Below are 115,343 nucleotides of genomic sequence, written 5' to 3'. Positions count from 1 at the left end.
ATACGCTGCTTCTCACCGCCAGAGCAATCTGCTGCTTTTTTACTTAAATCCAATTGCTCCAGCCCTAGTTGTTCCAATAGCCGCATTACTAATTTAAGGTCATAGGGTCTGTCATGCAGCTTGCTGACGGTTCTAAGGTTATCCTCCACACTGCCAGGCAACATAACCGCTTGTTGTGCCACAAACCCGATTTTCATTCTCCACAGCCTTGAATCCATATTTTTGAATGAAGAGCCCTTGACAAGCATATCCCCTTCATCTGGAGCATCCAGCAGAGCCATTATTCTAAGTAGTGTGCTTTTACCTTGACCCGAGGCACCAATCAGAGCAATTCGGTCCGATTCAGATATTTCAGCAGAGATGTCCGAGAATAGATATTTCGAAGCTTGTTCACTGCTTTTCCAGTTCAATTTTGCAAGTTTTTGAATTTCAAAAATACTGTTCAATGCCATACCTCCTATTGCCAAACGAAAAAATATCATACCATTTCGTATTATAGCATTTTAGCTGCATAAAAAAAGAGAAAGGCATCTCCCCCATGAGACACGCCTTTCCCTAATATTAATTAATTTATTGATTAAATCGAGCCGTAACGAACACTGCTGGGGAATTCCAATAGATCGTTACCTCATTCGTAGAATAACTAAGCTCATGATCTGCAAAGCACTGAGCAGCAGGTTTCCCTTGTAAATGCTCTACAACATATTCATCATGAAGCCCACGATCTGGCCCCCCAGATACAAGGCCCGGCACAGGATCAGCCACATGGTCACCAACAGATGGACGATGATGCGGATGCATCACTGGATGATCGCCAAATCCGGTAACATAACTGATATCCAGTACATTGCGACCCATCAGATAGTGCAAATGATCTAGCGCACAGTCCGCAAAGCTCATATCGTCACTAAAATATTCAGCCACAACTAGCAGCATAGCATTGTTCATTACGAGCATGTTGCTTCCCCAAATATAGTCGTCCTCTTTTAAGGAGATCCTATAACCATCCCCACGACTCTGTTCCACTAACCGATCCGCTTCTGCTAGAAGTCCTTCTCTTAAGGAAGCATATAAAGCACGGTCTGACAGATCTTCACCATTTAACAGATAGGCAAGTGTGCCATAGCCCCCCATATCCGCCCAGCCTAGACTGTATTTTGGAAAAGATAATTCCACCAGCTGCATAACAGCATGATGGTATTCTTCTTTCCCCGTCGTACGATAGAGCTCCGCAGCTGCCCAATACCGCTCATCCTTGTCGTTCCCATCTCCATATTCCCCGGTGCTGATTTCTGGCGGATTTATAAACCCTGGTGCATCTGGATGTTGAACAAGCCATTCCCAAGCTAATGTTGCGGCATCCAGACATTTCTTCGCATAGGCTGAGTCAAAGGGCTCATATATCCGTGCTGCCATGGCCATGACTCCAGCAAAATCGCCAGTGGCGGTGGATGACACCGGTGAGAAATATAGATCTGCTGTATCAGCCTCTGGCATTACATCCAAGCCGGGAAAGCTCAGTGTAGTCAGTTTATGATACACTCCACCTGTTCTATAGTCTTGCATTTTGAACAACCAATCCAGCTCCACTTTGCATTCCAGCAGTACATCTGGAGTTATCCCCCCACTTTCAGGAATCGGGATAGCGCTTACAAAAGCAGAAGGATATAACTCATACGCTAGGAATAGATCAGCGATGGCCTTGGCTCCAGGTCCGCTGTATTTGCCATAATCACCTGCATCATGCCAGCCCCCAGAACAATCTAGCCTACGCTCGGTTTCACCATACACAATACCCTCTGCTGTATGACATGCCTTATGCTTCCATTCACCAGCATACTCTTCAGTTAACTCAACCCCGCAACGATAATAATAAAAGGCCTTCAGCAAGCCCTGTTGAAGCTCGTGATAAGGTTTATCTGAAATAATAAATGATGCCGAAGCTATCCCCTCACCTTGCTCAATCCGGTATCTGCCCACTGCATGAACCTCAGAAAAATCACCTGTATGTACAGTTACTCCGCTTGCCTCATCAAATCTGGGAGCACTTGTCTGCCCTTCAAATATAACATTTCCATGATCAACATCAACAACCTGAAAGTCATGTTCTGCACCAGTAAACACTGCAATCTTTTCTCCACCCACCGGATATCCGATTTGATTTACAGTGATGGTTCGGAGTCTACGCTCACTCATCTTCATTCTCCTTCATATCAATTTGATGAAGCCAATGATTACAAGTCTCTCTTTCAAGTTGAGAATACTCTATTCTAGTTGTACGTGGCAATGATAACTACAATAAAAAAACCTAGAGTTAACCAGAAACGGTAACTCTAGGTGATGTGATCAGCTTATTTGTCTCCAAGCAGCTTAATAAAGTTAGCCGGAAGTGTGAATTGCTGATTGTGAATCACTATACGGCGAAGCTCCTCAAAGGAACTAAGATCATCATCTTCATCGTCGTCTTTGATTTCCTTAATGTCCCGATGCAGTCGCTCCATTTGCAGATCAAGTGCATGAGCGGCATCCGCTGCATTTTTCAATTCACGCGTCATACTCTCTGGTACTGACTTATTATATTTATAGAAAATTTTATGTTCGAGACTTGCCCAGAAATCCATAGCAATGGTACGAATTTGTACCTCAACGCACACTAACTCCTGACGATCTGACATAAAAACAGGTACCTGAATCAGCAAATGCAAACTTTGATAACCGTTAGGCTTGGGATTCTTAATATAATCCTTCACTTCAAGAACCGTTAAGTCGTCCTGCTTCTGAAGCATTTCACTTACATGATAAATATCTGAGATAAAAGAGCAGGTAATTCGTAGACCTGCAATGTCTTTAATACAATTTCTCACAGAATCTAGAGATAATTCTCCATTTTTGCGGAGCATTTTGTTCATAATACTCTCGGGAGACTTGATTCTCGATTTGGTATGTTCAATAGGACTGTAATCGTGAAGAGACTGAAACTCCTGTTTGAGGATCTCAATCTTCGTCTCCATCTCATCAAGTGCAAATTTATAAATCAACATAAATCGGGTGATCTCGTGCTTAAGCTTCTTAAATTGTTCGATTTGATTCTCGGGGGTCATTATCCATTTCTCCTCTTGTAGCTTTTCTCTATATTTATCATAGCCAATCCACTAGTGAAATTCAAATTCAGCAAATCCCATATTTCAAATGGGGTATTCACCTACCCATATTCTACCACAACAAATGATTAGCAGAAAAAGAGCTCCCTCTCGGCAGCCCTTCCATCTGTTACAGTAACTGTTCTCTAGTTAAGCTGTTTCCACTTTTGTTCCAACGTTTGAGGGACATAGCTTTCTAGTTTTTTTAATAGTTCCGAGGGTTCTTGGTCTATATTTAACAAGCTAAGATGTGAAGCGTTAGAAAATCCCTCGTTAATGCTGTGTTGAATCAGATTCATCAGAGGATCAAAATAATTTTTGATATTTAAAACCCCTACCGGTTTCTTATGTATACCGATTTGTGACCAGCACAAAACCTCAAACAGCTCTTCATACGTCCCAAAACCGCCGGGTAAAGCAATAAAGCCATCTGCCAGCTCCCCCATTTTTGCTTTTCGTCCATGCATATCGTCCACTTCTATCAGCTGTGTTAATTCTCTATGTACCATCTCTCCATTAAACAATCCCCTAGGCATAACTCCGATCACCTCACCTCCACCGTTCAAGACAGCATTAGCGACTTCACCCATTAATCCAATTCTTGACCCCCCGTAAATTAAGCGATAATCGTTCATAGCCATATTGTTACCAAGTTCAACAGCTTTAGCTTTATATTCCTCATGCACCCCTAAATTCGACCCTGCAAAAACACAAATTGATTTCAAATCCTCATCCCCAAACTATATATTGATAATATCCGACATCTAATATACTATATGTTGGAGAATAAATCATATAAAAGATTAAGGAGTGCTACATAATATGGAGATCAATGAAGTGCAGAAATGGATTAAAAGTTATTATGGACAAAGAGGCTGGACCGATTATGGTCCTTTTATACGGGTTGGATTTCTTATGGAAGAGACCGGTGAGGTTGCACGGGCAGTACGCTCCTATGAAATCGGAAGAGATCGCCCAGATGAAACTACCCCTCCACCAGAGCAACTGAAACACGACTTGATTGAGGAAATTGGTGATGTGCTAGGAAATATAGCCTTGTTAGCCGATTTGTATGGTATCACTTTAGAAGAGGCATTTACTGCACATAAGGAAAAATTAGTTAAACGCTTTAATTCCTAAGGAGAAGTAGGAAAAGGGCTACAATCGGCATTTAAAAAAGGCTACCCCACGATCTTAGTGATCGAGTGGATAGCCTTCCCTTTATTTTCGTAACGAAAATATTTATTAAATAAATACTTCCTCAACGGTCAAATTTCGCTCCTTGGATAAATCCCTAAACGTAGATTCATCTACTTTCACTAACGGTTTAAAAATATCCAAAGGATTGTTCATAATAATCGTACCTTGCTCTCCGTTGCTAAGCTGAACACTTTTACCTACAAAGTTCGGCAGTAAATGTCCAATCAAAGCTTGTACCGCATTTCCATTCAGCTTTCCAAAGCCCAGCTCATGCACCTTGCGCAGAACGGTTATCAGCCCTTGTTTGGGTTGATTCACTCTTGCAGAGGTCATCCCAACATAGGCATTAGCAACAGCCACAATCAGTGTATACGGGTGCAGGTCCGCCTTACGAAGCATATTAGGATAACCGGTCCCATCCTCGAATTCATGATGCTGAAGCGCCACCAGAGCGGTCTTCTCGTCATTCATAGATTTAAGAATAATATCGTATCCATACGAAGTGTGACGCTTTAGTTCTTCAGTTTCTTCAGGGGTTAAGATCCCCGTCTTATTTAAGATAGAGGGGTCGATCTGACTTTTTCCTATGTCGTGTAAATACCCTGCCCGGCTAATCTCGTAGCGTTCTTCTTTGGTATAACCTAACCAAGTCGCTATGTAAAAGGATAGCAGTCCGACCTGTAATGAATGATTGTATGTACCAACGTCTTCCCGTTCAAGCAACAGCAATAAGGAAACTACATCCTTATGTTCATCCATTTTTTCCAGCAAGGGCTGCAACGTAAGATCTACATCTGACTGCGTGAAACTGCCATTGCTGAGTGCCTCTAGAAAAATAGATTCATAGTTTTGGATCGCTAGATCAAAGTTTCCATTTAGGCTTTGTTCCAGATTCGTTCCCTCATTATCCATCGCAATGCTGCGAGGTTCAATATCAACATAATCGATACGATGTCTCATCAGGAGGGTGATTTCTTCTTGGTAAACAATTGTCCCTTTTGGGAGCACGTGTAAACCAACACTATTAAAAGTGTCCAACATAAGACAATCGCCATGTTTGAGATCCGTGACATGAGCTTTCAAAATTCTGCACCCTTCCTATCAATAGGTATATTTTACCTTAAGGATAGCTAAATTATTCCAAAGTCACAATATGGTTAAAGTCTCATTAACACTCACAATTAGTTCAAAAGACCCCCGCTACATCACCTAAAAAGGAATACTAAAGTCCGCTATCACTTTTCCGATCAACTGATCCTTCGCTACAAAAGGAGTAGCCCAGAGATGAGCATCATTGCTTATATTCCGGTTATCTCCGAGAAAAAAGTAATGATCCGCCGGAACTGTAACGGGCCCAAAAGTATAGTCCATCCGCTCATTAAGATAGGGTTCATTGATCTCCGTTCCATTTCTGTAAAGGGCTCCATCTTTAATTTCAATGGTATCACCTGGCAACCCTATCAACCGCTTTACATATCTTTTATGCTCATCACCCGCTACCGGGGGCGTAAACACGACGATATCTCCATGATCGAGTGTCGTCATCCATAACATTTTTTCCACGATTAGACGGTCATTAATTTCAATTGTAGGAATCATAGAGCCAGTAGGAACCCTCATGGCTTCAGCAACATAAGTTCTTACAAACAAAGATAGGACCACTGCAATAGCAACACTTGGCAAATATTGTTTGATAAATTTCAACATAATTGCTCACCTCATATTCATTTTATAGACACTTTGATCGGTGCAGAAGCTTTTTACGCTCGTTCATATTCAGTTCATATTGTCGTCATGTAGGGTTCACCTTCATGGGGTAAGCTTCCTTTAGCAACTCATTAAGATAGCTAGAATAAACCGATTAGAACAGGAGAAGATGCAAGTGAAACCAGAAGAAGAGGTTATTAAAAAAAAGATGAATAAACCGCTTAAAATTATACTTATATCCTTAGGGGCTTTAGCTACTGCAATAGTACTTTTTCTAGTGACTGTTTTTGTAGCTAATATTTTCTTAAATAAATCGGACCAAGCTAAAATAAAACCCTATGGTCAGTCTGTAAGCGTCGATGGTAAAAAAATGAATGTTTTGATTCAAGGAAATGGCGAAGAGACAGTCGTGCTCTTACCTGGTTATGGAACGGTGGCACCGGGACTTGATTTTAAGCTGTTAATAGATGAACTATCCCCATTTTACAAAGTTGTCGCGATTGAGCCTTTCGGTTATGGATTAAGTGATAGAACTGAAAAAGAACGAACCACGGAAAATATTGTAAGTGAAATTCATGAAGCTGTAAAACAGCTTAATATTGACCGTTATATTCTAATGGCACACTCTATTTCCGGTATGTACAGTTTGAATTATGTGAACAAATATCCAAACGAAGTGAGTGCATTTGTCGGGATTGATAACAGTATTGCAACGGAAGACAGAATAGATGTTAAAATACCAACAGGAAAATTAAAACTACTTAGATCATCGGGCTTGGGCAGATTGGTATTGAAATCTAGTGGAAATCCCTATGCTGGATTGCCGTTTGATGAAGAAACTAAAGAACAATTGAGATTGTTTACGCTTAGAAACACTTATAATTACACTCACTTAAATGAAATGGGACATATGGCTTCTAATTATAAAGGGGCTCTAAATTCAACTTTTCCAAAAGATCTTCCTCTTTTGCTCTTTGTACAAGGGGATGATACTCTCTTAAAAGATTGGATATCATTGCATGAAGAGCAAGTCAAAAACTCCGTACAAGGAAAATTGGTAAAACTTGATGCAGGTCATTATCTGCACCATACCAAATCAAAAGAAATCGCAGAAAATTTCAAGACATTTATGAAAGAAATAAAATAATATAGATTGTATCGCTCAGATTGTCTAAACCGCGTTTCACCTATTCTCCGTGCTGCTGCATCATGTGCAAGCTTCCTTGCATTTCATGCCGCAGCTTTTTTTTCTTATTCACACTCGTTAATATTTACGTACCCACACTTCTAAAACCGCTCAATAATGCGATTCATTTCCCCATCCACATCGATCAATGTATTCTTAGGAATATGAATGACCAACAAACCGCCAAAGATCTGTTCACATTTCCCATCATTCTCTGTGATCCGTTGTTTAAAAGCAGAAATGGCTGTTGAATCAACAGCCTCTTTACTGAGGAGCCAAGCGTACCTTTTGAAATGAGATTTCTGTACCGTTTCCTGATAGTAATAGATCCCTAGTTCTTCTTTCACCCGTATAATATCACCCATTGTAACACTTGGATTAAAAATCGGTGTCTCTTCGATACGGTATTTATCTTTACCCACTGGAGTAACATCAAGGATTTCAATTTCACGGCCTGCTGGATCGAAGCAAATATGTAGTCCTGACGAATCTAGCATCGACACACCTCAATTCTATTCAAAATCTGATCTTGATGATTCTAAATAACGCAAAACACAATAAATACATTAAGCTTGTAATCCCGAACAACCTGAAGATTCCCGGCGTTAAAAACATATATATACTGTATGGAAAACTCCAAATAAAGGCGAGAAGCATGAGAGGACTTCTATCTAAAGAGATACCTATCGCAAGTAATCCGGCAGGCAACACCAGCATTACCATACTTATTATAATACTGGATTGATTCGTAACCTCAGCATACGGATTAATGAATATAAATATAAACCATAAAAAAACGGTCATCAAACTGGATACATATCCAATAAGTTTAATGATTGTTAAGTTTATGGATTGCTCCATTCCATCACCTCAATTCTTTCGCAATCATTCTCTCCAGCCATTTCCACGGGAGCAGCGTTTTGCCTAAGATCAAGATCCGGGTGCCTTTGCCGATAGGATACCGAAGCCTTGGTGACTTCATTTCAGTAATTCGACCGATGAGATCTGCCACTTGCTTTGGATCAGGTGCAGTTTCAGCGGTATGCTTGGAATATCGTAGCACAGCATCCAGACGATCTCTATAAGGAGAATCCTCGGCTGGACGAATTTGTTCCATTCCTTTTCCCCAAATCGGAGTACGGAATGAGCCAGGTTCAATTAATACTACACGTATTCCATAAGGAGACATTTCATGACGCAGACTTTCACTGAATCCTTCTACTGCAAATTTGGAAGCTGCATATGGAGCATACCCCGGAAACCCGGACAACCCGCTTATACTCCCCACGTTAATAATCGTACCACTTTTCTGTTCTCGCATAACTGGCAGCACAGCCTTTGTCACCGCGACTAATCCGAAAAAATTCGTCTCCATTTGCTGGCGCCATTCCTCCATACGTAGCTCTTCTATGAAGCCACCTATAGCAAAGCCTGCATTATTTACCAAAACATCAATTCTTCCGAATGTTTCGTGTACTGAGGATATAGTCGCCTGTATAGACTCACTATCGGTAACATCCATAGTCATAAAATGAAGCTGCTTTAAGAGTCCTGCTTGCTCTGCCTGCTGCTCAAGCGCGCCTTTACGACTCAAATCGCGCATGGTTGCTACAACTTTGAATCCCTGTCCAGCCAGTTTCAAGGCTGTGAGCAGTCCAAATCCACTAGAGGTTCCGGTTATTAAGGCCACTCGATCATGCATTCGATCTAGATGTGAATTCATCTTTGACTCTCCTTATGTTTCATTATTCCAAAAAGCAAACAAATGTTCTTTTTCAGATTGACTATCCATTAATTTCAAGTTATAGTAAGTGTATCATTTATATTTCTGCGAGAGAAGCACCTCGCAAGATAGGCATTCATGCCTATCTTGGAGGTGCTTTTTTGCGCGCATAGACTAATTAAGGAGCTGAAATGAATGTTTATTCACAATTTTAGTTATTTAAAGCGGTTTGTCCAATTCATCCTAGTAGTAGCCCTCCTCAACATCAACCTAACATTAGCTTCAGCAGGTACAGATTGGGAGTCAGCCTTAGATGACATTAACGGTCTCCATGCTAATTATACCTCACTTCAAGTAGCCCTCAAGTCCTATAGCTCAAAAATTCAAATGTTACGTAAGCAGAATAATGAAACACTGAAATCTATTCATTCTGTCATAGAGTCAACAGATAAGGTTCTGCTGAGTCGTTTATCATCTGAAGCTACGTCAGCTCAGAAGAAACATGCTCCCCTGCTGGAACAATACAGCACACTCAGTAAGCAGTCTACCGCAGCCAAGAAAGCTAAGGATTTTAAGACAGCCACTCTCCTGGATCTAAGACGCAATAAACTCAAAGCTGCGGTAACACTCGCTCGCACTGAAATGAAGGCGAAGACAGACGCATTGGCAACTGCCCGCAAGCAAACCGCTGCCAAGATCAAGCCTGTCAAAGATGCTCTGGCCCCGATCACAGCTTTGAAGAAGCAAATCACCGCCGAGAACAAGAATATCGCTATAGCACAGAAAGTTCGTTCAGAAGCAGATAAACAATATAAATCGGCTGTAAAACAAGGGGATGCGATTACGGCAGCAATAAAAATGAAAGCATCCTTTGAGCAAATGAAACGAATTCATGACATGCATCAAAATATTTACAGCTGGGAGCAGAAGATCTCCCTAGCTCTACGATCTGCAGAGTCTAAGCTTCCATAATGATTCGCTCCCACCGGCTCATATCAGCTTCACTAATATACTAATTAGTTGGGCTGCGGGCACAATCAGGAGCTGAGCAAATATAGTACCTAGAAATCGTGAACCCATCAATACCACATATATTTTTCCTAGCTGATCACGGTATTCTACATTTTCAGTGGCTTTATGGGTAATAAGACCAAGCTGTGGGTCGATAAATATGGTCAGCAGTATAGTCGCCATTCCATTAATCAATCCAGAGGCTTGAGAAGCAGTCGTGCTATATTGAGGCATTAGATGAGCAGCATACAAAGATGAAATGACCCCTACGGTGTAAAAGGCTGTAACAAAAACATTCATAACAATAAAACGTTTAGGAATCCCCAAGTATCTGAAGTTATATAGATTCACTTTTGGTTTTCTTATGTATTTTCTAGTATTTTTTAACTGCCCGATCGTTACGCTCGTAAGCAGCTTGGGAATAGAACCCTCGATTTCAAGCTTTGAGATGATTCTCCCAAACAAGCCTACGAAGGTTGGAAAAATAGCAATGGCTATTAATGTCCCTAATGAAGAAGCTAATAATATAATTCTCAGGTAATTAAGTAGTGGGAAATCAGAATGTATTTTGGCATAATCTACGAATTTAGCCGTCAGTGGAGCTTGAATCATGTTTGCAGTTCTTGACACGAGAACAATAATGCCTGTCAAAGACAAAGCAATAGCTATCTTGTTCAGCTTCACCCCGGCGTATCTTACCGAATAAGATAACGTTTCTGCTGTATGAATAATCATTGTAAGCAAGCATACTACAATCAAGCTATTTACCATTTGTAGGTTCATCTCCATTGAGAACTATTTATCTATTCGGTGCAGTTTTGAGCGAAAGTATTGATCCAGTCCGTAAGAAAGCGTAATTCCAACGGTATATCGTACAAGGTCAATCCATAGGAATCCCTTTCCGAGAATCAACCCGCCGGGTACGGTAGCACGGATGCTGTTGATCCACTCTGCTTGATACAGTTGGCTGAATTCTATACCGAAGCTAAACATCAGGCTCCACATAAAAGCGATCCACAGCTTCCGGTTCACTAGCAGAACGCGAAACATAAAGTAAACCATACTGCCCCACAGCGCGTCTCCAAAATGTCTCGTTACAAACAAGGGTAGCTGTTCCGAGAATGCTCTAGAGCATAACCCCAGTACAATAACAATTAGGCAGATGCATCCATAAATAACTCTTTCTTTTAAAGCCTTGACTCTCATTTCCATCCTCTATCCTGCGTCTGACTTGAAGTTTATGCTTGCTATAATATTTATCATCACGATATAAAATGGATAAATAATCATGGCCCCTATTATGATTAACCCTGTTACTGGTACTGGTTTATCCGCAGCTTCTGTAATCGGGAACCATGCTGCGAATAAATTAATGAACAGAATCAAATATGGATACCACAGGATCGTAGTGAAATACTTGGATTTTTTACCGTTCAAATATTTTTTTGTCATCCAAACAAACCAATAGAACAAAATATAAATAACACAAATATGAAGATAAGCTCTAAGTTATTTACTTTATCCAGCTCCAAGCCAGAAATTCTACTAATACGATAAATATTCACTAGTAGCTCTATTACGACAAACAACATAAAGGCATAAAGTACGCTTAACGAATTAAGCTTAATAAAATATTTCATTTACTCAGTACTTCGGGGTTCCACATTCGTTCCACACTAGTAAGCTCTAATTCATCAAATTCCAGCCTATAAATATCTGGTTTCGAAGTCTGCTCAAAGAACTCATAACCATACTCTTTATTGAAGTAATTCAGGATAATGGTCATGATATTCCCGTGGGTACCTAGTGCAATTTTGCCGCCTTTATTTTGCTGGATCAATTGCTTCATGATGGGGATCGCACGCTCTTGCGCTTCCTGAGTACTCTCTCCATTCGGCATTTTATATTGTAAGTCTGTGAATGATGTCCGGATCGCCTGAAGAAATTCTTGTTCACTGATCTCGATCTCCATGCTTGCTATGGCTCTTTCTCTAAATTCCTCATACAACTCAATTTCATGCTCCGAAGCTTCAGCCAAATATTTAATGGTATCTATCGCTCGTCTATAAGGACTGGAGACAAAATGTGTGATCTCTTCCTCCGCCAACAGTTCTTTAATTCTAAATGCGTCCTCATGACCTTTATCAGATAATCCTCGTTCTCTCTCATCCCCAAGCACAAAAGGTGATACGGCGTGTCTAATCATATAAATAAAAGTCTTCATGAATTACTCCTCTCCAGCTCATTCAAATATCGTCTTTGTCACTTCGCGGTCTTTCTTGAAAATCTCCACTGGATAGGGAATGGCCATCTCGGGCAGCTCACTCTCTTTAAAGAACTTAAATTCTTCGACTTCTCCATCCATTGCTCTCAGCGTTCCACGGATGATAGAACACTCAAATACGATGACTGTATATTCCACCTGATCTCCATTGTTATATTCGTATCTATATTTCCCTCCGCCAAAAACCCCAAGAATGGTAGTAGGATGCACCATTAATCCAGTCTCTTCATATACTTCTCTGCGCAAAGTTCTTCCCGGTCGTTCCCCTGGCTCGATGGCGCCTGCTGGCAATCCCCACAAAGACTCTTCAGGTTTTCGAATAAACAGAATTTCATCTTCTTTATTTCTTATTACTGCAGCTACGGAAGGCATCATTAATAACTCTGAACCCACTTTTCCTCGGATCTCCTGATAATACTCAGACATCGGCACGTTATTCATCCACCCTCTCACACTGTTTTATAGAACATCATCCATTTTCCTCCGGCTTCCCAAAAATCCACATTATGTATATATTAGACATCTCTGTGATGGAATCCTTTAGATTCGGCAATATGCTTAGCGCAGAACAAAAAAAGCTTCCGAACGGCTCAATACTTTCTGAGGTCCGGAAGCAGTTACAATGAGGTGAGACTTTGAGCTTAATGTTTCCCTTTGTAGCCGGCAAGCTGTACGATCATGATGACAAGAACAAGCAATGAAATGAGCTGGTCAATACTCATCTGCGTCCGCCTCCAATCCCAAATGAAGGATGGCTCTTCGGACGGCATTTCCTCTCCCAAGGACACTGCTTCGTTCCCCTTATACACACTATGTAACATGAGTTCCAATTATTACTTCCACATCATCTAGTTGATCTTCGCCGAACACTTTAAAGCCATTTTTGGACAAGACGTCCTTCCTCATACCACTTCAAGAAATGAGCATCCAGACACGGAACATCACCATTATACAAAACTGATATGTTTGTGCTTCATATACAAAAGAATGCTTATGTTGTTCATATAGACATCATTAATCTTGATATTGGGGGGTCTTCTCACTTCTATACCGACTCCAGCAAGTCCACAATAAATCAGCCATAAGATAGAGTCCCACGAAAGGATAAATAATTCCCCAAACGTTATGGACTTGTGAATATAAAAGCTCCATGAACGGCTGAATCCCAAATACACAAGCTACCGATAGCGCCCACCAATATAGGGAGAATCGAAGGCAAATATGCCCTTGCAGTTGATAAGACATCCCTGAGTAATCCCACCATTGCTTTTGAAAGACAGTCTTCAGCAACCTACCACTTACATATTCAACAGCTGAAGGAACGACTAACGCAAGCAGGAGGAAAATTGGGAAAGGTAGGGTTAAGTCTCTGGCAATCAGTAGAAGCAGTGGTGCAAATCCATACATTGGTTTAAAAGGACCTTTTAGAAAGCCTTCTTTGCGAAAGCTTCCATTACTATATAAGTTATATGTACCCTCCAATACCCAGCCTAAAAAAGAGTAGATCATAAAATAAAAGAAATATTGGCCCGCCACTGCCATCGCAGGTTCTCCGCTTGAAGAAAATATAGAAGTCATCATATTTATACACCGCTCCTAGTTGTCATTATTTTCTTAAATATCCATCCGGCCCTATTATGCCTTAATCCTTCAGGAGATATGCGCAACAAAAAAGACATAACCCATAGGTTATGCCTTCATTACAAAATATAAGGAGTAAAGTGGATTCTCTAGCCTTCCACGCTTATGGTTTAAGTTGTTCTTCAGGATTCTGAGCCGGGATCAGCGACTGATCGTCGTATTGTTTCTTTAACGTATCCATTGTAAGCTCACTTCTTACGCCAAAGTTTGAACCATATTTTTTCTCAGAGTTACCTGCTAGAGCCTCGCCACGTTTTTGCCGATATCGGCTGTTCTCGTTCCGACTACGCATTTCATTTCCTCCCTGCAACAAGAATGGCTGAGATCTGTGGAATTAGCGAAAAGCAACGACGAACTTGGATAAAATACTCTGATGAGGTTGTACTTGATTCCATTATACAATAATTACTAAAACGATCTCAAGAAAAAACAGACTGTCCGATGAAGGACAGCCTGTCTTCCGAATCATTTAGTCTAAATCGTTAGGAAGCGGATCAGGATGAGAGGACTCTGCAGGCTTGGCTACCCAATCGTCTGCTTCTGGCTCGATGTCCACGCCATTCTCCATCTTCTTAATTTCAGCTAATGAATCGCCGTCTTTATTTTCCTTGTTGCGGATTTCCGCTTCATCTTGAGAATAATCTGACATGTGAAATCCTCCTCAGGTGCTTTGCTTTATTTGTTCCTTAGTTATAGTTACCCGATGGAGTGTTTTGCAAACATAGTTATGATGATTGAATTTAAGGGTACATGATCCAAGCTACCACCGGACCGATACATGAACCGACAATAGCACAGACGGTCATCGCTACGGAGCTCATTGAAACTGATTGTTCTCCATATTCCAGTGCCTTTGCAGTTCCAAGTGCATGAGAACCCGTTCCTAACCCGATCCCAATCCCAACTTCGCTTCGAATCTTAAACAGCTTAATAATGAGAGGACCGCCAATCGCACCTGTAAATCCGGCAATCATTACAAATACGGAGGTTAGCGAGGAGTCCCCGCCTAAACCATTCGAGATCTGTATCGCTACAGGTGTGGTGATCGACTTTGGCAATATGGACAAAACATATATTTTAGAGAATCCTAGCCCTGCCGCCAAAAGCAAACCACTAAACATCCCTATTAACAAACCTACAATAGCGCCCCCTAGGATCGCCGGAAAATTCTCAACTAACACATTACGTTGTTTATATAATGGATAGGCTAGCGCCACTACAGCAGGTCCCAGTAGCTGATTAATCCACTGACCACCTATCATATATGTATCATACGGAATATGAAAGTATAGAAGTAGTGCTACAACAAGGGCTGTGGCTGTTAGCGCGGGAATAAGAACAGGAAACCGAAAACGTCTATATACCACGGACATCAATAAATAAATTGCAACATTAAGCAGGACAATTCCTGTCGCGATAAAAAACATTATATTTCCTTCCCCTTTTCGCTTAAGCTCTTGCTGTTCCAGCCCGCCTTACTCTTGTCTTTCAAGGTTGAAAGCCATTGACTGGTATGTGCTGCGACTGCAATAGTGAGCACGCTGCTAACGATAAGAATCAAGATTAACAGCAAACCTCTCCCACTAAAAATATCCATATGCTTCACGATCCCAGCCGTCGCTGGAATAAAAAATAACGGAAGATAAGCTAATATTGTTGTTGCACCCTCTTCAATCCACTTCACTGGTACAACCTTGAATAGCAATAAAACAAAGAGCAGAAGTAATCCGACGATACTCCCAGAAACAGGAAGATGCAGCTGCTTTTGCAGGAAGTCTCCAGCCAAGTAGAACAAATAAAGCAGGAACACTTGGATAATTATGCGAATGATTTTCATGATGCAGGATCCCTTCATTATTAAATTAACTCGATAAAGCTTAAAATGGGTCACCTCAATAAGAGTATCAGAGTTTTCATGAAAATTTCAATTACTTTTCGAATCTTGTAAGAATTAAACAAAAATAACCTGTATGATCTCCGGAACGCCGGAGACTTTACAGGTTAGTTATTTTCGTTATGCTGCTCTAAATTGAAATCCCAGCTTATTTAAACCCACTGAATGACTTGCTCTGCGCTTTGTCGTGTTTTTCCACGCGGTTCATTCAAACGATATCCAAAGGCTACCATGCAGGAGATTCCAAAATGTTCGGCCTCCATAATCCCCTCTTCGGTAAGAATCTGCTCTAGCTTCGCCTTATCGAAACCTTCCATTGGGCAAGAATCGATTCCGATTAAAGCGGCTGATGTCATCATATTACCAAGGGCTATATAAGTCTGCCGGCAGCTCCATTCGAACATTGCCCGCTCATTCTCCATCAATCCGAAATCAACCTTCAGGAACTTATCGTACATATTACCTTTCCCTTCCATCACTTCTGGAGGCAGCGCCTGGACATGCTCCATCATCCCTCTAATATAGTCGGAATCAGCAGACATATCTTTAGGAAGACGGGAGAGAATCAATACAAAGTGACTTGCAGTTGGCAATTGCTTTTGTGCTCCCCAGGCATGAGTTCGTAATTTCTCGCGTATTTCCGGACTTTGTACTACGACAAAACGCCAAGGCTCAAATCCGAATGAACTTGGTGACAGACGTCCTGTTTCCAGAATAAACTGAAAGTCTGACTCACTAATTTTCTTATGACTATCAAATTCTTTAGTTGCATGTCTGAATTGGTAGGCAGACAGGATTTCATTTTTGTTTAATGATAAAGTATCCATATTTAACACTCCTTTTGTTTGCTTAGAACCAACGACCCATTTGACTGTTTGCCGTTCTCATGCATAATATTAGAATATATATCACTTCTTTAAAAGTACGCACATTAATGTTATGTAGTATACAAAATGATACTATGGGAGTTGAACGGCTATGCGTGATCGAAAAGGTGGATTCGGAGATCACCCAGAAAGCAATAAGGAAGCTTGCCCTGTGGAATTTACGCTCGATGTTATAGGAGGAAAATGGAAGGGGATCCTCATCTATCACTTAATGGATGGAACGAAACGCTTTAACGAATTTCGACGGATATGCCCAGGAATCACTCAACGCATGTTAACCTTGCAGCTTAGAGAGCTGGAAGAAGATGGAGTTGTTCACCGTGAGGTCTACCATCAGGTTCCCCCGAAAGTCGAATACTCATTAACTGAATTTGGCAAGACGCTGACCCCTATTATTAAACTCATGAAAGACTGGGGAGAGGTTTACAAAACAAAACAGCTTTCCGCAGAAAGCTGTCCAGAAGGTATGGATATTACGGTGTAGCTCAAAGCTGCACCTTCTATTTTTCAAAAAATGCTTCAGCCTTTTCCTTATGTTCATCCGTAACCTGACCTGAGATCGCTTTGATTCCTGCTGCAATAATTGCAGCATCATCCGTAAATCCAAGTCCGAGAATCGCATCCGGTATCGCATCAATCGGGGAGATGAAATAAGCCAACGCTCCGAAGGCAATTCCTTTTGCCCATAAAGGGGTCTTTGCGTCGACTGCGCAATAATACATCGCAATAGCATCTTTAGTAAATGGGATCTTGCCTGCGAATTTTTTAGTTTTTGTCCAAAAATTCCGCGTCACCATCTCCTCGTTCTCTTTACTGTATGGAAACTTCTCTGCTGTGAGTTCCGTGGTGATCTTATCATCATCTTTCTTCATTAGAATTTCCCTCCGCAAGGTTCATATGAAGTTCATACAGTCAGTATACCCTCAGCTATTATTTATATCTTTAAGATAAACTATAGCTCGTTCTATGAAACTTACACAATATCATTTAATTTCTTTGATTTTATTCAAATCACTGCTGCATAACGCTTCAAGATTCTTAAAGATTCGCTCGGCATCCCAATCCCACCACTTAAGCGCTTCTAAATATTCGATCAGTTCGTCATCAAAACGTTGTCTAATTACTTTACATGGATTTCCTCCAGCGACACTATAAGCCGGGATATCTTTCACAACTGTTGAATTGGCCGCGATGACGGCTCCATTTCCAATATGTATACCCGGCATAACCGTAACATTCTGTCCAATCCACACATCGTTGCCGATCACCGTATCTCCCTTTATGGGTAGATCTGATAGTTCTGGAACCGCATGCTCCCAGCCATTAGACATGATATTAAAAGGGTAGGTCGTAACGGAATTCATTCGATGGTTCGCACCATTCATGATAAATTCAATACCTTTAGCAATCGCGCAGAATTTCCCAATAATAAGCTTATCCCCAATAAAATCATAGTGATGAGTCACATGCTCCTCAAACTTTTCCGCACCGTCTATATCATCATAATACGTATAATCGCCAACCGTAATATTGTTTCTTGTAATCACATTTTTGATATAACAGATGCTTTTGATCTGTTCATTTGGATAGAGCGCATTCGGATCGGGTCCATATTTCTCCATAATAAAGCCTCTCTCTCTTTTTTTGATAAAACATACCAGAGATCAAAGATCTTTTCAAATAAGTACGAATCATGAACATAAAAAGCGGCTACCGTGTGGTAACCGCCATTACAAGTACTTTATCGCTTTGATAAAACATCTACTTCGTATTGCTTCACATCGCTCAGCCAGCTTTCTCGGACAGGCACACCATTCGTCGCACAATAATAATCCCAAATAGCTCCGAACGGATAAGATTTCAATTCCTCTACCAGTGCAAGTCTAGTAGTATAATCTCCATCCAGTTCAATTTGCTTCAATAGCTCTATCGGTTCCAGCATCGCACGTAGCAGGGCTTTGATTGTGTTACGTGTTCCGATCACCCAAGCGGCAATGTGATTAATACTTCCGTCAAAGAAATCAAGTCCAATATGAGTTCTTTCTAGGAATTGACCTCTAACTAGTTCACGAGCAATCTCCAGCAGTTCATCATCCATAGTCACCACATGATCACTGTCCCAGCGTACTGGACGGCTAACATGCAGCAACAATTGATCACCAAACATCAGCCAAGAGGATAATTTATTCGAGATAGTCTCGGTTGGGTGGAAATGCCCAGCATCGAAGCATACCGCTTTGCCCCGGCTTAGTGCATAACCCATATAAAATTCATGCGAACCTACCACATAACTTTCCGAGCCAATTCCGAACAGCTTACTTTCTACAGCATCAATGTTATATTGCTGATCGATCTCCTCGCTGAAGATCTCGTCCAGTGATTGCTGAAGTCGCACTCTCGGTGACAGACGGTCGATCGGTGTATCTTTATATCCATCTGGAACCCAGAAGTTGGTTACACAAGGCTGACCCAGTGCCTGACCGAAAGATTCGGAGATTCGGCGTGAAGCCTTGCAATGAGCAATCCAGAAGTTGCGGATTTCAGGATCCGAGTGACTTAGTGTGAAGCCATCATTAGCTTTTTCATGAGAGAAGCAAGTGGGATTGAAATCTAATCCTAGTCCCTGCTCCTTAGCCCAGTTCACCCATCTTTCAAAATGCTTAGGCTCTAACGCATCAAGATCTACTGTTTCTTCCGTATCGGCATAAATAGCATGTAAATTAACTTTATGACGTCCTGGGATAAGTGCTAGTGCTTGCTCCAAATCACGGCGCAGTTCCTCCGGATTTCTAGCTCGCCCCGGGTAACTGCCCGTGACCGCGATCCCGCCACTTAGTTCCTCTTCCTTATTCAGGAAGCCCTTTACATCGTCTCCTTGCCAGCAGTGCAATGAAATTTTGATTGCTGCAAGCTGCTCTAATACTTTATCTACGTCAATGCCGTGCAGTTCGTAGAGCTTTTTCGCCTCATTATAGCTCGTCTGAATGCTCCTTAAGCTTTCTGTATTCTGCTCCATGCTTGAGCCTCCTGTTATTGTCTTTGTGATTTTATTTAGGGGGATTTTTGCTCCACTTTGGCACGTTTTCCGCTTTTTGCGCCCGATGAGAGGGATTTATACCCCTTTTTCACTCACTTTCCGCTTTTCACTCCCAATGTGGGGTATTTTCGCCCTTCTCCGCTCACCCGCAGCTATTTCACCAAATCAAAGTTACTCTTAAACGATCTGTAGCCGAGCAAACTCAGCCAATGCCGCGGTTTTTAGGGAAGCGTCCATCTCATGTGGAATGTAGATTGTTACATCAAATGAACGATATATAATTTCTCTTGCTTCTTTAATATTTGCGACCGTACCCACACTGATCATTTGCATAACTACATTACCTAATGCGGTGGATTCCGTCGGACCAGCGTAAATCTCCATCGCTAGCAAATCCGCCGCAACTTGGCATAGCAAACCATTATTCGCCCCTCCGCCTACAATGTGCAGACGCTCCCACTTCTCACCGGTTAATAGCTGAAGATCCTGAACATAGAAATAGTAAGAAAGAGCAAGACTGTCAAACACACATCTGGCAATCTCCCCTGGTGTCTTTGGTACCAACTGTCCGACTTCCGCACAATAGTCCTGTATCTCGCTGATCATGTTGGATGGATTCATGAATCGTTCATCATTGCAGTAGATGATTGATCTAAAAGGAATCTCTTGCTCTGCCAGCTCCACCAGTTCGCCAAAGCTGTATTGACCACCATATTCCTCACGAACCTTTTGGATCAGCCACATCCCCATAATGTTCTTAAGAAAACGGAACGATCCGAAGGCTCCCCATTCATTTGTATAATTGCGCTCCATCGCTTCTGGACTTGTGATAGCTGAAGCTCGTTCCACCCCGATGAGTGACCAAGTACCACTACTGAGAAATCCCCATTTGTCGCTACTTGCAGGAACGCCTAGTACAGCTGATGCTGTATCATGAGTGGCAACTGCTATGAACTTACAATCTGGAAGATCACCGCGTGCCGCCAGGTCATCAGTCAATCCGCCAATTTGTTCCCCAGGTTCCGTTAAGGGGGGGAATTGCTCTTTTGAAAGACCAAGCAGTGCCAGTAAATCAGTATCATAATCCCGAGTTTGCAGATTCAGCAGACCCGTGGTTGAAGCATTCGTGACTTCACTAATTCTGCGTCCCGTAAGCCGATAATAGAGATAATCAGGGACCAGCAGGATTGAATGTGCTGCTTCAAGATCTGCCTGATCATGCACAAACAGCTGGTACAACGTATTAATCGGGAGAACTTGTATCCCCGTCTTACCGTAAACGCTTACAGTTGATATATTACGATGTAGGCTTTGTACCGCTCTATCTGTTCTGGAATCACGATAAGAAAAAACTTCATGAATTCGTGTACCCTTCTGATCCAGAAGTACGTAATCCACGGCCCAAGTGTCAATTCCGATGGTACACTGCTCAATTCCTTTTGACTTCGCCTTCTGCAAGCCTTTTACTATTTCAGCAAATAAATAATCGACGTCCCAATAAAGATTACCATTCTTCTCAGAGAACCCATTACTAAAACGGTGGATTTCTGTTAATGATAAGTTTCCTTCCGGTTCTTGCAAGGTTCCGCAAACGACTCTCCCACTAGAGGCTCCAATATCAATAGCAATATGATTCTGACCCTGTTTATGCGCCCCAGCATTCATTCTTAAACAACACTCCTTATCTCCTCATCAACCTACCAGCAAGGCGAATACGATTCCCGGGCCATGCACACCTATCGTCAGATCATTCTCAATATCCGCTGAACGGCTGGGTCCAGAGATAAAGTGAATACCTGCGGGGAGACCCGATTGTCCCGCTTCATCAAAATCAATAAGCACCTCACCCAGACGAGTCTTCAGCCGTTCGAGCGGAATGATGGCAATTAATGCGGTGGGCAAAAGGCTGACAGAGCGCCCTTTATCCGCAGAAGATAACACTGTAATTGAGCCGGTATAAGCAACTGCATAATCCGCGAGCACAATCCCAATATCAGCTTCCGCCGCCCTAGCTTTCCATGCTTCTTGCATATCCGTATTCCAGACAGATACCCGCGTATTTTCAAGCTCCTCTTCTAATCGAAGTGCCGCAAGCTCAGCTACATTTTGCCGAAGAATATAACGGGCGAGCATCTCACTCGCTTTATTGACGATAAAAGCTTTAGCTTCATCCATCGTTGCCACGCGAAACACATGTCCACCTGCACTTTGAAAATTCGCAGTAAATTGATCGATGCGTTCTTCTGGACTCCACTGGAATTCTTGCCAATAATCTGGAGCGCCGCGAAAAGGATGTGCAGGAGCCGTAGTCGTTCTTGGATGCTTCAAGCGACGAGCGATATCGTTCATGAATACCTGCTGTTTCTCACGAGAATCATGGTCCATACGCTCCAGCCATTCTATGTGCGTTTCCTCAGTCATATCCGGGCTCTCCTTTCAGCTCTTCACGCTTTCGCTTCGCTAATAAATCTTCCATCCGTTTCTGTATCGACGGGTCCATCTCGCGAATATTATTGTCTAACTCCTCCTGCAGCCCTTTCCAGCTCTCGCGGAAGGATTCATCCGCCAGCTTCGGAGCGATCCGATAGTTATTCCAGCCTTTCAGCGGCCCAAACTTAGACGGAATTCCGCCGTCTCTCACAAGCAGCTTTTGTCCGATTCTGCCTACTTTCATCACATTACTGAATCGCTGTGACTTCGCCATAATCGCACCAAAGCCTTTCATGCCAAGACCTTCCGCTTTGTCTCCGTAACCTCGCTCTACCTTACGCCGACGTAAATAGATAAGCATATCATGCAGAGGGATTTTGACTGGACAAGCTTCATAACACGCACCGCACAGACTTGATGCACCCGCGATATCATCCCATTGATCTACATTTTTGTTCAGCGCTGGGGTCAACACCGCTCCGATCGGTCCACTATAAGTCCCGCCATAGGCATGACCGCCAATATGACGGTAGACAGGGCAGGCATTCAGACAGGCTCCACAGCGTATGCAGTTCAGTAGCTCCTGAAATTCTGGATCGCCTAGCTGCTCAGATCGACCATTATCAAGGATAATAATATGCTGCTCTTCCGGCCCGTCCCCGTCATCCTTCCTACGGGGTCCCGAAATACCGGACATATACACTGTTAGCTTCTGGCCAGTTGCTGAACGCGGCAATAACGTAGCCATCACCTCAAGGTCGCTCCAGGAAGGAATAATCCGCTCCATCCCCATCAAAGTGATTTGCGTCTTCGGCAAGGTGGTGACCATACGAGCATTGCCCTCATTCTCGAATAGCACCATGGAACCTGTCTCTGCAATCGCAAAATTGCATCCCGTCATCCCAATATCCGCTTCGAGGAACTTCTCCCGTAGCTTGCGCCGTACAAATCCTGCAAGGATTGTAGTCTCAGGCAAAAGCTCCTCCCCTGCCTCCTTGGACAACAGTTCAGCAATCTGATAGCGGTTTTTATGGATGGCTGGGATAATGATATGAGACGGGGTTTCTCCGGCAAGCTGGATAATATATTCGCCAAGATCTGTCTCAATCGTCTCCACGTCAATGGATTCAAGCGCCGTATTCAAATGCAGCTCCTCAGTCACCATCGATTTTGATTTGACCACGGAAGCCGCTTGTTTCCGCTGCGCAATCTCTAAAGCAATCTTCACTGCCTCTTCACCCGTTGCCGCAAAATGAATATGCGTGCCGTTCGCTCTTGCATTGTCCGCAAATAGATTTAAGTAATAATCCAAATGAGCGATTGTATGCAGGCGAATTTGTCGCCCACGTTCGCGCCATTCTTCCCAGTGCCCATGATCGTTCGCCGCTTTCTGTTTCCCGTCACGCAGTCTTTCCGTAGTAAAGCGAACCGCCTTGCGTAAAAATTCATTATTCAGCGCCAAATCTGCACGCTGTTTTACCGTAGCTGGCTTCACCTTATTCGATTCCGATTTAGTCTGAGCGGCATTCTGACTCATTGTCCACTCACCCCCTCATACAGTAGCTCTGCTAAATGCATGACTCGGACCGGTTTGTGGCGATAACGCAAATTCCCAGCAATGTTCATGAGACAGCCCATATCCAGACCTGTTAAGACTTCAGCTTCCGACTCCAGCACATGATCTGACTTCTCGGTAACCATCGCCCCGGAGATATCAGACATCTTCACGGCAAAGGTTCCGCCAAACCCACAACAGTCCTCAGCAAAAGGTAGTGGTACTAGCTCCATCGCCTTCACATTCTGCATAAGTAACATAGGCTCATCACGAATCCCCAGAATCCGAGTGCCATGACAGGAAGGATGATAGGTAACTTTATGCGGAAATACTGCCCCAAGATCCGTGACGTCAAGCACCTGTACCATAAACTGGCTGAACTCATAGGATTTACGCTGCAAATTCTGCGCCTTGACCAAATTAACCGGATCATCCTGAAACAGTTTCGGGTAATGATGAAGCATCCCGGTGCAAGACCCGGAAGGAGCAATGACAAAGTCACTGTCTTCGAAAGCCTGCAAAATCGTAAGCGCAGCTTGACGTGCCTCATTCCAATAGCCACTATTGTACGCAGGCTGTCCGCAGCAGGTCTGCACTTCGGGAAAATCCAGCTGCACGCCATATCTGGCTAGCAGACGTGCCATTGCTTCTCCGACCTTTGGGTACACAGCATCACTGATGCAAGTAATAAACATCGATACCTTCATGTCTTCACCTCCTGCAACACTATTATCTACACGGTTGTTATTGCGATGTTCAGCTCCTGTAGCTGCTTTAGCTGTTCTGTGGCAGGGCTGTAATCCGTTATTACAACATCCAGTTCACTAGTCGTGGCAACATGTGTGAACGCTTGAATTCCGAATTTGCTGGAGTCACAAAGTAGGATCACCTGCTCCGCAATAGAAATCATCTTTCGCTTTACCATCGCTTGCAGCTCATTCGATTCACTGGCGCCGCGTTCGAGATGAAATCCTTTGCAGGAAAAAAACATCTTATCCACGTGATACAACTCAAGCGAACGCTCGGCTAAATGACCAACAAAGGACATCGATCTTCGGCTCAGCTGACCGCCAGTTGAGATCACATCTATTCGTTCCTTCCCACTTAACTCCGCAGCTACCTTAATAGAATTAGTCAGTACAGTTAGTGGCATATCCGGCAAATGTGAGGCCATATACCATGCAGTTGTGCTAGCATCCAGCAAAATTCGATCTCCCGGCTTTATCATCAGCACTGCTTCACGAGCAATCTGCTGCTTCTCCGCTGCGTTCATAATTTCACGTTCAGCATAGGGCGTCTCTGGCTGACGATCACGCAGACTGACTGCACCGCCGTGCGAGCGTAGCAGCCTCCCCGCCTTTTCCAAGCGATCAAGATCACGGCGGATGGTCTCCTCCGTCACTTGGCATAATGTACTCAGTTCCGAGACACGAATGCTGCCACGTTCATTCACTAGTTCTACGATTCTTTCATATCTGTCTGCAATCAGCATGTCTTCCCTCCGTTATCCTATCTATATTCCATTTACCTCTTATCTAGTAAAAGCTGCCGGCACTCCACCGTCAATCGTCAGCATACAACCTGTCGTCTTCTCTGACTTGGATGAAGCGAAAAAGGCAACGCCTTCAGCAATATCACGAGGATAAATATTTACAAGCAGTGTTGTACGTTTACGGTAATGTTCCTCTAGTTGATCCGGGTCAATCCCGTAAGCAGCCGCCCGTTCATTCCGCCAGTTCGAATTCCAAATCGCTGAGCCTTGTAGAATGGCATCCGGCAAAATGGTATTGGCGCGAATACCGAACTCTCCACCTTCAGCTGCAATACAGCGAGCCAAATGTGCTTCTAGTGCTTTGGCCGAACTGTAAGCCGATACGCTCTTTCCAGCAAATATGGAGTTCTTAGAACCAATAAATACCATGCTACCGCCGATTTTTTGCTCCTTCATCACCTTGAAGGCTTCGCGTGCAACGAGGAAATAACCAGTTCCTAGCACGGAAATGTTCAAGTTCCACTCTTTTAATGAAGTCTCATCAAAAGGACTGGAAGTCGCAAGCCCAGCATTGTTAACAATAATATCTACTCCGCCATAAATAAGTGCTGTTTCCGCATAAGCTGCGGTAACTTGCTCCTCCTGCGTTACATCCATTTTAACAGCGAACGCACGATTCTCACCGTATTTATCGTTAATCTCCTCGGCAATTTTCTGAGCACCCTCCAGATTGAGATCTGCCAGCACAACATGCGCCCCTTCGGACACTAGACGACGAGCAGTTTCGCTCCCGATTCCTCCAGCTCCACCAGTAATAAACGCAACCTTACGCGAGAATTCTGCTTCTGCTGGTGCCAGCGATAATTTATATAATTCCAAAGGCCAATATTCCACATTGTATGATTCGTTCTCACTTAGAGAGACGAAATCTCCCAGTGCGGTAGCTCCGCGCATAACAGCAATCGCCCGGTGATACAAGGCACCGCTAATTTTGGAGTTGCTCCAGCTTTTGCCCGTATTAATCATTCCCACTCCGGGAATCAGAATCACACGCGGTGCGGCTTCGAACATTACATCTCCCTCATGCTTATTGCGATCGAAGTACGCTTTATACTGCTCTTTGTATGTGATAATCGCTTCGTTCAGCTTCGTCTTCAAACCATCAATATCACTGGCATTTGGTTCCCAATTCACAAATAGTGGCAGCATTTTGGTATGTACCAAATGATCCGGACAGGCTGCACCTACACTGGATAATTTCTCCGAGTTAACTCCACCTACAAAACGCAGGACATCCTCTGCATCATCGAAGGTCAGTATCATTTTACGTTCATCACTAACTGCGCCTCTGATCAACGGCATTACAGCCGCCGCGACAGCCCGCCGCTCTTTTTCCGGAAGCGCTTCCGCTTTGCGGCCCCCGAACAGGTTCTCATCTTCAATTCTATCATCGATGTAACGCTCAGCTTCATTAATGATAGAGATCGTCTTAGCGTAACAAGCTTCCGGCGTATCTCCCCAAGTTACCAGACCATGCTTCTCCATCAACACCAATTCTGCTTGTGGATTAGCAAGTACGCCCTCAGCAATCATTTTGGATAAAGTGAAACCTGGACGGATGTAAGGCACCCATACGAAACGGTCTCCATAAATTTCCCGCGCAATATCCTTACCGTTATGAGCACAGCATAAGCTGATAATCGCATCTGGATGCGTATGATCTACATGTTTGAATGGTAAAAAGGCATGAAGCAGCGTCTCAATAGAAGCACGTGGATGCTTAGGATCAATCATACAGTTCGCGAGGTAGGCCACCATTTCCTCATCAGGCATTTCCTCCCGCTCGAACAAAGGAGCAATATCCTGAAGCCGCAATCCTGTAAAATTCCCTGCTTTCATTGTAGCTAGGTCAGATCCGCTACCTTTTACCCACATGACCTCAACCTCACGACCACGGAAATCTATTTCTATCGTTTTGCTAGAGGTATTCCCTCCTCCAAAGTTGCAGACCCTGCGGTCTTCGCCCAGCAGATTGGAGCGGAACACTAATGCATCCAATCCCCCGTTTATTTCCGTTTCCCGAGATGAATCCCATAAGTTTTGTACCATTTGTGAATACCTCCGTTTTTGAATGTTTATTTTTCTGTTTATTTTTCTTTGTTTTGATTTTAATCTATTTGTTTGTGTTTGAATAGAGCGTTTTCAACAAAATTTAAAATTTATTTCACATTTTAGACAAATCGCCTTGGGTGAACTGAAATTCCATTGCAAAAAATCAAAAAAAGAGCTGCCCATTAGCAACTCCATCAGCAACTCCTTATCCCGCTATTCATCACGCCAGCTCTAGACTAACCCAGTAGTTACATTTTTCATCCTCAATGCCGGTTAATATTCCCTTATTCGCTTCAATAACCTTTCTCGAAGATACGTTGTTCGGCTCACAAGTCAGCATGACCTCATTAATCCCCCTATCCGCAGCTCTTTTTAGCAGCTCTGCTAACATCATTGTGCCATAACCCTTTCTTCGTTCACTCGGTCTGATGCTATACCCGATATGTCCACCTGACTTTCTTAATTGATCATTTAAGGCATGTCTTAGTTTGCCAACACTAACAGGATAAGAGTCAATCACTAACCAATAGTTGGTTTGTGGGACATAGTTTGGTAGAAGATTATCACCTCGTGAAAGAGCTATCCGCCCCCTGATGAAATCAGAAAATTCACTGTAAGCCATATCAAAACCATTGTTAACGAATCCATTCTCTCCCGGACCGATCTCCGCAATCATCTCAAAAATATCACGATCATCTGACAAACTCGCTTCCTTTAGTTCAATTAGAATCCTTAGCGCCCCCTCGAACATCATAAATAACTTTCCATATCCTAAAATTTACCGCAAAAGAGAACCTTCCGCATTATTTAATTGCATATTCTACAACTAAAAATTAATTTCAACGTTCGCACCTAGTGGTAAGTGTACTTTGTGCAACTAATCCCCTCCAATCTAGCGATATCCGCTAATTTCCAGAGATAGAGTTGTACAGAGTGCATCTATATCGCACTTATGCGCGTAAAGTGGCTATTTAGTTGTACGAAATGCACTTATCAGACTTCGGGATGGACGTTAGCATCAAAAAATCAAAAATTCTGTGTGCCGACTCACCTCCCACCTTCTTTTTCACAGTAATGTTTCTATTTCTTTCTCCTCCTTGGGAACTCTCGTAGTATACTAATTGGAATAAGATGTATATTTTTTATTGGAATAAGGAGGTTTGTGATGGTAAATAGCTTCAAGAATGCCAAGGCACAAGAACGAGTGTGGCAATCCTATCAGCAGCTTGTTGAACAGTGGCCCACTCCACTTGAGGAAATCGATATTCCCACCTCATATGGACTGACACATTGCATCCTTGCTGGTCAAAAGAGTAATCCTCCCATCCTACTGTTTCATGGTGTTGGTGATAACTCGGCGGTCATGTGGATCTTAAACATTGAGGAATTATCGAAGCATTTTTATTGCATTGCTATTGATACTTTAGGCGGACCTGGAAAAAGCATACCTAATGAGCATTTTAACAAACAGAATTTTGAGCAAGTGGCATGGATTAACGAAATAGCGACACATCTGAGGGTTGACGTCTTTAATCTCGCGGGTGTGTCCAATGGCGCCTATATTGCTTTTAATTATGCGACCAAGCAACCGGACAAAGTGAACCGTGTCGTTTGTTTGGAGGGTGGAATGATTAATGCACCGATTAAAGCCATGATCCAAACCTTAATGATGATGTTCCCGGAAATTCTGATTCCAACGGATCGCAATTTACTGAAAGTGCTGAAGAAGTTAAGCGCCCCTAACTCCCCTTTATTTGACAACCATCCAGTATTAGCTGCTCATCTGATCCTTTTAATGCGCACTCATAATCAGCAAGCTATGTTTGTGCATAAGCTTCATCCGTATGATCAAAACGCCGCAGTCGCAGTTAGAGACAAGCTCTATTTTCTAGTTGGAGAACACGCGCTAAAGCAATCGAAGGATTTCATAAATATTTTAGAAGCTGGAAAGTTCTATTACCAAGTCATCCCCCATGCGGGACACGGCATTAATCACGAGCAACCGGATAGAATAAACACTGAGATCATCAATTTCCTGACAAACGATAAGGATAAATCACTTGCATCCAGATGAAAGCGCTACTATTATGTTTGTAATTACACATACCTATCTTAGATAAGGAGATGATTACCATCAGATACGGAACATTAGCGCATACATTTGGTTGTTTACCCCTCAAATCGTTGACAGCAACGCTTCAGAATTATGATATCGATTTTGTTCAACTTGCTTTATCCAAAGCTATTCAGGACATCAACACCTCCACAGGTAAATTAAGTCCAGGCCTCGCAAACTATATTGGTGAACAATTTGAAAGAGCAGGTATACGTATCGGCGTGTTAGGCTGTTACATCAATCCCATTCATCCAGATCCTGTTATCCGGAGATTAGAGATAGATCGCTTCAAAGAACATCTTCGGTATGCCCGCCAATTCGGCGCCCCAATGGTGGCTACGGAGACGGGCGCTCTGACTACTTTCCAAGCACAAGACCCGCTCCATTACGAAGACATCGGCTGGGATATTTTAAGGGAAACTGTACAAGAGCTTGCGGAGGAAGCTGAAAAATGGGGTGTTTTTCTGGGATTGGAGGGTGTCTGCACACATACTCTTTCTACACCAGACAAGATGCGCCGCATCTTAGATGAAATTCCCTCAGGCAATATTGGTGTAGTCTTGGATCCATGCAATTTTATTGGTGACGCTGTAGATATGCAGGATCAAATTGTTGATGACGCCTTCAGGTTGTTCGGGGATCGGATCATTTTGGCGCATTTAAAAGACATCTATCAAGATGGAGAGAGAACTTACCACGGTAAGGCTGGTGGAGGGCATTTCCATACTGAAGCTTTCCTGAGCAAACTCCAGCAATTTAAGCCCATGATCGACGTATCTTTAGAAGATATAACGAACCTCGAGATTAATGAGACCGTTGCTTTACTAAAGAATATCGCTCTTATGGAAAAAAAATGATTTTTAAACTAGATAAATGGTACCTTTCTAAGCGAGTTGAATAAAATAAGAAACAGAACGATTGAGTAACTTCGTTTGACGATTAAGCCCTAACTTGGAAGGGACGGGATTACCGATGAGATTCACATTCCCTATTCTGACCTTATCACATGGTGGAGCTCAACGCATGCTGGTAGAACTCACCAATGGGCTGACAGCTATGGGGCATCAGGTTACTATCCTCATGCCTGTGGATGGTGTTGTTTCCTATGATGTCCGCTCCACCTTAATCCGCTCCACACATATGTCGCCTAAAGAACAGGACTATCCCCCAGGCGATGTTATTGTTTCTAATTTCCATACAACAGTCCCTACCTCTCAAGCAGCTAGCAATCAAGGAAAAGGAATTCATGTAAGATTATCATTATGTTATGAACCCCCCTTTTTACCAGATAGCTCGCTGTCGTTCCCTTCTTATCATGTCACAGAGCATCTAATTGTTTTATCGCATTGGCAGCAGGAGCTGATTCGTTTAAATCATGGGATCACAGGAAAAATCGTGCCCATTGGCATTAGCTCATCCTTCAAGAATATGAATATCCGTTACAGTCTTCAGGAGCCTTTAAACATAACAGCAATATTAAGAAAAGCAGAACGTGGTTTCTCATGGCACCGTGAGCAAGACTATCTTATAGAGCAACTGGATCATGTGAAAAATCAATGTCCCCATGTAAATATTAACTTTATCAGTCCGCCCGACGAGTTCAATACTTCAGAAGTTCTCCAAAGAATGAAAGCTACTGGCAAATATCGATTCTTCACGCCAGCGAATGATGAAGAGCTCTGTTACCATTACAACGGTGCAGATATCTTTGTTAGTTCTAGTATTTTTGATACGGGTTCTTTGCCGGGGCTTGAAGCCATGCGGTGTGGCGCAGCACTGGTCTGTGTTTATTCAGGTGGAAATATGGAATACGCAAATCACGAGAAGAACTGCCTGCTCTCCTATCGGTACGAGAATCGGCTTGGTGAAGATGTCATCCGCCTAATCCGAGACCCAAACTTAAGAACTAAATTGGCCGCACAAGGTGAAAGATCTTCCCACAAATGGACATGGGCAAATAGTGTCAGGTTATTTGAGCAAGCGGTTAGGGACTTCTTGTTAAAAACTAGACGATCTTAAAAATAGTGAAGGCTACTCTCTCTTACGATAGTTGCCTGGGGAGACGCCATAACGTTCCCGAAATACCCTGTGGAAATAGGTGTAGCTTCCAAACCCCGTCTCCTCTGCTATTCGCTCTAAGGTATAATTGGTGTTGTCCATTAATCGAAGAGCCATAGCAAGCCGAATTTGCCCAGCATATTGCATAATAGAGTAGCCGAATTGAATTTTGAATACATGTACGGCCCTCGTTACACTAATTCCTGCATGGGCAGCTACATCCTTTAATCTGATCTCTGATGTAGCATGCTCCTCTACATAACTCTTCATCTTAAGCCCGTGTAGCAGTGAGGCTGATGATGATGCAGGTGCTTCTTCCATAGCCCGATCTAACAGCAGGCATAGCGCTTTAAACAGCGCCTCAAGTATTTCAGGGCTCCCCCCATCTAATCTTCTATTCTCCAGATCAAGCTGTTGCCATATACTTTGCAGTTTGCCGTCATCCGCAATTCTAACCTTCTTCGGTCTTTCGCGCAGGTTCCACCACTGATCCACCCATTCCCCTGTACACATTACAAAATAGTCCACACTATGTCCCAGCTTACTCTTCTTTTCGCCGATTCTCAGATCATATATATCTTGAGGCTTAAATAATAACAGATCACCAGGCACCACGGTTACCATGTCTCCATCGATTAGTACTTCACACTCTCCTTCTGCTTGCAGCCTTATGATATAGGTATCCAGCCCACTGCGATATAATTGCCGAAAAGGCTGAGTATGGCGAATAAAGCCGCATAGGCTTATTTGGACACTATTAGTTTCCATAGCATTCACTCCTCTTCCCTAAGTAGTCGATGACCAGATTGTTGAGGTTCTTAGCCATATTGTTTCTTCAAAGAACAGTGAATCTCCTTCTATAATAAAGACAGAATTTATATGTACAGGAGGTTACCAACCACTATGAGTAAAATTGTTCGCGTCATTCAAACAGCAAAAGAAACTACCGACCGACTAACAGAAAAAGACCCTCTGATCTTCCTCCCCGATACGTCAGGCGTCGAATCAGAGCTCATCAATATTTATGATGATTTGGAGTATCAGGAAATGGAAGGTTTCGGTGGTGCACTTACCGAGGCTTCTGCTGTTACCATCGCTAAACTAAGTGAAGCTAAACAGAAAGAAATCATCGACGCTTATTTTGATCCTAAGGATGGTATTGGATTTACCCTTTGCCGTTCGCATATCCAAAGCTGTGACTTCTCACTGGGCAACTACGCGTATGTAGAAGAAGGCGATGCAGAGCTCCGTTCGTTCGATATTTCCAGAGATCAAGAGTCAATTATCCCCCTAATCAAAAATGCTGCAGCAGCTGTTGGCGAAGATTTCCGTTTGTTCTCTTCTCCTTGGAGTCCACCAGCTTTTATGAAAACGAACGGTCAAATGAACGGTGGTGGAGCTCTTAAGCCTGAATACCGTGAGGCTTGGGCCAACATGTTCGTAAAATATATTCAGGCTTACGCTGCGGAAGGCATCGATATTTGGGCCGTTAGTGTTCAGAACGAAGCAAAGGCTGTACAAATATGGGATTCTTGCCTTTATACTGCCGAAGAAGAAAAAGATTTTGTTCGTGATTACTTGGGACCAGCCTTGGAACAAGCCGGTTTGGCTCATGTAAAGGTTATGATCTGGGATCATAACAAGGAGCGCGTGTATGACCGTGCCAAGGTTGCCTTTGAAGATCAAGAAGCTTCCAAATACATTTGGGGAATTTGCTTCCACTGGTACTCCGGCGATCACTTCGAAGCCCTATCGGCCGTTCATGATCGCTTCCCAGACAAGAAGCTGTTCTTCAGCGAAGGCTGCCAAGAAGGTGGCGTTCATCTCGGCTCATGGAACACAGGCGAACGTTACGGCCATGATATCATTGGCAATCTGAACAATTGGATGTCATGCTGGACAGACTGGAATATTGTGTTGGACGAGCAAGGTGGACCTAACCATGTGGGTAACTTCTGCGATGCTCCAATTATCGGAGATACGAAAAACGATGAAATAATATTTGAGAGCTCCTTCTATTACATCGGACATTTCAGTAAATATATTCGCCCAGGTGCTAAACGAATTGGACATTCCAAATATACAGATAAGCTTGAAACTACAGCTTTCCGTAATCCAGATGGTACTATTGCTGTTATCGTTATGAACCGCACGGAACAAGAGCTTCCTTTCAGCCTGCGCTTCCATAACAGCTTGGCTGAGAACATGATACCGGCTCATGCTATTCAAACCCTGCTCATTAAATAGAAATTTCGAAAGCTAAAAACACAGCATGTCTCTGAGGGATTGGAGACTTGCTGTGTTTTGTTTTAGTCGAAATAGACCTTGGAAAGGTTCTTATTCTACATTCACATAACGACTGTAAGCATCGGTACGAATTTTAACCAGCTTCTCCAGTCCCATTCCCCGCAGCTGTTTCACATAATCAGCCCAGCCCTCGTCAATTTTACCTGTAATTATAAACTGAGCACGCATTGTATTGACGTAACTATCGATGTCCGTAGTCAAAGCCGGTAGCATCTGAAACTCTTCAGCGGTGTACATTACATCAGGGAAAGGCGGCGTTGTATAATCACTTCCCAGCTTGTCGAGCTGCAGCTTCAGTCCATCTCCGGTTTTTGGGTTAAGCAAGATGGATTTCTCAAACACTGGACTGACATATTTCGGCCCGAAATCCCGGAGTGATTGATCCCAATACCAGGCATCAGCACTGGTACCCATCGGTGGGTCCATTAATGTATAGGAACCATTGACATTTTTCTCAATAACGGTGTCTATCGCTCCCCAGAAATTTTGAATGCTTGCTTCATTGGTATAGAACTGGTCAGCCCAGCGGGCAGCAATCTCTGGATATTTACAAGAAGTAGAAATAAGCAGCTCGTTGCGCTCCAGATTCATTCCATACGGATTTCCTATGGTGTAGCGCTTACCCTCCGGTCCTGCAATCGGGGGAATCGTGATATATTGATCACTCCATTTACCAAACACGGCATCTGGCGTCCACTGATACGAGAATCCTACAATAGGAGCATCCGGATTAAGAAACTTGGCTGATCTCATCGTTTCATCTTGGGTGAATAACTCTTTATCAAGCAACCCGTCAACAAATAATTTATGCTCCCATTTGAGCCCTTCTTTGTATGCCTCTGAAACAGGGTAATATACGGCATTTCCGTCTTGGACAACCATAAAGTTATTGTTCAGATCCGTAATTCCAAAGGGACTGATGAGATCATTACTTACTTCAATAACAGGTATCTCATCCAGTCTTCCATTCCCATTAGGGTCACGTTCTTTAAAAGCTTTTAGCACGTTGTATAGATCGTCAATCGTACCCGGAACCTTCAATCCCAATTTATCCAGCCAGGTTTTGTTAATCACGGGTTGGCGCGAGCTTTTAGGGCGTAAAGGTAATCTTGCAGGCAAAGAGTAGATTTTCCCGTCCGGAAAAGTACTGATTTTTTTCAATTCAGGTTCTTCCTGCATGGCTGCTTTGAGGTTAGGCATATACATTTCGATATAGTCATCAAGCGGCCTGAATAAGCTTAAATTATTGACGATATCTGAATCTCCGAAGGTCTCACTCCCTAAAATGATATCTGGAAGTGTACCGCTTGCCAGCAAAATAGACTTACGTTCACTCCAATCATTCGCAGACATCACCTGCCATTCGATTTTGACATTCGTATTTTTTTCCAAATCCTTCAGCCATTGATTCTGGATAAAGTTATCTCCCATGCTTCCCCACCGAACCGTTAGAACCTTCAGCGTCATGGGCTTATCCACGATTGGCAAACCTTCTTTATGAAATTGACCCGGAGCAGATTCAACAGAGTTTACCCCTTTATCCCCTTTACAGGCTGTAAGGCCAGCAAGCAACGTTGTCACTAAAAGAATGACGGTGATTGTTCTATTGATACTGTTTTTGGGTTGCTTTTTCATTACGGTCTTGCTCCCTCACAAATGTTAGTAGAAAAGCAGAAGAGCTTATTCCTTCACTGCGCCGATCATTACCCCTTGATTAAAGTATTTTTGCACAAATGGGTATACACACATAATTGGAACAGTTGCCACGATAATAACTGAATACCGCATCATATTAGCGAGCCGTAACGCGATTTGTGCGGCTTCTCCGGTCCCCATACCAGACTGCATCTGATTGGTAATCAGAATATTTCGCAGGATCAGCTGCAAAGGATACATATTAGGATTCTTCAAATAAATCAAGGCATTAAAATATGAATTCCAATAACCTACAGCGATCCATAAACCTAACACTGCAATAATAGCCTTCGACAACGGTAGAACGATCTGTGCAAAATAACGGAGATTTCCACAACCATCAATTTGCGCTGCTTCCCATAAATCGCCCGGAATACTAGTCTGGAAAAAAGTTCGTGCCACTATGATATTAAAAACTCCAACTGCGAAAGGCAGTACCATAACCAAGAAAGTATCATAGAGATGGAAATCACGAACCGTTAAAAAAGTAGGAATCAAACCCCCGTTAAAGAACATTGTAAAGATGAAAAACAGTGAAATATATTTCCGCCCCACAAGGTCCTTTCTTGACAACGCATAGGCGGCTGAGATATTAACTACTAAACCGATTGCAGTCCCAACCACCGTGTACAGGATGGTATTCCAATATCCGATCCAAATATTCTCATGACGAAGCAGCTCTTTATAACCATCAAAAGTAAACCCTTTAGGAAATAGCCAAACTTGACCTCCTGCCACCGCGGAAGGATCACTGAACGAAGCAATGACGATAAAATACAGCGGATAGATCAGGATGATTAGAAAAATTGCCGATATTACGTACATCACAATTTCCATTATAGTATCTGATGAGCGATTCTTCTTTATTTTTCCTACATTTCCTTTTGTCGCTGTCTCTAAACCTCCCATTTCAATGCTCCTCCCTTCTACCACAAGCTATTTTCGCTTAATTTTTTAGAAATCTGATTGACCATGATCAATAAAATAAAATTAATGACCGTGTTGAACAGGTTGATCGCCGACGAAAAGCTATACTGACTGCTGAGCAGACCAATTTTGTAGACATATGTAGACAGAATTTCACTTGAAGTGATGTTCAAGTCATTTTGCATCAGATACACCTTTTCAAATCCAACCCCAAGCAGCCCCCCGACCCGCAGGATAAGCAATGTTATCGCTGTTGGCATCAGCATCGGAATATCGATGTAACGAATTTTATGCATCCGACTTGCGCCGTCCACGGTTGCAGCCTCGTACAAACTAGGATCAACAGCAGAGAGAGCAGCGATAAAGATAATACTGTCCCAGCCGACATGCTGCCACACATCCGACCAGACGTACACACTGCTGAATAATCCGGCAGAGCCCATTAGATCAGGAGCTTCTTTCCCAAAAAGACTATATATATTGCCCAGTAGTCCGGTGCTAGGTGAGAACAGAATCATCATTAAGCCCACCATAACTACGGTTGAGATAAAGTGAGGCATATAGGACACCGTCTGAAAAAAACGTCTGAAACGGTTTGGTCTCATCTGGTTAACCATCAGCGCAAGTATAATCGGAATCGGAAACGTAATCAGACTGTACACACTGATGATTAGTGTATTTTTAATCGTTGCTGAAAATTGATAGGAATTAAAAAACTTCTCGAAGTATTTGAATCCGGCCCATGGACTTCCGCCAATTCCTAATGCCGGGCTATAATCCTTAAAGGCAATGAGCACCCCATACATGGGTTTATATGCGAACAATAACGTAAGGACTACTGCAGGAAAAAGCAACGTATACAGACCCCAGTTTTGTTTGATTTGTCCGAGTTTCCTACTCAAATGAATTGGATTAGATTTCATAACATCCCCTCCTTATTAAAAATAGAGAATGCTACCCCACAGATTTATGTAGGGCAGCACCTTTTTCGAAAGACGAATAGGTTATTTTACACTCATATAACGACTGTAAGCATCTGTGCGAATTTTAACTAATTTTTCAAGACCCATTTTATTAAGCTGTTTGACATAATCATCCCAGCCTTCGTCAATTCCGCCTTTGCTAATAAATTGAGCGCGCATTGTATTCACATAACCGTCTATATCCGTGGTCAAGGTTGGCAGCTCCTCGAACTCATCGGAGGTATACATAACGTTAGGGAAAGGTTCTGTTACATATTCACTGCCCAGCTTATCCAGCTGAAGCTTCAGTCCATCTCCACTTTCAGGATTAAGGACAATTTTCTGTTCAAAGGATGGGCTCACATATTTGGGTCCGAAATCTCGAAGAGACTGATCCCAGTACCAGGCATCTGCGCTGGTTCCAGCAGGTGGATCCATCAATGTATAGGTGCTGTCATCATTCTTTTTAATTACAGTTCCAATCGCACCCCAAAAATTCTGAATGCTCGCTTCGTTCGTGTAGAACTGATCTGCCCAACGTGCAGCAACCTCTGGATACTTACTAGACGTAGTAATCAGCAGTTCATTACGGTTAAGATTCATCCCAATAGGATTCCCGATGGTATAACGCTTACCATCCGGTCCGGCAATCGGTGGAATCGTCACATATTGATCGCTCCATTTACCAAATACAGCGTCCGGGGTCCACTGGTAAGTAAAGCCCACAATCGGAGCATCCGGATTTTGGAACTTCGCCGATCTCATCGTATCATCCTGAGTGAATACTTCTTTATCTAACAAACCTTCCGCATACAATTTATTTTCCCATTTGAGTCCTTCTTTGAACGCCTCCGAAACAGGGAAATAGATCGCTTTTCCGTCCTTGATAATCATATTGTTGTTATTCAAGTCGGCAATTCCGAAAGGACTGATCAAGTCATTCCCAATTTCAATAAAAGGAATCTCATCTTTTTTGCCATTTCCGTTTGGATCTTGTTCCTTGAAAGCTTTAAGTACGTTGTATAACTCATCAATCGTTTCAGGAGTCTTCAGACCCAATTTATCGAGCCAAGTTTTGTTAATCACAGGCTGACGAGAGCTTTTTGGACGCGATGGAAGTCTTGTTGGCAGTGAATAGATTTTCCCGTCAGGAAAAGTGCTGATTTTTTTCAACTCAGGCGTTTCTTCCATGGCCGCTTTAAGATTTGGCATATTTTTTTCAATATAATCATCTAACGGCCGGAAAAAGCTTAGATTATTAACGATATCGGAATCTCCGAAGGTTTGATTTCCGAGGATAATATCTGGAAGTGTACCGCTAGCCAGCAGAATGGACTTCTGTTCGGCCCAATCATTGGAGGACATCACTTGCCATTCGATTTTGACATTTGTATTTTTTTCAAGATCCTTCAGCCATTGATTCTGCGTAAACGTGTCTCCCATGCTTCCCCAACGTACGGTCAGCACCTTAAGTGTTACAGGCTCATTAACAATTGGCAGACCTTCTTTGTTGTAACTGCTCGTCTCACTAGTTGCAGCATTATTCCCGTCTTTTCCGCCGCAGCCAGCAATACCAAATACCATAGCAGCCGCCAGCAGACCCACAGTCCATTTCTTTGCCGTCTTTTGCTTACTGTCTTGGCTCATCCTCTTAATCCCCCATTTCAATTAATCAAAGTTCATCGGAATAGCTTAATCATAGCTTCTTATTTTTTCGTATTCCGGACTCTTTAAGACGGTTATCCAGACCTTTGAATTCGCTTACAAAATCAAATATCCTCGCTTGAAGAGACTTAATAACAGTATCCCGACTTCTGTATGTGCTTTCCGGACTTTGCGGTAAATCGCTAGTGAGTTCTCCTGTATTTTTCCTGCAGAGGTCTTATAATGATTTTATGAACAAAAAAACAGCGGAACACAAAACCTACCCCATTCGTCATTATATAAAAGTCATGATGGCGGTCTCGTTCACAGTCCTCATTCTGGATTTAGCGATCAGCATTACTTCCATTTCTATCGTTAAGCAGCAGTCCACTCGAAATTTACAGGATACTGCGGCACTCTACATTAATCGCATCAATCATGATTTTGCCTACATTAATCACTATATGGGCTGGACGCTTGGGAACGATGAGAGCTTGCTTGCGATGAATACTTACGGGGTCAACAGTATCGAGTTCTTGAAAGCAAATGATAATCTGCATAAACGCTTTACCGAGCTGCAAAAAAACTACGGACATGAGTACAACTTTTTTTACTATTTGAAAAATGAGAACTACTTTTTAAATTGTGCACCGATCAGTGTGACCTATACAGATTACAGGCAGCTCAAAACGAAGATTATTTCTTATATTGATGATAAGGAGATGTATGAGAAGTTTTATTCCAAATGGACGCCAATCCTTGTTAACAACCATTACTACGTGATTAATATCGTTCCCTATTACAATCGTTATTTAATTGGACTGATCTCCGCCGATAATTTGATCCGCCCTCTACGCCAAATTAATCTGGGTGCTAATGGTTATGTTTCTCTAGTAGATGAGAATGAACAGCCTTTATCAAGTCCCATATCGAACAGCGGAAAGCTGATAACGGAAAAGGGAGGCTTCTCTAATCTTTTGCAATCGCGTACAACCATCAACAGCGCCTTCTCGGACACCACTTTCAGCACCAAAATGGTCATAAAATATGGCATATTTGAAAAAATAATCATTGCTCAGCTGCTTATAATGTTACTCTTCTTCATTGTGACGTCCACTTTATGCATCGTTCTGCTGTTTTTCAAGAAAAGAGTACTAGGCCCGATTCAAAGCTTCTCTGAGAACCTTGCTTCAATTAATGAGGCTGGGCAACCCGCAGATTTCAAAAGCAGTGAGATTATAGAGCTGGAACAAGCAAACACACAGTTCAAAGATTTAGTTGAACAAATCAAAACCTTCAAAATCACTATGTACGAGCAGGAACTGGAGAAGCAGCGGATACAACTGGATTATATGAAGCTACAGATCAAGCCCCACTTTTTCTTGAATTGCCTGACTAGCATCTATAGCATGGCCCAAATTGAAATGTATAAAGAAATTGAGAATATGACGTTGTCTACGTCGAAATATTTCCGTTATATTTTTCAAAATGGTGAGAATTTTGTCCGGCTGGAGGATGAAATCGAGCATGTCCGAACCTATCTGGAGATTCAAAAGCAACGTTATCAGGATGCATTTATTTACACTATTGAGCAAGAGGATCAGGCAAGCTGTGTAGAAATTCCGCCATTAGTGCTGCAAACCTTCATTGAAAATTCTATTAAATATGCGATTTCACGAGAACATGTAGTAGAGATCAGGCTTACAGTCCAGCGACTACGGATTGAAGAGGAAGATATGCTCGTTATCCAGCTCACCGACACCGGTCCCGGTTTTCCACCGCAAGTGTTAGAGAAGCTTAATCTTGGTGAGCCCTTGGATCAAAGCAACGGTATGCAGATCGGCATTATGAATACGCTTAAACGACTGGAATATCTCTATTTAAAAAGAGCAACTATCACCTTTTCCAATTTGGGGAGCGGCGGCGCTAGTGTAATCTTATCTCTTCCGGAGCTTCCTAAAAAATCTAAATGAATGGAGAGCTAACTATGAATGTACTGCTTGTTGATGATGATTTTTATGTTATCGCTGCATTGCAAAAGAGAATTGATTGGGAATCGTTACACATTGATACGGTCTATACAGCAAATAATGTCGCTCAGGCACGTGAAATAATAGAAAAGCATTCTATTCAAATTCTGATTTCGGATATTGAAATGCCTCAGGGTAGCGGATTGGAATTACTGGCATGGATTCGCGAAGGGAATTATAGTATTCAGACTATACTTCTTACTAATTATGCCGATTTCAACTATGCGCAGAAAGCGATTGAATTGCAAAGCTTTGAATATTTTCTAAAGCCCATCGAATTTGATAAGCTGATGCTGATTATCCACAAGGCTGTCACACAGGCAAAAGAGCAGCAAAGAAATGAAAAAGCCATTCAAGGCGGTTACTTTTGGCAAAAAAACCAGGCGAAGATTCTCGAACATTTTTGGCGTAAGCTGGTTAGTGGAAGCACATCATTTCCGATTAAATTAGCGGACATCACCCTTGCCATTGAGGAACAGAACCTTTCCTATCAAATGAGCGACACTCTGCAGCCTTTAATCTTCAACCTATTTCCATACAACGGTAGTATGGGAAAAGAAGAGAAGGATCTTTTTGATTTTGCCCTGCTGAACGTATTATACGAATTGTTACGGAGTCCTTGCTTTACCATCGAGAGCATTCTGGAATATAAAGATTATAATTGGATCGCTTTATTAAAATGGAACCAGACACCAGACACGCCCTTGCTTGAAGAATTATGCTCTTCCTTTATTCAAAAGGCGATTCCATATTTAAAATGCGACGTCTGCTGCAATATTGGTTTATCCGATAAACTGACTCATGTGGGGAATGTTCTGAAACAATCGCTTCGCATGGATGAGGAAATTACGAGATGCAGAAATCAGACTTTTTTAGTGGAAGCCTACCTCTATCAAAATAAAACAGGCTATACACCACCGGATCTTGCCTATTTGGAAGAGCTCCTGAACCAGAATCAATTCACTACTTTTCTTGAGGAAGTTACGAAATCTCTAAGGGTTATGCTTAACAATAGAACACTGGAGACCTCTGTCCTTAGCTTGTTCCGCTTAGATATTGTTCAGCTGGTCTATTCATTTCTCAACCTCAAAGGGATACGGTCACACAAACTTTACTCCGGCAAAACTAACGATAAATTATCCTTGCACTCTTTGAACTCGATTGAGGATATGGAAGAATATCTTAAATATCTAGTGACTACAGCCATGAAATACCGTGAGTTTGCCGCACAGACCAAATCCGTCGCAGAGGAAATCAAACAATACATTCATTCGCATTACGGTGACGATCTATCGCGAAATGATTTGGCCGAAATTGTCTACCTCAATCCTGATTATCTGGCAAGAATATTCAAACGAGAAACTGGTGTTTCATTAGGCAGCTACGTCATCCAAGTCAGAATCGCGGCTGCAAAGCATCTTTTGGAATCCACAAATATGTCTGTTTATACAGTCGCAAACAAGGTTGGCTATAACAACTACTCCTACTTCTCTAAGCTGTTTAAGCAAGAGGTCGGACTCCCTCCCAACGATTACAAAAAAGAACAACAATATAATCCAGCATATTAAAAAGAGGGATTATGCCACCGGCGTTGTACGCATACATCTGAACAGCAAAACCCCCAATGTCATAATCATGACTTTGGGGGCTCTTTGGTTAAGCTTGAAACGCTACATATTTGTCACCCAACAGATTTTTGAAATACGTGCGATTATATAACATGCTAGGATGGGATGGGTAAAAGCTCAGCGCCGTTTCATTATGCTGGTTTGCTAACTCATGTTGGCCGAGCCGATCGTAACAGAGAGCCAATTGAAGATGCGGGAGCCAGGTATAAAAGATCCCATTCTTCATCCCCATCGAATCAACATCCCGCGGCAGCTGTATCGCAAGCTCATACCAGTATGCCGCGGGTTGCAATTGACTTTTTTCCAGAAGAAGGGCTCCAATTCGGCAGCAGAACTCTGAACGTGGCTTATCGTATTGTAAGGTTCTGCATAACGCTTCAAATGAACCCTCTTTATCCCCCAGCCGTTCCCGGCATTCAGCAAGCCTTAGGCAAGCTTGGAAATTATCTTCTATCCAGCCTTGCCCACCTGCCAAAAACATCTCATAATATTTACAAGCCTCTTCATTCAAGGCGTGGTCTCGTAATTCATTTGCATAGTAATACTGGTCTCTCGGAGAGAACAGTTCACCTTCAGCCACTCTTTTTTGATAAATCCGCAAATTACGGTCCGTATATTCCTTATCTTTCTCATGAGTAATACAGACATCACTACTGAATGAAGGACCACTTACCTCTAGATATTCATGTACTGGGCCAATCCACTGAAAATTACAGCTGCGGCGAACAAGCCGGTTCCGACGCAAGCTAGCTGTGACATTTCCCGCCTCGTCAAAAGCCAGATTATACTGCATATTTACGCTGTGGATATGTTTTGGCAGAATCTCTTTTAGCTTTTTAAACAATATCTGATCCGCTTCCTTTATATAATCATCCGCATCGAGCCATAAAATGTACTCCTGAGTTGCTTTACTGAAAGCAAAATTTCGTGCGGCACTAAAATTATCAATCCATTCGAAATCATAAATTACAGCTCCGAAGGACATTGCGATCTCTTTCGTCTTATCCGTTGAGCCGGTATCCACGATAACCACTTCATCTACAAGACTTGCAATGCTAGACAAACATTTATGCAGGCTTTTTTCTTCATTTCGTACAATCATACATAAACTAATCGTGACCATACTCGCCCTCCTATAAGCTTTGTTAAAATTACTTTCTATATTGATATGCAGGGTTGGTGAAATGGAATCCTTCACTAACCCGACCGATAATGAAGAACTTCCGAAATATAAAGGTTATATATATTATGAGACTTATACTTTCTAATTTTCATAAGAAACTTCCCACTCCATTCTGATGTCTATATAAGATATAAGTAAGTTCAAAGGAGGTACAGCATATATGAAATCAAAACGAAGAAGCGTTAGAAACGGCTCGATCTTAACTTCAATAGTATGTGTCGTAATGGCACTAGTACTGCTGATTGGCTATAAAGGTCTCAACTGGGGAAAGTCCACCCCTCCACCTACATCCACCAACGCACCAACTAATCATGCAGCAAATAACGAATCAGAACCCATTTTCACCCAAGAAGTGCTTGAATTTCCTAACAGCGATCTCAACAATGGTCCGGTTCTCATTCCACTGCACACCACGCTGGCACAGTTAAATATCGATAGCGGTGACGAAACCGTAAATACAGTGGTTCCTCCCATTCCTGAAATGACCTTTGCCTTATCTCAAGAAATGAAAAATCAAGTTGAAGCAACGCTTGTCTATAGACCTGATATCGGTGGGGGTTATGTTATACTTGCACCTGCTGGATGGCTAGCCACCGCTGTTGTTGGTGCTAATGGTTCGTATGGGGTTACCTTTCAAGATCCAAACAATCCAGAACAAAACATGAACTATTCAGATACGGCTTGGAGCTGCACAGGCTGTGCTATCACTTCAATCGGGGCCTATTTCCCGGACAAAGCCGAATGGGCTGACGCGATGGGATTTACAATTTATAATCCCCTTAAGTTCAGCGAACGGCATATTTTAGGTGCTGCAGGAGCTGAAGCAAGAACCGTCAGATATACGCTGTCAGCAGACTCAAATGGCTATCAGGACGAGGGAGCTGCCTATTACGATGAAGGAGAATGGGGTTATTTATTCCGTAGCATTAAAATACATCTATCACAAATAACCCAGCAGCAGGAAGTAGTGGAAACCCTCATGAAGTTTTTTACAGATAATCATGGCCCCCTCTTTATTGCTGACCCCAATAGAGAGAAGTCGGACTAAGCGTGGGAATTTTTAGAAGAAGGTATTTTCAACCTCTACTCTTGCTTTTTAAAAGACGGATGTGCTAATTTTTGTTATAATCATTGCAGTGCGTTGTTTTTGAATTCAGTTATATAAAGGGGACGTTACCATGACTCAAATTATTAAAACACTAACTATTGCAGGCAGCGACTCCAGTGGTGGTGCAGGGATCCAAGCGGATTTAAAAACCTTTGAAGAATATGGAACCTACGGCTTCAGTGCCTTAACCACTATCGTTACCATGGACCCTGACAATGGATGGCACCACAATGTGTATCCAATTGATGCATCCATTGTTGCTGAGCAGCTAAAAACTATTTTCGCAGGCGGTCCAGTTAATGCCATGAAGACGGGTATGCTGGGAAGTGTTGAAATTGTGCGTGTTGCTGAGCAAGCGATCAAAGAAAATCTACAGACCAATGTAGTGATTGATCCGGTCATGGTCTGCAAGGGTGAAGATGAAGTCTTGAACCCAGACAGCGCAGAAGCTATTCGCGATTTACTGCTGCCATTAGCCACCGTGGTTACACCAAATCTGTTTGAAGCTGGCGTTCTTTCAGGTCTTGGAAAACTTTCTACCCTAGAGGATATGAAAGAAGCTGCTCGTCTGATTCATAAGCTTGGTGCACGTAATGTCGTGGTTAAAGGCGGCAAAGCACTCGGTGGCGATCAAGCAATTGATGTCTTCTTCGACGGTTCTGAGTACACCGTATTTCAAACAGCCAAAATCGAGCCTGCTCACAATCATGGGGCTGGATGTACCTTTGCCGCTGCCATTACAGGCGGTTTAGCTAACGGTCTATCCGTTCATGAAGCTGTAGCAAAAGCTAAGGATTTCGTCTCCGCAGCCATTCGTAATGGCTTTGCGTTCAATGAATATGTAGGTCCTGTATTTCATGGTGGCTATCGTTTAGAACGTTAAACCCCTAAGCTAAAGATCCAAAAACATAAATGGCAGTCCAGATGCTGAAATTCAGCTCTGAACTGCCATTTTTATTTTGCGAGTATAAATTAATTAAACCCTGGAAAATCAGCTAAATCAGAGAAGCGAATGAAAAATACGATAACAGCTAATACACCGAGCAGGATAATTGGAAACGTATGTTTAAACGAATCCTGTTCACGAATATGAACCAGAACTCCGCCAATGGCCGTAACACCAAGTAAAAGCGCACCTGCCGCTGCCCAGCTAGGCTCCCAGTAGCCAACAACCAAAGCTGCTGCGGCGACAAGCTCAACGAGTCCTGTTACTACGCGAAACCACTGTGGTAACCGCCATTTGTTAAAGTTATCCACGTGCATCGATGAACCCGCTACCTTTCCCAACCCTGCCATAACGAAAGCAAGTACCAACAAGCTTTGCAATACGATGGATACAATATTCATGATCATCACTCCCAATACCTTTATTTGCAACTAAGACAAGCACATATTAAAGTAAAAGAACTCCTTGCTAAAAGACAGTGGATACTTTCAATAATCCTCATCGTTCACTCCCCCTTGTTACTATATGTGCTCACCTCAAGCACAATACCTCTAAAAATAAAGTTACAGTGGAAACTGCAACTCTGATAAGCACATTATAGTAGCCGGAGAAACCATTGACTAGCACTTTTTTTATGCATTAAATCCTTAAGAAAAGAAATCTACCCGTTCCATCACATTAGTAATCGTATATTGACGTAAATACTCAATGGTTCGTTGTTCGGTCTCTTGGAGAATTCTCTCTAGTTCGACATCGAGCAAAGCACTTGCTCCACACGCCAGATCCACTTCTGGCTCCTCAATCGTACTACTTACTGCCTCATAAATTTCGCCCAGTGTAACCTCATCCGCAGATTTTCGGAGAACGTACCCACCCTCACGTCCACCTTTGGACTCTACGATTCCCGCAGTTGCCAATGACTGCATCACTCTACGCATAAAGGTCGCGTGTGAATTGACTTGGCTTGCAATCATTGCACTAGATAAAATGCTTCCGCTTTTAGCCAGCCAAACAATTGAATGTACCGCTATTTTAAAACGGGGAGGTCCGATGTTCACTCCGCGATTAGCTGTACTCATGCCCCATCTCCCCTTTCAACTGCAATTATATAAAGCACATTATAGAGTAAAACAAGGGGTGGAGCAAACCAAAAAGGACACCTCCCGAAGGAATATGCCCTGTAATATTTGGCGTTTCTATGATTTATTATTCAAAATCCGCAAATCGAAAACTTTGCTTATGCTTACGTTTATTATGATCATTCCACGAGAGAACGACTTCCAACTCTTTAGCCCCATTTTTTATAAAAAAATGACTAAAGTTCACCGTCTCATTGGGTCTCATATCATCGCTGAATGGATCTATTAAGATGATTTGCTCCTGATTAGGATCCTGCACTGGTCGGTACAACTCAAACGTTACATCTTTGGCATCTTCACTTAAGTTAGTGACTAATAGCTCGTAGCTCTTATATTTTTCCGGTTGTGGCGAAGGCAGTTTACTTTTATGAAGCTCCATCGCCCATTTGGGTGTTTCACGCTTTGCAGGCAACACATTTTTAACAGCAAAAATACTAGAGCCACCAGTAATCATCAAACACAGAACTAGCAGCGTTAGCACAAAATTTCTATTCAATGCTCATGTCTCCTCGCTATAGGGATACATTTAAGATTCACGAACACTGATTTTTTATGCGTATTTTCGCAAAAAAAAAAGCGCCCGAAGCGAGATTCGAGCACTTTAGAGATACATTTTTCAATTATTTTATTAAAATAGATAAGGCGCTTTTAGAAGCCAAACGGAACGATAGATCATCCTTGCCCTGCAATTTCACAGCTACATTCTCGTCCTTTTCACTATCGTTGAACAGAACAACCGCTATAGAATCATCTGTATTCTTAAAAGCTACGGAACGGATCACTTCTTGATTAGAGGAAGCGTCAATACGTACAGCCTTCGGACGAATAAATTTGCTGAAATGTGCAAGTGCATAGTAGTCGAGCGTATACGTAAGTTCTTTAGTCTCTTGGTTGACCGTTACAATACCCCGACAAGTGCTTTTGCCAAAGCCCGGCACCGTTGGACCGTTCTTCTCATCTAAGGCCATATTCCACAAGACGAAGGATTTACTATGATTTCTGAGAATATCAATTCCTGTTCTCATAACATTCGAGAAAGCTTGTTCAAACGGAGGAATCCATTCCCCACCGGAACCTTCTGTGAAATGCACTTCTTTATCCGCGAAAGCTTTCAGAACCTCTGACTGTGCTGACGCATTCCCTCCATACCAGTGCCAGGCAACACCGTCCACTTCATCTTTCGCATAATCGAGCACTGTGAGTGGATAATCCGGACGATCCCAGTTGTGATCATAGCAGAGAATTTTTGTATGGAGGTTGTGTTTCACAAAGCTAGGCTTCAGATAATTTTTAATGAAATCTCTTTGCGCCTCAGGCAGCATTAACATACTTGGATAGTGCTTGGGTTCAAAAAGAGGCTCGTTCTGCGGGGTTACCGCATAAGTTGGCAGACCGTGCTCTTCAAAAGCTTGAATGTATCGTACAAAATAATCGGCATAAGCCTGGTAATGTTCATGTTTAAGTTCACCGGCGATCATAGATCCGCTGGTCTTCATCCAGCCTGGTGCACTCCAAGGTGAAGCCATCAGCTTGATCTCAGGATTAAGTTCCAGCGCTCGTTGTAACAAAGGGATAATATCAGCTTCATCATGTGCGATGGAGAAATGAGTTAATTCTGTGTCGGTTTCCTGAGCAGGCATATCGTCATAGCTATAAATATCTCTAGCATAATCGGATGCGCCCATTGGATTTCTTAATACAGACAAGCCAATTCCATCTTGGGAATCAAAAAGCTTGCTCATGACCTCTTTTTTCTGCTCATTGTCAAGGACTTGGTTAATCAAATATGCGGATGAATCCGTAAAGGATGCCCCAAACCCATCCATTTCCTGAAAGGTTTGATTCTCGTCAAGGTTTACAGTAGTAACAGACTCATCTGAAGCGATCGGAGTCAATTGCTCTAGCGTCTGCTCTATGAACAATTCATTTTCCCCTGTAGATTGGTAAATTTTAAGCTTTGTCATGTTGTTTCCCTCCACTTTTCTATATATCTTATTTGGGTTCTGTAATGAAGAGGCCCCATTAAAGGGGCCATGCTCCACAATCCTGCTTATTTAAGACCTAGTTTTTCTTTGTTGTTCTTCATTTTTTCAGAACGAACTTCTACGATCTTATCCCAGTTGTTTTCGTTCAAGAAGGTTTTGTAAGCAGCCAAAGTACTTTCAAAAGTTGCTTCATCCTTTGAACGAATCAAACTTACAAGCGTAGTATTCCAAGTAGCATCAATTGCAGTTAGACTGCGCGCTTCAGGCGTTCCTTGAGCAGGGTTGATATTTTCTAGAATGAAGTGAGGTTTCATCTTTCCTTTGCCCCATTCTTGCATTTGTTTGATCGACTCTGCGAATGCATCATTACTCAATGCTTTATCACGGTCATGTCCGAAGAACATAAATTCGCCCATCCGGTAATCTTTTTTAAATTTATCTGCATTATTCAATTGAAGATCTTTGATTTCAGGCAAGAATTCAATTTTACCAGCATCGTTAACTTTATAGGTCTCTCCTTCAATACCGTAGTTCATAAGCTTCTGTCCTTCTTCACTTAGCAAATACGTGTAGACTTGAATGGCTTTAGCAGGGTCTTTAGCCTTTTTAGTAATGAAACTGATCATCCAGCCTGTAATTCCTGATTGATTTAATGTTGGTTCATGACCAACCGTGCTTTGCGGTCCATCAATAGCGATATATTCTTTGCCTGGATTTCCAGTCATGAAGATTTGCAGGTTACCACTTTGTTGAGGCGTTCCATCAAGTAGCAATGTAGCGTATTTGCCTGATTTTAATTTTTCTTCAAAGCCTGTGCCGTCATCAGCAAAACTGTCATCACTGATGTCACCATTTCTGTAGACTTCATTTAACGTTTTCAACCAAGTCAAGTAATCCTCATCCAGGTTACGGTTGTAGAATTCACCATTTTCAGTTTCCAGCGGTACACCGATAAAGTCCTGTAGTACATCTCCCAAAGAACCCGTACCTGTACCAATGGAGTTAAAACCAAAAGGAATCATTGCTGGAAACTGCTTTTTGATTTGTTGCATAACGCTCTTGAATTCTTCTGGAGTACCCATCGTTGGTTTTCCAATGGCTTCATAAACATCCTTACGGATGATAAATGCCGTTTTTGCAGGAATGTTACCGCTGTCATAATCGTTCTGAGTATTTGAATAGTTAGGATAGCCATAAGTCTTGCCATCTGCTTGCTGGAACCAATTCATAGTATCTTTTTCTGAAACTTTATTGAAATAAGGATCATATTTATCCGCCAGATCATTCAAAGGCAGCGCCCATGTGGAGGCTTTTTGTACCACCGGAGAGTTAGAATCAAATACAGTCAGCAAGTCCGGCATTTCGCCACCGGCAAAAATAGTATTTAACTTCGTGTCGTCCCCAGTAATAAATTTAATATTGATGTTTAAATCCTCTTTAATTTTCTTTGTAACAAGATCCTTACCAAAATCAGTATTCCACCAGTCTGCATTCACGTACCAAGTAAGATCTGTAATCTCTTTTTTTGTATCCAGCTTCCATGCCGGTGTTTCCGGATCTATCGTATAGCGACCTTCAATGGAGCTCAATTCTTTGCTGGAGTTATCAGAGCTCCCCTTCGATCCACAACCCGTAAATACCAGTACAACAGCCATAAGCGCTGTACAAAGCTTGAGTCCTTTTTTCCCAAATGCTTTATTCATCCTTGTTTCCCCCTAAAAAGTTTTGTAAGTAACGGAAGTGCAGATCTGATTGGGCTAGCTACACTTCCGATGGACACTTCGTCACCAATGCGTTCTATGAAATCCCTCCTAACTTTCTATTCTTTCACCGCCCCCATCATCATTCCCGAAATAAAGTACCTCTGTAATATTGGATACATCACAACAATCGGCAAAGTTGTAATGACAATTGTTGCTAGTTGAACCCCTTTAGTCGTAGTTTCGATAATGGCAGATCCACCGACATTTTGCATGGATTGCGTTTGCGACTGCACGATAATTTCATAGAGTTTCATTTGCAGCGGATAGAGTGCTTGATCGGTAATATATAACTTGGTGGTCATGAAGTCATTCCATTGCCCTACCCCGTTGAATAACGCAATCGTAGCCATAGCTGGCATGGAAAGAGGGATAAAGATTTTCAGGAAAATACGCCAGTCACCTGCACCATCGATTTTGGCTGACTCTTCAAGTGAATCCGGAACGTTTCTGAAGAAATTCATTAAAATAACTACATCATAGTAACTGAACAAGGCCGGGATAATATAAACCCAAAAGCTATTCAATAGACCCAGTGACTTAATCAATAAATACGTGGGGATCATACCACCCGAGAAGAACATGGTGATTACACCCATGGCAACGTACAGCTTGCGGCCACGTATGTATTTTTTACTCAAACCATAACCAATCATCGCGCAAAAGAATACGTGGGTAATGACACCGATGAAAGTTTTGGCAAGCGAGACCAGGAACGCTAGTCCAATCGTCTCATCTTTTAATACAGCCCGATAATTTTCTAAGGAGAACTCCGGAGACCAAAATATAAATCCGCCTTCCGCGAGCGCCTTGCCTGAACTTAAAGATGAGATGACCACATTCCATAAAGGTACAACGATAATTACAGTACAAATACAGAGTAAAATAATATTTATGGTATTAAAGATTCGACTGTCGAGATCTTCTTTAGCTACCGTACGATTCACAGAAATGCCTCCTTCTACAGAACTGATTGATTATCATTTAATTTGCTGGATACTTTGTTGGCACTAATCAATAGGATAACTGATACGATGGAGACACCTAAACCAACAGCGGTTGCATAAGAGAAGTCACCTTGCGTCATACCCATACGATACACATAAGAATTGATTACTTCTGCTTTTTCACGGTTCTGTGAATTCATCAAGACCAAGGTTTGATCTAAATTCGATCCTAATAAACCGCTTACAGTCAGAATCAGATTTAAACTGATAATCGGTTTCATGTTAGGGAGGGTAATATTCCAAATTTGTCTCATACGACTGGCCCCATCTATTTTTGCAGCTTCATAATAAGTAGGGTCAATTTTCGACATGATCGCTAGGTATAAAATCGTTCCCCAGCCCGCCTCTTTCCAAATATCCGATAAGGTTGCAATCCACCAATACTTGTTCGCATCAAGCAAGATATTTACCGGTTTCGAAATGATTCCCAAATTGAGCAGGATTTCATTAATCATACCGGAGGAAGAGAACCAAGCAATCAGCATCCCGCCCAGAACAATCCAGGACAAAAAGTGAGGTAAATAAGAGATCGTTTGTACTATTTTTTTGAAACGTCCACCGCTTAATTCATAAATCATGACGGATAAAATAATAGGAATAACAAATCCTATGGCTAATTTCAGAAAGCTGATCCCTAATGTATTGACTACAGCGTCCCAAAAGTATTTATCTGATAAAATAATTCTAAAATTATCGAGCCCTACCCATGGGGCCGAATCGAGCGTATCAATTACGGTGTAGCTTTTAAAAGCAATTGTTAATCCATAAATCGGAATAAAACAAAAGATAATCATAAAAATAATTCCTGGAATGATCATGGACTGGATTTCCCATTGTCTCTTATAATCAATCACGAACTCTTTGACCCTCTGTCCCATAGGCTTCTTACTGTTCATTGGATTCTTCCCGTTCACTGGCACTACGGCTAATTTATCCACGTTTTTCTTCTCCCCTCCAAATCATGATCCCCAAAACAATAAAAACGTTTTTATTTCTTTTTAAAAAAAACCTCCTAAAAGCAATAAAATTATAAAAAAATGATCGGATACTATCTTGTTGCCCTTCTTGAAAGCGTTAGTACCGATCAATCTTCACTTGAGTAGAACCACGTACAATTAGCTCACCCGGCAATTTCATCATTTCGCCCTGTTCCTTCTTCTGAATCATGCGAACCAGGTGATTTATGGATAGAATACCTTGTCTGGCAATTTGATTTCTTACCGTCGTTAATGGCGGTGAGAAATACTGCGCGATATCAATATCGTCAAACCCCATTACACTTATATCTAACGGAACTTCATATCCATGCGATTTCAAAGCTTGAATACATCCAATGGCACTCAAATCATTCCCCGCTAAAAAAGCATCAGGCATTTTTTCAGGACTTAAATGAACTAGAGACTTTATAGCGTTATAGGTGCTCTCTTCCTCAAAATATCCTTGTATAATATACTCTTCGTTCGTCGGAAGCTGATATTGACGCAAGGCGGCCAAGTATCCTTCTTTCCGCTGAACACTGTCATACATCTCATCTACACCAGATATGTAAGCAATTTTCTTGTGTCCCAGACTGATTAAATATTTTGTTGCTTCGTAAGCAGATTCAAACGAATTAAAAATCACACTTCCCATCGTTTCATTCTGAAGTGGTCGATCCAGAAACACAGCCTTGATCTTGTCTTTCACCATTGCAGCAATTTCTTCTTCATCTATTCTCAGCTCTTCGTAGATAATGACACCATCCACACGTCGGCCTAGAATATTGCTCATAATGACTTGTTTATCCTTTGTAACAAATACATTTAATCCATAACCTAACCGATCACATTCACGAGACATGGACTCCACCAGCTTATAGAAGTATGGGCCTGCTACACTTGTCGTGAAAAAACCTAGCATTTTAGTTTTTCCGTTCCTTAGGAGCTTGCCATTTAGGTTTGGAACATAATTTAATTGCTTCGCGATCTTAAGCACATGTGATTTGGTCTCCGGATTTAATACATCAACGTCATTTAGTGCGTTAGAAACTGTAGAAATGGACACTCCAGCCTCTCTTGCAACGTCTTTGATGGTTACCTTTTCCATAATGATTCAATCTTCCTTTACAAATAAAAACGTTTTTATAGATTTAAATTATCATAAAACCGTTTTCATTACAATATGTTTTTTTGTTTTTATAAATTATCTATTTCCCATCATTCATAATATCCGATTAGCAGATTCCCCGAGATCCTGATAATTTAATCTGCAGGCAGTTCGTAGACAGGGAGCAGTACTTATAAGTCCCTCCATCTACACGTCTCATTTTAGAGCTAATCAGACCTGCCTTTTGCAGCTTGGCAACATGTGTGCTAACCATAGCACTACTTAGATAGAGCTCGGCAGCCAGTTCTTTAATATGCATCTCTTTTCGGTCCAGTAGTTCGATAATCCTTAGCCTGACTTCACTTGCTAATGCTTCGTAGACCCGAAGCGATTCTGTATCTGTATTTAAGTGCATTTTATGGTCTCCTATGTCTTTGAATTAGTATTTTAAAGAATTCTAACTATGTATTCTCAAAACTATTTCTTAGTTAACAATAATATTAATTATTAATTTAACAAGCGAGATATGTATTGATGCAGTATAGCTGTTACCTGTGATTATATTCAAGCTAAAAAAAAGAGCAAGTAGAAAATTAATCTTTCGCTGGACGATTGGAAGATGCGCTGGTCGTGGGCTGCTGTCTCACTACATTACTAGAACATGCAGACCGTGTAAAGATGGTTTGCATTCCCCAGCTTATTAATAATATTGCACCTGTCATTAGTGTAGCCGACCACCATAAACGCCCCCTTGAATCTCTGTAATTCTAAGATTCAAAAGGGGCGCTTTTAGTTTTTATTTTATTCTAAAAATCGTTACGGATTGCTTCGGAAACTCATAAAAAAAGCAACTGCCCACTGTCGTAAAGTTTTTTTGCTTCGGGGAGACAAGCTCTTTATTCTCGAAATCATTTTCATCCTCAAGCTGGTATCCCGACAGTTCATATCCTTCGACGGACAAGTCCTTTTTTGCCAACTCTTTTAATATAATCTCAGCAGAAACGCTATTCTCTTGTACATTCACTGTCTTAAGTATGATATCCCCTGTGCAATCCTCCACACTTGCTGTGTAATACAGCGGTTCGATGACCGGAAGTTTATCCTCTGTTTCATTGATCAACTCTCCGTTAATGTATGTATGAATATGTCTGCCTGATACTTTTAGCTTTAGATCATATTCTACGTCTGTTTCAACAGTAAACATCGAATGTGTCAGAACAGAGTTTCTTCCGTTAATGATGGAGGCGACAATCGAATCCTGATTCTGCCAGCCACCCAGCTCCCAGTACAAATGATTCTGATCATCCGCTTTGCCAAAATAGAACTTAAATCCTTTATTCCCTGCGGTTCGTGTAGCCTTAAAATTCAAGGAATAGCTCTCCCACTCCGTCTCTCCAAGCTCTAATATATGTTTAGCCGTTCCATTCTGATCGGGGTCAAGCAGATTCGATACTTCTTCCGATAGATCAGAAAATGTCTTGTATTCTCCTGTGACATTGTTGACAAGATGGATTTCGGAGAAACGAGCAGCGGATGCATCGACGCCCAAGCTAATGGCTCCTGTGATTGCTTCAATTTTGCGTTCCTCAGGTACTGTGAAGCCGTTCGCTTTTATTTCTAGAAGCTGATCTCCCTGATGATTCATGAATAGCTTTTGAACATAGTAGTTCGCAGTTCCGTACACTTCATGATTATTAAACCAGATTAGATCCGGCTTCCAGTTGATATAATCCACATTGCAGAGCATAGGCGCATAACATGCCAAGCCAACCGCATGAGCGTTGTTCTGAAGTCCCGTCATAAAAGCCGCTTCCACCAACGCGTTATAATAGGTATTGCCCCATGAAGCATATTCACCTAAGAACACTTTCGGTTCGTCAGCCTTAAAGTCATCATAACGATGATGATTCGCCAGGAACCATTCTGGTGTACAGTAGTAATGCTCATCTACGAGATCAGACTTATTCTCTTTTGCCGATGTCCAGCCCCGATCATATTCTTTACCTGCAGAGAATGGACCGCTCGAATTAATGACTTTAATATCCGGATATTTCTCTTTTATGGCTTGATGAAAGTATGGATATCTCTCGAAAAAAGGTGCACCTACCTCCTCATTGCCGATACCGATATACTCTAGGTTAAAAGGCTCTGGATGACCCAGCCTCGCACGTATACTTCCCCACTCCGATGAAATGTCCCCATTAGCAAATTCAATCAAATCCAGTGCATCCTCAACCCAGGGCGTTAATTCATCCAGTGGGACCAATCGTTTATGATGCGGATCGTAGCCGCCCGGAAGAACGGGAATCGGCTTAGCTCCAATATCCTCACAGAACTGAAAATATTCAAAGTAACCTAACCCAAGCGTCTGATTATAGGACCAGTTATTCCGCCTTGCCGGTCTTTGTGCAACATCCCCAATTGTATTTTTCCATCTGTACATAGAATCTCTGTCATCTGGATTTAAGGAACCGTCATGTACCAGACAACCACCCGGAAACCGCATGAATTTAGGCTTTAAGCCGGCGAGTAACAGTGAAATATCTTCACGCATGCCCCCTGGTCTGTTCATAAAGGTCTTCTCCGGAAATAGAGAAACCATGTCCAGATATACCCTCCCGCTCCCTTTGGTAACGATTACAAGACGTGAACTAGTATCCGTAGTCTTAGACTTAATAACTGCTTCGTATCGAGTCCATTCGGAGTGATTCACAGCTATTTCCGCTTCACCATGAATGATGCCATTTGTACTTTCGATGGTTACAGTAAGGGGGACATCAAAGCTTGTCTCGCGACGAGCATAAATGGAGAACTTATAGTTCTCGCCTTCTTTTACCGGAATACCACGATTGAATCCCAGATTCATCAACCCAACGCCGTCACCTTCAGCCACAATATCAATAGCTACATAATGTGGATTACGATCATTCAAGGGCTCGCTATCTTCCACGGTGATTACGGATTTCCCCTCCCCACGTACTACAGGCTCCCAAGCCATTAACGCATGATAATCGGCCCGATCAATCGGATCAAATTCAAAGGATCGATTCTGAACTAGCTCAGCATAAAGACCACCATCTGCCGCATGATTTAAATCCTCAAAGAAGATTCCAAATAAATCACCTAATGCTGCACCACGCTTCTGTGTATGTATTGTCAGAGTTCCTTCTGTCTTCATTCTTTCATCACTCCCTTGTAATATTCAGTTTAGTTTATATTTATATTACTTAGTTCATATTCATATGAATTATTATAGTGAGTTCACTTCACATTCGTCAATTCAGATGCTTTGAATGTATATCAAAAAAACCGATATCGTATGAGAATCCATACAACATCGGTCTTTATAACACAGGTCCATTTATAATACTCATTTATTTGGCAGTCATTTGCCCTACTAAGAACTCAACAAAATCAGTTGATTTGTTCTTATCTCCACCTTCTCCAAACACCCCGATAATCATCTTCCGTGAATGAATTGGAAGATCTGTAGCAAATTTCGTATCTGTGATATCTACGCCAGTGATCCATTCTTCACCGTTCTCCGTATTTTTTATACGTTTCAAACGAATATCATCTAAAGGAAGTCCCGCTGATTTAACAAACGGCTCCAGATTTTTAAGTCCCTGCTGTTGTCCAATCCAATCAAAAGTAGCATCATCCAAAATGAGGATATCAGGTCTTTCCGCTGCCAGCATCGCCATTGCGCGCTGAATATAAGTCATGTCTAATGTTCCTCCACCCGTTCCACCTGTTGAGGGAAGGTACACTACATCCGTCTTTACCCGCTTCCAAGTCGGATAGCGATTGACTATCTCTTGTTTAAGCTCTTCATCCTTACCTGATGGATCTTGGGATTCATAATTGCCTAAGAACATGATATGTACATCCACTGGCGGGAGTGAAGCTTCATATTTTTTGGCTTGATATTGATTATAAAGAGCGTTACCTCCAAAGATTAGCACTAACAGCACAATGATAGATACAAAAGTATGGACTTTGTATAGCCTAAAAAAATTCTCTGATTTACGCGCTATGCCGGAAAATGCTCCCCATTTCTCTAGCCGCTTGTCCTCTGCCTCCTGAATTTCCTGCTGATCCAAGCCGTCTAGGATCGTTTTGAAAGCAAGAAATTCTTCTTCATAGGCTGTAGCCTCAGTTTCTGAGGAATTTGATTTACGGCGTTTCAAGTGCAAATCAAACTTTTTATTCAGTTCCTCCCGGCTAATGTCTACAGGCAAGTCCAAACGTTCATATGCCTCTTTTAACTTCTCATTCAAATTGATGACTCCTTCCTGATGCTTAACTAAATATCTGATCGTAAATTTGGTTCTATGTATTGAATTTGATTGAACATACACATATTGCAAAAAAATGAGCGGATTCGTGAAAAATACAACATATGAACTCAATTAAACTATATCATGGAGTGCTAGACGCTAACAAGTAAGCGTTTATCATAGGGCTTAGAGGCATTCTCTATTGCCCTTAGTCCAAACCATGCAGCTGTTTAAATTGCTCTGGACTCATTCCAGTCAACCGCTTAAACACTAGACAAAAATAACTGGCATTTTCGAAGCCCACTAACTGAGCAATCTCATACATTTTTTTATCTCGTTCATTGGACATTAGTTGTTTACTCAAGTTTATACGTTGCTTGTTGATATAGGTTACAGGTCGATCATGAATTGTTTTTTGAAAAAGCCTACATAAATACTGTGGCGACACTGTAATAACCTCCGCAAGTTCCTTTAATGGGAGGGTCCTATGAAGATTCCTTTCTATATGTCGCAACACCGGTTTAATTCGCTCCAATTCAAGAGCCTCGTTTAAAGGAGAAACTAGGTTACTTTTTAAATCCAGTAGCAGCGCGTATAATTGTTTGGATCGTTCCAGATTCGTTTCCAAATCATTGTTATCTGACAAGTTGAGCATTTCTTTTAAAGGATTTAGCCATTTATCCTCCTTCAACCTAGCAGGGCCTGATTCGCGAATTCCTGCGTACAGCAGCATTTGACCGGCCTCTCTACCATTGAATGAAATCCATGACAGCTTCCACTTACTGCTGATTGGCGCATACGAATGCGTAATATTCGGGAACAAAAAGAAAACATCCCCTGAGCCGACAATATATCGTTTCTCCTGAATGATAAGCTCGCCTTTGCCTTCATGAATCTGATGCATTTGATAGTCCGGAAATCCGGTAGGACGTAAGGTTTCTGCCTGATGCTCCCAAAATCCAATGGTTGTAGCATACAGCGGCAGCATATTCGTCTCTTCCGTTTGGCAAAAGATTATTTTGCTCTCCATCTGATCACTCGTTTCATATTTTGTTATATTTGATGAAAAATCTTTTATATCTCTTACCATTACTCCAATCTATAATATGAATATAATAACATCACTATTATAAAGGAGATTTACTCATGCGAGCAAAATTTGTTTACCAGCCTCCTGCAAACGGTTATCCAGAATGGAATAATAATCCGGAGATCTTCGAATTAAATCGCTTGGATGCACATGCTTCCATGATCCCATATAGCAATCTAACGCAAGCCCTGGTGGGAGATAAAGAAGCCTCTCCATACTACAAAACGCTTAATGGTATTTGGAAGTTCTCTTTTTCTGAAACACCGGATCTACGAGTCGTGGATTTCTATAAAGCTCATTTCGATTGCAGCAATTGGGCTACGATTCCTGTACCTTCTCACTGGCAGTTCCATGGCTATGATTACCCGCAATATACGAATGTGCGCTATCCTTGGGCGGAATCCGAACCTGATCTCAAGCCACCTTTTGCTCCGACAAAATATAATCCCGTGGGCTCGTACATCAGAACCTTTACTGTACCAGAATCTTGGAACGGTCAGCCTGTATACCTTAGCTTTCAGGGGGTTGAATCCGCTTTCTATGTGTGGGTAAACGGAGAACGGGTCGGATACTGTGAAGACACCTTTACGCCTTCGGAGTTCGATATTACCCCTTATCTAGTTACTGGTGATAATAAACTAGCTGTCGAGGTCTATCGCTGGTGTGATGCCAGTTGGCTGGAGGATCAAGATTTTTGGCGGCTTAGCGGTATTTTTCGGGAGGTCTATCTGTACACGGCCCCTTCTGTCCATGTTGCTGATTTTTTCGTTAAAACCGAGCTGGATGAGGATTTCGTTCATGCGGATTTAAACGTAGACATCAAAATGGAGAAATACTTTGATCAGAAGCTAAGCCCTTATACACTCCAAATGCAGCTATACAATAAAGAGGATCAGCCTGTATGGGAGGCACCAGTATCTACAGTTACTTCCATGGATCAAGAGGGCGTTCATCATTTCAAGCTTTCTGAGCATGTAAAAGATCCTTATAAGTGGAGTGCTGAGACACCGTATCTGTATACATTGGTTCTCTCCATTATTGACGATAAAGGAAACACTATTGAAACGGTCAGCTGTAAGGTCGGATTCCGCACCTTTGAGATCAAAGACGGACTTATGAAGATCAACGGCAAAAGAATTGTACTTAAAGGCGTTAACCGGCACGAGTTCTCTTGTGACACAGGACGTGCGCTATCCAAAGACGACATGATCCGAGATATCCAACTGATGAAAACACATAATATTAACGCGGTTCGGACCTCTCACTACCCGAATCAGTCTATTTGGTATGAGCTTTGTGATGAATACGGACTTTACGTTATCGATGAAACCAATCTGGAGACGCACGGCACTTGGCAGTACGGGCAACAAGGAATACATGAGGGAAATGTACCTGCCAGCAAACCGGAATGGCGGGCCAATGTGATTGACCGTTGCGACTCCATGATGCAAAGAGATAAGAACCATCCTTCGGTTATCATCTGGTCACTGGGGAATGAGTCCTACGGTGGTGATAATTTTATCGCCATGCATGACTATCTCAGAGAAGCGGACCCAACACGGCCTGTTCATTATGAAGGGATCTTCCATTGCAGAGAGTCGGAAGCAGCTAGTGATATAGAGTCGACTATGTATGCTAAACCGCACGATGTTGAAAAATATGCGCTGAGTCATCCTCAGAAGCCTTATATCATCTGCGAATACAGTCATGCTATGGGCAATTCCTGCGGTGGGCTACACCTATACACGGACTTGTTTGACAAGTACGATATTTTTCAAGGTGCATTTATTTGGGATTGGGTGGATCAGGCTATCCGAACCAAAACATCCGAAGGTGTCCCCTATTTAGCATATGGCGGTGACTTTGGTGAGTCGCCACATGATGGAAACTTTAGCGGAAACGGATTACTTTTTGCCGATCGTTCGGTTACTCCAAAGCTATTTGAGGTCAAAAAATGCTATCAAAATATTAAAGTAACTGCTTTAAATATCCGTGAAGGTCTCTTTCAGATTCATAATAACTTTTTATTTACCGACATTAAACAGTACGAACTTAAATGGGAAGTTACTTTAGACGGAGTAGCTGCGCAAGAGGGTTTGCTGCAAATCTCTGCTGTACCAGGAGAAATCGTTGAATGCACCATCCCTTATGAACTGATTTCACATAAAGGCGATCACGAAGCTATTCTAAATCTCTCCTTCATTCAGCGTTCAGAAACTTCTTGGTCTGATGCTGACCACGAAATCGCTTGGGAACAGTTTATTCTGTCCCCGCGTATCGTGACAAAGGCTCCAAAAACAACGGATGGAACGTTACATGTGCAGGAACATGAAGATGCATTGAGCGTACAGGGTGAGAATTTCACTCTAAACTTTAATAAAGCAACTGGTGAGCTAAACTCATACCATGCTGCCGGTAAAGAACATCTGCTTGAGCCCGTAAGACCTAACTTCTGGAGAGCAGTCACGGATAATGATCTTGGCAATGGATTGCCAAAGCGCTGTGCAGTGTGGAAGCAGGCTTCTAATGAGCGGAATCTGTTGAGCATGGTTTATAGAACCGAAGGAAATCTCTGTTTCGTTTCCACCACTTACCTTCTGCCAACGAATCCGTATTCCACCCTTCTGGTTCAGTATGAGATTCGCCCTGACGGATCTATAGAGTTCCTGCAAGAACTGAATCCGGGTAGCAGTGATCTGCCAGAAATTCCTGAGTTCGGAATGATGTTCGTGCTTGCTGGAAGACTCGATACCCTGTCATGGTACGGCCGTGGACCCCATGAGAATTATTGGGATAGACAGACTGGAGCACCACTGGGCCGTTATTCTGGCAAAGTCAGTGACCAGTTCGTCCCTTACCTCAGACCGCAGGAGTGTGGTAATAAGACTGATGTGAGATTTGCTTCAATAACGGAAGCCAACGATGGTTCAGGACTTTATTTTGATAGCGCCATCCCTATGGAGATTAATGCCCTGCCTTGGATGCCTGACGAGCTGGAAGCAAGTGATCATGTGTATAAATTGCCTCTCTCGAACAAAAGCGTGCTGAGAGTGAACTACAAGCAAATGGGTGTTGGCGGTGACGACAGTTGGGGCGCACGGACACATGAAGAGTTTACTCTACCAGCTAATCGCCCATATGCATTCCGTTTCACCCTCTCTCTTCTTTAATCTCATCTATTAAAAAAGGCCGTCTCTGGTTGGTTTCTACCAAACAAGACGGCCTTGTTCTATTTATTTCAATCCCACGACAGAGTTTTGCGTGCTCCTCAATACCTCCTTAGCCTTATCAATCTTTTCTCTGGCTACCAACTCCATTAACAATAGATTGTACAAATCAAATCGCCATAATGTGTTTTGTCCATTGAGTAAAAGGAGACTTTAAATTATGATAGTTTTCGTCGAGAATGATTATCATTATTGGTGATCGTTACATATTTTAGGGAGGCAATATTATATGAACAAGGTAAGACAACCCTTCGCCGTGTTATGTGTACTCTTTCTGATGACCACATTACTACTCGCGTGCGGAAACTCAGAGGAACAACCAGCCAAGAACACTGCGTCTAACGCAGCCGGAAATAATACTTCTGCTACCCCTGCACCTTCTCCAGAAACATCCGATAATGGCACTAATGCAGCTGCGGCGACTACTCGCACCTACACGGACTACATAGGCCATACTGTAGAAATTCCTGTTAACCCTAAGCGCGTAATTTATTCAGGAGAAACTTATGGCGATTTGCTCGCACTTGGTGTGCAAGCGGTAGGCTATCCACTATCTATGGGTGAGGGACAGGTTTTTGAAGATCAGCTTCAAGGTGTCGAAGATGTAGGGTTCCCTATCAATCTGGAAAAGACCCTGGAACTTCAGCCTGATTTGATTATCTATGCAGGAACAGATGAAGCTGATTTCGAGCAGCTGTCCAAAATTGCACCAACAATAATCTTTGATACCTTTGCCCCGTTAAAAGAACGAATGCTGGATATTGGCGGAATTCTTGGGAGAACGACCGAAGCAGAGGCATGGCTCGCTAAGTATAAAACGAGTGAAGATGCCTTGTGGGAACAATTAAAGGCAGCAGGCATAAAAGAAGGAGAAACAGCTTCAGTCTTTACTTATTATCCTGGTGACAGACTATTTGTTATGGCGACGACCGGACTTTCGCAAGTCCTATATGGAGAGAATGGCTTCAAGCCAACCCCAGCGATTCAGAAGGTTCTCGATGAAGGTATGGGATTCCAGGAAGTATCCATGGAAGTGCTAAAAGAATATGCCGGAGATCGGATTTTCATCCTAACTCCTGTGGCCGATGAAGCCAAGCAATCCACTTCTACTCTATTAAAGAGTCCGATTTGGAAAGGTCTCCCTGCCGTCAAGAACGGATATGTCTATACACAAGATATTATGAAGACTTCAAGTGATGCAACAACAAGAGAATGGCTGCTCGGTGAACTCCCACAGCTTTTGAATATGAAATAATTTTCACCTTCATGAAGCATTTGGCACTTAGCTGATAGAAAACTGCAAGAAGCATGTCAACAGCTGTTGATATGCTTCTTTATTTTATATACAATGAATTAATTGATAATGATTCTCACCAAATGAACGGAGGCTTCCTCTTGCTGCAAACATTACCCGTCGCTGCACCGCTCCGCTCGTTGCTGTTTCAGCTGACTGATGCGGAACTACATATTCAACCGGCAGGCTCTTGCTCTAAGACTCTTACCACTCACTTTTATAGACTTCTAATCTTCACTGGCGGAAGTGGACAGCTGATCCTTAGCGGTCAAACCATAACACTGACTACAGATACGTGTTATCTCCTATCTCCTGGAACATCCTATAGCACGGACAATCCAGAGACGACTCTTTATTATTATCTCATCACTTTTACAGCAATTAATAACTCCGAGTATCCCGAATATTATTCAGATGAACTCCTTCCGGGTAGGCAGGAGCTAATTGTCCACCCGTTCACTAGGGTAATCCGCCTTGCGGAAGATCTGCTTATGAGCAAAAAAAATGCAGATGATGTGCAGTTTTTTAAGCGGCAATTGAAATTCCAAGAATTGCTGCTCTTACTTTTTGAGCATAATTATCCTTCCGAGCAGGTGCCAAGTCCCGCGGATTCCGTGGAAAAGACCATCCAATATATGCAAGAACACTATACGGAGAGTATCACCGTGAAGCAACTGGCTGAGCTCGCGGGTATTACGCTGTGGCAATATACTCCGATCTTTCAAAAGCTTACCGGCAAAAGACCGCTCGATTACCTGACCGAACTGCGTATTAACCATTCGAAGCGTTTCCTTCTGGAATCCGCTGAACCGCTGCGTGAGATTGCTCGACTGGTTGGCTTCTCCGATGAATATTATTTTAGTCGCCGGTTTCGTCAAAAGACTGGAATTACACCCGGACAATATGCGCATCAGCAAGGCCGGAAGCTTACTGTGAAAGACTGGACTGGCCATGAGGTGGATATTCCGGAGCGTCCAAGGCGCATTGTCTACCATGGTGAGACGCTTGGTGACCTTCTCGCATTAGGTATAAAACCTATTGGAGGAGATGAAGTCTTTGCATGGAACAGAGTCTATAAACATCGACTTAAGAAGCTCTCTAACGTTGGCTTTCCTCTGGATCCGAAGCTTGCCTCTTCATTAAATCCTGACCTAATTATTATAGCTAATTCAGATGATAAGGCTTATCGAGCAGTCGTCGACATCGCCCCGACACTTACCTTTGATTCATTTGCTCCACTTGAACACCGTATGCGGACACTTGGAAGCTGGTTGGGTAAGCAGCACGAAGCTGAAGCATGGCTGGATTCGTTCGCAGCAAAAAATGCTGCCATGTGGCAGCAGCTTTATATGAATACTCTTCGACCTGGAGAAACAGCTTCTGCATTGATTTATGACCATGGAAATCATCTATATGCAATGGGAATGTCAGGTTTGTCTACTGCTCTCTATGCCCCTAACGGTTTACAACCCACAGATGAGATCCAAGCGATTCTCGATGAAGAGTTAGGGTTTGCAGAGGTTGATCCAGCAAGGCTGCCTTCTTACGCCGGAGATTATATTTTTATGCTTATTCCAGAACGTCAAGACTCTCGAGTGGCTATGGAGAAACTACTAGACAGCTCACTTTGGAAAAATCTATCTGCAGTACGTAAGGGGCAAGCTTATCTACTTGACGGAAGCAAATGGAACTATGGAGATGCGCTAACCCGAGAGAAGCTACTTATGCTGTTGCCTAAGCTGCTTGGAGGAGGTTAATCAATCGGCTCTTTTAATAAAAATCCTGATCATGATGCCCAAAAGGCTCAAGTGGAATAGAAGTCCCACCATAAAGTATGCAAGTACACTAAAACCACTAGCCATTTCTACAACAAAAAATAACTTAGCAGGCCAATACGTAGGAATCCACGCACCGATAAATTGCCAGGGTGATGGAACAAAGTATGCTAGGATTGGTCCTGCTATAAACAGACCACCGACCTTTGCTAAAGCTAATCCCTCTACCTTATTTGCAGCGAAAGAAGCTAGGAATAATGCAAAACAAGGGGCTTCAAATGCTAATAGTAAAAGGATATATACATGCTCTAATTGGAAGCTAGATAAGCCGGAGACTATAAAAAATAGCGATGAAAGAAATGCACAGAGTAGAGATGGAAGAACTAAACGATACACCATGTACCCTCTGCGCATTAATGGTGTAACCGCGTAATAAGAGATGACATTCTCATCTCTTTCATCAAGCATTAAAAGACCTGTCATCATACCGGTTAGCATGGGAAAGGTCATGACTAAGAAAATCGCAGCAAAGCTGCTATATTGATATAAATCAAAAGCATAACCATTCGTAAGCCAATCGGCTATCATTGGAAATCCAAACCTTGAGACGACTAGAAGGGCTAATGGAGCAAAGATGCCGACCATAAGCACTGGGTCCACACCAGTATGCCGGATATCGCTTATAAAAAGCATACGATACTTTTTCATTTTCCTGCTCCTCCCTTACCTATGCGTATTATTACATGATTTTCGAAGGACATTTTTGCCCATACGTATATCACTACATTCCATAGGAGTAATATCGATATGGAGTACATGTAACTGCCAAGTGACATAGCTGAGGTTCCCGAACTCAACAAGCGAAGCGTTCCTTCCGTAGGAAGCCATAAGAAAAATTTGGAGTTCCACACCTTAAAATAACCAAGCAATGGAAGGATAAAAGGCAATGCGAATACTTGTGAGAGTAGAATGAAGCCATTAATTGTCTGGCAACGAGCCACAACACCAATCGACAATAGCGTCATGAAGCTTGAAGTTAAAATGATTCCAGTAGAAAAGCCAAACGGGGAATGCGGAATCCCGCTAGCTGCTACATGAATAACCCAAGCGGCAAACAGGGAGAGTACAGATAATGAGCCAGCTTTTGAAAGTAAATATTCCCTAACACGAATCGGAGTAACAAATAAAGCATCATGGATTCCCTGGTCTCTTTCCAGCAGCACAATCCCCCCTGCGAGAATAAGTCCCAAAGCACTCGGATCGCTAAAGGTCAATAACAACATCGTTTGTTCTCGATAATGATCAGGAATAAGATGCAGCAATACCAAATAAAACGCACAGATAATGACGTAGACCCAATAAAACCCATGCCGCCATTGAAACCGGATGTCAAAGGCAAACGCAGATCTGAATCTCATGTTAACTGCCTCCCAGTTACGTCAATAAATATTTGTTCCAAAGACGCCTCCAGCGAATGAATGGTTTCTATTGGATGCTCACGAACAAGCTTTAAGAAATATTCATTCTCCCCTATATCATCAAGTGAGAATTCCTCATTTCTAACTTCATTATGATGGCGATATTCCAGCCGCACTCGTTTTTTTCCATTAAGAAGCTTAAGCTCCCGAGGTGAATCAATCAACTTAATTTGACCGTCTACGATAAAGGCGACCCTGTCGCAGAGCTCCTCCGCGGCTTGCATATTATGTGTTGTAATAATTACAGTTGTCCCATTCGCCTTTTTTTCCAGGATTAAATCCTTCATTCGTTTCGCATTAACAGGGTCGAGCCCGGAAGTGGGTTCATCCAGAAATAGAATTTGTGGGTTATTTAAGAGTGCTCTGCAGAAATTCAGCCTCATCTTCATCCCCTTCGATAACTGGGAGACCTTCAAATTTGCAGCTTCAGTGAGATTTACTTGCTCCAGGAGAAACCTCGGTTCCACCGTTCTCCCTGAATACAGAGTCCTAAATAGCTGCAAATTTTCCAGCGCAGTAAACTTTGAATAGAAATTTGGAAACTCAAAAGCTACCCCTATCCCCTCAAAATACTCCGGTCCGGTATTTCTTATTTCCTTGCCCATTACGTTAACGCTGCCGAGATAATTTTTTAAGACTCCAATTAGTATTTTTTGTGTTGTGCTTTTACCCGCTCCCGAAGGACCGAGAAAACCAAACACTTCACCTTGAGGTATGGAAAAGTTAAGTCCACTAAGGGTTGGCTCTTTTATTTTTGGATAGGTAAAATGAAGCTCCTTTACTTCGATCATATCATTCTCCCCCAGTCTTATTATCTTTCAAAGAAGTCATCCCTTCAGCCAGAACCCCAATCAAAAGCTCTATTGTTGCCTGATAGCGTTCATCACCGATCTCTTCCTTATGCAAAGACAGGAGGACTACAGAGCGAATCATGCTTACGATTAATTCCGGGTCAATCCCAACCATGATACCTTCGGCTTGCCATGATTGAATGAAAGGAATAAAAAAGTCTTTATCCTCTGTAAAATTTTGTTCCAACAACTCATTAGGCAACTTTCTTAATAACTGCTCCATTTCGCTTCTTACGAACATCTGGCGGACGATCGGACTCTCTTCCATCATCCGGAAAGATTTCAGTAAAAATAATTGGATTTCTTCCTTGTTTACAGGCACGCCTACGCTAAATGAATTGAACATTGTACTACGAATTCGTTGTTCCTCTTCAAGCAATATGTGATAGAACAATTCCTCTTTCGACCCAAAGAACATGTAAAACGAACCTTGCGCAATCCCGGCGGCTTTTGTTAATTCTTCAACACTAGTTTTTTTAATGCCATGTATTTCAAAGCAGCGACGCCCTTCTGTCAACAATTTATGTTTTATCCATTCTTTTTCTTGTTCAGAGAATTTTTTAGGCATATAAGTTCACTCGCTTTTTATGGTTTTATGAATATTTTTATTTTATATTCACAAGATAAACCAACTAACCATATTTTGTCAATCTTTTTTCTCTGTGAGGTACAATTAGTATTCTCCTATGCAACACCACCACAATCCTCCCCAAAATTAGCTTGAAAAATCTATGCTATAATCATGCAGTAACACGAAATGGACTAATGGGTGGGATACACAAATGAAATTGGAACGTTTGATTTCTATGATCTACAAGCTGTTGAACCACGAAGTTTTATCTGCCTCCAAGCTGGCTGAAGAGTTTCAGGTTTCTCAGAGAACTATCTATAGGGATATCGATGTCATTTGTGCCGCAGGCATCCCGGTTGTATCGTATCAGGGAACTAAAGGCGGATATGGCATCATGGACGGATATAAAATGGATAAAAGCCTGCTCCGTTCTTATGATGTCACTTCTTTGATTACCGTGCTGAACAGTCTCTCCTCTGTGTTTGAAGACGCGCAGGCGCAAGGAACCATTGAGCGGCTGCAAACGATTGGAGCAGAACAACAGACTTCTAGTCTAGCGGTGAATTTTGAAACTCGCCGTATGGATCCCGATGCACTTTCTCTTTTACGTACGGCTATTACGGAACGAAATATCGTCCGTTTTGATTACATCAATGTAAAAAACGAACGCACAACCCGTGATATGGAACCCGTAAAGCTTCATTTTAAATATAGCAACTGGTACATATATGGTTATTGCCGGGAACGACAGGATTATCGAGAGTTCCGGCTATCCCGGATGATGAATTTGCTTCTGACACAGAATATCTTTCATTCCCAACATGAGGTTCCCATAGAGGCCGGTTGTTCAAATAGGGCCGATCAGGTTGAGGATGTCGTAATCCGGGTAGGACCTGAGGCTTTGGCAGAAGCGCTGGATCAATTTCACCAGATGGATAAGGAATTTCATACCGATGAGAGCATGACGATGCGAATTCCTGTGTATAAGCCACTGGAAGCCCGCTGGCTATGGTCAATTCTGCTGAGCTTCGGCAGCGGCGCTGAAGTCCTCGAGCCTCTTGCACTGCGGGGTATCTTAAAAAAGCAGCTGCTAAATACCCTAAATCTTTATGAAGAAGTATGACAGTCTGCTGTCATACTTCTTCTTTTATATTAACAACAGCTACAAAAAAATCTATCACAACTCAAAAGGAGATCATACAATGACCAATCATCCAGTAGAAATGTTTAATTATCACATTTGGGCGAACCAAACGATCCTGGGAAGAATCAAGGAACTCTCTCCCTCTGTGCTAAATCAAGAAGTGAATAGCTCTTTTCCTACTATCGCTCATGCCCTTAGCCATATCTATGCGGTGGATACGATGTGGTATCTGGTTTTAACAGGCACTGGTATGCCTGAGGCTTTTCAAAAAAGTATCCCGCTAAATATGAGCATTCTAGATTCAGTTGATGAATACGCTAATCTTTTTGCCCAGCTATCTGAACAATACAAAGAATGGTTACAAAACCAACCCGATTTAGAGCAGACTATTCTACTTGATAACCCATTTGCTGGAATCCGGCAAACACGCCTATCAGAAATTGTGCTGCATGCCGCCAATCACGGGACTTATCATAGAGGTAATATATCCACTATGTTACGTCAGTTAGGGCACGCTTCTACCATGAATGACTATTCCTTTTTTTGGTATCAGATGCCTGCGAAAGCTATTTAATCTATGATGGGCAATGCTTTCCCTAGCTAGAAAGGAAATTGGAATTTAATGATGGAGATAGAAAATCTAATCACAGTAAAATCGAGAGAAGATTTACGGGTTTGGCTGCAGCAGAATCATACGACTGAAAAGTTTTGTTGGGTACTCGTAAGTATGACGCCAAATTCAGAAACATTGCTGTATTTGGATGTGGTTGAGGAATGTTTGTGCTTTGGATGGATCGATGGAGTGAAAAAGAAAGTTTCTGAAACGCAGCTGGCACAGCGACTGTCTCCAAGAAGCAAACGAAGCTCTTGGACAGAATTAAATAAAGAACGTGTCCGCCGCCTCGATAAACTGGGGCTAATGAGTGACGAAGGAAGAAAGGTACTTCCGGATATGAATCTCGCTTCTTTTAAAGTCGATAGGGTTATAGAACAAAGGTTAAAAGAGGAGCAGCAGGTATATGAGAACCTCTTAACCTTTCCAGCTCTTTATACAAGAGTCCGGATCGACACGATACAAAGCTATACACATCAACCAGATTTATTTAAGCGTAAATTAGATAAATTTATAATAAACACTAAAGAAAATAAAATGTACGGTCAATGGCATGATCATGGACGGCTTCTAGATTATTAAGCTGCTGGATCATAAAATTGCTTTGTAACTCTTGCTGATTGATTAAGAAAGGTGAGAAACCCAGTCATTCTCATGACCTCGGGTTTCTCTTTTTTGTATTTAATTATGGAAAAATAGCATAATGAACGACTTCCAGCTTACTTGACCTCAGCGTTCAGCCTCTCAATCAACTCTAGCAATTGCAGCGGCTCACTAACTGTATACATCGGACGTTCAGACTCATCTGCCGTCTCATGGGGATAACGGGGCGTCCAGCTCTGAAAAATGCTGGTGATGCCTAGCGCATTGGCCCCCTTCATGTCACGACTAAGATTGTTGCCAATCATAACGGTACAATCGTGAGCGAGACATTCTTCAGATTGTTCTCTCGTGCGCCTTTAATAACAATAGCTTCTTTCATCATGATTCCCCTCTCAATTAAAGCAATCACACATAGATATTTCTCTTATCCATAACGATTGCGAATGCTGTCATACTACTTCTTTTGCAAAAGTATGCTTATTTCGATAGAATGAATTTGTAAAATAACACATTTTAAAATAACTTCACAATCAAATATCTTGATTAACGAGATATAAAGATTTTAAAAGGGGCGTTATCCTTTGTCAAGCCATGAACAAGCTCAACCTACACCAGAGCAAGAACAATTCACCTTACTCATGCGTGGTCTGGGAACCCGAACGGTGGTATACCAGCAAAACGTAGCCGCCTCTCTTGGGTTATACAATAATGATTTTTTATCTGTGGATATCCTGCGTGAAAAAGGCCCCATTACCGCTGGAGAGCTGTCCAAACTAACTGGACTTGCCACTGGCAGCGTTACTGCATTAATAGATCGTCTCGAAAAAAACGGATACGTTCGCAGACAAAACGACCCTAATGATCGCCGTAAAGTAATTATTGTCCCGTTGTATGAAAATAAAGAAGATGTTATTGACACCTACCTGCCGCTTCATACTGCTATGGTTAAATTGGCTGCTTCCTATACCGATGAAGAACTTGCCCTCATTTCACAATTTTTAGGCAAAGCCAGCACCGTTTTAGACGAGCAAATTGATCATCTCAGTTCCGGAACACGCAGTAAGTCTTCTTCTTGACTCAAATGCTAAAAACAAGAAAGTCCGCTTATTGCATGAAGTGCACCCCTTAGAATAGACATTGGATAAAACCCCTGGTTTGTCCGATGAAATTCTAGGGGGTGCATTTTTTATGCCAGCGATAAAAGGTCAGAAGTTTAAAGAGTATTCGTATGAGACCAAGATAGAGGCGATACGCCTTCACGTCGTGGAAGGTTGGACCTATCGTAAAATCATGGAGAAGTTTGGAATCACAGACAGACATCGACTGAAAGCATGGATGAGGAAATATCGGGAACTCGAAGAGTTCGGACTTGTGGATCAACGGGGAAGGCGCGAGGAGTACGTCGATCGAGACAGGCAAGTAGAGCGGCTAAAACGGGAGAACGAAATGCTAAAAAAGTGCTTGGAAATCTGGATGCAGGAGATGAAGCCAAACGGTATGTAACGATTGAGAGAGCCGCAAACGAATATCCGGTTAGTCATCTTTGTAAAGTTTTTGGGGTCTCCCGAAGCGGTTACTACGCTTTTCTAAAGCGCAAAGAATTCCATCGGGACCGAGAAGATGAGGCACTCGTGAAGAAGGTCTATGAGCACTACAATGGAGTCTACGGCTACCGTCAGCTTCAACTGTTCTTGCTACAGGATCATGGGGTCTGGATGAATCATAAGAAGGTACTTCGGCTTATGCAGATGCTGGGCATCCGCTCACGGATTCGGCGGAAACATCGCTGCAACTACGCTTCTTCTACTGAAGGTCGTGTAGCTAAAAACCTATTGAAACGGGATTTCCAGGCGGATACGCCCAACCAAAAGTGGGTCACAGATGTCACACCATACCGGGTGGGGGAGTCGTGGATTTACCTCTCAGCGGTGAAAGACTTGTTTAAAAATGAGATTGTAGCCTACCACATGAGTCAGAGAAATGACAATCCACTGGTTCTACAGACCTTTGAGAAAGCCTTTAGCAAGACAAAAGACGTGACCGGGCTGATCGTTCATAGCGACCAGGGATTCCAGTACACGTCTCATGCATACCACGACATGCTGCCAAAGGTTGGCGCCCAAATCAGCATGTCTCGTCGAGGAAATTGTTATGACAATGCCTCGATGGAGAGCTTCTTCTCGCATCTCAAAACGGAAGGACTCTACCCTTATGATATCCGAAATATGGACGAGGTACAAAGGAAAATTGAAGAATATATCCACTTTTACAACAAGCATCGACCACAACGAAAGCTAAATAAGCTGCCTCCGGTTCGGTACCGGGAGCAGCTTATAGCCTAGGGTCTTTTTTCAGTGCCTATAAAATGGGGTCTTGACCATGCATAAAGCGGGTTTCTTGTTCATGTTCCACTTATGAGTGTAGGCTTAAAGCATCATCTTCTTCATTATCTCACTCGATACAGATCAAACAGCGCTGGTATAATCTCTGTTGATGCACCCGGCATTTGAGGAAGTATATAGTGCCCGTTGACTACAGTGGCCGGCTCCACAAAAATATGACGGATCCAAGGAATGTATTCCAGCATGATCGCACCCGGTGTTGCTGCAACCAAATGCTGATGAATTTGCCCCATATCACCAACATGCGGACAAATCGGAATATCGTATGAAGCGGCTAAACCTGCAATCTGTTGCCATTCCGTAATCCCACCAACACGCGTTACATCTACTTGGCAATATTCGAGTGCCCCATGATGGATATAATCCCGGAATGCATATTTCGTATAGACATGTTCACCTAACGCAATAGGTACATTTAATGCATCGGCCAGCTTCTTATGTCCCATGATGTCATCTGGATTTAAGGGTTCTTCTAACCAGAACAAATCAAATTCCTCTAACTTCTTCCCCCATGTCATCGCTGTATTGATATTCCACTGTTGGTTCACATCGATCATGAAGATGGTTTGATCTCCTATCGCCTTACGAACCGCTTTGCAACGATCATAATCCTCATGTGAATCTGCTTTACCCACTTTAATTTTGACTCCAGTGAAGCCCTGCTCTACTATTTCAGTAACGTCCTTAATTAAACGTTCTTTAGACCAGTTCAACCAGCCGCCGTTTGTATTATAAGCTTTTATTTGTTTGGATTTATGTCCGCCAAGATATTGCCACAACGGTTTATTGGAAGCTTTCGCCATAATATCCCAAAGTGCAATATCTACTGCAGCCAATGCCATATGAGTAACTCCCGCTCTACCAATCCAATGCATTTTTCCAAAACGCAGCTCATCCCAAATTTCTTTAACCATAAACGGATCTTTGCCAATTAATAAAGGAGCGTAATAACGGTCAATCGTATCAACGATCATATCATCACCATGTGCACAAGTTCCTGTATACCCATACCCCACAAAACCCTCATCTGTAAAAATCCGAACGCCTGCAAGTCCCCAATGCGTAGCAACATTAATTGCATCCGTAATTGGTGGCGTAATCGGAACGTGTAAGACGAAGCTTTCTACTTTTGTAATTTTCATTTTTTTCATCTCCCTAGCTTTAAATGAAATAATTACTCAATCCAAATGGAAAACCTCATCCATACTCGCCCACCATTCACCTTCTAATGCAGACTTCACTGGATACTGACAAGGATCTGTTAAGCTCCACCATTCTTGTGTACGAGGATCTGCAGTCATGATGGCCATATCAGCCGTGTAGTCATCCCCTGTATATTCATAATAACTGAACAAATAGCCGTCTCTATAAAAAATGGAATAGTTCTTAATGTTACACTTCCTTAATCTAGACAACACTTCTGACCATACAGATGCGTGTAATGCTTTGTATTCTTCCAGCTTCTCATCCTTGACATGAATAACACTTCCATAGCGAGTCATTACGTCCCTCCCTTTCTACTAACCCATTAATAGCCTAAGGCTGCTCCACCATCAACAGGGAGTGCTACACCCGTAACAAATCCGGATAAATCACTAGCTAAATACAACGCGGCTCTTGCTATCTCTTCCGTTGAGGCACATCTTCCCAATGGATGCATATCGATCAAATCTTGTACTGTAGTTGCCGGATTGGGCTGTTGACCGATCCACTCTTCTAATAAAGGCGTCATTACACCTGCTGGACATATGCAATTGACACGGACTCCATCGTTCGCATAATCCAACGCTAATGCTTTAGTCATTGCAATAATTGCGCCTTTTGAAGCAGAGTATACCGGATTTTGCTTTTGGCCTACCAATCCGCTTAATGATGCCATATTCACGATGCAGCCACGGTTTTCTCTAATCGAAGGAATGCAGAATTTAATCATCAAATAGACACTCTTCAAATTGATATCTAAGGTACGAGTCCATTCTGATTCAGAAATATCCTCCAAGGACTTCGGCAATACAACAGCTGCGTTATTGAATAGAATGTCAATCTTGCCAATCTTATTTAGGACCCATTCTACCAATTGTTTAACCTCTAGCTCCGATGAAACATCTGTTTTCACAGCGTAAGCAACAGAATCCCCACAATGAACTGAATGAATTTCCTCGACTACTCGTTTAGCTTCAGCCTCATTCCAGTCCGCAATGATCACTTTAGCACCCTCACTAACAAATAATTTGGCAGTCGCTTCTCCAATCCCAGAGCCACCGCCTGTAACAATAACGACTTTCCCTTGTAATTGCATAGGCTACACTCCAGTTTCAATAAAATGTGATGTCTCCAATTGATAAAAGCGGATCGCATTATTGCCAAAAACATCGTCTAGTTCTCGCTCTGTAAGCGCTTCAGGTAAATTGTTTAACAAAATGCTTACTGTTTGATCATAGCTTGCTGCAAGCAGGCACACTGGCCAGTCACTGCCGAATATGACCCTGTTTAATCCAAATGCATATATGACATGTTTGATATAAAAGTTAAAGTCAGCTTCTACCCAGTAGGGCATATTTGCTTCGGTAACCATGCCTGAAAGTTTGCAATACGTCTGGGGATATTGCGCGACCTCCGTAACCCACTCTTGCCAAGGTGAGGTTTCCTGCTGGGAAATTTGTGGCTTACCTATATGGTCAATGACCGCATGTAGATTTGGCACAAGCTTGAGCAATTTCAATACGGCTGGGAATTGTGCAGCATGGATCAATAAATCCACAGGGAATCCCATGGTCTCTAACCATTTTAAATGATGAATAACTTGAGGACGTTGCAAGTATTCATCAGCATCAATACTTTGAAGCATTAATCGGAGGCCAATAAAATAAGGATTTTTACGCAAAAGTTCAAAGGTTTCCGTAAAATTGTCCTGCTCTAAATCTAGCCACCCCACAACACCAGCTATTGAATCATGGATCTCGCATAAACTTAGTAAAAATTCAGTTTCTTCAACAGTAGCTGCTGCTTGAACAACAATGGTTTTCGTGATTCCATGTCGTAGTAATGATTCTGTCAGGTCATCAGGCATAAAATCTTTATATAGTAATGGAACTTCTGGTGTAGGCCATCCGTAATCGCCTCGACTTAATCGCCAATAATGCTGATGTGCATCAACTCTCATGCTTTCACCTCACAAAATGAGTACATTCTCAGTCTTCCTTAACGAGCCGATTCGTCAGCTTGCCGAGCTTCTCAATCTCAATCGTGACGATATCACCAGCCCTCAGGTAAATCTGCTGATCTACCGGATAACCGAGGACGACGCCTTCTGGTGTTCCAGTCAAAATGATGTCTCCAGGCACAAGCGTCATATGTTGCGAAATATAACTTACAATCTCATCGCATCGGAAAATCATATCTGACGTATTCGAATGCTGGCGGATTTCTCCGTTGACTGTACATTTAATCTCTAAATCATTCGGGTTTTCTATTTCATCCGTTGTAACTAGATAAGGTCCAAGAGGAGAGAATTTATCACATGACTTGCCTAACAGCCATTGCGGAGTCCTTAGCTGCAAGTCACGTGCGGACAAATCATTTACGTTGCAATAACCAAATACGTGGTTAAGCGCGTCCTCTTTCGTAACGTACTTAGCTGATTTACCGATAACGATAACAAGCTCTGCTTCGTAATCAACTTTTTTTGTCACTCTTGGAAGCGGAATATCGCCGCCATGTCCCGCCAACGTGTTATTAAATTTATTGAACAATATCGGGAACTCAGGGATCGCTGCGTTCGTTTCAACCGCATGCTTGCGATAGTTAAGACCGACACAGATAATTTTATTTGGATGAGTCACGCATGGACCGAGTGTCAACTTCGCTTCATCTAATAGGTATGAACAGTCTTCTCCAGCTATATCCAGTGCTTGAGTTGTGAATTGATCCAGCCTCGAAACCGCTGCCTCACCACCGTCAATGACTTCGTGAACGGTCATAGGTACGGAATACCCATACTGTCTAGGCAAATCTATTAAAGCGCTTGCAACATCCAATATTCCCTTTTCTGTTACGACCCCTAATTGGTAATCGCCATTGTTAAGGAATGTTAATAACTTCATTATTAGTTCCCCTTCCTTTTATCGTTTCATGCTGTTCAGGCGTTTTTCCCAAAAGTTGCGCCTCCATCAATATAGAGAGGAGAACCCATCATAAATTTTGATTCATCCGAAGCAAGAAATAAGGCGGCTTGGGCAACATCCTCAGGTAAGCCGAGCTCTTCACTAAGCTGACGTTTCTTAATTGACGCAATCGCAGTTTCCGGATTATCGTAAGAGGTTTTTAAGTAATTCTCAACGAACGGTGTTAAGATTGTGCCTGGTAAAAGGGCATTTACACGAATATTGTATGCTGCGTAATCTACTTGCATGGATTTCGTCAGGGCCAATACCGCTCCTTTGGTAGCTGAATAAGAAGCTCTTCTGGCGAGCCCGATTTCTGCGACGCAAGAGGACATATTAATGATGTTGCCGGATTTTCGTTTCATCATATGAGGTAGCACATATTTGGATGGCAAATATACACCCCGAATATTGACCTGAATTACCCGTTCCCATGCATCCGGTTCAACTTCATGTAAAGCGCCTACTCCGCTAATTCCTGCGTTGTTAAAAAGCACATCTATATGACCGTAGTGTTCAATGATTTGATCAACCATCTGCTCTACAGATTCAGCATGGGTCACATCCGCATGGATGAAATGACCTTTTCCTCCATCTGCATGAATATTCTTCAAAGTCTCTATACCTTTTGCTTCATCTAAATCGTTCACAATTACAGTTGCGCCTTCACGAGCAAACAGCAATGCCGTGCTTCTTCCGATCCCTGAACCTGATCCCGTGATTAAGATGACTTTATTGGCTAATCTCATTAATGATTGCCTCCTTGGTATAGCGATAACCGATTCGCCAAATGACGAATTTCAGCCTCCGCAACATCCTTCTTTTTCTCCCAGATATGCTGCTGCATGGTACAGCTCACTGCTGCGATAGCCTCACCTGATTTAGATAGGATCGGGGCTGAAACACAGCTGAACCCAACGATAACTTCCTGCTCATCGAAAGCAATCCCCTTATCGCGGATGATTCGTAGTTGCTTAACCAGATCCGCCTTAGTTTTCAATGAATACTCTGTAGCGCTCGTTAATTCTTGAATCGGGTATAATGAATCCAGATCTTTATCATCAATGAACGACAGAAGCAATTTCCCAAGTGCAGTCACATGAGCCGGGAACTTCATACCGGGACCGGATGCTAGCCTGACCATAGTCGGCGCTTCCTCCTTAGCCAGATACAACACTTCATTACCTTCAAGTCTGGCCAACTGAACCGTCTCTTGCAGGCGTTCTCTTGTGGCGGCAGCTTCTCGGTGGAATGATGAGATTAAGTCCTGACCTTGCAAGTAGGAATCTCCCCACCTTCCCGTAGCGGAGCCAATGGCATAAGTATCGTTAGTATCTCTATTCACCCAATCAAGTACTTCCATAGTCTGCAAAATAGAATACATAGAACTCTTATGGATACCAAGCTGATTGGATAAATCAATTAATCGATGCTTATAGGGTTCCTCGGATACAAGGCGTAGAATCCCGTCTGCTTTCTCCAAAGCAGGCACCCAATATTTTTTCTCCATGTGAGCACCTCCTTCGAACATTATACAAAACCAAGTTTTCTATACAAGCTAATTTTAATTTTATTAGTTATATTTGGCAATCTTTTTTTTTAAAAAAAGACGATAGCTCCCAAGCTGATGCCTAGGTTAACTATCGTCTTTATATTCATATTATCTCCGAATACCAATCGTTATAATTTCACATGGACCGATCTGTAAGAGCGAACTGCCTTTCTCTTCACTAGAGAGTGGGTGGCTCTCCTCTTCCAGGATCGACGTCTTATAGAAATACTGCTGCGGTATCGTTGAACGGATGGTCAGGTCGGTACTCTGCTGACTCATGTTGTACCAGCGAAGCAGTAGGTCTCCAGTCTGCTCGTTCATTTTTAGAGAGGAAAATGCGAGCTCATGACTCTCCCATTCGAATGGAGTATACACCGGAGCAATTGCTCCTTCATGTACATCAGTCTGACATACGATCCAAGGAATCTGGAATTGATAGGCTTCAGCAAAAGCACCTGAGGCTATACCATCTCCTGTGTGTGGGATGAGCTCCATACGTACAACGTGCTCTCCGAGACACTGCGCTTCTGGAGTCGGGAACAACCCCCAGTCTCCCAGTTCACCCACGCTACGGAGTAGTGTAATCGCAATGGTGTTACGACCGTCTCTTAGCACTTCATATTCATTTAATCCAAAGTTAGCGACGGTTAGACCGGCTGTGTCATTACTGATATCAACAAAGGCTTGCTGATGCTGCGTATTACTCGGATTCATCCATTCTACAGCTGGCTCAATATTCCGCTCCGCAACCTCAAACATCGAATCCACATGATGTGTGGCGGTGCATAAATCTGTCGGAAATAGCGCCCGAATCCGGTGATCTTTGGCTTTATTGTCTATCTTCGTTTCGATATGCAGCCCCTTCCCGCCCCGCTCCAAGCTAATTACGGTACGAAGTTTAAGAATGACTGTGTCATTACTGCGCTGTGCTTTCCGCTCTGGGTAGTACACAAGAGCACGCTGTTCCTCGTCCAGCTTATCATCTGCTGAGACTGGAATCTCCCAGTCATGCTTAATTTCCACAGATGCTCGATAAGGTGTGTTTTCCAGAACACAAATGTTCGCCTGTAGTCCCTTAGTCGTTAAAGCTTGTTCACCCTCTGGCTGTTTATACATGTATTCATTCCCGATATCACCTGTGTTCTCATACACACCAAGATCCCGGTAGGTCATGCCACTGGCTTTGTCACTCAGCGTAAATGAACCATTATCATGGATCACTACTTTGATGGACTCATTCTCCAACACCCGATCCCCTTGAAGCAAAGATTCAGGAGCTATAGGCAACCCTGCGTTAGACCGGCGAACCCACGCATATGCACGAAGACCCAGCGCCGGAACTTGCACAGCTTCAAAGGTAAGTCTTACTCGGCGGCACATATAGGGCTGGCGGAATTTATCGTCAGGCAAATCATAACCAAACTGAAGACCCAAATCCTCCATCTGGCATGTAATGGTATTCCCTTGATCGTCTACTAATTCACGGCCGTTTAAATCAATATCTTTCATACGGCTGGCTGTTTCTTCTAAAGAGAAACCCTCTCGCAAATATAGACGTGCCGCATCAATTTCTATGCTCACTGTACCCGTGCGACTCCATCCGGTCGTATTCATAACTACGAGTGGAAGCACTTCTTCACCATATGCTGTAAAACCAGACGTATCAACCGCATCTGCGATCACACGCTTACTATCATCAACAATGGTCTCTGCTACATGGCGGCTTTTATCAAAACGGGTGACCATTTCTCGATGCACCTCATCCACGCTGCAGCCGCAAATGCTGTCATGCGGGTGATTCTGCATCAGCGTCTTCCAGGCATAGGTGAACAGATGATGGGGATAATCTTTGCCCAGTAATTGTGCGAACGAAGCAAGTGGCTCAGCCACTTTTTCAAGCAAGACCTGACCTTCCTGATTCATCTGTTTCAAATAAACACGAGCAGATGCGGTATTCACTAGCGTCCCCCATCCGTCAGTGTGCTGGCTTCGCAGTTCGCCCTTTACGGTCGATAATTTGTTGTGATCCATTACATCCTCTACAGCCTTAAGGTAATCAGGGAAGTTAGAATGGACAAACTCCATATCTGGATATAGCCGCTTCGCAGTTTCGATCGCCTCCGGCAAATCCAGCTGAGCCGGCTGATGATCGCAGCCGTTCATGAATAGTAGCTCGCCTGTAGAGGCAAATTTCCGCGCATCTGCTAACTTCTTCTCCCAGAACTCTTGTGCCTCTGCTTCATTCACTGGCACTTCGTTTCCGTTCGAATACCAGTTTGCAAATAAAATGCCAAGCACTTTCGATCCATCCGGACCTTCCCATACCAGCTCGGAGAACGAAGATTCATATCCACCGTCCGATACTGTATTGTTGAATCCAGTCGGCTTTACACCTCTTCCAAAAAAGGCATTATTAATGCCCGATTGCTTCATTAATTGTGGAGTCTGGCCAACTAGACCAAAGGTGTCCGGAAAATAACCGATTTTGGAAGGTTCTCCGTAACGCTTCGAATCCTGATGACCAATCTGCATATTACGTACGTTTGCCTCTCCGCTGGTAAGGAAAGCATCCTGCAGTATATACCAAGGTCCGATCAGAAGACGACCTTCCGTAATATATTTTTGTAGACGCTCTTGATTTTCGGGACGAACTTGAAGATAATCCTCCAGAATAATTGTCTGTCCATCCAGAAAGAAACTCTTAAATTCACCATCCGCGTCCAATCGATCCAGCAATTCATCGACCAGTTTAATAAGGCGCACGTGATGCTTTTCATATGGAAGATACCATTCCCGGTCCCAGTGGGTATGAGAAATGATATGAGCAGTCTGAGGTTTAATAGATTTATCTGAGCTTTCCAAAGTGAAGACCTCCTTATATACAATACGTTTCTCTACTAATATGCTTAATGTAGTAGCTGTGGATAAGTTACATGGATTTCTACTTCCTGCGGGCGATACACGCCAAGCAGATTTCCTTTAGTATCCGTAGCGAACAGGACAGAACGTTCCTGTTCTAATAGGAATGCGTAGGTCCGGCCAGTAGCCGAATCCATTACCTCTATGTTCACATCCTGAGCATATTCCGACACGAAGGTGAACAGCGCCCCCGTATCAAAGCTCAATTTCCGTCCATAGATGCCTGCTAAGTTCCCACCACTAATCCATTCCAAATCACACTCCACACGAGCAGAAGTCATCGCGTAGCTGTACAGTGCAGCTGTAGTGTCACTTCGGTCGCTCAATTCAACGGGCAGTGGACTCCATAGGAGCCGGCCTTTGCCGAGTGGAATATTCACGACAGTATCTATGGCAGAACTTCCACTTCCGCCGGATTCGTGAATCATCGTTTCCTTCGATACCTCAGCAATCCGCCGGTGACCGAAGGAGACGGGTAGTTCTTGACCTTGAAGGCTAAGCACTTCTTCACGGCGCACATTACGCAATTCACGCTTGCCGAGAATATCACTAAAACGCTCTGAAGAACGCCAGTAAGCATCAATGTCGAGCGGGCCTGTAGCAAGTAATACCGCACCTGTTGCTTCAACGATGCGTAACAGCCTTTCCATCGCTGCATCATCGAAGTTATGCGCGCTTGGCAGCATAATAAGCTTCACAGGGTGCTTCTCCAAATCATTTAAGTGGTATTCAGAAACCCCTCTGAAAGGCATCTTCAGATCATATGAAAGAATACGGGTAAGCTCTGTTGTAGCAGCGAAAGCCAGCTTCCGGTTAGAGAAATCATTCGAATACGGAAACACCACAGCGATCTCTTCCAGTTTCCGATCTCCAAATACGTCACGAATGCCCTCTATAAACTTCCCGAAGTCATAAGAGACATCCGCCTCTGGCTTTTCGGTTCCATCTGCTCTCAATGCTCCGATATGGGACTCATTCGCATTATCCATATAGAAGTTCGTATTCCAAATCCAGTGTATGGCCCCCGCACCAGCAGTTCCAAACGCATAGGCATATTTGCGTTCGAGCAGATTTCGCAGCTCTAGCTCCGAACGTTTGGCTCGTCCATCAGGAGTTTCTACATACATGACGCCGGTTTCTTGAATCAGGTTTGGCTTATTAGGCGTCTTGGCAAAGATGCCATCCCACACCAGATAATCATTAAACCACCAGGAATGTACAGTGGTGTAATCCACCGCCTCCTCGTAGAAGAACGGCGAAGGTCGCTGTGCCCCTAGCCCTTCATCCTGCCCAACCGTAACCATCTGATCTGGACATTGCTCCTTAATGGTGTCATATAACTGCTTCACCCACCGGTTATGCATATCCATAGAGAACAAGCAATAATCAAGCCAACGTGTCCCTCTTTTAGCGCTGTGCATATCCTGTACATCGAAGTTCATCTCTTTCGCTTCTGGCAGCCCTGCCGATGCAAAGTCTGGAAGCAGTGCGGGTGTCATATTCCAACGTTCCTGTAGCACTTCGATTTCCCCATGTCTATGCCGAAGCCATTCTATAAAAGCTTGTTGCTCGAAGCGATCATGACATGAACTCGGACCCTCCGAGAAAATCCGTGCCGGATCAAACATCGACGGTTCATTAATAAGATCCCAATCTACATTCGAAGACGCTTTATGACGAGATACAATAGAACGAATGAACCGCTTCTGAGCCTCAACACTTTGGGGGTCCAAGTAAGGATTTACACCACCCCACGTTTCCGGTGTGAAGGAGAAGAACGTGAAAGTCACCTGAAGATCATGCTTCTTCGCCGTCATGATAAAGGCATCAATCGCTCGCAGTACCTCTTCTGAAACATGACCATCGTCTTGCATCACATTGCGATAAGCCGTCCAGATTCCTGTTCGGATCCAGTTAATCCCTGCCTTCCGCATTTGATCCATATCGCGATCCCATACCCCGACGTTCGGCAGAAATAGAAATTTCCGTGCCACATCACTCGTCATATATGTCATCCCCACAACAGGTAGCGGACGCCCATCTTTTATGAAATAATCTCTTCCACTCGTTACCGGTTGACCTGCTGCAAGAAGTTCAGGGGCATGCCCCCAGAACCCTTGACGAAGAATACGGACCTCACCATCACTGGCTTCCGCTTCGCAGATCACTTGGAACAGACCGCTCCTAATTTCCAGAGGAATAGGCACCCGAACGATGTTAAGCTCAGCATTAGCCTTCATCTCCAAACTGTGGGACCAACGCAAGGAGGGATCGGATTCATGCTCAACATGCATTGTTAACTTCCATTTGTCTTCATTTCGCAAAGAAGGTTTTACCCGCTCAAGCTGCTGAATCTGAAGTGTCAGAGAAGCGCGTTCTCCTGGCTCATATGATGCGTAATTTGGCTTAACCCACATTTCCGTTACACCCTTACTGCAGAAACGAACCCACTCAGACATCGCGGACAGCCCTTTTTCCTTCCATAAAGAAGACGTTGCAGCCGTATTTACGAACAACCAGCGTGAGCCTGCAAATAAACCAATCGTATTCTCCCAAAGAACTACTGGAGCGGCAGTTTCCCGGCCCTCATGCGTAATTCCCTTCAAAAGCGGGTAAATGCGTGTGCTCATCGGACCTGCCGACCCCATTTGATGGGGCAAATCACTCGTCTTCGTCGTATGTGGCACAAGGTTCCATGTCTCTTCACTCGCTGAAAAGAGAGCTTCTTGACCCTTAAGCAAAGGAATGACATCTGATGCTAGCAAGGATTGATTACGAGAACAATCAACACGTAATGCCTCATGAATATACAGCTCTTGATGATATGAAGTCTGCTCCGCTTCCACATGCCATTGTTCATTTTTCCAGCGAACGGGTTGTTTGAAGGGGGCGCCTCCAATGCTGATCAGCCCGCCACCTCTCTGCAAATATCCAAGAATGTCTATCCATGCCGCTTTTGGGAAATAGGGTGCATGCAGATTAATGAAACAGCCGCCTTCGGTTTCCCTAAGCGCTGCTGCAAGCTGATCTCCATTCACAATCGTACCGAACTCACGCATGGATTTAATCGCATCGCTAGGAATCGAATTCGAAATCGGAAAATCAGAATCATAGAATATAATTACAGGTCTGTTAGGGCTGCTCATAGTAGTCCTTCCTTCATCGCTTTATAGACGAGTTGGGAGAACAGACTATTGGACCAAGCGAACCATTTCCTAGTGAATATATTCGGGTCATCGACATGAAATCCTTCATGCATAAAACCAGTCCCCGCATCAGTTGACTCTAGCATCGCAAGCATGTCCAGCTTCTCTTCCTTCGTAGAAGCCGTCAAACCTTGCATAGACAATGCCATATGCCAGATATAATCTTTCGGAGTATGTGGACTGCCAATCCCTTTCGCTGCGGTTCCTTCAAAGTAAAAAGGATTCTCCTTGCTCAGCGCAAATCGGCGTGTATTCTGATAAATCTCATCCTCTGCCGTAACATAGCCGAGATAAGGAATCGACATGAGTCCCGGTGTTCCCGCATCATCCATCATGCAGTAGTTGCCATACCCATCGGTCTCGTAGGCGTAGATTGGACCAAACTTAGGATGACGGTAAATCCCATACAGCTTGATGCCATGATCAATGTCCGCTTCTAATGCTTTAAGCTCTTTTAGAAATTCAAGATCACGGAATACCCATTCTGCGAATTCCTGCATATGACGTAAGGCAACAACGGCGAACATATTCCCCGGGATATTGTAATGGAAGTCGCAAGCATCATCGCTTGATCGGAACCCTGACCAGACCATACCCGTGTAATTTACAGGCATACCAAGGCCGTTGTTGCGCAGCGTATCTTCAGGAATTCCGTTATTACGCGTAAAACGGTATGGAGATAATTCGTTATGGCGCTGTTCAGTTTTAAATAAGTTGAATATTTTGACCATTGCTGCCTTAAATCCGGCGTCGAATATATCAGTCTTCCCCGTTTCTTTCCAATAGGCATAAGCCAGACGCATAGAAAAACAGAGAGAATCGATCTCGAATTTACGTTCCCACACCCAAGGGGACATTTCCGTAATATCGCTAGTGCTCCAATGCCAGTCATTTGCTGTTTCGTTAAACGCATTGGCGTACGGATCAATATGTATATACTGAATATGTCGTTTAATTAGACCGCTAATGATACGTTGAAGATCCGGGTCATTCTTCGCAAATGGCACATAGTGCATAACCTGCTCTACAGAATCCCGCAACCAGGAAGCAGGGATATCACCAGTAATGATGAATGTTGTTCCATCATCCATGAGCTTAGTCGTTGTCTCAAGTGTATTCGGGAAGCAGTTCTTGAAGAGCTGCAGTAGTTTAGGCCGATGAGCTAATTTCTCCTCTGCTTCGTTCAATACCTCTTGAATCGCTTGTGGAAGCGGAAGCTTCGGCATTGAGATCGTTGGCAGTCTAAATTGTTCCATATTCCCACTCCTCTTGATAAAAATGAGTATAGATAGAGAGACGGGCAGCATAGCTGCCCGTCTCCACTAATCCTATTTGTGTTACCTTTAGATTAATCGTAGGCGTTTTGTTACGTTCAAAGCTTATTTCTTTGTCTGGTTCCACTCATCAAGTTGCTTTTGAACTTCAGCAATGACTTTTTCCAGTCCAGCTTCTTTAAATTTCTTGGTTGCTTTTGGCAGATATGTTTTAGGATCAACAGAACCTGTGTATAGCGCTGGCATAAATTCTTTAGTTACGTTGTTGATGGCTGCTACTTCTGTTTTTACAGGTGTAGGGTCAAATGCAAAACCGAAGGTAGGGGCTTCTTTTGAAGAATCATTAAACTTCTTGAAAGCATCCCATTTATCAGCAGGGTCATCTGCATGCAGATAAGTCAGTAACATATTTCCAAGCGTGAAGCCTGGCATTGCATAGCTATCTTGCATAGCTGGCAGATCTTCAATGACATTTTCGGAGATTTTCTTATAATGAGTGCCTTCAATACCATAGTTGAGCAAGTTGCGTAAGTACTTATCTGTGTTCAAAAGATTCAAGAACATCATAGCCCGTTCAGGATCACCTGAGGTTACGGAAATAGCGTGCATCGAACCTGCGGCGGATTGTGTATATACATAAGGCTCATGCATAGGCGAAGTTACAATTTCATAACCTGCTGAACGAGACCAACCTTTTTCTGCATAAGGCTGTGTGATTTCGCGATCGGCAAACCATTTACCTGTCTTAATGTTATCAATACCTTCAAGGGTTGCAACGTCTGGACGTAAGTAACCTGCTGTGTAAAGTCTACGCATCGTATCTAACGATGTTGCAAGTTCAGGTGTCTCCAGAATATTAACAACCTTGCCATCTGTGGAATCCATATAGACCCCGATAGGTAACTCATCACCTAGTACATAGTCAAATGGCATGAATGGTTTAAAGCCTTTTGGAACAGCTAGCGGTGTAATATCCGCAGGCTCATTCTCTTTAATTGTTTTAAGAAGTGGCTCTAGATCATCCAATGTACGAATATTGGAAATGTCCATGTTGTATTTATCAACATATTTCTTATTGAAGCGCCATACCCATTGCTGCCCAAGCTCCTTATTTACAGGAACACCGTAGATCTCACCTTTAATCTTAGTTCCTTCTAAGAAACGAGGGTCCAAAACTTCTTTCGTTTCCTTTCCATACTTATCTAGCAAATCGTTCAGACCCAAGAAGGTACCATTAGCTGCGTTACGGCGGAAATCATTTGTCCAAGAAGAGGTAAAGGCAATGTCATAAGGCTCACCAGAAGCGGTGATGACTTGCATCTTCTTATCGTAATCGCCCCAATCGAACATCGTAATGTTCAACGTCGCATTAATTTTTTCTTGGGTATATTTATTAACTTCTTTTAGTACAAGATCCAAATCCTTTTGAGGTCCACCAATTAAATACATCTTCAGCTCATATGGCTTTAATCCCGATGTATTCTCTGCTGAATTCCCTGCAGCCGCTGAATTGTTTGTTTCTTTAGCAGCATTTGTATTATTATTCGAACCACATCCAGCAAGAAGGCCAGACAAAAGCATTGTTCCTACAAGAGCCAGCGTTAAACTTTTTTTCGCTTTCATTTCTATTTTCCCCCTTTAGATTAATTAACTTTTTATTTATATCGTTTCCTAGTACTAGCGATTCGAATAAATACATCATAATAACGTTACTCTTTTAAAGAGCCTACGGTTAAGCCTTGTACAAAATATTTTTGGAAGAAAGGATACGCTAGTGCTATAGGCAAGGTCGCCAGTACAACCATCGCCATACGAACGGTTTCTGTCGGCAAGGTCGCAGCAATCTCAAAGCTTGATCCCATCTGCATACTGTTCTGAATGACGAACTCCATATTATTCTGGATTCGCATCAGCATCGCTTGGAGCGGTACAAGACTCGCATCATCTATATACAGCAGCGCATTAAACCAATCATTCCAATAGCCCAGCGTACAGAACAATCCAATCGTTGCAATCCCTGGTAAAGAGATCGGAAGTACAATTTGCAGGAACGTCCGAAACTCCCCTGAACCGTCAATTTTAGCTGCCTCAATAAGTGCATCAGGCACTGAAGTCTGGAAGAAGGTCCGCATTACTAGAATAAAGAATGCATTCATCGCTATTGGCAATATCAAAGCCCAGATCGTGTTGTACAAATGTAAAAACTGCGTTGCTACGATATAGTTTGGAACCATACCGCCTGAGAATAACATCGTAAAAAAGGCGAAGAAGCTGAAAAAATTACGATAGCGGAATGATCTTCGAGAAAGAACATAGGCGTAAGTTGTAATTAGAAATAAGCTAATGAGCGTACCTAGTACAGTAACAAGTAAGGTGACTCCAAAGGAACGAAATAACTGATCTCCTGTGTTAAAAACAAACTGATATGCCGCCATACTAAATTTTTCTGGAATTAAGCTAAATCCATTTAAAGCGAGGACTTTCTCATCTGTAAAAGAAATGGCTATGACAAACAAGAACGGAAACACACAGGTAAAAGCGAAAATTCCTATCACAATATTGAGTACCACATTCCAAAAAGGAGTAATGGCGTTGTTGTCGACTTCTTTCGGCTTACGTTTGAATACTTCCATAACGTCAATTGACTCCTTTCTAGAATATCGCGTTTTCTTTGCTGATTTTTTTCACAATAGAATTCGTTACAATTACCATGATAAATCCGACGATTGATTGATATAGACCCGCTGCTGTACTCATCCCTAGGTTTCCTGTCGTACTCATGCTTCGATAGATATAAGTATCGATAACATTCGTTACGGAATATAGAACACCGGAATCCCGAGGAATTTGATAGAATAGACCGAAGTCAGATCTGAAAATACCACCAATCGCAAGAATCGTTAGCGTTACCATTAAAGGTTTAAGCAAGGGAAGTGTAATAAACTTAATTTGCTGCCATTTGCTGGCCCCATCAATCATAGCTGCTTCATAATAGGACTTGTCGATACCCGCAATAGCCGCTAAGTAAACAACACTTGAATAACCAATTGATTTCCAAATCCCCATGAAAATTAGGATATATGGCCAAAAGCGAGTATCCCCATACCAGGAAACAGGATCGCCTCCAAAGTACGTAATCACTTGATTCAAGATCCCTTTATCTACATTTAGGAAGCTGAATGTAAAGAAACTAATAATTACCCAAGAAAGGAAATAAGGCATAAACATCGCCGTTTGATAAACTTTGGCCGTCCGTTTGTTCACAAGTTCATTCAAGGTGATCGCAATGCCCACCGCAAGAACTAAACCGAGAGAGATCAACGCCAAGTTATACAGTATCGTGTTTCTTGTAATAATATAGGCGTCTTCCGTCGAGAACAAAAAGTTGAAATTTTCAATGCCAACCCATTTACTATTTAAAACGCTTGCAAAGAAACCGTCCCGATGAATCTTGAAATCCTTAAATGCAATAATGGTTCCGAACATTGGTAAGTAACAAAAAATTAGGAACCATATTGTCCCTGGTAATACCATAAACCACAGTACTTTATCCTTATTTAAGCTTTTGAAAAATGCAGACACTATTCTACATCCCCCTTCTCTATCCCCAAACAATCCCCGTAATACCCTTTCGATCTTATTTCCTTGCCCCTTTAACTATCTTTTATTCTGGGCTATAAAAGCGGTTTCATAAAGTTGAAAAACTCCAGAATGATATGTAAAAATTAAAGATCGACCTATGATTTGAACAAAAAAAAAGGAAACATTCTCGTGACCAACGTTCGTGAACCCTCCACTTGAACGTGACACCCGGGAACATTTCCTAAATCCTACGCCTTTTCTTTTTTATACATCTTTCGAAGTTCTGTTGGAGATATGCCTACTGATTTTTTGAACTGGCGATAAAAATACGCTGGATCTAAATATCCTACTTCAGCTGCAATTTCATTGGTTAATAACGTAGTTTGAAGCAGCAATTGTCTTGCTTTTTCAATTCGGAATTGATTCACATAATCAGAGAAGCTTCGCCCCATCTCCTTCTGAAATAGCTGTCCCAAGTAAGTAGGATGCATATTCATTCGCTGACTGAGCGTCTTCAGAGATAGTTCTTCTCTATAATGTTTGCTCACTTGATCCACCATATATCTCATATTCGGACTGAGTTCATCACTCACTAGCGATAATTGGTCCAGCGTTTCATTCACACTTTCCTGCACATGATGAAGCAACTGCTCAATGGTATGGATGCGTAGCAAAGGATTAAACACCGCACTGAAATTACAGTTCTTCTCCATATTCTTAGCGATCAACATTAATTCAATCGCCACGTTGTAATTATCAATGCGTGTAATCACGCCACATCCGAACAGCTTTTGGAATGTTTCTGCGATAAATTGATTTGCCGCCTCACGCTCTCCAGATAATAATAGTTTAGTAAATGCTTCATAATCAATTTCGAGCTTTTCCTCATGTAACACCATCTTCGACAGTTGGTCCACATCTATAATCGGGTAGCCCGGCAGCATCAGATGATCCACATATAAACTTTTCGCTTTTTTATAGCTTTGTGGTACTTCTTGAAAAGAATGTTCCTTACTTCCTATCGTAATCCAGACAGACTTTCCTAATTCATGCATAATCTCACATTGCACTTGTTGCAGCATGCAATACATTTCTTCTTTGTTCTCATCTTCAGCCGACTCCGCAACAATAAGAACAAGATCACCTTCCATATCTATAAATACAATAACTGTTCCGCGCTCGGCTACGGACTGCACTGCGATACGATAACATTCTTCCATAAGTTGATTAGGGTGCAGTTGACTCTCGTCCTCTTCATGTTCCGTAATAAGCCGAATCGCAGCCACCGTAAAACATGAACAGTCCAGAGAAATATTTAAGACGTTTGAACGATGCAATAGCTCCTGTCGATCTATATTTCCAGTGACCCAACGATTTAAAATATTGTTACGTAAAACTTGCTGATCCTCCTTCGCATGAAATTGTTCAACATCCTCATGATTGAGGACCTCAACAATTTGCTCAATGGTCGATTCCAATTCTTTTATATTAATGGGTTTAAGAATATAATTCTCAATGCCAAGACTCATTCCAGCTTTTAAATACTCAAATTGTTCATAGCCGCTTAAGATGATAAATCTCATTTTTGAATCAAAAGATTTAATTTGTTGAATGAGTTCAAGTCCCGTAAGCTTTGGCATCGTAATATCTGTAATTAATATGTCAATGGCTTCGTTATGGCTATGCAAAAATTCTAAAGCTTCTTCCCCATTACTCGCTTGCCCAGCGATTCTTAGTCCATAATCTTCCCATTCGATCACTGAACGTAATCCTTCAAGAATAAGAGGTTCATCATCCACAATAAGTATGTTGTGCATTATTTAATACTCTCCCTTACCACTGGTATATTCATGATGACTGATGTTCCTACACCTATCTCACTAGCAATCGATAATCCATATTCAACCCCATAATAAAGCTTAATTCGCTCATTCACATTACATAGTCCAAGCGAGGAAGGTGGTGCATCCATTCGCATACTGACTTGAAGTGTTTTTTGAAGTTCCGTTAGCTTGCTGGGAATAATCCCATTTCCGTTATCTCTAATAGCAATTTGAATGCTGCCGTCAGATTCAGTGACTTCAATGCGGATTAGGTTATCGGAGCGTTCGGGCCTAAATCCGTGGACAATATAATTTTCTATGACCGGCTGAATCAGCAGTTTAACGATAGAACAATTCATAGCCACTGGACTTATTCGCGACTCGATTTGAAGCTTATCTTTATGCCTAATCTGAAACAGCTCAAGATATAGATTGCAATATTCAATCTCATCAGCGATGGTAACAACCATACTTTTCTTAATCATCGTTCGGAATAACGTAGATAAAATGTAAATCATCTGACCTACATCCTTCGCACCTTGCGAAATAGCCCGCATCCTTATAGCTTCAAGCGTGTTATATAAAAAATGCGGATTAATCTGCGATTGAAGAGCAACGAGTTCTGCATTTTTTTGCGTAATTTCTGAAATGTAAACTTTATTAATATACAACTCTAGTCTTTCACACATATAGTTAAAATTGTTGGCAATGAGCTGCAATTCATCCTCTCGGTTAAGGTGAATGCGTGTACTTAAGTCGCCTTCCTGTAAGCGCTTCATAGATTTGACAATGATCTTCACTTTTTTAGAGAAACGTAAAATGATTCCGTATGTAATGGACATTGCCGCAACAATAAGTGCTGCCGTTATCCCGATAATCCAATTTCGTACTACCACCATTTCTTTATTGACCTGCGACTTCTGAATGATCCCTGCCACAATAAGACCTGAGCTATTCGTTGTATTTAAGTTAACTTTGGATAATCCATCCAGTGCAGTCCAGTTGTCTGAATAAAGACCAGCGATATGCGGATACTGCTGTCCCATATACCTTCCTAAGGAATCATATATGACATCACCGCTTGGTGTTAGAACCAACACTTGACCATTATTCTCTGTACCTTTCGTACCAAGCCATTTTGAAATAAGTTCAGCATCAAAATCTATAATGAGCATACCGATCGTTTTCAATGAAATCGGATCTTTAAGCTCCCTAGTCATCGTATACAAATTGTTATTGTCTTCCCTTATTTCCTTAAGTAATAATTTTTTCTCATGCGAAACCCAACCATTCTTGGGTATGGGTGATTTTTGCTCTGAAATATCTATATCTCTTTTGTAGAGCTGTCGTGTATTATTTTTATATAAATAATAAAATTCTTTCTCAGTGCTGTATAAGATAACGTCAGAAATACCACTTTTCTGATTCAAATATGTTTTGAAGTAAGTATCGAATGTATGGGGTACGAAGCTCCCAATCTCAGCAAACTGATCTAAACGATATTTTAGATAATCTCCATAATCATGTTGCAAAAAGTAGGACAAATCCTCACTTACAGAAGCATCACTATAAATTTGCTGGATGGCCAATTGGATCCCTTCGTACTGCTGATTCATATATAAACTCACGTAATCCAATACCTCTCGATTAGCATCAACATGTTGACGCGTGATCGTCTGTTCATAGTATTTATAAACGGTAATGGAAGAGGCAATGAGCGTAATAATGATGATGGATGAATATATAGCTAAAATTTTATTAAACAGTTTTTTTCGTAAATGATTTTGATAAAATTTCTTTATATTCAACAAATTCACCTTCCTTCAAAATCTAGACCTTTAGGATTAGAAGCTTAACACCACCTTTCTTTTTGTGCAATGGGAGCGCATTCATTTTTAGATGTAAATCTTTCTTCCCCGCATACTTTTTCTTTATCATGAGTTTACATCTCGCTTAAAATCGTCTATAGTTGGTTTCTACCCCCCAAACAAACCTGTAATTACCCTATAAGTCTTATAATCCTCGTCCCCCATCAAGATAATGGAGGGCTATTACTCATGTTTCTAACCAAACGTAAACTCAACTCCCAACTAAACGAGATTTCCGAATATCGTTACCGGGATCGAATACACATTCCTTTTTTCAATTCTATGATTGACGAACAAGGTGAAATTGCAGCGGAACCACCCGTGGATGGAGAATGGTCTAAGCTACAGGTTGGCGATACCTGGAAAGGCCGCGATTTGTATTTATGGCTAACGACACAGATAGACGTACCCGCCTCTTGGGCAGGACGCAGGGTACTGGGTCGATTTGATTTTGGCGAGACGGGTGCCGGAAACAACTCCGGCTTTGAATCTTTATTCTTTTACAATGGTAAACCCTATCAAGGCGTAGATTCCAATCATACAGAAGTGTTCTTGCCGGATGAAACGGTAGGTACGAAGCTTCCACTTACCTTCCGTTTATGGTCGGGACTTGAAGGTGGCGGTCCTAAAAAAGATCAAACCCATGGCATTCGTATGGCAGAAATTTGTTGGCTGGACGATGCAACGGATGATTTCTACTTTACTGCACTTGCTGTAGTTGAGACGCTGAACGTACTCGATTCAAAAACACCAGAATATACACAGCTGCTAAGCACAGTAGACCGCTCGTTTCTTCTGATTGACTGGACTCGTCCAGGTTCAGAGGTCTTCTACGCTTCGATCGAGGAAGCTCGTAATTATTTGCGTGATGAAATTAATAAAATGGAAAAGTCTTCGCCAGTTACTGTTACCTGTATTGGTCATACCCATATTGATGTAGCTTGGTTATGGCAATTGAAGCATACCCGTGAGAAATGTGCGCGTTCCTTCTCGACCGTACTCCGTCTGATGGAAATGTTCCCTGACTATACTTTTTTACAGACTCAACCTCAGCTCTATGAATACATCAAAAACGATTATCCAGAAATCTACGAGAAGATTCGTGAACGTGTAGCTGAAGGACGCTGGGAAGCTGGCGGTGGCATGTGGCTAGAGGCGGATTGTAACTTAACCTCAGGTGAGTCTCTTGTCCGTCAATTGCTATATGGTACTCGCTTCTTGCGAAATGAATTTGGTGTTGAATGTGATTATTTATGGCTGCCGGACGTATTTGGCTACAGCTGGTCCTTGCCACAAATTCTAAAAAAATCAGGAATTAATACGTTTATGACCACGAAAATTAGCTGGAATCAATACAACCGCATGCCACATGATACCTTCCAATGGCGTGGTATTGACGGCACTGAAGTATTAACACACTTCATTACAACACCTGAGCCTTGGTCTGAAGAAGATTCTTGGTTCTACACCTATAATGGCCGCATCATTCCTAAGACTGTAAAAGGGATTTGGGATACGTACCGGGACAAAGAAGTGAATCGCAATTTATTACTTTCTTACGGATATGGTGATGGCGGCGGAGGGGTTAACCGTGAAATGCTAGAGATGCGCCGTAGACTGAGCGATCTCCCAGGACTACCGAAGATTGAAACAGGAACAGCAGGAGATTACTTCCGTAATCTGCAAGAAACCGTTGCTAATACAGATCGTTATGTCCATGTATGGGATGGTGAGCTTTACTTAGAATATCACCGCGGCACGTACACTAGCCAAGCCTACAATAAGCGGATGAACCGCAAGCTTGAACTGCTATACCGCGAGGCGGAATGGCTAAACGCACTGCAAAGTGTGGTGTCTGAAGATTGGTCGAACTATCGTCAGACCGACTTAGACGAGGGCTGGAGAATTATTTTGCGTAACCAATTCCATGATATTATCCCTGGCTCTTCGATCCGTGAAGTGTATGAAGACAGTACGATTGAATATGCTCAAGCCGAAGCCATTGGTCAATCTGTATGGGAACAATCTACAAAGGCACTAGTGAACGGAAGTGAAGCCGGTAAATATACCATCTGGAACAATGCTTCTTGGGAAGTCACTGAGCTTGTAGAAATCGCAGTAGAGACTGGGATGGAAGCAGGACATTGGGTAAATTCAGAAGGTAAACAACTTCAAGCTCAACGTGAAGGTGACCGTTGGATCATTGAAGTGTCCGACATTCCTTCTCTCGGATACACCACCATCTCCTTCGTGACAGATGTGAATTCTGAGCCACTAAGCACTCCATTCAAGCTAAGTGAATCAGGAATTTCAACGCCTCATCTTGAAATAGTGTGGAACGAGAAAGGTCAATTGTCATCCATCTTTGATAAACACGAACAGCGTCAAGTATTAGCTAATGGAAGTCACGGTAATGTGTTCCAAGTGTTTGAGGATAAACCATTAGCACACGAAGCTTGGGACATTGACATCTATTATCAGCAAAAAATGCGCGAAGTGATCGACTGCACTAGCATTGAAGTCATAGAAAATGGTTCATTGCGTTGTATTGTGCAATTCACATGGAGCTATATGGATTCCACGATTAAACAGCAAATGATCTTACACGCTGGGCATCGTCGTATCGACTTCGTGACGAACGTAGACTGGCATGAGAAAAAACAACTAATGAAAGTAGCCTTCCCTGTTGCGATACGAGCTACCGAAGCCACTTATGATATCCAGTTCGGTAATGTTAAGCGGCCAACACATTGGAACACTAGCTGGGATTACGCTAGATTCGAGACTGTGGGTCATCAGTGGGCAGATTTATCAGATCGTGGTTATGGCGTCAGCTTGCTGAACGACTGCAAATATGGCTACGACATCAAGGATAATGTGATGCGTCTATCCCTAATCAAATCGGCAACACACCCTGACCCTGATGCGGATCAAGGCGAACATTCATTCACCTACTCTATCCTGCCTCATACTGGGGATTGGCTACAAGGTGATACCGTCCGTCAAGCCTGGTCTATCAACAATCCACTGCGGAGCACTATGGGGCAAGCTGAAGTAGAAACAAAGTCCATGATTCGTCTTTCTACGAGTACGGTTATGGTATCTGCCCTTAAGAAATCTGAAGATGGCCAAAAATTAGTCGTACGTGTTCACGACTATTCCGGAAGCCGCCAGCAGATTGATATGACGAGTGACTTGAACATTATTTCGTGGCAAGAATGTAATCTAATGGAACGTCCTGAAGGTGAGGTTCACACTGAACCTGTCATTACCTTTGTACTTGATCCTTACGAGATTAGAACATTTGAAATCGAAGTGTAGAATCTAATTAAATGAAGTAACATACAACATCGGGGTGTCCCTGTAGCCATGTATAAAAGGCTGCGAGGACTCCCCGTTTTTCGATTATGATTGTTTATTTTGAATTTAAGTATACACATTGCGCAATGAGTTAACGTAGCGTATACTCCAATTAAGGGAGAGATGTATATGAGAAGAATGGGGAAAATTACGATATTCACATGCATTGGATTATTGAGCCTTGCTATGATTGCTATTCTTGCGATTAGCGCTTTTGTGATCAAGAGACCGGCCACCGCCACCCCCGTAATCACGGAAGTGAAGCCTTATGAGTGGAATAAAGTCAAGCTGGACGGAAATGTCATTTCAAGTGATGGATCAGAGTATTTCATCTGGAATAAAAAGGGTGAAACTAATAACTGGATCATCTTTTTTTCCGGGGGAGGGGCCAGTTGGGATGCCCAAAGCGCCGCACACCCAATCAAGCTATTGAACTTCATTAAAGGTGGAGATACGGGAAACTATTTCCAGAACATCCCCTTCTATATGCTGACATTGCTGAGAGGCATGATGGATACGGATAACCCTGCCAATCCTTTTCATGGATGGAACGTGGTCTACCTTCCCTATTCGACGGGTGATTTCCATATCGGTAACCGTACGGTTGAATATAAAAAAGAGGACGGCAGCACCTTTACAATGCGTTATAACGGCAGTAATAATGTGCGAAGCAGCCTTGATTGGATATATGCCAACGTGGAAAAGCCCGGCAAACTGCTAATTGCAGGTGAAAGTGCTGGTGGATTCGGGTCCGCCTTCTGGGCTCCGGAGATCGCCTCTCATTACAAAGACTCCGAGATCTTCCAATATTCAGACAGTTCCTTCCTGAAATCAGACAAGTGGCCAAATGTTGTGAATAAGGAATGGCAGGCAGACTTCGTTAAGAACTTTGGATATACCCCCGAAGCTGATATCATCGGGGCAGCATTTAAAGCGAACGGTCATCTACTGCCTGCGAATGCGGTAATATTACAATCCTACTCTGTATTTGACGAGATTCTGATCCACTTTCAGAACAACATCAACGATTACAAAGGGCCCAGAGATCAACGCATTATTAATGAATGGTCACAGGAAATGCGGCAATCTGTATCTTCTTTGGCTGCCACTTTACCTAATTATTATTACTATCTGACCGACTATGGGCTAAATGCAAAGACGGGTACAACCCCGCACACTTTTGCAACCAGAGAGACCTTCTTTCAGGCTGAACAAGATGGTGTGAAACTGCTGAAATGGCTAGGTGATGCAGTCAACCATCAGAATCCCTATTCCGTGGGCAGCAAGTTCCTCATGACGTCGAAGCCAGCTCAGAAATAGCTTAGAATTAGCGAAATACTCGCACAAGGCAGGAGAGAAAATTAATGAATTTGCGTGAAAAGCAGATGCAAATGACGAGGGAGATCATTAAGGATACAGCGCTCAGCTTGTTCTGTGCTCAAGGTATTGAACGTACGGATATGGCTCAAATTGCAGAACAAGCCGGGGTCTCCCGGCGCACTTTGTATCATCATTATAAGGACAAAGAAGAATTAGCCGCTCAAATCTATGTCCTTAACCTGGAGCGGATGTTTGGCCAGCTGCTGTTTGATTTTGATTTTGAACAGCCGGTACAATCACTAGAGAACATTCTGGATAAATATTTGGCGCTAAGAGATCATCAGGAGTCACTGATTTACTATGATGCCATTTTTGGAGTTTACTACAGCACGCTTTCTAAGAATCCTGCAGAACTGCCTGACTTTAAGAAGGCTATGGAAGGCTGGTATTCGCGACTTATACTGCTTGACACAATAACAGTGGCTCCAGAGGAAAAAAATAAGTGGCTGAACATTCTGCAGAAGTCCACCCACCTGTATTTCATGTATTTACAAAAAGCCGTTATTATTACGCATCAGCGGGGCGGTATGGTTACGGAGGAAGACCGGGCAACGGACCGACAATTCAAGGATTTCATTATGCATGGCGTACGGCATTCCCAATGATTAAAAGAGTCTTTTCGTTATAGGTTTCATTTCGGTATAATATACCAATCGGTATTGGTGCGGCTCTAGTTATATGGAAGGAGCAATGGCTGAAATGGACATTGGCAAATATGAGAATCTAGTTCCGAATGTTTTTTTGTTCGTCGACCGCAGATCCTTCCCGGATTGGGAGATAACGAGGAGCAAAATAGATTTCCATGACCTTACCTTCATTGTGGAAGGGAAATCGAACTATTTTATTAATGGGGAGAAATTTACGGTTGAAGCTGGTGATATGCTCTATGCACCTTCCGGAAGTATTCGGGAAGCGCAGACCTTTAAGGAAGCACCCATGCGTTCTTTTGCGTTTAATTTCTTCTGGGAGGGGGCGGACAATCATGTGCAGCTCCCTTTTGAGACTGTAACAAAAAATTGGAGAACTAAAGAGATCCTAGCAGACATCAAAGATTTCTCGCATGTATGGATGGGCAAACAGGCTTTTTATAAAATGAAGGCCAGAGCCATTTTTCAACTGATCGTGTATCGCCTGTTAAGCATAACCCACCATCAAGAGACACCTCTAATCGATCTGAGAATCCAAAAAGTAATGACCTATATTATGGATCATTATTCGGAGGAAGTTACGATCAAGGAACTAGCTGATTTGGTTGCCTTAAATTCTGTATATCTTGGCAAGCTGTTCAAGCAAAACACCGGTTCCACCTATAAGGAATTCATAAATAAAGTACGGGTGAACAATGCCGAGATGATTCTGTCCGCAGGTGGCTTCAATGTGTCCGAAGTAGCAGAGCACTGTGGTTATCAAGATGTCGCCTACTTCAGTAATGTTTTCAAAAATATCAAGGGTTATCCTCCGTCATCTGCCTTGAAATAACGGAGGACCCTGAAGCATTCGTGGATTCAGCCCTTCAATTAGCTCTAACTATGAATTAGTGCATCCCCCTAGTATAGAAGCTCTCCTCTGGGCCCAAATAGGTATACGGCAGCTCCGCAGCGGTCAACACAAGCTTTTGCAGGACCAGGCCCGCATCCAATCCGTAAAAGCGGAGGGTATGGATACCCTTCGTTAAAGCATGAATGGTGGTCACGGTATGGATATTATTCATAACCGCGCGGCACCACGGTTCATTATCATGATTGCCACCCGCAAAATCCGTAGGTAGAGCATCCGTAATCACTGGCGACTGTGCATCGAAGCCTATCGCATATTTTAATCCGCTGGACTGTGACAGGTTGTTCGTTGGGGCAATATACGCGGTTAAGCTGTAATCTGCATCCTGCTGTACTAAAACCTGATATTCCAGATAAGGTGCACACTCCGGTTGTTCAAAAGATACAGCATCCGGAAACATTTTAACCGAGGATAAAGAACGCCCATAGTTAGCAATGGTCTTCCATTCCACCCCTGATTGTGCAACACGGCTTGAGGTATGCTCCGCTTCAATTGCCACTCTATTATGCGCCTCGATAAAGGTCATCGCTGGCACATCCTGAATGTCAGTCCAGTCCACAGCTACATTCACCTTAACGGTGCCCCCGGCACCACAGATCGTAATTTCACCCGTCGATGCCTCACGGACCTTTTCCCAATCTACAAAAACCTGTAAGGACTCCCCAGCCTTGATCCACCCCGATGTTTTCTCAAGCTTGATCCAAGCTACACTGCTTTTTGCCTGATATTCAAAACCCGCTTCTCCACCGTTGCTGATTGTAATGCAATAATTTTCCTTTTGAAGATTTGTAAAAACCGGAAGATTCGCTGTACCCGCAACATACGCTTGCTCCGTACCTTCAACATCAACAATCAATATAGAGCCTTTAGCGGGAATCAACATGCTCACCTCTGGATATTTCCACCCTTCTGCATTCCAGTGAATATACCCGACATGAGGGGAACTCATCATCCCTTGCCATTTCCCTTCTGAAATTCCGCTATTATAAACCTGTTCCAGCTGTTTATCCCTTTCGATGGCTTCATGAGTCAGAGTAGCGTAAGTATTTGCCAATACACTGCCTCGTCCAGCATATAGCTCGTTAAGTCCAGCATATATTTGCATCTTGAGCACATTGGCTGAGGCAGCAGCAGGGAAATATACAAGCTGGTAGTACGCATCTTTTAATGATTCAGGAATAAGAGCATAGTATTGGTCAGCGGCATTCTCCATCCTAATCGCCTGCTTTAGCACTCTCTGTGCCTCATTGTAATGGATTGGACTGAAGGTTGACGAATAAATAATCTCCGGCTTGCGGCGCCCATTTATTCGGGTATAATCACTCAGCAATTGCGCGATGCCCAGGCATGTCTCATGTTCCAGTGCATATCCGAACTGCTGCTCTACCCATCGTTTGGTATATTCCTCAGTCCGGTTAATCGCTCCAGTACCCCAAGCTTCAAAGTCATAGGCCAAATCCATAAAGTAGGAAATGGGCAATTCCATAGGCTTCAAATCCCCGACGTTCACAATCCATACCTCACGGATGCCATAGTCGAATGCCATACACATTTGCTCCCAAACCTTTTCCAGCGGAATCGTATTTAACCATTCATAGGAATGCGGACCACCATGATAGTCAAAATGATAATACATCCCCCACCCTGCACTCCGATCACGTTCGTGTTCCGTTGGGATTTTGCGGAGATTGCCAAAGTTATCATCTGCCAGCAGGATCGTAACCTCATTCAGGACTTCCCAGTCCTTCAAGCCTTCAACCTCAGCAGTGCCATACCAATACTTCTCCACTTCCTTGTATACGGCTAGAATTTGGGGCGAGTGCTCAAGATTATATTTCTTTAATAATTCTTTTTGCGTAAGGATGATGTCCTTCAGCAGGTCAATATTCTCCTGGTCGGAGCCCTCCAGCGCAGAATCACTTTCTCCCCGCATCCCTAATGTAATTAAATTGTCAAAGTCCTGATTCCGTTTAATTCCATCTTCCCAGAAATCCGTAATGGCCTGTTTGTTTCGGGCAAAATCCCATAAGTTACTTGTTCCATATTGGTTATATACCTTCTGCCATTCACTGCCTGCCCGAAATAAAGGTTCATGATGGGAGGTTCCCATTATAATGCCGTATTCCTGTGCGTGCTGGGCGTTGGCGATTGGATTGCTTTTACCGTTAAGGCTGAATTCGGCACTCCACATCGCTGGCCATAAATAATTCCCCTTTAATCGAAGAATTAGTTCAAACACCTTGTCATAGAAATCTTCATTAAAATCACCAAATCTTTGAGTTACCCAAGAGCCTAAGGACGGCCAGTCGTCATTCAAAAAAATCCCTCTGTATTTAACCGAAGGTTCTTTGGAGATCCTATGTAGCTGGCTATCAGACAGGATCAAGGTTGCTTTCTTCTCTGGTACAACATCTGCCCAATATTCCCACGGACTAACGCCAATTTTTTCGGAAATGGAATAGATCCCGTACATCGTCCCGCGTTTATCGCTCCCCACAATGACGAGCGCCTTGTCCACTCCTGCTGTCGGACGTTCAACCACCTGAATTTGATAACATTCCCTTTTCCCTTGGATAGCGGACACATCCACAGTTCCCTCCGCAATTAAACGATCGATAAGCTCATTACTGCCGATCGATCCAGCGATTATGACTGTTCCATCCAATTCCTGCAATTCTGTATATATCTCAGGTTCAACCTCTGTTACCTGTTTAACATCTGCTGCAAAAGACTGAGCCACGCGGCGCAAACCGGCATAATCCTTCCCTTTGGGATCCACGTAAATCTTGGCAGCTTTGCCCTGCTTCACAAGGTTTAATTCCTGCGTAGGCATGATTATTCTCCCCTTAAGCATCCTATTTTCGTATGACTAGGCACATTATATAAGTAAGCGATTTCAACTTCCATGTGCAAACTAGCAAGTTTTTGTAATTATTAAATGAAACTTTGTTTATTGGTTGAACAATCTAGATATTTGATGTTACTGTTAACAGGTATTCCCTGTAGCAGAATCATTTCATTTGCAAGCGCATCCATAATAAGAGAACCTTACAAAGCGAGGATGATCCATATGGAAAAGAATAACGAATTCATTGCAGGCGAACAGATTGAAGGTCCGAAGGCTCCAAAGGACCCGGCTGATCGTAGAAACGGCTTTTTTGTGCTGTATGAAACAGCCATTGAAGCAACAGCAAGAGCCGAAGGCAAACCGTCACAGGAAGTTTATCTGGAAGGTAACTATCTGATCGATAAGGCCAAATTTTTAGGCGGTGTTACAAACGAGGCAATTCTGGAGTTTCTGGGGAGCAGCACTGGATTTCGCAAATTGGTCCATAGTATCGGAGTATCCGTCAGAAGGGCTAATGCGCAGGAAGATCCAGTCACTTTTTTATTGCAGCACTGGGGCAAAACTAGTAAATATGAAACCGGCAGTTATTTACGTGTACCCTGCCCCGCCGATGGTTCAGAGGTTATTTTGAGGTTAGCAGATTGTCCGGGTTCTGAAGAAGATGATGTGCTCGGAAAATTTGCTTTTGAATTTAATCACGCAGGCGAACTGGCGATTGCGAGTGTTATTTTTTATTTGCACGACGGCTATTCTGTTCCAGAGCTAATCCTTGAACCGCCGGTTGCTTTTGAATCGAATGAGTACCAAAAGATCATTACGCAATCCTTGCTGCACGCTGGCAATAATAAAAGATTAAAAGCTGCCATAAATAAGGCTATAAAGGGCGAGGAAGTCACGATCGCTTATATTGGAGGTTCCATTACTCAAGGAGCCGGTGCTAAGCCGATACACACAGAATGTTATGCCTATCAGTCGTATTTAAGCTTTAAAGACTTATTCGGCACAAATGGTGGTGAGAACATCCACTTTGTGAAGGCTGGGGTCGGCGGGACACCCTCCGAGCTTGGTGTCATCCGTTATGAAAGAGATATTCTTAGAGACGGGTCCGTAACACCAGATATCGTGGTAGTGGAATTTGCGGTAAACGACGAAGGGGATGAAACGAAGGGCAATTGTTTTGAAAGCTTATGCTTAAAAATACTTTCCGCCGATCATCAGCCAGCCGTTATCCTTCTATTCAGTGTGTTTATGAATGACTGGAACCTGCAGGATCGGCTCTCCCCCATTGGCCGCCATTATAATCTTCCTATGGTTAGTGTAAAGAATGCCGTATCCGAACAGTTCTGCCTGAGTAAAGCTAAAGGCAACATCATCTCGAAACGGCAATTTTTCTATGATATCTATCATCCCACAAATGAGGGACACCGGGTAATGGCTGATTGTCTCGCTTATTTATTCACCGAAACCCATAAATCACTAATGAATGAAGATGAGATCTTATTGGATCAACGACCGGTTATCGGGAATGATTTTGCAGGAACCCTCCTGCTGGATCGAAAAAACTATATTGACGCAGGTAAGATCGAAGCAGGCGGATTTTCGGGGATCGATACCGATTTGCAGCGGGTAGAAATGAATGCTGACTCTCACGGTACTCCGGAATTCCCTCATAATTGGATGCATTCAAGAGCGTCTGGAGAAGAAAGCTTCAAGCTGACAATAACGAGTAAAAATCTCATCCTCGTATACAAGGATTCCGGCAGCAGCGAATTCGGAAAGGCGGATATCTTCGTAGACGGCAGCCTTGCAGTTACTGCTGATCCTCACGTGAACAACTGGACACATTGCAATCCGGTAATTCTATATCAAAACGAAGCTAGCAGTGAGCATCAGATAGAAATAAAAATGGTGCCCGAAGATCAGGATAAGTGCTTTACTATTCTAGGCTTCGGTTATACGCTTTAATCAACCAATCATAGTAATCATGCTTATGACCATATTTATAAAAGATACCTATAGTGCATAACATAATAAAAAACCCGCTCGATAAGCGGGTTTTCGCTGTTATATGGACAGAATTGCTCACATTATTGCTCTCCCCTACTCCAGCTCAGTTCCTATCCCTTTTTCCCTCGCTTGCTTCACGTAATACACCGCTGTAGCAATATCGAAAACGGCCATCCCCATCGGGCAGAAGAAGATCGGTTCATCTTCGCTGAAATCAGCTAGGCTGTGGCGCAAGACGACATCGGTAATCCGTCGAGTGCCGTCACGAGTTAGCCCCTGTTTCAGATGAAGCTGCTCAATGTCCGTATTCTCACGGCACACTTCATCCCAATCGTCGACAATGATGGCTTTTACCGAAGCTAAAGCCTCCGGCTTATAATCACGAAGTGAAACATTCAGCAGAAGGCTACCCTTTTCAGGGGGGAGATCGATATACCGATGTTCTGATACGGTACAAGTAATGAAGATATTCGAATGCTGATAAACGTCCGCCCACGTCTTAGCCACTTCCATCCTATCTCTAAAGAGAGATGAGATTCCTGATAAGTCTACTCCCTTGATATCGAAAATCCGGATACGCTCGACTTGGTCCCCATACAGAGCCGTAACCATTTGACAATGATACTGCCCAACCGGTCCCCAGCCGATAATGCCTAGATGAATCCGCTCCACTGAACGCGCCAGCAAAAAGGAACGAATCATCAGTCCGCTGATGGAAGCCGTCCTAATGATACTGGGAAGCGGAGAGTTCAAGACGGCTGCAGGCTGGCCTGTACTTGGTTCATTCAAAACAATGATGCTATGCGCACGAGGAAGATCAGCCTGAATATTATCCGGGAAACTGGAAATCCACTTTATCCCTGCTGCGTTCACCTCTCCCCCTACGTAAGCGGGCATTGCAATAATCCGGTTTTGTGGACTCTTATACCTTAGGTAAGGCTTTATCGGCTGCACATAATCACCTGAATCAATGATACCCACAGCAGTTTCTATCGCCTCCACAAGAATAGGCCAATCAACACCTACTGCCCGTATATCTCGATCATTTAAGTACAGCATACCGTGACCTCCTTATGAAACATATCCTTTCTTACATCTCTGGGCAATCGCCACATTCAGCCAAAAGCTCCTGACCGAATTGGTTCAGAATCCATGAGTCAGAATATACGGTATCGAGGTAACGCTCTCCCTTATCATGCAGAATGACTGCGCAGACAGCTCCCGGAGTCAATTCTGGCTCTATTTGCTTCACGGCGGCAATGACTCCCCCGGACGATGCGCCAGCCAGGATGGATTCGTTCTGCGCCAACATCCGGCAACCTTTTACGATATCTGAATCCGAGACATGCACGATATGGTCGATTAGATCTGTTCTGCAGAAAGGTGGCACGATGCCGGCACCTAGTCCCGGAAAGCGCCGTGTACTCTTATTCCCTCCAAAAATCGCGCTTCCCTCTGCATCGACAGCCACGATCTTGGTCCGAAGTCCGCTATCCCTTGCGTATTCCGCAAGACCCCGTATGGTTCCGCATGTACTAACGCTGCAAAATAAATAATCCAGTTGTTCAAGATCAGTCACGATTTCTTTCATTGTCGTATGGTAGTGGGCTAAATAATTATTTGCGTTCGCATACTGATTCGGCCAGTAGCTGCCTGGTATTTCCGCCAATAGCTGCTGCACACGTTTCAATCTAGCAGGAAGAAACTCCCCTGTTACGGGATCGGGATCAGTGACATAGTCGATTTTGGCATCCAACGCCTTCAGAATTTGTAGATTCGTTTCCGTGGTTCTAGGATCAATAACGCTGATAAAACGCATCCCCAAATACTTACAAATCATGGCCAGGCTGATCGCCATATTTCCAGAGCTCGATTCAATGATCGTGGTTCCCGGACCTATTGTTCCTTCCTTCCACGCCTCTTGGATCATCCGCAGGGCGGGACGATCTTTGGCGCTTCCTCCCGGGTTCATCAGCTCCATTTTTGCATAGACGTCAAACTCACTTTTATAGAACAAGCTCTTCAGCTTGATTAAGGGTGTATTTCCGATCGTCGACAAAATACCGTCAGTGACGTCCATCTCTGCGCGATCTTTATCTTTCTGGTAATATAGCTTTTTGTTCTTAACCTTTCCGCTGTCCATCGGCTCGTCTTTCCCTACTATAATGACCTCAATATCATCCAGCAGATGGTTTCGAATCATCATGCCGATTTCCGGAATGCATTCCCTAATTTCCTCTTTGATCTTCGGGACAATGGTGTTATCCGCAGATTTACTTTTGATATAAACGCTCAGCGCGTTCTTCCTCACTTTGACCCGAATGATCGCATCTTCGATATGTCGGTATACGACCTGTTCGATATCGTACAGGCTGATTTTCTCCCCATGCTTCAGCTCCCGACCCACCCGTTTGACGATGGAACTAAAGCTCTGTTTCTCCACACCATCTACCATCACAGACCTAAAGTCCCTTACAACGTCATAGGTAACGAAACGAATCGCTGGCAGCATTGTGCGAACCATGGAGGTAAGAACAAGAACACTTTCATCATTACTAAGCGGACTTAGTTCTTCGCCAATCTCCTGCGCCCCGATCGCTTCTGCAAATATCCCATCAGCAAAAATATACCTGCCAAGATCATGTGAATAATAAGCAATCGTGCCTATTTCAATAGAGCCATACGTATCAATGATGTCGCGCGGTTCAAGACCGAACAGACGGGCCATATTCCGCTGCCACCCTAATGAGGCGATTTCCCCAACCAAAATAATCTTACGGATTCCAAAAGCCTGCGGATCTTTAGTAGCATGAACGATATGATCAAGGATGGAAGGCATAGTGTAAAGCAGGTCAGGCTTGAAGGTTTGAAGTTGTTCAATATGCTGCTCGATTGGCAATTCAAAGGCAATTGAACAATGTTGCAATCCTAACCGCTCAAAAATGGACAACGCAGTGTTCGCCGCATGCCCAGTACCCATATCCGCCAAAGCGCTAACGCATCCACTTCCCGCAATAAGATCACCGTACAGCTTCGTTTTAATATCTATATAGTGCTTATCGTCTTCCTTAGAGTAAAGAATGGCTTTTCGACGGCCAGTGCTTGTACCCGACGTCCTATATACGGTCAAAGAAGGATCAAAGGGTTGATTATAATAATAGGTATCTAGCGTTGTCGACGTCATAAGCGGAAGTGTCTCTAAGCTATAATTCGTTCTTTCGCCGCCGATCAGCCCCCTATACCAGGGAAATGCCTCAATTACTTTAAGCAACTTATCCTGTAATTTGTCTTTGTCGAGCAGCATGATGGCCGCCTCCTGTTGACCGCATGCTGCAGCCCATAGATAAATACCTACCATAATCATATGTCGAATTCTTTCAGTGTGTTCTACGATTTGGTAGTTGCCCAATCAAAAGCTAAGGCATTTCCGTAATATAGCCTATGGATCTTTTAAGACGGAGGGGCAGAATGATGAATCAGATCAGTCGAATATCCAATAAGCTGACGAAGACAAGGGTGCTGGTTAGAAATCAAGCGTTAAATAAACATGTCCCGCTTACAAGAAAAATGGATAAGAACACTCTCTATGAAATGCTACACAAATATAAGATGGTGTATATTAAGCCTTGCTGCGGATCATTAGGACAGGGCGTAATACGGGTTGAACTCACTCGTGCACTATACAGCTACCAGTCCGGTACCCACGTACACAAATATTCTAATTATGACACGGCATATAGAGCCATCTTACGAGAAGCCCAAGGGAAGTCCTATTTAGTTCAAAAGGGGATCAGGCTGTTGGTGTACAATGGCCGCCCCTTCGATATCCGGGTAATGGTGCAACGAAATTCTAAGGGTGGGTGGGAAGCAACAGGGGTTGCAGGACGCGTGGCGCATCCTCGCAAAGTAGTTACAAACGGGAGTCAAGGAGGAACGATTTATCCGGTTGAGGAATTATTGAAAGCCTACACAAGCGCAGAGAATTGTACAATATTGATCCGATCCCTGAAGCAAATTGGAGTGAAATCCGCCAGACAGCTTAGCACTGTCTATCCTGGCCTTCAGGAAATCGGTGTAGATATTGCCTTAGATCAACGTCTCAAGCCATGGATCTTGGAAGTGAATACCGCTCCTGATCCATGCCCGTTTACTAAGCTGAAAGACACCCGTATGATTGACCGAATTGTCAGATATGCAAAAGTATACGGTCGCACATACAATCTTAAGTGCATGAAATCAAAACAGGGTGTCGTGTGAAGCATAGAGATTAGAGAATCCATATGCCGCGGCGAACTGTGAATCCTCAAAACTACAATTCGCCTTTTTGTACAGAGGTATGTTTCGGGAGTTTATAAGATAGATGAGAATAGACGAGAAACGCCCTCTTTAAATTTGATCATTAAGGATCTTTCTTTATAACGTTCAGGGGTAAGTTCTGTACTTAACTGGCTATCTTCAACAAACAATTCTTGAAGCTGTTTAGCCACTTGCTCATCATATACAATCGCATTAACTTCGAAATTTAGTCTAAAGCTCCGGGAATCAATATTCATTGTCCCAACAGATGCTACTTCTTCATCAACTACAATTGTCTTAGCATGCAAAAAACCATTTTCATATAAAAGAATTTTTGCCCCATAATTCAATAATTCACCTGCATACGCCCAAGTTGCCCAGTAAACAAAAGGGTGGTCAGGCTTATTTGGAATCATAATCCGTACATCCACACCGGATAGGAGTGCAATTTTACATGCATCCATAAAACTGCTATCCGGAATGAAATATGGCGTCTGAATATATACACTCCGTTTGGCATTTAAAATAAGCTTAATATACATGTTTTTAAGATGTTCAACTAGCGAGTTGGGACCACTAGACACAATTTGAACAGGACTTGATCCGACACTTCCTTCAGTGGTAAAGGAAAATTGATCGAAGCTTACCTGATGCTGTTTCCGGGCATGCTTCCAATCCAGAATAAATCTGCCTTGAATTTGATTAACAGAATTTCCCTTCATTCTAAAATGTGTATCCCGCCAATAGCCAAACTTTTTAACTATCCCTAAATACTCATTTCCCACATTAAATCCACCAATATAAGCAATTTCTCCATCGATGATACATAGTTTTCTATGATTTCGATTATTCATTCGAAAATTTATCGGTCTAAGCAGTGATGGAAAAAATACCTCTACTTCTCCACCCGCAGAAAGTAGTTCTCTAAAGAACTTAAGAGAAAGTCTCTTGGAGCCGATTTCGTCATAGAGAACCCTCACTTTTACGCCTTCTTTGGCTTTTTTAGTTAATTCATCTCTTAATTTTGTTCCTAAATCGTCAGGCTGGATGATGTAATATTGAATGTTGACCTCTTTTTTGGCATTTCTAATATCATTAAATAAAGAATCAAACTTTTGTTTACCATCGTTAAAAATAGCTATCTCGTTATCTGTTGTCATTAGCGCATTCGATGAAACAAGGTTCATATGAATTAAATCAGCATACTTCGTTAACAAAGAGCTCTGATCCTTGCGTTGATCCTTTAATGTAGCCAATTGATGGTCTACAGTTGATTGTAGATAATTCCTTTCTTCCACTGAAAGGCCAAAGAAATTCTTTTTTGCTAAATTACGGCCAAGAAACAGATAAACAATAAAGCCCAAAATGGGAATGAAATAAAAAACCATAAGCCACGCCCACGTATAACCAATATCTCTCCTCTCGAAAAATAAAAAACCTGCAGAAAGCAATATGTTTATAATCATAACAAAAGAAAGTATCCACGTGACCAGACTGCTGTTGTCCATTAGGAGTTCCTGCCTTTCTTATCTTTCTATAGATGCCGGTATTTCTAGTTTTGCCAAAAGACAGTTTATCCATCGTCTGATAAATCAATACTTCTGTAAATGACTAGATAGAGTACTATAGCATAATTGTCCATCTAAGAAAACATTTGATAAAAAACTCAAAAATTAAAAGATAAAATCATAAAAATTCACATAAAAACAACAGCCCTAATGCAGTAGTTCTGCATCAGAGCTGTTGTGACTTTTTAATTAATGTGAGAAATATTTAAACAATTTATTGTAAATTAAGGACAATTTCTCTCCCAGAAAGAGTGACAATGGTTAACGCTCCATCGCTGAGCTTAACTTTCAAATCTTGCTCAGGTGAATGCTTGAAGACGTCATCAGCTTGATCAGCCTGAATATCCAAAGCCTCCTCTGAAGGTGAACCAAATATAGCCGACGCGAGCCAATGAATGCCCGGCAGAAGGGTGGTCGTCAGCATCGGCAGGACCGTCCGAGGGCGAAGGAGATTCGTATTGGCATTCGGCCAAACCAGCTCACCCTTCCGGCAGCCTAGCAAATCCTTGATTCCACTGGTTCCCCAAGCAGTGGAGGCCATCGCACCAGCCACATCGATCTTCGATAACATTTCATTCTCTTGCCCAAGTGCGAATCCACCCTCTGCGGTATCCAGCGACCGTCCAGTTTCGACTCGATGAATCCGAATATGCCAAGGAAGTCCGGCGACAACCCAAGTCTGAACCTCGACATTGGCCCACGGCCTCCAGACGGAACGAAGGACGTTGTCTATAATCTCAGACTCTATATTCTGGCGTCGTACCCGGTATAAGTTGTCTCCGCGCTCACTCAGCGCAAGCATAGAGTCGAACGCTCCTTGGGAGAGCCCCCATTCGGAGCGGGGCACGCTGAAGCCGAAGCCTGTTGAATACACGAATTTCTCGTATTTGGCCGAGGTATGGGTATGTTCATTCGTGTATAAATGTCCGCTGTTGAAGGCTGCCACATGACCGGAAGCGGGCTCGCGGACGATGACAAGATGTGCAGGCTTCTGAACCATGACCGCCGGAATGGCCGGCAGCGGCAGTTCCTCTTCCTTCCAGAACGGATGATCCGCCCCTAGAGCCAGCGGCAGGAATGTCTTTAGCGCCCAATACGGAGATCCGGGGGCATTGTAATTCTCCGCCATGACCAGATTCGGGTAAGTATATCCGATGGTCAGTACGCCATAAGCGTCAACAATCGGCTGGCTGAACCACCAACGCAGATTTCGCAGCACCAGACCTTTTACCACACCAGCGGGAAATCCTTCAACGTCTGCATAAGCCAAGGCGCTCCAGAATGCCGATTGGGCAAAACGGTAAGCCAAACTGCGCCCATATGGAAGCGCAGAGCCGTCGGGTGCGAACCAGCCGATGAATTCAGCAGCAAACAATCGAGCCCGATCTTTGAACATACGGGAACGTTCGGAGTCTTCCTGCTCCATCAGCTTTGCATACAGCAGCGCATAGTAATGAATAGCAAAAGGTACGTAATAATCGCTGTGGCCGTTAATTCCGTCGCTGTACCAGCCCTCACCCAGATAGAAATCATCCATGCGCTTCAAATTGTTTTCCAGCTGCTCTGCGTCGTAGGAACGGCCGATTTTACGGAATCCGACATTGACTAGAACGTTGAAGAACAGCCAATTACAGTCATAGCAAGGATGGGCATTTATTTGATTCAGCCAGCGGTATAATTGATCCTGCTCCTTCGGAGCAAGCGGCAACCAAATCCGTTCCGGAATGGCTGCCAATGCGAAGCCGAAGACCGCCATTTCGACCAAACGCTGGTCGTAATCCTTTACCTCTCCCCAATATTCTTCATGAGAAGGATCGGTGCCATGCCGAATACCATCCAGCACGATGTCCCAGAGTTCGCTGTCTCCACCACCAATGAGCAGGGGTACCAGCCCCCATAACACCCGTGAGAAACCTTCCATTTCAGCAGTTGCTGCCGAATAGCTCGCCCCGGTTCTACCGATTTCAAGTCGTGCGCTGCCTCTGCTGTAGTGCGGCCGAAGCGGATCCGTAAGCTGCTCAAGGGCGATCACCAGATCCTCACGGGTCTTCAGCGGGTTACCGCCGATCCGAGAAAGTGATTTCTCATTGTTCATCATAATCACCCCTACTCCCAAAAGAACGGCCCTGCGGATTTAATCCGGGCTAATGCTTCGACATAGAAAAAATCACCATAGATAAGCGGAACATCTATATTCCGGTCCTCAGGGTAATTACTTGTACCATGAAGCAGCAACCCTTCCTCGTCCGCATTGTCCCAACTGCCATAATTTTTGCAGAGAGATTCCACTATTCTTATAGCCCCATTCCGGTACACATGAGACTCCGAATCATCCACCTGGTCGGCAAGCAGCAGCAAACCACTTGCCGCGCAGGAACCGGCGGAGCTATCACGCAGCTCGCCTACTTCAACGGGAGCACGGAAATCCCAATGTGGAACGTGATCATCCGGCAGTCGGGTCAAGAAGAAATGCGCTACCTGCTTGGCTGCATCCAAGTAGCTTTGCTTTCCCGTATGATGATAGGCAAGCGCTAGGCCGTAAATAGCCCAAGCCGTGCCCCGTGACCAAGCCGATTCAGGCGCAAAGCCTTGTCCTCCAAGCTTCTCCACCACTCCACCCGTCTCCGGGTTGAATTTGACGATGTGGTACACGGAGCCGTCCGGCCGGATAAAATGCTCCAGTACAGTATCCATATGCGCCTCTGCGATATGACGATAGCGGGGATCACCTGTTGTCTCGGAAGCCCAGAATAACAGGCTGGTGTTCATACAGCAGTCGATAATAGCAACTCCGCTGTTGTCCTCCCCTTCACTCCATGGATTCCAAGCCCGAATATAATGTCCTTTCAGATTGAAGCGGGCTGCCAGGTAGTTGGCCGCCTTTAATGCCCGAATTTGTGACGCTTCACTACCCGTTAACTTATAATTTGCCACACTGGTAAGAATCCACATGAAGCCTAAATCGTGATCCAGCTTAACGTAGCCGTCCAGTACCTCGTCGAGTCTCTCTTCGCAGCGTTCCGCGATCATTTTAAGACTTTCGTCCCCGCTCTCAGAATAAAACTGCCAGAGCATTCCCGGCCAGAACCCTGCTGTCCACCAGTTCGGTGCCTCAAGCAAGTATTTACCACCTTGACTCGCGTGTGGAAATTCTGCACCGATCTTTCGACTGTTACATCTTGTCTTTTCAAGTGCCTTGTTCCAAGCTTCATCCACCCAAGTTTGTTTTTCCGTTATATTCATTTCAAACACCGCCTTCTTCGAATGGTTCGCTTTTATATAAATTGAAAGGTAAATGTTAATTTCCCTTCAGAATCAGGTTGAAGAGCATGAAAGTCGAGCGTATGCCAGACCGTATTCCTGCCAAAATGATCCTGGTACTCACGTACGGTAATTTCTGGCTCTACGACCTGGATATCATAAGTCACTTCCACACCGCCTACTTCAGTTCCGGGCAGCAGTACGACACCAGATCGAAGTATCTTTGGACGACGCCAGGTTACGAACCGCTCCGTAAAGCTCTCCGGCCTACCGTTATACCGATACTCGTCCATTAACTCTAAACGAGGACGCTGCTCTTTATACCAAACCATAGAGCGGATCAGGGATTGGAGATCTTCCGCTTCGTATGCCTGAGACAGCTCTAGCTTCAACTCGTCCCGCTCCACCCCAGCCGACGCATACAGAACTGTAGCACTATGCTTCCTGCCAGCCAGTTGATACTGGCCGCCGATGATAGGAACCGAATGTCCCTGCGAGCCATTGCAATCATATTGATAACGGCCAGCTCCAAAATATTCAGCCGTATACTCTCCACTCCCGAGATCAGCTGCATAGATTTCGCCTCCACCTAACAGAATGAACTGTCCCAGATCATTATGATTATGAGGTTCAGCGTTATGCCCTCCCTTCGCCGCGAAGCCGAACGAGCTTCCTCCGGATATATATCGTGAAACGAGCCATGCCGCATCAGGAAGATAATAGCTGGCCGCTTTCCAATCCTGGTTCTCTTCCAGATCACTGGTCTTTCTCCAAATCAGATTTCGAAAGGCCGGGGCCCAGCGACTACAGTGATCCTCTGTGAAAGGAGCACGCAGCTCAGAAGGTGGACATTCGACATCTGGATAGATATCAGCTAAATAATGAGACAGTCCCATATGAATGTGAATTTGAGTCTCAGAGTCAGAGAAATTAGCGACAAAGCTGCTCCCAAGAAAACATTTCTGCTGGAATTGAGCAATGCTCCGCACTTTGTCCGTTGCAAACCAGTCTGCTCTTCCCTTACTTCTAACCCGGAGAAGATCGCTGTAATACGTGAAATAGCCAAATCCGTAGTTCCAGTAACTCAGACCTTCAAGGCAGGCCCCATCTTCCCCGAAGCCTTCCAGATAGTAGCTCATGCTGCGCTCTGTTTTCAGCAGGATATCCGTCAGCGCAGCAGGATCATCCAACATCAATAAGGCGGCTGCCCCGATCGACCCTGCGCACACTGCTGCCCAGTTATGCCGTGCAGTCTCCCATTCATAGGGACCACAGTTAATAAAAGGTCGAAATATTCTCTGCTCAACTTCATGTCTGATTCGGGATCGAAGAAGCAGCGGAAGTCGTTCTCCCAGTAATAGAGTAATTTCTGCAAGGGTAAAAGCAGTCTCCGAGGAGAACAGATCAATAAACTGGTTGATATTCACTGTATTATGATCTGCAGGAAGATGGGCTGGTAGGCACCATGTGTA

At 43.0% G+C, this 115,343-nt stretch carries 104 protein-coding genes (2 of these 104 running past the window's edge); 28 read left to right on the top strand and 76 right to left on the bottom strand.

The features are described from left to right. The 4 genes from MHB64_RS11770 to MHB64_RS11755 all read right to left on the bottom strand — a co-directional run. Positions 1-446: the 5' portion of an ABC transporter ATP-binding protein gene (locus tag MHB64_RS11770; protein WP_094870120.1), read on the bottom strand. Its footprint begins 304 nt before the window's first position; only the first 446 of its 750 coding nucleotides appear in the window; its start codon is at positions 444-446; its stop codon lies beyond the left edge, outside the window. Between the two features lie 124 nt (positions 447-570). Then, positions 571-2,196 carry a glycoside hydrolase family 9 protein gene (locus MHB64_RS11765; RefSeq protein WP_341134472.1) on the bottom strand — a complete coding sequence of 542 codons (1,626 nt, stop codon included), beginning with the start codon at positions 2,194-2,196 and terminating at the stop codon, positions 571-573. Between the two features lie 155 nt (positions 2,197-2,351). Further along, positions 2,352-3,101: a GTP pyrophosphokinase gene (locus MHB64_RS11760; RefSeq protein WP_042187155.1), complete on the bottom strand. Its 750-nt coding sequence runs from the start codon at positions 3,099-3,101 to the stop codon at positions 2,352-2,354. A 185-nt stretch (positions 3,102-3,286) separates the two neighbouring features. Next, a complete protein-coding gene (locus tag MHB64_RS11755; RefSeq protein ID WP_341134471.1) occupies positions 3,287-3,865 on the bottom strand; it encodes an LOG family protein in 579 nt (192 codons plus the stop codon). 97 nt (positions 3,866-3,962) lie between these two features. Here MHB64_RS11755 and MHB64_RS11750 point away from each other — a divergent pair, with 97 nt between their 5' ends. After that, entirely contained in the window at positions 3,963-4,280 is a 318-nt protein-coding gene (locus MHB64_RS11750; protein ID WP_341134470.1) for a MazG-like family protein, read from the top strand. A 105-nt stretch (positions 4,281-4,385) separates the two neighbouring features. On the opposite strand, the gene MHB64_RS11745 is transcribed toward MHB64_RS11750, so the two are convergent. Both MHB64_RS11745 and lepB read right to left on the bottom strand, forming a co-directional pair. Beyond that, positions 4,386-5,423: an HD-GYP domain-containing protein gene (locus MHB64_RS11745; RefSeq protein ID WP_341134469.1), complete on the bottom strand. Its 1,038-nt coding sequence runs from the start codon at positions 5,421-5,423 to the stop codon at positions 4,386-4,388. 126 nt (positions 5,424-5,549) lie between these two features. Further along, complete coding sequence (gene lepB / locus MHB64_RS11740) at positions 5,550-6,047, bottom strand: signal peptidase I (protein ID WP_094875130.1); 498 nt, start codon at positions 6,045-6,047, stop codon at positions 5,550-5,552. Between the two features lie 169 nt (positions 6,048-6,216). Here lepB and MHB64_RS11735 point away from each other — a divergent pair, with 169 nt between their 5' ends. Beyond that, positions 6,217-7,194: an alpha/beta hydrolase gene (locus MHB64_RS11735; RefSeq protein ID WP_341134468.1), complete on the top strand. Its 978-nt coding sequence runs from the start codon at positions 6,217-6,219 to the stop codon at positions 7,192-7,194. 140 nt (positions 7,195-7,334) lie between these two features. On the opposite strand, the gene MHB64_RS11730 is transcribed toward MHB64_RS11735, so the two are convergent. Beyond that, a complete protein-coding gene (locus MHB64_RS11730; protein ID WP_094870128.1) occupies positions 7,335-7,730 on the bottom strand; it encodes a DUF4265 domain-containing protein in 396 nt (131 codons plus the stop codon). 368 nt (positions 7,731-8,098) lie between these two features. Further along, complete coding sequence (locus MHB64_RS11725; RefSeq protein ID WP_094875127.1) at positions 8,099-8,956, bottom strand: SDR family oxidoreductase; 858 nt, start codon at positions 8,954-8,956, stop codon at positions 8,099-8,101. 195 nt (positions 8,957-9,151) lie between these two features. Between MHB64_RS11725 and MHB64_RS11720 the strand changes: the two genes are divergently transcribed. Further along, positions 9,152-9,928, top strand: coding sequence for a hypothetical protein (locus MHB64_RS11720; RefSeq protein ID WP_094875126.1), 777 nt, complete (start codon positions 9,152-9,154; stop codon positions 9,926-9,928). 18 nt (positions 9,929-9,946) lie between these two features. On the opposite strand, the gene MHB64_RS11715 is transcribed toward MHB64_RS11720, so the two are convergent. The 12 genes from MHB64_RS11715 to MHB64_RS11660 all read right to left on the bottom strand — a co-directional run bounded on the left by MHB64_RS11715 (position 9,947) and on the right by MHB64_RS11660 (position 16,613). Continuing rightward, a complete protein-coding gene (locus tag MHB64_RS11715) occupies positions 9,947-10,738 on the bottom strand; it encodes a lipid II flippase Amj family protein (RefSeq protein WP_094870132.1) in 792 nt (263 codons plus the stop codon). A gap of 24 nt (positions 10,739-10,762) precedes the next feature. Continuing rightward, positions 10,763-11,179: a ribosomal maturation YjgA family protein gene (locus MHB64_RS11710; protein ID WP_094870133.1), complete on the bottom strand. Its 417-nt coding sequence runs from the start codon at positions 11,177-11,179 to the stop codon at positions 10,763-10,765. Positions 11,180-11,182: 3 nt separating this feature from the next. Further along, positions 11,183-11,419: a hypothetical protein gene (locus MHB64_RS11705; RefSeq protein WP_280788995.1), complete on the bottom strand. Its 237-nt coding sequence runs from the start codon at positions 11,417-11,419 to the stop codon at positions 11,183-11,185. Between the two features lie 184 nt (positions 11,420-11,603). Beyond that, positions 11,604-12,191 carry a histidine phosphatase family protein gene (locus MHB64_RS11700; protein WP_341134467.1) on the bottom strand — a complete coding sequence of 196 codons (588 nt, stop codon included), beginning with the start codon at positions 12,189-12,191 and terminating at the stop codon, positions 11,604-11,606. Between the two features lie 18 nt (positions 12,192-12,209). Next, the gene (locus tag MHB64_RS11695; RefSeq protein ID WP_094870182.1) at positions 12,210-12,683 is read right to left on the bottom strand and encodes an NUDIX domain-containing protein; all 474 of its coding nucleotides are present in this window, start codon (positions 12,681-12,683) and stop codon (positions 12,210-12,212) included. A gap of 209 nt (positions 12,684-12,892) precedes the next feature. After that, complete coding sequence (locus tag MHB64_RS11690) at positions 12,893-13,039, bottom strand: hypothetical protein (RefSeq protein ID WP_156113097.1); 147 nt, start codon at positions 13,037-13,039, stop codon at positions 12,893-12,895. Positions 13,040-13,265: 226 nt separating this feature from the next. Continuing rightward, positions 13,266-13,832, bottom strand: a complete 567-nt coding sequence (locus MHB64_RS11685) for a putative ABC transporter permease (protein ID WP_280788997.1) — start codon at positions 13,830-13,832, stop codon at positions 13,266-13,268. 163 nt (positions 13,833-13,995) lie between these two features. Beyond that, on the bottom strand, positions 13,996-14,184 hold the full coding sequence (locus tag MHB64_RS11680; protein WP_094870136.1) for a hypothetical protein: 189 nt from the start codon (positions 14,182-14,184) through the stop codon (positions 13,996-13,998). A 177-nt stretch (positions 14,185-14,361) separates the two neighbouring features. Beyond that, positions 14,362-14,541, bottom strand: a complete 180-nt coding sequence (locus tag MHB64_RS11675) for a hypothetical protein (protein WP_042126589.1) — start codon at positions 14,539-14,541, stop codon at positions 14,362-14,364. Positions 14,542-14,632: 91 nt separating this feature from the next. Continuing rightward, positions 14,633-15,319 carry an LrgB family protein gene (locus MHB64_RS11670; protein WP_094870137.1) on the bottom strand — a complete coding sequence of 229 codons (687 nt, stop codon included), beginning with the start codon at positions 15,317-15,319 and terminating at the stop codon, positions 14,633-14,635. Further along, positions 15,319-15,729 carry a CidA/LrgA family holin-like protein gene (locus MHB64_RS11665; protein WP_094870138.1) on the bottom strand — a complete coding sequence of 137 codons (411 nt, stop codon included), beginning with the start codon at positions 15,727-15,729 and terminating at the stop codon, positions 15,319-15,321. The genes MHB64_RS11670 and MHB64_RS11665 overlap by 1 nt, the downstream gene beginning before the upstream one ends. Before the next feature lie 209 nt (positions 15,730-15,938). Then, entirely contained in the window at positions 15,939-16,613 is a 675-nt protein-coding gene (locus tag MHB64_RS11660; protein ID WP_094870139.1) for an NAD(P)H-dependent oxidoreductase, read from the bottom strand. 151 nt (positions 16,614-16,764) lie between these two features. Here MHB64_RS11660 and MHB64_RS11655 point away from each other — a divergent pair, with 151 nt between their 5' ends. Further along, positions 16,765-17,157 carry a winged helix-turn-helix transcriptional regulator gene (locus MHB64_RS11655; protein WP_094870140.1) on the top strand — a complete coding sequence of 131 codons (393 nt, stop codon included), beginning with the start codon at positions 16,765-16,767 and terminating at the stop codon, positions 17,155-17,157. Positions 17,158-17,173: 16 nt separating this feature from the next. Here MHB64_RS11655 and MHB64_RS11650 read toward each other — a convergent pair whose 3' ends face one another. The 10 genes from MHB64_RS11650 to MHB64_RS11605 form a co-directional block, all read right to left on the bottom strand. Further along, on the bottom strand, positions 17,174-17,545 hold the full coding sequence (locus tag MHB64_RS11650; protein ID WP_094870141.1) for a YkvA family protein: 372 nt from the start codon (positions 17,543-17,545) through the stop codon (positions 17,174-17,176). Positions 17,546-17,656: 111 nt separating this feature from the next. After that, positions 17,657-18,295: a Vat family streptogramin A O-acetyltransferase gene (locus MHB64_RS11645; RefSeq protein WP_094870142.1), complete on the bottom strand. Its 639-nt coding sequence runs from the start codon at positions 18,293-18,295 to the stop codon at positions 17,657-17,659. Positions 18,296-18,414: 119 nt separating this feature from the next. Further along, a complete protein-coding gene (gene rhaA, locus MHB64_RS11640) occupies positions 18,415-19,689 on the bottom strand; it encodes an L-rhamnose isomerase (RefSeq protein WP_341134466.1) in 1,275 nt (424 codons plus the stop codon). Between the two features lie 198 nt (positions 19,690-19,887). Then, the gene (rhaB, locus tag MHB64_RS11635; protein ID WP_341134465.1) at positions 19,888-21,375 is read right to left on the bottom strand and encodes a rhamnulokinase; all 1,488 of its coding nucleotides are present in this window, start codon (positions 21,373-21,375) and stop codon (positions 19,888-19,890) included. Positions 21,376-21,402: 27 nt separating this feature from the next. Continuing rightward, on the bottom strand, positions 21,403-22,131 hold the full coding sequence (locus tag MHB64_RS11630; protein ID WP_094870145.1) for a LutC/YkgG family protein: 729 nt from the start codon (positions 22,129-22,131) through the stop codon (positions 21,403-21,405). Beyond that, positions 22,124-23,677, bottom strand: coding sequence for a LutB/LldF family L-lactate oxidation iron-sulfur protein (locus tag MHB64_RS11625; RefSeq protein WP_341134464.1), 1,554 nt, complete (start codon positions 23,675-23,677; stop codon positions 22,124-22,126). The genes MHB64_RS11630 and MHB64_RS11625 overlap by 8 nt, the downstream gene beginning before the upstream one ends. Continuing rightward, complete coding sequence (locus MHB64_RS11620) at positions 23,674-24,402, bottom strand: (Fe-S)-binding protein (RefSeq protein WP_094870147.1); 729 nt, start codon at positions 24,400-24,402, stop codon at positions 23,674-23,676. Before MHB64_RS11620 ends, MHB64_RS11625 begins: the two co-directional genes overlap by 4 nt. A 26-nt stretch (positions 24,403-24,428) precedes the next feature. Further along, positions 24,429-25,187 (bottom strand): DeoR/GlpR family DNA-binding transcription regulator, encoded by a 759-nt coding sequence (locus tag MHB64_RS11615; protein WP_094870148.1) that lies wholly within the window; start codon positions 25,185-25,187, stop codon positions 24,429-24,431. Positions 25,188-25,226: 39 nt separating this feature from the next. Beyond that, the gene (locus tag MHB64_RS11610; protein WP_341134463.1) at positions 25,227-27,296 is read right to left on the bottom strand and encodes a bifunctional aldolase/short-chain dehydrogenase; all 2,070 of its coding nucleotides are present in this window, start codon (positions 27,294-27,296) and stop codon (positions 25,227-25,229) included. 223 nt (positions 27,297-27,519) lie between these two features. After that, the gene (locus MHB64_RS11605; RefSeq protein WP_341134462.1) at positions 27,520-28,053 is read right to left on the bottom strand and encodes a GNAT family N-acetyltransferase; all 534 of its coding nucleotides are present in this window, start codon (positions 28,051-28,053) and stop codon (positions 27,520-27,522) included. 411 nt (positions 28,054-28,464) lie between these two features. On the opposite strand from MHB64_RS11605, the gene MHB64_RS11600 reads away from it, so the two are divergent. The 3 genes from MHB64_RS11600 (at position 28,465) to MHB64_RS11590 (ending at position 31,434) form a co-directional block, all read left to right on the top strand. Further along, positions 28,465-29,373 carry an alpha/beta fold hydrolase gene (locus tag MHB64_RS11600; RefSeq protein WP_341134461.1) on the top strand — a complete coding sequence of 303 codons (909 nt, stop codon included), beginning with the start codon at positions 28,465-28,467 and terminating at the stop codon, positions 29,371-29,373. 50 nt (positions 29,374-29,423) lie between these two features. After that, positions 29,424-30,272: a sugar phosphate isomerase/epimerase family protein gene (locus MHB64_RS11595; protein WP_094870152.1), complete on the top strand. Its 849-nt coding sequence runs from the start codon at positions 29,424-29,426 to the stop codon at positions 30,270-30,272. A 115-nt stretch (positions 30,273-30,387) separates the two neighbouring features. Continuing rightward, positions 30,388-31,434 (top strand): glycosyltransferase family 4 protein, encoded by a 1,047-nt coding sequence (locus tag MHB64_RS11590; RefSeq protein ID WP_280786824.1) that lies wholly within the window; start codon positions 30,388-30,390, stop codon positions 31,432-31,434. A gap of 12 nt (positions 31,435-31,446) precedes the next feature. Here the strand turns inward: MHB64_RS11590 and MHB64_RS11585 are convergent, their stop codons facing one another. Then, entirely contained in the window at positions 31,447-32,241 is a 795-nt protein-coding gene (locus MHB64_RS11585; RefSeq protein WP_094870154.1) for an AraC family transcriptional regulator, read from the bottom strand. A 135-nt stretch (positions 32,242-32,376) separates the two neighbouring features. Here MHB64_RS11585 and MHB64_RS11580 point away from each other — a divergent pair, with 135 nt between their 5' ends. Continuing rightward, positions 32,377-33,720 carry a glycoside hydrolase family 30 protein gene (locus MHB64_RS11580; protein ID WP_094870155.1) on the top strand — a complete coding sequence of 448 codons (1,344 nt, stop codon included), beginning with the start codon at positions 32,377-32,379 and terminating at the stop codon, positions 33,718-33,720. A 90-nt stretch (positions 33,721-33,810) separates the two neighbouring features. Here the strand turns inward: MHB64_RS11580 and MHB64_RS11575 are convergent, their stop codons facing one another. The 4 genes from MHB64_RS11575 to MHB64_RS11560 form a co-directional block, all read right to left on the bottom strand. Next, the gene (locus MHB64_RS11575) at positions 33,811-35,415 is read right to left on the bottom strand and encodes an extracellular solute-binding protein (protein WP_341134460.1); all 1,605 of its coding nucleotides are present in this window, start codon (positions 35,413-35,415) and stop codon (positions 33,811-33,813) included. A gap of 45 nt (positions 35,416-35,460) precedes the next feature. Further along, positions 35,461-36,384 carry a carbohydrate ABC transporter permease gene (locus MHB64_RS11570; protein WP_042187073.1) on the bottom strand — a complete coding sequence of 308 codons (924 nt, stop codon included), beginning with the start codon at positions 36,382-36,384 and terminating at the stop codon, positions 35,461-35,463. Positions 36,385-36,401: 17 nt separating this feature from the next. After that, on the bottom strand, positions 36,402-37,325 hold the full coding sequence (locus tag MHB64_RS11565) for an ABC transporter permease (protein WP_094870157.1): 924 nt from the start codon (positions 37,323-37,325) through the stop codon (positions 36,402-36,404). An 81-nt stretch (positions 37,326-37,406) separates the two neighbouring features. Then, on the bottom strand, positions 37,407-39,011 hold the full coding sequence (locus MHB64_RS11560) for an extracellular solute-binding protein (RefSeq protein WP_094870158.1): 1,605 nt from the start codon (positions 39,009-39,011) through the stop codon (positions 37,407-37,409). 248 nt (positions 39,012-39,259) lie between these two features. Here MHB64_RS11560 and MHB64_RS11555 point away from each other — a divergent pair, with 248 nt between their 5' ends. Further along, positions 39,260-40,981, top strand: a complete 1,722-nt coding sequence (locus MHB64_RS11555; protein ID WP_094870159.1) for a sensor histidine kinase — start codon at positions 39,260-39,262, stop codon at positions 40,979-40,981. A 14-nt stretch (positions 40,982-40,995) separates the two neighbouring features. Beyond that, positions 40,996-42,606 (top strand): response regulator transcription factor, encoded by a 1,611-nt coding sequence (locus MHB64_RS11550; protein WP_094870160.1) that lies wholly within the window; start codon positions 40,996-40,998, stop codon positions 42,604-42,606. An 88-nt stretch (positions 42,607-42,694) separates the two neighbouring features. Here MHB64_RS11550 and MHB64_RS11545 read toward each other — a convergent pair whose 3' ends face one another. Next, entirely contained in the window at positions 42,695-43,789 is a 1,095-nt protein-coding gene (locus MHB64_RS11545) for a glycosyltransferase family 2 protein (RefSeq protein ID WP_094870161.1), read from the bottom strand. Between the two features lie 220 nt (positions 43,790-44,009). Here MHB64_RS11545 and MHB64_RS11540 point away from each other — a divergent pair, with 220 nt between their 5' ends. Continuing rightward, the gene (locus MHB64_RS11540) at positions 44,010-44,897 is read left to right on the top strand and encodes a DUF4850 domain-containing protein (RefSeq protein ID WP_341134459.1); all 888 of its coding nucleotides are present in this window, start codon (positions 44,010-44,012) and stop codon (positions 44,895-44,897) included. A 130-nt stretch (positions 44,898-45,027) separates the two neighbouring features. After that, entirely contained in the window at positions 45,028-45,840 is an 813-nt protein-coding gene (gene thiD / locus MHB64_RS11535) for a bifunctional hydroxymethylpyrimidine kinase/phosphomethylpyrimidine kinase (RefSeq protein ID WP_042126537.1), read from the top strand. Between the two features lie 89 nt (positions 45,841-45,929). Here the strand turns inward: thiD and MHB64_RS11530 are convergent, their stop codons facing one another. From MHB64_RS11530 to MHB64_RS11490, 9 genes are all read right to left on the bottom strand, one after another. Then, entirely contained in the window at positions 45,930-46,304 is a 375-nt protein-coding gene (locus tag MHB64_RS11530) for a DoxX family protein (protein WP_280786831.1), read from the bottom strand. A gap of 246 nt (positions 46,305-46,550) precedes the next feature. Continuing rightward, positions 46,551-46,982 (bottom strand): RrF2 family transcriptional regulator, encoded by a 432-nt coding sequence (locus MHB64_RS11525; RefSeq protein WP_094870164.1) that lies wholly within the window; start codon positions 46,980-46,982, stop codon positions 46,551-46,553. Positions 46,983-47,109: 127 nt separating this feature from the next. After that, positions 47,110-47,538, bottom strand: coding sequence for a hypothetical protein (locus tag MHB64_RS11520; RefSeq protein WP_341134458.1), 429 nt, complete (start codon positions 47,536-47,538; stop codon positions 47,110-47,112). A gap of 124 nt (positions 47,539-47,662) precedes the next feature. Then, complete coding sequence (locus tag MHB64_RS11515) at positions 47,663-49,006, bottom strand: glycoside hydrolase family 30 protein (RefSeq protein ID WP_341134457.1); 1,344 nt, start codon at positions 49,004-49,006, stop codon at positions 47,663-47,665. An 86-nt stretch (positions 49,007-49,092) separates the two neighbouring features. Continuing rightward, positions 49,093-50,730 (bottom strand): sugar ABC transporter substrate-binding protein, encoded by a 1,638-nt coding sequence (locus tag MHB64_RS11510; protein WP_341134456.1) that lies wholly within the window; start codon positions 50,728-50,730, stop codon positions 49,093-49,095. A 116-nt stretch (positions 50,731-50,846) separates the two neighbouring features. Further along, positions 50,847-51,734, bottom strand: a complete 888-nt coding sequence (locus MHB64_RS11505; protein WP_094870168.1) for a carbohydrate ABC transporter permease — start codon at positions 51,732-51,734, stop codon at positions 50,847-50,849. Positions 51,735-51,748: 14 nt separating this feature from the next. Beyond that, positions 51,749-52,690 carry an ABC transporter permease gene (locus tag MHB64_RS11500; protein ID WP_094870184.1) on the bottom strand — a complete coding sequence of 314 codons (942 nt, stop codon included), beginning with the start codon at positions 52,688-52,690 and terminating at the stop codon, positions 51,749-51,751. A gap of 178 nt (positions 52,691-52,868) precedes the next feature. Next, on the bottom strand, positions 52,869-53,879 hold the full coding sequence (locus tag MHB64_RS11495) for a LacI family DNA-binding transcriptional regulator (RefSeq protein WP_094870169.1): 1,011 nt from the start codon (positions 53,877-53,879) through the stop codon (positions 52,869-52,871). Between the two features lie 127 nt (positions 53,880-54,006). After that, positions 54,007-54,294, bottom strand: a complete 288-nt coding sequence (locus MHB64_RS11490) for an ArsR/SmtB family transcription factor (protein ID WP_094870170.1) — start codon at positions 54,292-54,294, stop codon at positions 54,007-54,009. Between the two features lie 215 nt (positions 54,295-54,509). Here MHB64_RS11490 and MHB64_RS33895 point away from each other — a divergent pair, with 215 nt between their 5' ends. Continuing rightward, positions 54,510-54,644, top strand: a complete 135-nt coding sequence (locus tag MHB64_RS33895) for an alpha-L-arabinofuranosidase C-terminal domain-containing protein (protein ID WP_373455880.1) — start codon at positions 54,510-54,512, stop codon at positions 54,642-54,644. A 31-nt stretch (positions 54,645-54,675) separates the two neighbouring features. On the opposite strand, the gene MHB64_RS11480 is transcribed toward MHB64_RS33895, so the two are convergent. The 3 genes from MHB64_RS11480 to MHB64_RS11470 all read right to left on the bottom strand — a co-directional run bounded on the left by MHB64_RS11480 (position 54,676) and on the right by MHB64_RS11470 (position 59,189). Then, the gene (locus tag MHB64_RS11480; protein ID WP_341134455.1) at positions 54,676-57,057 is read right to left on the bottom strand and encodes an alpha-L-arabinofuranosidase C-terminal domain-containing protein; all 2,382 of its coding nucleotides are present in this window, start codon (positions 57,055-57,057) and stop codon (positions 54,676-54,678) included. Positions 57,058-57,253: 196 nt separating this feature from the next. Then, a complete protein-coding gene (locus tag MHB64_RS11475) occupies positions 57,254-58,159 on the bottom strand; it encodes a hypothetical protein (RefSeq protein ID WP_094870172.1) in 906 nt (301 codons plus the stop codon). Positions 58,160-58,367: 208 nt separating this feature from the next. Further along, positions 58,368-59,189, bottom strand: a complete 822-nt coding sequence (locus MHB64_RS11470; protein WP_341134454.1) for an AraC family transcriptional regulator — start codon at positions 59,187-59,189, stop codon at positions 58,368-58,370. 116 nt (positions 59,190-59,305) lie between these two features. Here MHB64_RS11470 and MHB64_RS11465 point away from each other — a divergent pair, with 116 nt between their 5' ends. The 3 genes from MHB64_RS11465 (at position 59,306) to MHB64_RS11455 (ending at position 65,527) form a co-directional block, all read left to right on the top strand. Further along, positions 59,306-62,419 (top strand): glycoside hydrolase family 2 TIM barrel-domain containing protein, encoded by a 3,114-nt coding sequence (locus tag MHB64_RS11465; RefSeq protein WP_341134453.1) that lies wholly within the window; start codon positions 59,306-59,308, stop codon positions 62,417-62,419. 286 nt (positions 62,420-62,705) lie between these two features. Beyond that, positions 62,706-63,731 carry an ABC transporter substrate-binding protein gene (locus tag MHB64_RS11460; RefSeq protein ID WP_094870174.1) on the top strand — a complete coding sequence of 342 codons (1,026 nt, stop codon included), beginning with the start codon at positions 62,706-62,708 and terminating at the stop codon, positions 63,729-63,731. Between the two features lie 53 nt (positions 63,732-63,784). Next, positions 63,785-65,527: an AraC family transcriptional regulator gene (locus MHB64_RS11455; RefSeq protein ID WP_341134452.1), complete on the top strand. Its 1,743-nt coding sequence runs from the start codon at positions 63,785-63,787 to the stop codon at positions 65,525-65,527. Here the strand turns inward: MHB64_RS11455 and MHB64_RS11450 are convergent, their stop codons facing one another. The 4 genes from MHB64_RS11450 to MHB64_RS11435 are packed head-to-tail and all read right to left on the bottom strand — an operon-like array spanning position 65,528 to position 68,442. Next, positions 65,528-66,253 (bottom strand): hypothetical protein, encoded by a 726-nt coding sequence (locus tag MHB64_RS11450; protein WP_341134451.1) that lies wholly within the window; start codon positions 66,251-66,253, stop codon positions 65,528-65,530. It abuts the gene before it with no gap. Then, positions 66,250-66,963: a fluoroquinolone export ABC transporter permease subunit gene (locus tag MHB64_RS11445; RefSeq protein WP_094870176.1), complete on the bottom strand. Its 714-nt coding sequence runs from the start codon at positions 66,961-66,963 to the stop codon at positions 66,250-66,252. Before MHB64_RS11445 ends, MHB64_RS11450 begins: the two co-directional genes overlap by 4 nt. Further along, positions 66,960-67,814, bottom strand: a complete 855-nt coding sequence (locus MHB64_RS11440; RefSeq protein ID WP_094870177.1) for an ABC transporter ATP-binding protein — start codon at positions 67,812-67,814, stop codon at positions 66,960-66,962. Before MHB64_RS11440 ends, MHB64_RS11445 begins: the two co-directional genes overlap by 4 nt. 1 nt (position 67,815) lies before the next feature. After that, a complete protein-coding gene (locus MHB64_RS11435) occupies positions 67,816-68,442 on the bottom strand; it encodes a TetR/AcrR family transcriptional regulator (protein WP_094870178.1) in 627 nt (208 codons plus the stop codon). A gap of 214 nt (positions 68,443-68,656) precedes the next feature. Between MHB64_RS11435 and MHB64_RS11430 the strand changes: the two genes are divergently transcribed. The 3 genes from MHB64_RS11430 (at position 68,657) to MHB64_RS11420 (ending at position 70,784) form a co-directional block, all read left to right on the top strand. Beyond that, a complete protein-coding gene (locus MHB64_RS11430; protein WP_094870179.1) occupies positions 68,657-69,568 on the top strand; it encodes a helix-turn-helix transcriptional regulator in 912 nt (303 codons plus the stop codon). Between the two features lie 79 nt (positions 69,569-69,647). Further along, positions 69,648-70,163, top strand: a complete 516-nt coding sequence (locus MHB64_RS11425) for a DinB family protein (protein ID WP_094870180.1) — start codon at positions 69,648-69,650, stop codon at positions 70,161-70,163. Positions 70,164-70,214: 51 nt separating this feature from the next. Beyond that, positions 70,215-70,784 carry a YdeI/OmpD-associated family protein gene (locus MHB64_RS11420; RefSeq protein ID WP_094870187.1) on the top strand — a complete coding sequence of 190 codons (570 nt, stop codon included), beginning with the start codon at positions 70,215-70,217 and terminating at the stop codon, positions 70,782-70,784. A 137-nt stretch (positions 70,785-70,921) separates the two neighbouring features. Here MHB64_RS11420 and MHB64_RS11415 read toward each other — a convergent pair whose 3' ends face one another. Further along, entirely contained in the window at positions 70,922-71,110 is a 189-nt protein-coding gene (locus tag MHB64_RS11415; protein ID WP_143812131.1) for a hypothetical protein, read from the bottom strand. Between the two features lie 333 nt (positions 71,111-71,443). Here MHB64_RS11415 and MHB64_RS11410 point away from each other — a divergent pair, with 333 nt between their 5' ends. The 3 genes from MHB64_RS11410 (at position 71,444) to MHB64_RS11400 (ending at position 73,147) form a co-directional block, all read left to right on the top strand. Beyond that, positions 71,444-71,881 (top strand): MarR family transcriptional regulator, encoded by a 438-nt coding sequence (locus MHB64_RS11410; RefSeq protein ID WP_256989808.1) that lies wholly within the window; start codon positions 71,444-71,446, stop codon positions 71,879-71,881. Between the two features lie 112 nt (positions 71,882-71,993). After that, positions 71,994-72,308, top strand: a complete 315-nt coding sequence (locus tag MHB64_RS11405; RefSeq protein ID WP_341134450.1) for a helix-turn-helix domain-containing protein — start codon at positions 71,994-71,996, stop codon at positions 72,306-72,308. Next, positions 72,263-73,147, top strand: coding sequence for an IS3 family transposase (locus tag MHB64_RS11400; protein WP_341134449.1), 885 nt, complete (start codon positions 72,263-72,265; stop codon positions 73,145-73,147). Before MHB64_RS11405 ends, MHB64_RS11400 begins: the two co-directional genes overlap by 46 nt. Positions 73,148-73,251: 104 nt before the next feature. Here MHB64_RS11400 and MHB64_RS11395 read toward each other — a convergent pair whose 3' ends face one another. From MHB64_RS11395 to MHB64_RS11320, 16 genes are all read right to left on the bottom strand, one after another. Further along, positions 73,252-74,349, bottom strand: a complete 1,098-nt coding sequence (locus MHB64_RS11395) for a mandelate racemase/muconate lactonizing enzyme family protein (RefSeq protein WP_094869357.1) — start codon at positions 74,347-74,349, stop codon at positions 73,252-73,254. Between the two features lie 36 nt (positions 74,350-74,385). After that, positions 74,386-74,709 (bottom strand): L-rhamnose mutarotase, encoded by a 324-nt coding sequence (locus MHB64_RS11390; RefSeq protein ID WP_341134448.1) that lies wholly within the window; start codon positions 74,707-74,709, stop codon positions 74,386-74,388. A gap of 26 nt (positions 74,710-74,735) precedes the next feature. Then, a complete protein-coding gene (locus MHB64_RS11385; protein WP_094875089.1) occupies positions 74,736-75,506 on the bottom strand; it encodes an SDR family NAD(P)-dependent oxidoreductase in 771 nt (256 codons plus the stop codon). Positions 75,507-75,509: 3 nt separating this feature from the next. Then, entirely contained in the window at positions 75,510-76,370 is an 861-nt protein-coding gene (locus MHB64_RS11380; protein ID WP_341134447.1) for an amidohydrolase family protein, read from the bottom strand. Positions 76,371-76,398: 28 nt separating this feature from the next. Then, a complete protein-coding gene (locus tag MHB64_RS11375) occupies positions 76,399-77,310 on the bottom strand; it encodes a fumarylacetoacetate hydrolase family protein (protein WP_341134446.1) in 912 nt (303 codons plus the stop codon). Positions 77,311-77,345: 35 nt separating this feature from the next. Beyond that, positions 77,346-78,119, bottom strand: a complete 774-nt coding sequence (locus tag MHB64_RS11370; protein ID WP_341134445.1) for an SDR family NAD(P)-dependent oxidoreductase — start codon at positions 78,117-78,119, stop codon at positions 77,346-77,348. After that, positions 78,119-78,880 carry an IclR family transcriptional regulator gene (locus MHB64_RS11365; RefSeq protein ID WP_094869363.1) on the bottom strand — a complete coding sequence of 254 codons (762 nt, stop codon included), beginning with the start codon at positions 78,878-78,880 and terminating at the stop codon, positions 78,119-78,121. The genes MHB64_RS11370 and MHB64_RS11365 overlap by 1 nt, the downstream gene beginning before the upstream one ends. 150 nt (positions 78,881-79,030) lie before the next feature. Next, entirely contained in the window at positions 79,031-81,784 is a 2,754-nt protein-coding gene (locus MHB64_RS11360; RefSeq protein ID WP_341134444.1) for an alpha-mannosidase, read from the bottom strand. Positions 81,785-81,828: 44 nt separating this feature from the next. Next, positions 81,829-84,987: a beta-galactosidase gene (locus tag MHB64_RS11355; RefSeq protein ID WP_341134443.1), complete on the bottom strand. Its 3,159-nt coding sequence runs from the start codon at positions 84,985-84,987 to the stop codon at positions 81,829-81,831. After that, the gene (locus MHB64_RS11350; RefSeq protein ID WP_341134442.1) at positions 84,984-86,303 is read right to left on the bottom strand and encodes a glycoside hydrolase family 125 protein; all 1,320 of its coding nucleotides are present in this window, start codon (positions 86,301-86,303) and stop codon (positions 84,984-84,986) included. Before MHB64_RS11350 ends, MHB64_RS11355 begins: the two co-directional genes overlap by 4 nt. Further along, positions 86,290-86,448, bottom strand: coding sequence for a hypothetical protein (locus tag MHB64_RS11345; RefSeq protein ID WP_341108997.1), 159 nt, complete (start codon positions 86,446-86,448; stop codon positions 86,290-86,292). Before MHB64_RS11345 ends, MHB64_RS11350 begins: the two co-directional genes overlap by 14 nt. Then, entirely contained in the window at positions 86,427-87,944 is a 1,518-nt protein-coding gene (locus MHB64_RS11340; RefSeq protein ID WP_094869367.1) for an ABC transporter substrate-binding protein, read from the bottom strand. Before MHB64_RS11340 ends, MHB64_RS11345 begins: the two co-directional genes overlap by 22 nt. A gap of 86 nt (positions 87,945-88,030) precedes the next feature. Then, complete coding sequence (locus tag MHB64_RS11335; RefSeq protein WP_094869368.1) at positions 88,031-88,954, bottom strand: carbohydrate ABC transporter permease; 924 nt, start codon at positions 88,952-88,954, stop codon at positions 88,031-88,033. Positions 88,955-88,973: 19 nt separating this feature from the next. Next, positions 88,974-89,855, bottom strand: a complete 882-nt coding sequence (locus MHB64_RS11330) for an ABC transporter permease (protein WP_445671637.1) — start codon at positions 89,853-89,855, stop codon at positions 88,974-88,976. Positions 89,856-90,151: 296 nt separating this feature from the next. Next, positions 90,152-91,720, bottom strand: a complete 1,569-nt coding sequence (locus tag MHB64_RS11325; protein WP_341134440.1) for a response regulator transcription factor — start codon at positions 91,718-91,720, stop codon at positions 90,152-90,154. After that, positions 91,720-93,534: a sensor histidine kinase gene (locus MHB64_RS11320; RefSeq protein WP_094869370.1), complete on the bottom strand. Its 1,815-nt coding sequence runs from the start codon at positions 93,532-93,534 to the stop codon at positions 91,720-91,722. Before MHB64_RS11320 ends, MHB64_RS11325 begins: the two co-directional genes overlap by 1 nt. Before the next feature lie 249 nt (positions 93,535-93,783). Here MHB64_RS11320 and MHB64_RS11315 point away from each other — a divergent pair, with 249 nt between their 5' ends. The 4 genes from MHB64_RS11315 (at position 93,784) to MHB64_RS11300 (ending at position 99,813) form a co-directional block, all read left to right on the top strand. Continuing rightward, on the top strand, positions 93,784-96,915 hold the full coding sequence (locus MHB64_RS11315) for an alpha-mannosidase (protein WP_341134439.1): 3,132 nt from the start codon (positions 93,784-93,786) through the stop codon (positions 96,913-96,915). Between the two features lie 168 nt (positions 96,916-97,083). Next, positions 97,084-98,274 (top strand): pectinacetylesterase family protein, encoded by a 1,191-nt coding sequence (locus MHB64_RS11310; protein ID WP_256990309.1) that lies wholly within the window; start codon positions 97,084-97,086, stop codon positions 98,272-98,274. A gap of 44 nt (positions 98,275-98,318) precedes the next feature. Then, complete coding sequence (locus tag MHB64_RS11305; protein WP_094869373.1) at positions 98,319-98,939, top strand: TetR/AcrR family transcriptional regulator; 621 nt, start codon at positions 98,319-98,321, stop codon at positions 98,937-98,939. Positions 98,940-99,033: 94 nt separating this feature from the next. Continuing rightward, on the top strand, positions 99,034-99,813 hold the full coding sequence (locus MHB64_RS11300; protein ID WP_094869374.1) for an AraC family transcriptional regulator: 780 nt from the start codon (positions 99,034-99,036) through the stop codon (positions 99,811-99,813). Between the two features lie 55 nt (positions 99,814-99,868). Here the strand turns inward: MHB64_RS11300 and MHB64_RS11295 are convergent, their stop codons facing one another. Then, the gene (locus MHB64_RS11295) at positions 99,869-102,724 is read right to left on the bottom strand and encodes a glycosyl hydrolase 115 family protein (protein WP_341134438.1); all 2,856 of its coding nucleotides are present in this window, start codon (positions 102,722-102,724) and stop codon (positions 99,869-99,871) included. Between the two features lie 237 nt (positions 102,725-102,961). Here MHB64_RS11295 and MHB64_RS11290 point away from each other — a divergent pair, with 237 nt between their 5' ends. After that, on the top strand, positions 102,962-104,704 hold the full coding sequence (locus MHB64_RS11290; protein ID WP_341134437.1) for an SGNH/GDSL hydrolase family protein: 1,743 nt from the start codon (positions 102,962-102,964) through the stop codon (positions 104,702-104,704). A 135-nt stretch (positions 104,705-104,839) separates the two neighbouring features. Here the strand turns inward: MHB64_RS11290 and MHB64_RS11285 are convergent, their stop codons facing one another. Next, positions 104,840-105,805 carry a 2,3-diaminopropionate biosynthesis protein SbnB gene (locus MHB64_RS11285; protein ID WP_341134436.1) on the bottom strand — a complete coding sequence of 322 codons (966 nt, stop codon included), beginning with the start codon at positions 105,803-105,805 and terminating at the stop codon, positions 104,840-104,842. A 31-nt stretch (positions 105,806-105,836) separates the two neighbouring features. Further along, complete coding sequence (sbnA, locus tag MHB64_RS11280; protein WP_341134435.1) at positions 105,837-108,155, bottom strand: 2,3-diaminopropionate biosynthesis protein SbnA; 2,319 nt, start codon at positions 108,153-108,155, stop codon at positions 105,837-105,839. Between the two features lie 59 nt (positions 108,156-108,214). On the opposite strand from sbnA, the gene MHB64_RS11275 reads away from it, so the two are divergent. Continuing rightward, entirely contained in the window at positions 108,215-109,003 is a 789-nt protein-coding gene (locus tag MHB64_RS11275) for a YheC/YheD family protein (protein WP_341134434.1), read from the top strand. Positions 109,004-109,095: 92 nt separating this feature from the next. Here the strand turns inward: MHB64_RS11275 and cls are convergent, their stop codons facing one another. The 4 genes from cls to MHB64_RS11255 all read right to left on the bottom strand — a co-directional run. Then, positions 109,096-110,550 carry a cardiolipin synthase gene (gene cls / locus MHB64_RS11270; RefSeq protein ID WP_341134433.1) on the bottom strand — a complete coding sequence of 485 codons (1,455 nt, stop codon included), beginning with the start codon at positions 110,548-110,550 and terminating at the stop codon, positions 109,096-109,098. Between the two features lie 274 nt (positions 110,551-110,824). Further along, entirely contained in the window at positions 110,825-112,708 is a 1,884-nt protein-coding gene (locus MHB64_RS11265) for a DUF2264 domain-containing protein (protein ID WP_341134432.1), read from the bottom strand. Positions 112,709-112,716: 8 nt separating this feature from the next. After that, on the bottom strand, positions 112,717-113,853 hold the full coding sequence (locus tag MHB64_RS11260; protein WP_341134431.1) for a glycoside hydrolase family 88 protein: 1,137 nt from the start codon (positions 113,851-113,853) through the stop codon (positions 112,717-112,719). Positions 113,854-113,885: 32 nt separating this feature from the next. Continuing rightward, positions 113,886-115,343: the 3' portion of a hypothetical protein gene (locus MHB64_RS11255; protein WP_341134430.1), read on the bottom strand. The gene runs 360 nt beyond the window's last position; the window shows 1,458 of its 1,818 coding nt (coding positions 361-1,818); its start codon lies beyond the right edge, outside the window — the gene reads right to left on this strand; its stop codon occupies positions 113,886-113,888.

The sequence above is a fragment of the Paenibacillus sp. FSL K6-2859 genome (assembly GCF_038008265.1).
GTDB lineage: Bacteria > Bacillota > Bacilli > Paenibacillales > Paenibacillaceae > Paenibacillus_AQ > Paenibacillus_AQ nitricinens.
The sequence above is the reverse complement of the archived record's forward strand: the minus strand, read 5'-3'. Positions and strand labels throughout refer to the sequence as shown.

What these genes read in the sequence shown, in the direction of transcription:
- MHB64_RS11765 (WP_341134472.1), bottom strand. Translation starts at nt 2,196, where the DNA reads ATGAGTGAGCGTAGACTCCGAACCATCACTGTAAATCAAATCGGATAT.
- MHB64_RS11760 (WP_042187155.1), bottom strand. Translation starts at nt 3,101, where the DNA reads ATGACCCCCGAGAATCAAATCGAACAATTTAAGAAGCTTAAGCACGAG.
- MHB64_RS11750 (WP_341134470.1), top strand. Translation starts at nt 3,963, where the DNA reads ATGGAGATCAATGAAGTGCAGAAATGGATTAAAAGTTATTATGGACAA.
- lepB (WP_094875130.1), bottom strand. Translation starts at nt 6,047, where the DNA reads ATGTTGAAATTTATCAAACAATATTTGCCAAGTGTTGCTATTGCAGTG.
- MHB64_RS11735 (WP_341134468.1), top strand. Translation starts at nt 6,217, where the DNA reads ATGCAAGTGAAACCAGAAGAAGAGGTTATTAAAAAAAAGATGAATAAA.
- MHB64_RS11730 (WP_094870128.1), bottom strand. Translation starts at nt 7,730, where the DNA reads ATGCTAGATTCGTCAGGACTACATATTTGCTTCGATCCAGCAGGCCGT.
- MHB64_RS11725 (WP_094875127.1), bottom strand. Translation starts at nt 8,956, where the DNA reads ATGAATTCACATCTAGATCGAATGCATGATCGAGTGGCCTTAATAACC.
- MHB64_RS11720 (WP_094875126.1), top strand. Translation starts at nt 9,152, where the DNA reads ATGTTTATTCACAATTTTAGTTATTTAAAGCGGTTTGTCCAATTCATC.
- MHB64_RS11715 (WP_094870132.1), bottom strand. Translation starts at nt 10,738, where the DNA reads ATGGTAAATAGCTTGATTGTAGTATGCTTGCTTACAATGATTATTCAT.
- MHB64_RS11710 (WP_094870133.1), bottom strand. Translation starts at nt 11,179, where the DNA reads ATGGAAATGAGAGTCAAGGCTTTAAAAGAAAGAGTTATTTATGGATGC.
- MHB64_RS11705 (WP_280788995.1), bottom strand. Translation starts at nt 11,419, where the DNA reads ATGACAAAAAAATATTTGAACGGTAAAAAATCCAAGTATTTCACTACG.
- MHB64_RS11700 (WP_341134467.1), bottom strand. Translation starts at nt 12,191, where the DNA reads ATGAAGACTTTTATTTATATGATTAGACACGCCGTATCACCTTTTGTG.
- MHB64_RS11685 (WP_280788997.1), bottom strand. Translation starts at nt 13,832, where the DNA reads ATGATGACTTCTATATTTTCTTCAAGCGGAGAACCTGCGATGGCAGTG.
- MHB64_RS11680 (WP_094870136.1), bottom strand. Translation starts at nt 14,184, where the DNA reads ATGCGTAGTCGGAACGAGAACAGCCGATATCGGCAAAAACGTGGCGAG.
- MHB64_RS11675 (WP_042126589.1), bottom strand. Translation starts at nt 14,541, where the DNA reads ATGTCAGATTATTCTCAAGATGAAGCGGAAATCCGCAACAAGGAAAAT.
- MHB64_RS11670 (WP_094870137.1), bottom strand. Translation starts at nt 15,319, where the DNA reads ATGTTTTTTATCGCGACAGGAATTGTCCTGCTTAATGTTGCAATTTAT.
- MHB64_RS11665 (WP_094870138.1), bottom strand. Translation starts at nt 15,729, where the DNA reads ATGAAAATCATTCGCATAATTATCCAAGTGTTCCTGCTTTATTTGTTC.
- MHB64_RS11660 (WP_094870139.1), bottom strand. Translation starts at nt 16,613, where the DNA reads ATGGATACTTTATCATTAAACAAAAATGAAATCCTGTCTGCCTACCAA.
- MHB64_RS11655 (WP_094870140.1), top strand. Translation starts at nt 16,765, where the DNA reads ATGCGTGATCGAAAAGGTGGATTCGGAGATCACCCAGAAAGCAATAAG.
- MHB64_RS11650 (WP_094870141.1), bottom strand. Translation starts at nt 17,545, where the DNA reads ATGAAGAAAGATGATGATAAGATCACCACGGAACTCACAGCAGAGAAG.
- MHB64_RS11645 (WP_094870142.1), bottom strand. Translation starts at nt 18,295, where the DNA reads ATGGAGAAATATGGACCCGATCCGAATGCGCTCTATCCAAATGAACAG.
- rhaA (WP_341134466.1), bottom strand. Translation starts at nt 19,689, where the DNA reads ATGGAGCAGAATACAGAAAGCTTAAGGAGCATTCAGACGAGCTATAAT.
- rhaB (WP_341134465.1), bottom strand. Translation starts at nt 21,375, where the DNA reads ATGAATGCTGGGGCGCATAAACAGGGTCAGAATCATATTGCTATTGAT.
- MHB64_RS11630 (WP_094870145.1), bottom strand. Translation starts at nt 22,131, where the DNA reads ATGACTGAGGAAACGCACATAGAATGGCTGGAGCGTATGGACCATGAT.
- MHB64_RS11625 (WP_341134464.1), bottom strand. Translation starts at nt 23,677, where the DNA reads ATGAGTCAGAATGCCGCTCAGACTAAATCGGAATCGAATAAGGTGAAG.
- MHB64_RS11620 (WP_094870147.1), bottom strand. Translation starts at nt 24,402, where the DNA reads ATGAAGGTATCGATGTTTATTACTTGCATCAGTGATGCTGTGTACCCA.
- MHB64_RS11615 (WP_094870148.1), bottom strand. Translation starts at nt 25,187, where the DNA reads ATGCTGATTGCAGACAGATATGAAAGAATCGTAGAACTAGTGAATGAA.
- MHB64_RS11610 (WP_341134463.1), bottom strand. Translation starts at nt 27,296, where the DNA reads ATGGTACAAAACTTATGGGATTCATCTCGGGAAACGGAAATAAACGGG.
- MHB64_RS11605 (WP_341134462.1), bottom strand. Translation starts at nt 28,053, where the DNA reads ATGATGTTCGAGGGGGCGCTAAGGATTCTAATTGAACTAAAGGAAGCG.
- MHB64_RS11600 (WP_341134461.1), top strand. Translation starts at nt 28,465, where the DNA reads ATGGTAAATAGCTTCAAGAATGCCAAGGCACAAGAACGAGTGTGGCAA.
- MHB64_RS11595 (WP_094870152.1), top strand. Translation starts at nt 29,424, where the DNA reads ATGATTACCATCAGATACGGAACATTAGCGCATACATTTGGTTGTTTA.
- MHB64_RS11590 (WP_280786824.1), top strand. Translation starts at nt 30,388, where the DNA reads ATGAGATTCACATTCCCTATTCTGACCTTATCACATGGTGGAGCTCAA.
- MHB64_RS11585 (WP_094870154.1), bottom strand. Translation starts at nt 32,241, where the DNA reads ATGGAAACTAATAGTGTCCAAATAAGCCTATGCGGCTTTATTCGCCAT.
- MHB64_RS11580 (WP_094870155.1), top strand. Translation starts at nt 32,377, where the DNA reads ATGAGTAAAATTGTTCGCGTCATTCAAACAGCAAAAGAAACTACCGAC.
- MHB64_RS11575 (WP_341134460.1), bottom strand. Translation starts at nt 35,415, where the DNA reads ATGAAAAAGCAACCCAAAAACAGTATCAATAGAACAATCACCGTCATT.
- MHB64_RS11570 (WP_042187073.1), bottom strand. Translation starts at nt 36,384, where the DNA reads ATGGGAGGTTTAGAGACAGCGACAAAAGGAAATGTAGGAAAAATAAAG.
- MHB64_RS11565 (WP_094870157.1), bottom strand. Translation starts at nt 37,325, where the DNA reads ATGAAATCTAATCCAATTCATTTGAGTAGGAAACTCGGACAAATCAAA.
- MHB64_RS11560 (WP_094870158.1), bottom strand. Translation starts at nt 39,011, where the DNA reads ATGAGCCAAGACAGTAAGCAAAAGACGGCAAAGAAATGGACTGTGGGT.
- MHB64_RS11555 (WP_094870159.1), top strand. Translation starts at nt 39,260, where the DNA reads ATGAACAAAAAAACAGCGGAACACAAAACCTACCCCATTCGTCATTAT.
- MHB64_RS11550 (WP_094870160.1), top strand. Translation starts at nt 40,996, where the DNA reads ATGAATGTACTGCTTGTTGATGATGATTTTTATGTTATCGCTGCATTG.
- MHB64_RS11545 (WP_094870161.1), bottom strand. Translation starts at nt 43,789, where the DNA reads ATGGTCACGATTAGTTTATGTATGATTGTACGAAATGAAGAAAAAAGC.
- MHB64_RS11540 (WP_341134459.1), top strand. Translation starts at nt 44,010, where the DNA reads ATGAAATCAAAACGAAGAAGCGTTAGAAACGGCTCGATCTTAACTTCA.
- thiD (WP_042126537.1), top strand. Translation starts at nt 45,028, where the DNA reads ATGACTCAAATTATTAAAACACTAACTATTGCAGGCAGCGACTCCAGT.
- MHB64_RS11530 (WP_280786831.1), bottom strand. Translation starts at nt 46,304, where the DNA reads ATGAATATTGTATCCATCGTATTGCAAAGCTTGTTGGTACTTGCTTTC.
- MHB64_RS11525 (WP_094870164.1), bottom strand. Translation starts at nt 46,982, where the DNA reads ATGAGTACAGCTAATCGCGGAGTGAACATCGGACCTCCCCGTTTTAAA.
- MHB64_RS11515 (WP_341134457.1), bottom strand. Translation starts at nt 49,006, where the DNA reads ATGACAAAGCTTAAAATTTACCAATCTACAGGGGAAAATGAATTGTTC.
- MHB64_RS11510 (WP_341134456.1), bottom strand. Translation starts at nt 50,730, where the DNA reads ATGAATAAAGCATTTGGGAAAAAAGGACTCAAGCTTTGTACAGCGCTT.
- MHB64_RS11500 (WP_094870184.1), bottom strand. Translation starts at nt 52,690, where the DNA reads ATGAACAGTAAGAAGCCTATGGGACAGAGGGTCAAAGAGTTCGTGATT.
- MHB64_RS11495 (WP_094870169.1), bottom strand. Translation starts at nt 53,879, where the DNA reads ATGGAAAAGGTAACCATCAAAGACGTTGCAAGAGAGGCTGGAGTGTCC.
- MHB64_RS11490 (WP_094870170.1), bottom strand. Translation starts at nt 54,294, where the DNA reads ATGCACTTAAATACAGATACAGAATCGCTTCGGGTCTACGAAGCATTA.
- MHB64_RS11480 (WP_341134455.1), bottom strand. Translation starts at nt 57,057, where the DNA reads ATGAAGACAGAAGGAACTCTGACAATACATACACAGAAGCGTGGTGCA.
- MHB64_RS11470 (WP_341134454.1), bottom strand. Translation starts at nt 59,189, where the DNA reads ATGGAGAGCAAAATAATCTTTTGCCAAACGGAAGAGACGAATATGCTG.
- MHB64_RS11465 (WP_341134453.1), top strand. Translation starts at nt 59,306, where the DNA reads ATGCGAGCAAAATTTGTTTACCAGCCTCCTGCAAACGGTTATCCAGAA.
- MHB64_RS11460 (WP_094870174.1), top strand. Translation starts at nt 62,706, where the DNA reads ATGAACAAGGTAAGACAACCCTTCGCCGTGTTATGTGTACTCTTTCTG.
- MHB64_RS11455 (WP_341134452.1), top strand. Translation starts at nt 63,785, where the DNA reads ATGTCAACAGCTGTTGATATGCTTCTTTATTTTATATACAATGAATTA.
- MHB64_RS11450 (WP_341134451.1), bottom strand. Translation starts at nt 66,253, where the DNA reads ATGAAAAAGTATCGTATGCTTTTTATAAGCGATATCCGGCATACTGGT.
- MHB64_RS11445 (WP_094870176.1), bottom strand. Translation starts at nt 66,963, where the DNA reads ATGAGATTCAGATCTGCGTTTGCCTTTGACATCCGGTTTCAATGGCGG.
- MHB64_RS11440 (WP_094870177.1), bottom strand. Translation starts at nt 67,814, where the DNA reads ATGATCGAAGTAAAGGAGCTTCATTTTACCTATCCAAAAATAAAAGAG.
- MHB64_RS11435 (WP_094870178.1), bottom strand. Translation starts at nt 68,442, where the DNA reads ATGCCTAAAAAATTCTCTGAACAAGAAAAAGAATGGATAAAACATAAA.
- MHB64_RS11430 (WP_094870179.1), top strand. Translation starts at nt 68,657, where the DNA reads ATGAAATTGGAACGTTTGATTTCTATGATCTACAAGCTGTTGAACCAC.
- MHB64_RS11425 (WP_094870180.1), top strand. Translation starts at nt 69,648, where the DNA reads ATGACCAATCATCCAGTAGAAATGTTTAATTATCACATTTGGGCGAAC.
- MHB64_RS11420 (WP_094870187.1), top strand. Translation starts at nt 70,215, where the DNA reads ATGGAGATAGAAAATCTAATCACAGTAAAATCGAGAGAAGATTTACGG.
- MHB64_RS11415 (WP_143812131.1), bottom strand. Translation starts at nt 71,110, where the DNA reads ATGATTGGCAACAATCTTAGTCGTGACATGAAGGGGGCCAATGCGCTA.
- MHB64_RS11410 (WP_256989808.1), top strand. Translation starts at nt 71,444, where the DNA reads ATGCGTGGTCTGGGAACCCGAACGGTGGTATACCAGCAAAACGTAGCC.
- MHB64_RS11405 (WP_341134450.1), top strand. Translation starts at nt 71,994, where the DNA reads ATGCCAGCGATAAAAGGTCAGAAGTTTAAAGAGTATTCGTATGAGACC.
- MHB64_RS11395 (WP_094869357.1), bottom strand. Translation starts at nt 74,349, where the DNA reads ATGAAAATTACAAAAGTAGAAAGCTTCGTCTTACACGTTCCGATTACG.
- MHB64_RS11390 (WP_341134448.1), bottom strand. Translation starts at nt 74,709, where the DNA reads ATGACTCGCTATGGAAGTGTTATTCATGTCAAGGATGAGAAGCTGGAA.
- MHB64_RS11385 (WP_094875089.1), bottom strand. Translation starts at nt 75,506, where the DNA reads ATGCAATTACAAGGGAAAGTCGTTATTGTTACAGGCGGTGGCTCTGGG.
- MHB64_RS11380 (WP_341134447.1), bottom strand. Translation starts at nt 76,370, where the DNA reads ATGAGAGTTGATGCACATCAGCATTATTGGCGATTAAGTCGAGGCGAT.
- MHB64_RS11375 (WP_341134446.1), bottom strand. Translation starts at nt 77,310, where the DNA reads ATGAAGTTATTAACATTCCTTAACAATGGCGATTACCAATTAGGGGTC.
- MHB64_RS11370 (WP_341134445.1), bottom strand. Translation starts at nt 78,119, where the DNA reads ATGAGATTAGCCAATAAAGTCATCTTAATCACGGGATCAGGTTCAGGG.
- MHB64_RS11365 (WP_094869363.1), bottom strand. Translation starts at nt 78,880, where the DNA reads ATGGAGAAAAAATATTGGGTGCCTGCTTTGGAGAAAGCAGACGGGATT.
- MHB64_RS11355 (WP_341134443.1), bottom strand. Translation starts at nt 84,987, where the DNA reads ATGAGCAGCCCTAACAGACCTGTAATTATATTCTATGATTCTGATTTT.
- MHB64_RS11350 (WP_341134442.1), bottom strand. Translation starts at nt 86,303, where the DNA reads ATGGAACAATTTAGACTGCCAACGATCTCAATGCCGAAGCTTCCGCTT.
- MHB64_RS11340 (WP_094869367.1), bottom strand. Translation starts at nt 87,944, where the DNA reads ATGAAAGCGAAAAAAAGTTTAACGCTGGCTCTTGTAGGAACAATGCTT.
- MHB64_RS11335 (WP_094869368.1), bottom strand. Translation starts at nt 88,954, where the DNA reads ATGGAAGTATTCAAACGTAAGCCGAAAGAAGTCGACAACAACGCCATT.
- MHB64_RS11330 (WP_445671637.1), bottom strand. Translation starts at nt 89,855, where the DNA reads ATGGTATTACCAGGGACAATATGGTTCCTAATTTTTTGTTACTTACCA.
- MHB64_RS11325 (WP_341134440.1), bottom strand. Translation starts at nt 91,720, where the DNA reads ATGCACAACATACTTATTGTGGATGATGAACCTCTTATTCTTGAAGGA.
- MHB64_RS11315 (WP_341134439.1), top strand. Translation starts at nt 93,784, where the DNA reads ATGTTTCTAACCAAACGTAAACTCAACTCCCAACTAAACGAGATTTCC.
- MHB64_RS11310 (WP_256990309.1), top strand. Translation starts at nt 97,084, where the DNA reads ATGAGAAGAATGGGGAAAATTACGATATTCACATGCATTGGATTATTG.
- MHB64_RS11305 (WP_094869373.1), top strand. Translation starts at nt 98,319, where the DNA reads ATGAATTTGCGTGAAAAGCAGATGCAAATGACGAGGGAGATCATTAAG.
- MHB64_RS11300 (WP_094869374.1), top strand. Translation starts at nt 99,034, where the DNA reads ATGGACATTGGCAAATATGAGAATCTAGTTCCGAATGTTTTTTTGTTC.
- MHB64_RS11295 (WP_341134438.1), bottom strand. Translation starts at nt 102,724, where the DNA reads ATGCCTACGCAGGAATTAAACCTTGTGAAGCAGGGCAAAGCTGCCAAG.
- MHB64_RS11290 (WP_341134437.1), top strand. Translation starts at nt 102,962, where the DNA reads ATGGAAAAGAATAACGAATTCATTGCAGGCGAACAGATTGAAGGTCCG.
- MHB64_RS11285 (WP_341134436.1), bottom strand. Translation starts at nt 105,805, where the DNA reads ATGCTGTACTTAAATGATCGAGATATACGGGCAGTAGGTGTTGATTGG.
- MHB64_RS11275 (WP_341134434.1), top strand. Translation starts at nt 108,215, where the DNA reads ATGATGAATCAGATCAGTCGAATATCCAATAAGCTGACGAAGACAAGG.
- cls (WP_341134433.1), bottom strand. Translation starts at nt 110,550, where the DNA reads ATGGACAACAGCAGTCTGGTCACGTGGATACTTTCTTTTGTTATGATT.
- MHB64_RS11265 (WP_341134432.1), bottom strand. Translation starts at nt 112,708, where the DNA reads ATGATGAACAATGAGAAATCACTTTCTCGGATCGGCGGTAACCCGCTG.
- MHB64_RS11260 (WP_341134431.1), bottom strand. Translation starts at nt 113,853, where the DNA reads ATGAATATAACGGAAAAACAAACTTGGGTGGATGAAGCTTGGAACAAG.